Genomic DNA, 112,938 nt, shown 5'->3' on the forward strand with positions numbered 1-112,938 from the left:
TCGTCGGAAACCTGCTCTCCGCACTGGCCCCGACCTTCGGTCTCATGCTGACCGGACGCGTGGTCGCCTCACTGGCCCACGGCGCCTTCTTCGGTATCGGCTCGGTCGTCGCGGCCGATCTGGTGGCCCCGGACAAGAAGGCCGGAGCCATCGCCCTGATGTTCACCGGCCTGACCGTCGCCAACGTCGTCGGTGTTCCGCTCGGCACGCTCGTCGGCCAGTCTGTCGGCTGGCGCGTCACCTTCGGCATCGTCGCCGCCCTGGGCGTCGTCGGACTGGCCGGTGTCGCCGCGCTCGTCCCCGACATGCCCAAGGCCGAGGGCGTACGGCTGCGCCATGAACTGGCCGCTCTGAAGAACGTCCAGGTCCTTCTCGCCATGGCGATGACCGTCCTCGGGTTCGGTGGCGTCTTCGCGGCCATCACCTACATCGCGCCGATGATGACGCACGTCACCGGCTTCGCCGACGGCTCCGTCACCTGGCTGCTGGTTCTCTTCGGCCTGGGCATGGTCGGCGGCAACCTCATCGGCGGCAGGTACGCGGACCGCGCCCTGATGCCCATGCTGTACCTCTCCCTGGGTGCCCTCGCCGTCGTCCTCGCCCTCTTCACCCTGACCGCGCACAACAAGGTCGCCGCCGCCGTCACCATCGTGCTCATCGGCGCCCTGGGCTTCGCCACCGTGCCGCCGCTGCAGAAGCGGGTCCTCGACCAGGCACACGGCGCCCCCACCCTGGCCTCGGCCCTGAACATCGGCGCCTTCAACCTCGGCAACGCGCTGGCCGCCTGGCTCGGCGGCATGGTGATCGGGGCCGGCCTCGGCTACACCGCACCCAACTGGGTCGGTGCCGTCCTCGCCGCGAGCGCCCTGATGCTGGCCTTCGTCTCGGCCGCTCTGGAACGCCGCGACACCGCGCCCGCCCTCCTGGCCACCGGCTCCGTGCCCGCCGAGCGGCCGGCCGCCGTCTCCAGCTGACCACCCCCGACCGACGGGAGCGGGGCCAGGGCCGTCCCCGTACCCACCGATTCCCCCGACTCCGCTCCCGACCACAAGGAGAACCACCTCATGAGCACCACCACCGCCGTCGCCCCGCTCTCCACCGCGGACGCCGAAGCCCTGATCGCCGCCGCAGGGAAGGCCGCCGAGGCGGCCGGCGTCACGGTCAGCGTCACCGTCCTCGACGCCGGAGGGCACCTGCTCGCCTTCCGCAGGGACGACCGCGCCGTGCTGATCTCCGGTGAGACCAGCACCCGCAAGGCGTACACCGCGCTCCAGCTGAACGCGCCCACCGCCGACCTCGTGGACGCCGTGCAGCCCGGGGGCCCCTTCCACACCCTGCCCACCGCACTCGACCGGCCGCTGCTGTTCATCGCCGGGGGCGTGCCCGTCCGCCGTGACGGCAGGCTGATCGGCGCGATCGGTGTCGGCGGCGGTGCCCCCGAGCAGGACCACGGGTTCGCCACGGCCGCCGTGGAGACCCTCGCCTGACGGCGGCGCCCACCGGACGCGACGACGCCGGCCCCGAAGCTCCGGGTCCGGCGTCTTCGTGCGCGGGGTGTCAGGTCGCGGCGACCGTCACCGGAGCGAACCGTCGGCTCCAGTCGCCGGGCAGTTCGGTGATCCCGTATGTCATGACCGCGTTCGACGCGACGGAGGCCAGCCCGTGGTCCTTGGCCCAGTTCAGCAGTTCCCCGTGCCGCACGTCGATGTCGGTGCGCAGCGGCCGGCCGGTGCCGGCGGCGAGGGAGGCGAGCAGCGCCTGGGCCGTCGCGGTGTCACGCGCGATCAGCGGGCCCACGACATGGGTGTCCATGTTGGGCCAGGCGGCCGCGTACCCGGTGATCCGCCCGTCCTCCTCGGCGACCCGCAACTGATCGGAGAAGGCGGGCAGGCGCGTGACGATGTGCGTGCGATCGGCGCCGAACACGTCCTCGTCGAGCCGGACGATGGCGGGGAGGTCCTCCCCGGTCGCAGCCCGGGTGGTGACAGCCCCCGGCCGGTATCCCGCGGGCACGAACCGGCCCCGCAGCATCTCCGCACGGCCGGTGACCTTGAAGCCGAGCTCCTCGTAGAGCGGCCGGCCGAAGGGGGTCGCGTGCAGGGTGAGGGGGGTGGTGCCCATCGCGGAGACGATGTGACGCATCAGGCGGCGCCCCACACCCCGGCGGGCGTGCCGTGCGGCGACCAGAACCATGCCGATGGCCGCGAGGGCCGGCCGCTCCCGCGGCCCGTACTCGGTGACGACGCAGGCGGCGACCAGACCACCCTCGGGATCGTCGATGCCGTAACCCTTCCCGGCTGCAAGGAGGAGGCCCCACTTGTGCTCCTCCCGTGGCCACCCCCGGTCCTCGGACAAGTCGGCACATGCGGTGAGATCGCGGAGCGTCAGACGGCGGATGGGCAGAGAGGCAAGGGAAGGTGTCGGCACGCAGGTCAGGCTGTCCGACGGGGAGCTTCTGCGTCCACCTGTTTCGGGAGACTCGTGCGACCTTTTGGCCATCCCGCGACCGGCGGCGGCACGTGGAGACGGGTGCACATGTTTCACGTGAAACATGTGCGAACGGTGCGTGGCCGGAGCCTCCCGCCGGGAGACGCGGTGAGCGGGGCTCGCTAACCTCATCGCTCATGGCGAGGCTTCATCTCTTCGATCTCGACGGCACGCTGCTCCATGGAAGTTCGGCACCCGTGGAGATCTCGCGGCAACTGGGGCTGGAGGCTGAGGCGATCGCCCTCGACCGGGCGATCTCGGCTGGTCTGATCGGGCCGCCGGAGTACGCCGTCCAGGTGCACACGCTCTGGGCGGGTCTCACGGAGGCCCATGTGGCGGCCGCGTTCGAGGCGGCGCCCTGGCTGGCCCGAATCCGCGACGTCTGGGCGGAGCTCACGCGCAGGGGAGACCACTGCGCCGTGGTCTCCCTGTCGCCGTCGTTCTTCGTGGAGCGGCTCACCGGCTGGGGCGCTCACGCGGCCTACGGCTCACGCTTTCCCGCCGTGCCGTTCACGGAGCCCGTGGACCCGGCGGGCGTTCTCAGTGCGGCGGCCAAAGTGGGGATCGCCGACCGTTTGTGCGCGGAGTTCGGGGTGACCCGCGCGGACTGTGTCGCCTATGGCGACTCGATGTCGGACAAGGACCTGTTCGGCGCGGTGCCGGTTTCCGTCGCGGTCAACGCGGACCGGCATCTGACCGGTCTCGCGACCCACTCCTATACGGGGCGGGACCTCTGGGAAGCCTACGAACTGGTGCGAGCCGCATAGCGGCCGGACCTCATCCCAGGTCGGGGGCGTGCATGGCGCGTACGCCCTCGATGTTGCCGTCGAGGTAGTGCCGCAGCGACAGCGGTACGAGATGGACGGAGGCGATCCCGACGCGGGTGAACGGCACACGGACGATCTCGTACTCACCGGCGGGTTCGTCGACCTCCGGGCCGTGCCGCAGGGACAGGTCCATGGATTCCAGCCTGCATACGAAGAAGTGCTGCACCTTCACGCCGGTCGCGCCGCCGTCCTCACCGATGTGCTCCACGGTGTCGACGAAACACGGCACGACGTCGCCGATCTTGGCACCCAGCTCCTCGTACACCTCGCGGTGCAGGGCGTCGACGACGGTCGAGTCCTCCGGCTCGACCCCGCCGCCGGGGGTGACCCAGTAGGGATCCACGCCGGGTTTGGTGCGCTTGATCAGGATCAGGTTCTCGCCGTCCAGCAGAACGGCTCGGGCGGTGCGCTTGACCACGGGTCGGACGGTCATGGAGGAAATGTGGCCCGGCTGGTTCGACGTGAAACATCACGAGGACGTACCGGCCGGCTTTGTGGAGGCAGACCGGCGCGGTCAGCACCAGTCGGCGGCTGCCCGTTCCAGCCACTCATGGGCCCGCGCGATGTGCGGCATCGCCAGCGTGCCGGTACGGACCGCCAGGAAGTAGGTGCGAAGCGGGGGAACCGTCGGTGCGTGCAGGGCCACCACGTCGCCCCGCGCCAGGGAGGCCGCGCACAGATAGCGGGGCAGTACCGCCAGTCCCGCGCCCGCTGCGGCACAGGCGAGCACCGCGCGTAGATCCGGGACGACCACGGTGCCCGGGGCGATGGGCCGGGAGTCGAACACGGAGGCCCAGTAACGGGCGACGAAGGGAAGCGACTCGTGCACCTCGACCACCGGGACGTGCTCCAGGGCCGAGGGGCCCGCGTGACGGAGCGGGCCGGGGCCGATCCGCTCGGCCCATGAAGGAGCGGCGACCAGGACGTGCTCTTCGTCGCAGAGCGCAGTCGCCGAGAGCAGCGCGCCGCGCGGACGGACCGTGCTGATGGCCAGATCATGATGTCCCGCGGCCAGCCCTTCCAGCGTCTCCTCGGCGGTGCCGAAGGAAGCGCGCAGGGCGAAGCCCTGGCCGTCCTCGCCGGTCAGCTCGGTGAGGGCCGGCAGTGCCCGCTCGGCGGTGAACTCCGGGGGCCCGGCCAGATGCAGCGTCCGCAGGGAGGAGTCCTCCTCCAGCCCGGACTCGGTGATCTCCACCAGGGCGTCGAGGTGCGGCGCCGCCTTGTGGGCGAGCTCGTCCCCGATGGTCGTCGGTGTCACCCCACGCGCCTGCCGCAGGAAGAGGGGGCGCCCCAGCTGCCGTTCCAGTGTCCGTATCTGTGAGGTGACGGCGGGCTGGGAGAGGCCGAGCAGGGCGGCGGCACGGGTGAAGGAGCCGGCCCGGTGCACGGTCACAAAGGTCCGCAGCAAGGCCAGATCCACGGCACACCCTCTCTCGTCAGCCCCCGCATCGGCCCGGACGCGCCCAACTATAAATAAGTCGATAGGTCGCTGTCGCTACGGTGATTGGACACTGACACTGAGTCAACTAGCCTTGGTCGCGCGGTTCTTCGCGCGCAGAACCGAGGACGGTCCGAGCCACGAGGGGGGAGGCTCGGACCGTCCGCCGCAGTGCGCCGGGCGGCCGGGGGCCCGGTCCGGAGCGACCGGTCAGCCGGCCGACTCGTCCAGGGCACGCAGCACGTCCGCGATCAGGTCCTCGGGGTCCTCGGCGCCCACGGAGAAGCGGATGAAGCCCTCCGGCACCGCGTCCCCGCCCCAGCGCCCGCGTCGCTCCGCCGTGGAGCGTACGCCGCCGAAGCTTGTCGCGTCGTCCACCAGCCGCAGCGCGTCGAGGAAGCCGTCCGCACGCGCGCGCGTGGGCAGCGTGAAGGAGACCACGCATCCGTAACGCCGCATCTGCCGCGAGGCGATCCTGTGCGAAGGGTCGTCGGACAGCCCCGGATAGCGCAGCCCGGTGACGTCGGACCGATCCCGCAGCGCCCGCGCGAGCGCCAGCGCGGTGGCGTTCTGCCGGTCGACGCGCAGCTGAAGCGTGGCGATCGAGCGGTGCGCGAGCCAGGCCTCCATGGGGCCGGGGACGGCCCCGACGATCTTGCGCCAGCGGCGTACGGCGGCAATGGCCTCGCCGCTGCGCCCGGTGACGTATCCCAGGAGTACATCGCCGTGCCCGGTGAGCTGCTTGGTGCCGCTGGCCACCGCGAAGTCGGCGCCGAGCTCCAGCGGACGCTGGCCCAGCGGCGTGGCGAGGGTGTTGTCCACGGCGACCAGGGCGCCGCGCGCGTGCGCCGCCTCGGCGAGCCGCCGTACGTCGCACACGTCAAGGCCCGGGTTCGAGGGCGTCTCGATCCACAGCAGCTTCGCGCCGTCCAGGACGCCGAGCTGGGCGTCGCCGCCCGTGGGCGCGGTCCGCACCTCGATGCCGTAGGTCTCCAGCTGGGCCCGCACCAGGGACAGGGCCTGGTAGCCGTCGTCCGGGAGGACGACGGCGTCCCCGGCACGCAGCTGCGAGAACAGCACCGAGGAGATGGCGGCCATGCCCGAGGCGAACGCCAGGGTCTCGACATCGTCCTGGCCGGGCGCCTCCAGCTCCCCGATGGCTTGTTCCAGCAGCGTCCAGGTCGGGTTCTCGTCGCGTCCGTAGGTGTACGGGCCGGTGGGATCGCCCGGCAGGTGGAAGTGGGCGGCGAAGACCGGTCCGGGCAGGGTCGGCTCGTGCTTGACCGGCTCAGGCAGCCCGGCCCGCACCGCGCGCGTGCCCTCACCCGCCCCGCCCGGCAGTGCCTGCCCCTGGTCCGCGCCCGTCGTCGAATCGTTCATGCCGCCTGTCCTTCCACCTGCTCGCGCACGGCGGCGAGCAGACCGGTGCTCGCCGCCTCCACCATCTCAAGACATTCGTCGAAACCCTCCGCGCCCCCGTAGTAGGGGTCCGGCACATCGAGATCGTCGCCGGCGGCCGGATCGTAGGACCGCAGCAGACGCACCTTGTCCGCGTCCCGTTCCGTGGGCGCGAGACGGCGCAGTGCCCGGCGATGGCCCGAATCCAGGGCGATGACGAGATCGAGGCGGGCGAACCAGGCCGGGTCGAACCGCCGGGCGGCGTGCCCGGCCTCGTAGCCGTTCTCCCGCAGCACGGTCACCGTGCGGGGATCGGCGCCGTCACCCTCGTGCCAACCGTCCGTACCGGCGCTGTCCACCTCGACCAGGCCGTCGAGGCCGGCCTCGGCCACCCGCGCGCGGAAGACGGACTCGGCCATCGGGGAGCGGCAGATGTTGCCGGTGCAGACGAAGCAGACGCGGTAGGTCATCGGTCTCAGTCCCCGTCGGGCAGGACGACGTTGAGCGCCCAGGAAACCACGGAGATGATCAGACCGCCGAGGACGGCCGTCCAGAAGCCCTCCACGTGGAAGCTCAGATCGAGCTGGTCGGCGAGCCAGGAGGTGAGCAGCAGCATCAGCGCGTTCACCACCAGGGTGAACAGTCCGAGCGTCAGGATGAGCAGGGGAAGGCTGAGAAGCTTCACCAAGGGCTTGACCAGGAAGTTCACCAATCCGAAGAGCAGCGCGACCAGGAGCAGCGTGCCGATCTCCTTGCCGGTGCTGTCACCGGTCAGGGTGATCTTGTCGAGCAACCACACGGCGACCGCCAGGGCACCCGCGTTGGCGATCGTCTTGACTAGGAAATTCATCATGTGTCTGATCGTGGCAGACACGATCGGGCTCGGGCAGTGAGGTAGGGGCGGGACTAGGCGATGAAGGCATTCCGGCTGGACGAACTGGAGGCGGAACGGGCCGCCAACGACGGGGCATACCTGCAGTTCCTGCGCGAGCGGAACATGTCGGTCGGCCTCTACGCCCTGGACGCCGGTGTCCAGGACCCGCAGCAGCCGCACAGCCAGGACGAGGTGTACTTCGTCGTCAGCGGCCGCGCGTCGATCACGGTCGGCATGGAGACGACCCAGGTGGCCCGCGGCAGCGTCGTGTACGTACCGGCCGGAGTGGCGCACAAGTTCCATCACATCAGCGAGGACCTGCGGGTCCTGGTGGTGTTCTCTCCCCCCGAGAGCTGAGGAGAATCCTCGGGGTTCCCTAGGGGAACGGTCAGGGGAGGACAAGGGGTCCAGGGCCTCCACCGGGGCACCTGCCGCCCTAGCATCGAGTGCAGGACATCATTGACGCGACCCGGCACTCGGCGGGCGGAGAGGTAAGGACAAGGGCGATGCGAGAGATCTTCGCGGGACTTCCGTGGTGGGTGAAGTGGATCGCGGTGCCGGTCATCGCCCTGGTCGTGTTCGGCGGGCTGATAGCGAGCGTGGTCGGCTTCGTGATCGGGCTGCTCTTCAAGGTGCTGGTCTTCGTGGCGCTGGTCGGCGGACTGATCTACGTCGTACGCAAGTTCACGTCGAGCTCCTCGTCACGCGGCGACTGGTGAGCCGCCGGGGGCCGGTGGGGCGGTGACGGGGGTCATCGGTTCCCTCGGGCGGGGGAAGTTTCTCCGGTGGGCCGTCCACGTGCGGTGACAGCCCGTTAGAGTCCGGAATTCGACGCGGGGACGATTCCCCGCGAGCGGCGACCCCCCACCCGTGTCCTCCGCACGGGCTGCCCCCTCGCGCTACGGGAGTGACCTTTGGCCACGACTGGCACCGGCTCCGCACAGCTGACCGCGGTCCCTCCGCAGCCCCGCTCGCCGGCGCCCGCCGCACCGGCCTCCACCGCGACGCTCATCGGTTCCGTGCAGCGGGCCATGCGCCTGCTGGAGACCGTCGCCGGGCACGACTACGGGGCTCCCGCGAAACAACTGGCCCGCGAGACCGGGCTGGCGCTCCCCACCACGTACCACCTGCTGCGCACCCTGGTGCACGAGGGTTATCTGCGCCGCGACAAGGGGCTGTTCTTCCTGGGGGAGGCGGCAGCGCGACTGAGCAGCGGCGGAGCCGAGCAGAAACGTCGCAGCACCATGGCCGACACCCTGGCCCACTGGCGGGACGCGACCGGCGCCCCCGTGTACTACGCCGTGTACCGCGACGGCGAGATCAGTGTCGTCGGCGTCTCCGACACCCCCGGCAATCCCGCGGTGGAGGAGTGGGCCGACTTCCGGGAGACCGGGCACGCCCACGCCATCGGTCAGTGCCTGCTCGCGCAGCTCGACGACGACGCCCGCCGCGACCACCTCGGCCGTCATCCCGTGCGGCCCGTCACCCCGTACACCGTGCGGGACGACCACAGTCTGCTCAGACGCCTGGAACGCGCGCGGCGCTCGCAGCCGGTGGTGGAGCGTCAGGAGTACGCGCTGGGCACGGTCTGCGCGGCGATCCCCGTCTCCATCGGCTCCATGGCCGCGGCGGTGGCCATCTCGCTGCCCGCCCACCAGGCTGACCGGCTCGCTCCCGCGGCGCAGCGACTGCAGGCCGAGATGGGGCACCTCATCGGGTCGCTCACGCTGTCTATCAGTATCTGAAAAATCACTCCTTGTGATCTGCCGTGTACTTTCAGCAAGATTCCCTTTGGTGTCAGGATCCATGCCCGGCCAGTCCGCGGCGAATGACGGGGTAGGCGATGCGCGAATCCGTACAGGCAGAGGTCATGATGAGCTTTCTCGTGTCGGAGGAGCTGTCCTTCCGCATCCCGGTGGAGCTCCGCTACGACACCTGTGATCCCTACGCCGTACGGCTGACCTTCCATTTGCCCGGAGACGCCCCCGTGACCTGGGCGTTCGGCAGGGAGCTGCTGATCGACGGCGTCGGCAGGCCGTGCGGGGAGGGCGATGTGCGCGTCTCGCCCGTCGACCCCGACGCGCTGGGCGAGGTGCTGATCCGGCTTCAGGTGGGCGCCGATCAGGCCCTCTTCCGTTCGTCGACGGCCCCGCTCGTGGCCTTCCTCGACCGCACCGACAAGCTGGTGCCGCTGGGCCAGGAGGGGGCGCTCGCCGACTTCGACGCCCATCTCGACGATGCGCTGGACCGGATCCTCGCGGAGCAGAGCGCCGGCTGAAGCGTTACGCCGACCGGGTGGCGGAACGCTTCAGCGCGTTCCGCCCCCGCCCTACGGGCCGTCAGCGCTTACGGCGTCTGCCCCGCCCGCCGCGCCCCGCCGGGCGGGCCTCCGGTACCTGCCCGGGCACCTGTGCCTGCTCCTGCGCCTGGCCGTGGCCCCGAGTCCGTGCCTCTGCCGTCGGGCGGTCGGCCGAGACCACCAGCGCGGCCAGCGCCGTGGTCACCGGCACCGAGGCCACCAGGCCGATGGAGCCGATGAGGGTACGCACGATCTCCTCCGCGACCAGCTCGCTGTTGGCGACCGTCCCCACGCTGCTCTGCGCGATGGAGAACAGCAGCAGGAGCGGCAGCGCGGCACCGGCATAGGCGAGGACCAGCGTGTTGACCACCGACGCGATGTGGTCGCGGCCGATCCGGATGCCCGCGCGGTACAGCCCCCGCCAGCCCGTCGACGGGTTGGCCTCGTGCAGCTCCCAGACCGCGGACGTCTGCGTGACCGTCACATCGTCGAGGACACCGAGCGAGCCGATGATGACGCCGGCCAGCAGCAGGCCGCTCATGTCGATCCCTGGATACAGCCCGTGGATCAGGCCGGTGTTGTCGTCGGTGTTGCCGGTCAGCGCGGCCCAGCCGATGAACACCGAGCCCAGAATGCCGATCAACAGCAGTGAGATCAGCGTGCCGAGCACCGCCACCGAGGTTCTCGCCGACAGCCCGTGACAGAGGTACAGCGCGATCAGCATCATCGCGCTCGCCCCCACCACCGCGACGATCAGCGGGTTCGACCCCTGCAGGATCGCGGGCAGGATGAAGAAGTTGAGCACGAGGAAGCTGATCGCCAGCGCCACCAGCGCCATCACCCCGCGCAGCCGTCCCACGGCCACGACGGCGAGCGCGAAGATGCCCGCGAGCAGTGCCATCGGGAAGCGCCGGTCCACGTCGGTGACCGAGTACTGGAGGTCCCGGGGCGCGGAGGGCTCGTAGGCCACCACGACCTTCTGGCCCTCGCTCAGCTGCCGGGACTGGTCCGGCTGCACGATCTCGTCGAACGTACGGCCCTTGTCGTCGCCGGTGTCGACCCGGATCGTCGCCTTCTTGCAGGTGCCGTCCGCCTGCTGCTGGGCGGAGGAGCCCTCGGCGGTGGAGGTGTCGCCGGTCGGGACGCCGGCGGAGCCGTTCACGGACTGGCAGCTCAGCTCGACCACCTTGGTGACCGTGGCGTGCTGCGTCTGCCGGTCGAAGCCGACGCCGGTGCGCTCGTGCGCCGGGGCCCCGCCCGGCCACAGCACGGCGAGTCCGATCAGTACCGCCGCGGCGAACGGGATCAGGATCGCCGCGATGACCTTGCGCAGATGCCGGGAGACGGGCGCGGCCGGGCCGTGTGCGTGGCTGTGTCCGTGCCCGTTCCCGTGTGCATGGCCGTGCACGTGGCCGTGACCACCGTCGTCCGCGGCACCGGGCGGGCGCGATGGTTCGGGGGGCGGAAACGGAGGAGGTTGAGTGGGCGTCACCGCCCGATCATCGCAAGAACGGGATGAGGCCCTCTGTTCACCGCGCCAGAAAGGACGCTAGCGTGGAGGCGCTTTTGTACACGCGGGAGCTCGGAGCACCGGGCTGAGAGGGCGCTGACCTCCGTCCCAGCGATGTTTCACATGAAACGTCACCCCAGGCTGAGTGATGTTTCACACGGAACGTCGGCAGACGGAAACCGCTGCGTCGACCGCCGAACCTGTTACCGGGTAATGCCGGCGTAGGGAGTAGGTCTCATGACCAACAAAGACGCACGCACGCCTGCCTCCGCGCAGAACTCCGACCGGGAGGAGACCGCGGAGGCCGGGAAGTCCATCGGCTGGCACAAGGCGTATGTCGAGGGCACCCGCCCCGACCTGCGGGTGCCGGTCCGTCAGGTGTACCTCACCAACGGGCAGTCGGTCACGCTGTACGACACCTCGGGCCCGTACACCGATCCACTCGTCGACACCGATGTCCGCCGGGGCCTGGCTCCGCTGCGGGAGAACTGGATCACCGCCCGCGGTGACACCGAGGAGTATGCGGGCCGCCCCGTCCGTCCCGAGGACGACGGGATCAAGCACACCGCCCCGCGCGGGGGACTGCGCAATCTGGACGCCGTCTTCCCGGGCCGGCCGCGCCTTCCGCGCCGGGGCCGGGAAGGCCGGGCGGTCACGCAACTGGCGTACGCGCGCCGGGGCGAGATCACGCCCGAGATGGAGTACGTGGCCATCCGGGAGAACGTCGCGCCCGAGGTGGTCCGCGAGGAGATCGCGGCGGGCCGGGCGGTGCTGCCGGCCAACGTCAACCACCCGGAAACCGAGCCGATGATCATCGGCAAGCGGTTCCTGGTGAAGGTCAACGCCAACATCGGCAACTCGGCGGTGACGTCCTCCATCGAGGAGGAGGTGGAGAAGATGACCTGGGCGACCCGCTGGGGTGCCGACACGGTCATGGACCTCTCCACCGGCCGGAACATCCACACCACCCGCGAGTGGGTGCTGCGCAACTCCCCCGTCCCGATCGGCACCGTGCCGCTCTACCAGGCACTGGAGAAGGTCGACGGCCGGGCCGAGGAGCTGACCTGGGAGATCTACAAGGACACGGTCGTCGAGCAGGCCGAGCAGGGCGTGGACTACATGACGGTCCACGCGGGCGTGCGCCTCGCGTACGTACCGCTCACCGCGAACCGCAAGACCGGCATCGTCTCCCGGGGCGGCTCGATCATGGCCGCGTGGTGCCTGGCGCACCACAGGGAGTCGTTCCTGTACGAGAACTTCGAGGAGCTCTGCGAGATCCTCGCCGCGTACGACGTCACCTACTCGCTCGGCGACGGGCTGCGGCCGGGTTCCATCGCGGACGCCAACGACGAGGCGCAGTTCGCGGAGTTGCGCACGCTCGGGGAACTCAACACGATCGCGAAGCGTTTCCATGTTCAGACCATGATCGAGGGCCCGGGACATGTCCCGATGCACAAGATCAAGGAGAACATCGACCTTCAGCAGGAGATCTGCGATGAAGCCCCGTTCTATACGCTCGGCCCGCTGACGACGGACGTCGCGCCCGCGTACGACCACATCACGTCCGGCATCGGCGCCGCGATGATCGCCTGGTGGGGCACGGCCATGCTCTGCTACGTCACGCCCAAGGAGCACCTGGGCCTGCCCAACCGTGACGACGTCAAGACCGGCGTGATCACCTACAAGATCGCCGCCCACGCCGCCGACCTCGCCAAGGGCCACCCGGGTGCCCAGGAGTGGGACGACGCGCTGTCCGACGCCCGCTTCGAGTTCCGGTGGGAGGATCAGTTCAACCTGGCCCTCGACCCGGACACGGCACGCGAGTTCCACGACGAGACCCTGCCGGCGGAACCCGCCAAGACGGCCCACTTCTGCTCGATGTGCGGCCCGAAATTCTGTTCGATGAAGATATCCCAGGACATCCGCCGTGAGCACGGCGGAAGCCGGGCGGAGATCGAGGAGGGGATGGCGCAGAAGTCGAAGGAGTTCGCGGCCGCGGGCAACCGCGTGTATCTGCCGATCGCCGACTGACCCTGCCCTCGGGCGCGCCCGCGGACGGGAGGGGCCGGCCTGCCGCCCCTCCCCTTCGGCGGAGCGGGTGGGCAGACTGGCCCCATGACAGCGAGTCCGATGAGCAAGGGGTCCAATCGTCCCGTCGAGGCACGGGTGGTGAGTGTCGAGCTCGCCTGGGCGGCCGGGCCCGGTGTGCCCGACGTCGATGCCTCGGCGCTGCTCCTCACGGCGGCCGGGCGGGTGCGGGACGACGGGGACTTCGTCTTCTACAACCAGCCACGTCACGCGTCCGACGCCGTGACACATATCGGGAAGCGGAGCGGCGCCGGGGAGACGACCGACACCGTGCGGGTGGACCTGGGCGCGGTGGAGGCGGCGGTCGAGCGGATCGTGCTGTGCGCGTCGGCGGACGGCGGGACGTTCGGGCAGGTGCCGGGGCTGCTGCTCAGGGTGCTCGACGCCGGGTCGGGGAACGAGCTGGCCCGGTTCGACATGGCGGCCGGGACGGAGACCGCCTTCATCGGCGGCGAGCTGTACCGGCGGCAGGGGGCGTGGAAGTTCCGGGCGGTGGGGCAGGGCTACGCGTCCGGGCTCGCGGGGCTGGCCACGGACTTCGGTATCTCCGTGGACGACACGGCCTCGCCCGCGGCCGCACCGTCGGCCACGCCCGCGACCACCGCACCCCCGGTCTCACCGGTCCCTCCGCCGCCGCCCGCCCCTCCCACGGCGTCGGCCGCCCCCGTGCCGGCCGCCGGGCCCCAGCCGGGGACCCCGCGGCTCACCAAGGGTGAGGAGCGGCTGCCCGTCGACATGCGCAAGCGGTTGTCGCTGCGCAAGGAGCAGGTGGCGGTCAGTCTGCGCAAGCACGGGGCCGCCGAGGTCACCGCGCGCGTCATCCTCGTACTCGACGCCTCCGGATCCATGTCCTTCCTGTACTCCAGGGGAGTCGTGGCCGACGTCGTCGAGCGGATGGCGGCGGTCGCGGCGCAGCTGGACGACGACGGGGAGATGCAGGCCTGGACCTTCGCCTCGAACCCGGCCCGGCTGCCCGACCTGCGGCTCGGGGAGCTGCCCGAGTGGCTGCGGCTGCATGTGCGCGTGGGGGAGGTGGGCCTCTTCCGGCGCGGACGCAAGAAGGGGCTCGATCCCAGCCAGGTCGACATGCGGGACGTGGGCATCCAGAACGAGGAGCAGAAGGTCATCGCGGAGGTGCGCGCCTTCGTCCGGGACCATCCCGCGTCCGCCCCGACCCTCGTCCTGTTCTTCTCCGACGGTGGCGTCTACCGGGACAAGGACATCGAGCGCGAGCTCCGCGAAGCGGTGGAGGAACCCGTCTTCTGGCAGTTCGTGGGGCTCGGCAAGTCCAACTACGGCGTGCTGGAGCGATTCGACACACTCACGGGCCGCCGCGTCGACAACGTCGGGTTCTTCGCCGTCGACGACATCAGCACCGTGCCGGACGCGGAGCTGTACGACCGTCTGCTGTCCGAGTTCCCGCAGTGGATCACGGCCGCGGGGCGGGCGGGGATTCTCTGAAACCGGATCCCGGTCCGCCCCTCGGCCTGTCCACTCGCTACTCCGGCTGGTGCTCCGGCCCGCCGAAGTCCGGGCTCGAGTAGTCCGGGCTGGAGTAGCTCGGCCGGGTGCCACGGGCCGACCCCTCCTCCGGGCTGGAGAAACCCGGCCGGTCGTACCCGAGATGCGGCATACGGCCGGACCGCGCGGGCGGTGCCGTGTGCTGCAGCGCGGCGGCCGTCGCCGGATCGGAGAGGGCGTCCCGCAGGAACGGCAGGATCCCCCGCTCCAGCAGGGCCTCGTGCCAGGCCTCCCTGGCCCGGGTGAGCTCGCCGTCGAGTTCCCGGTACGGCCCGCCGAGCGCCGACGGCTTGTTGCGCAGCGCCGTGAGCAGCAGACCCGCGCCGGCGACGAGGATGGCGACCGCCGTCACCGCGCCGAACACCCACCCCGTGGTGAGCATGGTCCGGGCGAAAGCGGCCTCCGGGTCGAGCATCCGCAGGATGTAGCCGACGAGCAGGAAGATCGCGGCCGCCGTCCCGGCCAGGACGGGAGCCAGGACGGCGACGACGGCCACGGCGCCGGCCCCGGCGGTCTCGGCGACCTCGCCCATGGTGGCGGCGAGCCCCACCGCGTTCGTCCCCGGCTCGGTGACGCCGGACTCACGGACGGACGGAGCGGACGGCGCCGGTGGACGGCGCAGTTCCTCGCGGACCTTCACATAGTGCTGGTACTCGGTCGCCGCGGCCGTCGTGATGATCGCGGTGGCGCCCAGCGCCATCGTGCGCAGTTGTTCCGAGTTGAGCCGCTGTCCTACCGCGGCCAGTTCCGGGTGGTGTGGTGCGGAGCGCAGCGCCTCATCGAGAATCCGCTCGTATTCCTGGCGGTCCTCGCTCAGCAGGTGCTGCGGAACGCTGTTCATGTGCATCCCCCGATGCTCCGTAGGGCTTGGGGCTCGGCATGCTGACGAGCCGTCGGGCAGAAACGGAGGGGAGCCTGCTACGGATAAGCCGATGGTAGAGCGGTGACGGCACGCGGTGACAGAGGATTTACCGAAATTGCCTGCCGCGAAATGAGTTTCCGGGCCGCCGGATCACAGCCCGGGGAACGCTCAGGCGTCCAGCGGCAGTTGCTGGACCAGGAGTTTTCCGGCCATGGTGACCCCGCCGTCCATCGCGATGGCCAGTCCGTCGGCGTAGACATGAGGTCCGGTGACCACGGGGCCCCCGTCGTCCTCGCCCTCCTCGGAACCGACTTCGCCCAGCAGATACGGAATCGGGCTGTGGCCGTGAACGACCCGGGTGCCGCCGTACGTATCCAGCAGGGAGCGCACCGCGTCGGCGCCGCCCTCGTCGCGGAAGGAGAACCGCTTGGTGAACTTGCGGAACAGGTCCCAGACCTCGTCGGCGTCGTTGCGGGTGATCGTCTCGCGGACGGTGTCGTTGACCTCTTCGATCGAGCGGCCGTAGTCGAGGTAGGCGGTGGTGTCCGAGTGCAGCAGGAGGTGGCCGTCGACCTCCTCGACGGCGTCGAGGCGGGCCATCCACTGCAGGTGGTGGTCCTGGAGGCGGTCCATGTCGGTCTTCTGGCCGCCGTTGAGCAGCCAGGCCGCCTGGAAGGTGGCGGTGCCCGCGCCGGAGTTGACGGGGGTGTCGCCGAACCGCTTGGCGCCGAGCAGCAGCAGCTCGTGGTTGCCCATGAGGGCCTTGCAGTAGCCGCCGGCCGCGGCGGCCTCGGCGGACAGCCGCATCACGAGATCGATGACGCCGATGCCGTCCGGGCCGCGGTCGGTGAAGTCGCCGAGGAACCACAGCCGTGCCGTGCCGGCGCACCACTGGCCCGCCGCGTCGAGCAGGCCCTGCTCCTGGAGGGCGGCCACCAGTTCGTCGAGGTAGCCGTGGACGTCACCGACCACGTACAGCGGGCCCTGGCCGGTGGTGGGCTGCGGAGCGGGGACGGACGCGGGGTCGACGGTCACCTGAACAGTGTCACCCCGATTGATGACGGGGAGATCCCGCTGGGTGGGTGTGTATCCGTCGGGGTAGGCCTCCTCGGCGGGCGGGGCGACGTCACCGGGGTGCGTGCTCTGGGCGTACGGACCGGTCTCGTGGACGTACGCGGGCACCCGGAAGTCGCGCACCGTCGCAGTGCGCTCCACCTCGGGTCCCTGACCGGCCCCCTGAGTCATCGACCCCTCCACCATCGCGCCGCCTCCGCACCGCGTCGGACTGCCTGGTCGCAGCGGCCCGCGGTGTGTGGGCCCATCATAGGAATGCGGATCGCGCCGTGTGATGACCCAGGGGTGGTGAATCGGAGCAAGACCCCGGTTCCTTGCGGCATTCATCCCGTTTGAGTCGGTCTTCGTCCGCCTCCGCGGCCGTCGCCGCCGCGCGCCGTCCGCCGGTGACCGGCCTGCGGTGCTCCGGGGGGACGGCCTGTTCCGAGCGGAGGGGCGGCCGGGGGGGGCTTCTCCGTTTCCGGTCCGTGGAGGCTGGTGTCCCGGCCCCGGGACGCCAGCCTCCACGAACCGGCCGCGGAACCGCCGCTTCCCCCCTCCGGAAGCGGAGGCTCCACTCTCAGGGCCGCGATCCGGTCCACGGGGGCCCGCGATCCGTCCCGCCGCCCCCGCGTTCCGGCGTCCGGTACCTCGGCGTCCCGACAGTCGGCATCCCCCGCGCCCTGACGTCCGGTTCCGGGTCCCGACGGCCGCCCTCCGCGTCACGAGCCGCCGGGGCTCCGCGTCCCGGCGCCTCTGGGTCCCGACCTGAGGCACCTCACGCTCCGACGGCGGGCGCTTCGGCGCCCCGACCGCCTACACGCCGCCTCCCGACCGCCGAACCCCTGCCGTCCGGAAGCCCTGGACGCCCGGACCGCCGAGCCCTTCGCGACCGGAAGCCCCGGAGCCCCGGCCTCACCACCCTGTCCAGAAGCCCCCGGTGCCCCCCGCCTCACGACCCCTTCGGTGACCTCGGTGGGCTGACCGTCGTACGGGGCGGACGTCGTTGTGACGAGGTGCGCACGATCAGCTCCGTCGGTATGACCTGCTCCACCGGCTGGTCCGAGTCGAGTCCCTCGATGGCGTCGATGAGCAGCTGGATCACCGCCGTACCGATGCGGCGCGGCTTCAGGGAGAGCGTGGTGACCGGCGGTTCCGTGTTGGCGTAGACCGTGGACTCGCTGCAGCAGACGAGCAGCAGGTCGTCCGGGACACGCAGACCGTAGCGGCGGGCGGCGGCGAGCAGATCGGTGCCGTTCGGATCGAACAGGCCGTAGACGGCGTCGGGGCGGTCGGGCCGGGCGAGCAGCCGGTCGGCGGCGACGGCGCCCGCGCACGGATCGTGTGCCGGGTAGGCCTCGTAGACCGGGTCCTGGCCCACGCGCTCGCACCAGCGCAGATACGCGGTGGTCGACAGGTGGGTGTAGGTGTCGGTCGTGGTGCCGGTGAGCAGGCCGATGCGGCGGGCGCCGGCGTCGGCGAGATGGTCGAGGATGCCCATGACGGCGGCCTCGTGGTCGTTGTCGACCCAGGCGGTGACCGGCAGCGAGCCGGCCGGGCGGCCGTCGGAGACGACCGGTAAGCCCTGGCGGACCAGTTCGGTGACGACCGGATCCTGGTCGGAGGGGTCGATGACGACCGTGCCGTCCAGGGCGACGTTGGACCACACGTCGTGGCGGGAGGTCGCGGGGAGGATCACGAGCGCGTAGCCGCGGGCGAGCGCGGCGGAGGTGGCGGCGCGCGCCATCTCGGCGAAGTACGCGAACTCGGTGAAGGTGAAAGGTTCATCCCCGTACGTCGTCACGGTCAGGCCGATGAGTCCGGACTTCCCCGTGCGCAGCGTCCGGGCGGCGGCAGAGGGGCGGTACCCCAGTCTGTCGGCCACCTCGCGGACGTGGCGCCGGGTGGCGTCCGGGAGCCTGCCCTTTCCGTTGAGGGCATCGGAGACGGTTGTGATGGAGACTCCGGCGGCGGCGGCCACGTCCCTGATGCCCGCTCGTCCCGGCCTGCTGCCTCGGCGTGAGGTTTCCGCGCGGCTCACCTGGTGCTTCCCTGCTGCTGTCATGGCGAGCCGATAGTAGGGCTCATGCGGTGGGGTAGGGCGGACGCATATGCATGCGTTGACAGGCACGTTTCTGCAAGATCATCAAACCCCAATTACCTTGGAAATCAAGGGGGTTGAACGTTCCAATACCAGGAAGTGACGTGCCGACGCATGCGGGCCTGGCCTGGGTGCGATGTTGCGAAGAGGTCTCAACTCACCTTCACGGGGGACGCGCGCCACGGCGCAAGCCACCGGCGCATAGATATATGTGCGGCGCGCCCCTGGGTCGCACGCCCTTCGTACACCTTCGGGCGAAGTTGCCCCCGTTTCCGCGGTAAGGGACGGGGCGGGCCCCGGCACCCGCCCCTCTCGTGCTCAGCGGCGGCCTTCTCTACGCAGCGGCGCCGAATCCTCATAAGGTGAGCAGTATTGGATGTCGGCGGCGGACACGGGTGCCGCCGGTCTTCGCGAGGAGGACTGCGGTGAGCGAGACGAGCCCCAAGCTGCGCGCCGAGCTGGAGGGGATCCCCACGTACAAGCCGGGCAAGCCGGCGGCGGCCGGCGGACCGGTGGCGTACAAGCTGTCCTCCAACGAGAACCCGTATCCGCCGCTGCCGGGCGTGATGGAGGCCGTGACGGCCTCGGCGTCCTCCTTCAACCGCTACCCGGACATGGCCTGTACGGCCCTGATGGCCGAGCTGTCCGAGCGCTTCGCGGTCCCGGCCTCCCACCTGGCCACCGGCACCGGCTCGGTCGGCGTCGCCCAGCAGCTGCTGCAGGCCACCGCGGGCCCGGGCGACGAGGTGATCTACGCCTGGCGGTCCTTCGAGGCCTATCCGATCATCACGCGGATCAGCGGGGCCACGCCCGTCCAGGTGCCGCTGACTCCCGGCGATGTGCACGACCTCGACGCGATGGCCGAGGCGATCACCGACCGCACCCGGCTCATCTTCGTCTGCAACCCCAACAACCCGACCGGCACGGTGGTGCGCCGGGCCGAGCTGGAGCGTTTCCTCGACCGGGTGCCGAGCGACGTCCTGGTGGTGCTCGACGAGGCCTACCGCGAGTTCATCCGGGACACCGAGGTACCCGATGGTGTCGAGCTCTACCGGCAGCGGCCCAACGTCTGCGTCCTGCGGACCTTCTCCAAGGCGTACGGCCTGGCGGGGCTGCGCGTCGGCTTCGCCATCGCCCACGAGCCGGTGGCGGCGGCGCTGCGCAAGACGGCGGTGCCCTTCGGCGTGAGCCAGATCGCGCAGGACGCGGCGATCGCCTCGCTGCGCGCCGAGGACGAGCTGATCGGCCGGGTCGGCTCGCTGGTGTGTGAGCGCAACCGGGTGACGGACGCGCTGCGGGACCAGGGCTGGACGGTGCCCGAGACCCAGGCCAACTTCGTGTGGCTGCGGCTGGGGGAGCGCACGGTGTCGTTCGCGCAGGCGTGCGAGCAGGCCGGTGTGGTCGTCCGGCCGTTCGCCGGGGAGGGTGTGCGGGTCACGATCGGCGAGACCGAGGCGAACGACATCTTCCTGAAGGTGACGGAAGGGTTCCGCAAGGGGCTCTGACCAGCACGAACGTTAAGGCGGCCGACGGTTGACCCGTCGGCCGCCGGTGTTTTCGCGGAAGATCCGCGCACAGGGGTTGACGTCACGCGCACAGGGGTTGACGTCACAGGGGACCCCCCTTCCCGGTCAGGAAAGCGGTAGGTCATAATTGCTTGTGAATGTGAACGCGTTCACAAGCGCATCCCGTTTTCCTCCGAGATGTCGAGGGACGAAGCGGGATCAAGCGGCCGCCGCGACCACGGCGAAGTTAGGAGCGACGACGTGGATCTGGCTCTGGCGCCGGAGACCCTGGCGCGATGGCAGTTCGGTATCACCACCGTCTACCACTTCCTCTTCGTTCCCCTGACGATCTCGCTCGCCGCCCTCACCGCCGGGCTGCAGACCGCCTGGGTGCGCACGGAGAAGGAGAAGTACCTCAGGGCGACGAAGTTCTGGGGCAAGCTCTTCCTGATCAACATCGCGATGGGCGTGGTCACCGGCATCGTGCAGGAGTTCCAGTTCGGCATGAACTGGTCCGACTACTCGCGGTTCGTCGGTGACGTCTTCGGAGCCCCGCTCGCCTTCGAGGCCCTGATCGCCTTCTTCTTCGAGTCCACCTTCATCGGCCTGTGGATCTTCGGCTGGGACAAGCTGCCCAAGAAGATCCATCTGGCCTGTATCTGGATGGTCTCGATCGGCACGTTGCTCTCCGCGTACTTCATCCTCGCCGCCAACTCCTGGATGCAGCACCCGGTCGGCTACCGGATCAACGAGGAGAAGGGCCGCGCCGAGCTCACCGACTTCTGGCTGGTGCTCACCCAGAACACCACCCTCAACCAGGTCTTCCACAGCTTCTCGGCGGCCTTCCTGACCGGTGGCGCCTTCATGGTGGGCATCGCCGCGTTCCACCTCATGCGCAAGAAGCACATCCCGGTGATGCGGACCTCGCTCCGGCTCGGTCTGGTCACCCTGGCGGTCGGCGGCCTGTTCACCGCGATCAGCGGCGACACCCTCGGCAAGGTCATGTACGAGCAGCAGCCGATGAAGATGGCCGCCGCCGAGGCCCTGTGGGACGGCGAGGAACCGGCACCCTTCTCCGTGTTCGCCTACGGCGACGTCGACAAGGGGCACAACGAGGTCGCCCTGGAGATCCCCGGCCTGTTGTCCTTCCTCGCCCACAGCGACTTCGAGTCGTACGTGCCCGGCATCAACGACACCAACAAGGCCCTGCAGGAGAAGTTCGGCCCCGGTGACTACAAGCCCATCGTCCCGGTCGCCTACTGGGGCTTCCGCTGGATGATCGGCTTCGGCATGGCCTCCTTCTCGCTCGGCCTCCTCGGGCTGTGGCTCACCCGGAAGAGGTTCCTGCTGCCGGCCGCCCACCGCACCGGGGAGGACGAGGTCCCGCACCTGGTGCTGCTGAAGAAGCCGCTCGGCTCCCGCCTCACCCGGCTCTACTGGCTCCTCGCGCTGTGGACCATGGCGTTCCCGCTGATCGCCAACGCCTGGGGATGGATCTTCACCGAGATGGGCCGCCAGCCCTGGGTGGTCTACGGCGTGATGCAGACCCGGGACGCGGTCTCCCCCGGCGTCTCCACGGCCGAGGTCCTCATCTCGATGTCCGTCTTCACCCTGCTCTACGCCGTCCTGGCCGTCATCGAGGTCAGGCTGCTCGCCAAGTACGTCAAGGCGGGCCCGCCCGAGCTCAGCGACTCCGACCTCAATCCGCCCACGAAGCTCGGCGGCGACCTCCGTGACGCCGACAAGCCGATGGCCTTCTCTTACTAGGCAGAGGGAGCCGCACCGTCATGGAACTGCACAACGTCTGGTTCGTCCTCATCGCCGTCCTGTGGATCGGCTACTTCTTCCTGGAGGGCTTCGACTTCGGGATCGGCGTCCTCACCAAGCTGCTCGCCCGCGACCGGGCCGAGAAGCGGGTACTGATCAACACCATCGGCCCCGTCTGGGACGGCAACGAGGTGTGGCTGCTCACCGCCGGCGGTGCGACCTTCGCCGCCTTCCCCGAGTGGTACGCCACACTCTTCTCCGGCTTCTACCTCCCGCTGCTGGTCATCCTGATCTGCCTGATCATCCGCGGAGTCGCCTTCGAGTACCGGGCGAAGCGGCCGGAGGAGAACTGGCAGCGCAACTGGGAGACGGCGATCTTCTGGACCTCGCTGCTCCCGGCGTTCCTGTGGGGCGTGGCCTTCGGGAACATCGTGCACGGCGTGAAGATCGACGCCGAGTTCGAGTACGTGGGCAGTGTCTGGGACCTGCTCAACCCGTACGCCCTGCTGGGCGGCCTGGTCACCCTGACGCTGTTCACCTTCCACGGCACCGTGTTCGCGGCGCTGAAGACGGTCGGCGAGATCCGGGAACGGGCGCGGCGGCTGGCCCTGCGTGTCGGCCTCGTCACGGCCGCACTGGCGCTGGCGTTCCTGCTGTGGACCCAGGCCGACAGCGGTGACGGCTCCAGCCTGGTCGCCCTCGTCGTGGCGGTCGCCGCGCTGGTCGTCGCCCTGCTGGCGAACCAGGCGGGACGTGAGGGCTGGGCCTTCGCCCTGTCCGGCGTCACCATCGTGGCCGCCGTGACGATGCTCTTCCTGACGCTGTTCCCGAACGTCATGCCGTCCACGCTCGACGCGGACTGGAGCCTGACCGTCACCAACGCCTCGTCCAGCCCCTACACCCTGAAGATCATGACCTGGCTCGCGGTGATCGCCACACCCGTGGTGCTGCTCTACCAGGGCTGGACCTACTGGGTGTTCCGCAAGCGGATCGGCACCCAGCACATCGCCGACCCCGTGCACTGAGGGTGTGTTTCACGTGAAACCGATCGACCCGCGCCTGTTCCGGTACGCCCGTGCCACCCGCGGCTTCCTGGTGGCGGTCGTCGGCCTGGGGGTTCTCGGGGCGGCGCTGGTCATCGCCCAGGCCATGCTCATCGCCGAGATCGTGGTGGGCGCGTTCGAGGACGGGCTGTCCGCCGGTGCGCTCGGCACCCCTCTGCTGCTGCTCGTCGTCGTGGCGGCCGGCCGCGGACTCGTCGGCTGGCTGACCGAGCTGGCCGCACACCGGGCGAGCGCCGCGGTCAAGTCGGAGCTGAGGGGACGGCTGCTGGAGCGGGCCACGGCGCTGGGACCGGGCTGGCTGGACGGACAGCGCACCGGATCGCTGGTCGCGCTGGCCACCCGTGGGGTCGACGCCCTCGACGGCTACTTCTCCCGCTACCTTCCGCAGCTGGGTCTCGCGGTCGTCGTCCCGGTGGCGGTGCTGGCGCGGATCGTCACCGAGGAGTGGGTCTCCGCGGCGATCATCGTGGGCACCCTGCCGCTCATCCCCGTCTTCATGGTGCTGATCGGCTGGGCCACCCAGTCCCGGATGGACCGTCAGTGGCTGGTGCTGTCCCGGCTGTCCGGTCACTTCCTCGACGTCGTCGCCGGACTGCCCACGCTGAAGGTCTTCGGACGGGCCAAGGCGCAGGCGGAGTCGATCCGGCGGATCACCGACGACTACCGGCGGGCGACCATGCGGACGCTGCGGATCGCCTTCATCTCCTCCTTCGCGCTGGAACTGCTCGCCACCCTCTCGGTGGCACTGGTCGCCGTGACGATCGGCATGCGGCTCGTGTACGGCGAGATGGACCTCTACACCGGCCTGCTCATCCTGATCCTGGCGCCCGAGGCCTATCTGCCGCTGCGGCAGGTCGGCGCCCAGTACCACGCGGCCGCGGAGGGCCTCGGAGCGGCGGAGGACATCTTCTCGGTGCTGGAGACACCGGTGCCCGCCGCCGGAACGGGAGAGGTGCCGAGGGGCGACCTCGCCTTCGAGGACGTGACGGTCCGCCACCCCGGCCGGTCGGCGGACGCAGTGCGGGACGTGTCCTTCACCGTCGCGCCCGGCGAGACCGTCGCGCTCGTCGGACCGAGCGGCGCCGGCAAGTCGACCCTGCTGAACGTGCTGCTCGGGTTCGTCCGGCCCACCGGGGGGCGGGTGCGGATCGGGGGAGCCGATCTCGCCGGACTCGACCTCGCCGAGTGGCACGCCCGCGTGGCCTGGGTGCCGCAGCGGCCCCGTCTGTACGCCGGGACGATCACGGAGAACGTACGCCTGGCCCGTCCCGACGCCGACGACGACGCCGTACGGCGCGCCCTGCGGGACGCCGGGGCGCTGGAGTTCGTGGACGAGCTGCCCGACGGCGCCGGGACCGTGCTCGGTGAGGACGGGGCGGGACTGTCGGCCGGACAGCGGCAGCGGCTCGCGCTGGCCCGCGCGTTCCTCGCGGACCGGCCCGTCCTGCTGCTCGACGAGCCCACGGCCGCACTGGACGGTGCCACCGAGGCCGGCATCGTGGCGGCGGTACGGCGGCTGACGGCCGGGCGGACCGTCCTGCTCGTGGTTCACCGGCCGGCGCTGCTGGCCGTCGCCGACCGGGTGGTGCGGCTCACCGAACCGGCCCCCACGAGCCGCGGTGAGGCCCCGCGCCGGGAGAGCGGCACCGCGACCGCCGGCACGGTGAACCCCGTACCGGACGGCGAAACCGTCGCGCACGAGCACGCGGGACCGGTCCAGGGCGGTGTCCTCGCCCGCGTCCGCGCGCTCTCCGGGGCCCGGCGGGGGCGGATCACCCTCGCGCTGCTGCTCGGCACCCTCGCCCTGGGCAGCGCCGTCGGGCTCATGGCGACGTCGGGATGGCTCATCTCCCGGGCCTCGCAGCAGCCGCCCGTGCTGTATCTGATGGTGGCCGTCACGGCGACCCGCGCCTTCGGCATCGGGCGGGCCGTGTTCCGCTACGCCGAGCGGCTCGTGTCGCACGACGCCGTGCTGCGCATGCTGGCCGACACCCGGGTCGCGGTCTACCGGCGCCTGGAGCGGCTGGCCCCGGCCGGACTGCGCGGCACCCGCCGGGGGGACCTGTTGTCCCGGCTGGTCTCCGACGTGGACGCGCTCCAGGACTACTGGCTGCGCTGGCTGCTGCCCGCCGGCGCCGCCGTAGCCGTCTCCGCCCTGTCCGTCGGCTTCACCGCCTGGCTGCTCCCCGAGGCCGGTGCCGTGCTCGCCGCCGGACTGCTCGCGGCGGGCGCCGGAGTGCCCCTGCTGACCGGCGCCGTGGCCCGGAGGGCGGAAGGCAGGCTGGCCCCGGCGCGCGGCGTTCTCGCCACCCGCGTGACCGATCTGCTCACCGGCACCGCCGAACTGACCGTCGCCGGCGCCCTGCCCGCGCGGACCGCCGAGACGCGGCGGGCCGACGGCACGCTCACCCGCATCGCGTCACGCGCCGCCACCGCCACCGCGCTCGGCGACGGGTTCACCGCGCTGATCTCCGGCCTGACCGTCGCCGCCGCCGCGCTCGTCGGCGTGCAGGCCGTGGCCACCGGCCGGCTCGACGGAGTGGCCCTCGCCGTGGTGATCCTCACCCCGCTGGCCGCGTTCGAGGCCGTCCTCGGGATGCCGCTCGCCGTGCAGTACCGGCAGAGGGTGCGCCGCAGCGCCGAGCGCGTGTACGAGGTCCTGGACGCCCCGGTGCCCGTGCGCGAACCGGAGACGCCCCGGCAGGCGCCGGCCTCGCCGTTCCCGCTCGTGGTCAAGGGGCTGACCGCCCGGCACCCCGGTCAGGACCGGGACGCGCTCGCCGGGCTGGACCTGACGCTGGAGCGGGGCCGCCGGATCGCGGTGGTCGGCCCGTCGGGCTCCGGGAAGACGACGCTCGCGCAGACACTGCTGCGGTTCCTGGACGCCGGCTCGGGTTCGTACACGCTGGCGGGGGTGGACGCCCAGGCCCTGGACGGCGACGACGTACGGCGGCTGGTCGGACTGTGCGCGCAGGACGCGCACCTGTTCAACTCCTCGGTACGGGAGAACCTGCTGCTCGCCAGGAAGGACGCCGGCGAGGACGAACTGCGGGACGTGCTCGGCCGGGCCCGGCTGCTGGAGTGGGCCGACAGCCTGCCCGAGGGGCTCGACACGCTCGTCGGCGAGCAGGGGGCGCGGCTGTCCGGCGGACAGCGGCAGCGGCTGGCGCTCGCCCGGGCGCTGCTCGCGGACTTCCCCGTGCTGGTCCTGGACGAGCCCGCCGAACACCTCGACCTGCCGACCGCCGACGCCCTCACTGCCGACCTGCTGGCCGCCACCGAGGGCCGTACGACGCTGCTCATCACCCACCGGCTGGCCGGTCTCGAGGCCGTGGACGAGGTCGTGGTGCTGGACGAGGGCCGGATCGTGCAGCGCGGGCCGTACGCGGAACTCTCTGCCGTGCCGGGCCCGTTGCGGGTGATGGCCCGTCGGGAGGAAGAGGCCGGACTTCTGGTGGCAGGCTGATTCGGCGTCAGGCAGGTGCGGGCGGACCCCCGTTCGGGGGCACCGCTGGTCCGTACGGGGCCGGCGGTCCCCCATGTGTACGACGTGAACAGGACCGTCGCCGGGGGCGGGGGCCAGGATCGCAGTCATGCGCTTCACCCGCCGCCATCCGCTGCTCGTCGCCGTGTCACTGTGCGCGCTCGCCGTGCTGGCCGCCCGGCCCGCCGACGGCGACGGCTCCCACGCCCCCGGCCACGGTTCCGTATCCGGCGTCAGCGCGGAAGTGGCGCGGCTCTACGCGGAGGCGGAGTCGGCGACGACGCGGTACGAGGCCGGCCGGCGCGAGGCGGAGGAGCAGCGGTCCACGGCGCAGAGGCTGGAGAAGCGGCTCGACCGGGAGCGGCGGGAACTGGCGGTTCTGCACAAGGACCTGGGCCGGATCGCGAGCTCACAGTACCGGGACGGAGGCGGGCTGCCGCTCACCGCGCAGATGCTCCTCGCCGACGACCCGGAGCAGCTGATGCGCGGTCAGCGGGCCGTACGGCAGGCGGAGGTGTCGCTCGACAAGGCCGTCGGCAGGAGCGAGCGCGCCGAGACCCGGCTCGCCCGCGACGAGGCGAAGGCCGCGGCGGCGTGGCAGAGGCTGGAGACGAGGAACACGGAACTCGCCACCCTGCAGCGGGGCATCGAGCGGAAACTCGAGACCGCCCGCTGGAAGCTCCAGGGGCAGGCGGACGCCTCGGTCGCGGCCGGTGCCTGCCGCGGCGCGGTCCGTCTGGACCAGCCGGAGACATGGTTCAGCAGTCGCTGGGTGGCCCCGGTGGAGACGTACGAACTGTCGGCCTCCTACGGCAGCGGGGGCACGCGGTGGGCGAACCGGCACACCGGGCAGGACTTCGCGGTGCCGATCGGCACACCGGTGCGGGCCGTGGGCACCGGGGAGGTGGTGAGGGTGTCCTGCGGGGGCGCCTTCGGCATCGAGATCGTGGTCCGGCACGCGGGCGGCTACTACACCCAGTACGCCCATCTGGCAGCGGTCGCCGTCGACCAGGGCGACCGGGTGTCGCCCGGGCAGTGGATCGGCCAGTCCGGTACCAGCGGCAATTCCACGGGGCCGCATCTGCACTTCGAGGTGCGGGTCACGCCGGAGATGGGGTCGGCGGTCGATCCGGTGCCGTGGCTGGCCGGGCGCGGGGTGACGCTGTGAGTTACCGGCTTTCGTCCAGCAGCCGTTCGATGACCACGGCCACCCCGTCGTCGTTGTTGGCGACCGTGCGGCCCGAAGCGGCGGCGATCACGTCCGCGTGGGCGTTGCCCATCGCGTAGGAACGGCCGGCCCAGGTCAGCATCTCGACGTCGTTCGGCATGTCACCGAAGGCGACGACCTCCTCGTGGGAGATGCCGCGCTCGGCGCAGCACAGGGCGAGCGTGCTCGCCTTGGACACCCCGGGGCCGCTGATCTCCAGCAGGGCGCTGGGGCTGGAGCGGGTGACGTTCGCACGGTCGCCGATGGCGATCCGGGCGAGCGTGAGGAAGGCGTCGGGATCGAGGTCGGGGTGGTAGGCGAGGATCTTGAGCACCGGCTCGCCGGCGGTGTGGGAGTCCGGCGCCAGCAGGTCCTCGGCGGGGGCGAGGATGTCGGGGACCTCCATGTGCAGCTTCGGGTATGCCGGCTCCTGGTTGAAGCCGAATGTCTGCTCGACGGCGTACACGGTGCCGGGGGCGGCGTCACGCAGCAGCCGTACGGCGTCCAGGGCGTTCTTCCGGGGCAGCTCGCGCACCTTCACGAAGCGGTGCGCCCCGGGACCGCCGTGCAGATCGACGACAGCCGCGCCGTTGCCGCAGATGGCGAGGCCGTGACCGTGGACGTGGTCGCTGACCACGTCCATCCAGCGGGCCGGGCGGCCGGTGACGAAGAAGACCTCGACACCCGCCTCCTCCGCCGCGGCGAGCGCGGCGACGGTGCGCGGGGACACCGACTTGTCGTCGCGCAGCAGGGTGCCGTCGAGGTCGGTGGCGATGAGCCGTACAGGAGTGGCGGCTGCCTGGGTCTCGGGCTGTCGGGTCGCTGAGGTCACCCGGCCATTGTCCCGCATATGCCCGCACGGCCGTGCGGGGCCCCGCACATCTGAGTGGTTACCGTCGTCACCGGCGGCCCCCGCCGCACGCTCGTCCACCCGGATCACCGCAGCTGCGCCGGTGCCTCCATGGCGATCCGTTCGAAGACCTTCTGGTCGGCGGCGAAGTCCGAGTCCGGGATCGGCCAGTGGATCACGATCTCGGTGAATCCCAGGGCGGCGTGGCGGCCCGCGAAGTCGACGAACGCGTCCAGCGACTCCAGCGGCCGGCCCCGGTCCGGGGTGAACCCGGTCAGCAGGATCTTGTCCAGCTCGGTCACGTCCCGGCCGAGCTCGGCGCAGGCGTCGGCCAGCTTCTCCGCCTGGCCCCGAATGGCCTGAACCGACTGCTCGGGCGTGCCGTCCTCGAACAGCCGGGGGTCGCCCGTCGTCACCCATGCCTGACCGTGCCGGGCCGCGAGCCGCAGCCCGCGCGGCCCGGTGGCCGCCACGGCGAACGGCAGCCGGGGCCGCTGCACACAGCCCGGGATGTCGCGTGCCTCGTGCGCCGCGTAGAAGTCGCCCTCGTACGACACCGAGTCCTCGGTGAGCAGCCGGTCGAGCAGGGGAACGAACTCGGCGAAGCGGTCGGCGCGCTCGCGGGGCGTCCACGGCTCCTGGCCGAGCGCCGTGGCGTCGAAGCCGGTGCCGCCCGCCCCTATCCCCAGCGTGACCCGCCCGCCGGAGATGTCGTCGAGGGAGATGAGCTCCTTGGCGAGGGTCACCGGATGCCGGAAGTTCGGCGAGGTCACCAGGGTGCCCAGCCGCATCCGCTCGGTGACGCCCGCGGCGGCGGTCAGGGTCGGTACGGCGCCGAACCAGGGTCCGTCCCGGAAGGTACGCCAGGACAGATGGTCGTAGGTGTACCCGGAGTGGAAGCCGAGTTCCTCGGCACGCACCCACGCCGAACGGCTGCCTTCGTGCCAGCGGCGATAGGGGAGGATCACGGTGCTCAGACGCAGGCTCATGGCACCGAGCCTATGCGCCCCAGGGCGTTTCACGTGAAACATTCGCCCCGGGGCACGTCCGTCGCCGTGCCCCCGTCACCGCACGCGCCCGCTCAGCCACGGGGTGAGGACGATCATGGGGATGAACTCCTTGTGGGTCCGGTCTCCCGGCATCGGCACGATCAGGAAGTAGCCCGGAGGGAAGCGGCGTGCCCTGACGTGGGCCAGTCCGTCGAACAGGGAGCGCAGGAAGGCGGGCACGTCGTCGCGGGGGACGTCGGGACACTCCACGCCCTCGACGTCGATCAGCGCGTCGTCCTCGGGATAGAGCCGCACGCTCACCCGGGGCAGCCCGCCGAACTCGACGAAGGCCTCATGGGGGAAGGAGCCGTCCGGGTCGGTGGTGACGCCGACGCCCGCCGCGGTGCGGCGCGAGGTCAGGTCCGCGCCGATGTCGTGAGTGACGTCGATCTCGCGCCCGAAGGTGTCGGCGAGCGCCCGGAGCGCGGTGACGGCGGCCTCGGTGGTGGGCAGGTGGTCCATACCGCCGATCATGCGGCCTTCAGCGGCTCCCGGGAAAGCGCAGATACCGGCTCGGTACCGCCCGGGTCAGCCATACGCCGTTCGCGCTCACATGGAAGACATGCCCGTCGCGGTGCATGGCGCCGGTGTCCACGGAGAGCACCACGGGGCGGCCCCGACGGGCCCCCACACGGGTCGCCGTCTCGCGGTCGGCGGAGAGGTGCACATCATGCCGGTTCATCGGCCGCAGCCCCTCGGCGCGGATCGACTCCAGGTTCCCGGCGACGGTGCCGTGGTACAGGTACGGCGGCGGGGTGGCCACCGGCAGCCCGAGGTCGACCTCGACGCTGTGGCCCTGACTGGCGCGGATCCGTGTGCCCTCGACGGCGAAGCGCCGCTTGTCGTTGGCGGCGACGACATGGTCCAGCTCCTCCCGGGTGAACCGGAAGCCGTGCGCGGTCGCCGCGGCGATCAGCGTCTCGATCTCGACCCAGCCGCCCTCGTCGAGGGTGAGGCCGATCCTCGCCGGCTGATGGCGCAGATGTTTGGAAAGGTACTTCGACACCTTCACGGTGCGTCTTTCGTCCATCCGTCCAGAGTGCCGGGAGAGACGCGTGTCACGCGATCGATTTAGCCGCAGAGGTTTGATCCACAGTCAAGTAGGGTTATCCACAGGCTGATTGCCGTGTGTTGTGGACAACTGGTCCCCAGCGGCCCGTTGTTCACATCGGCGGTTTCACCCGCGCGATCCTCCGCAGCGCTCCCGGCATCCACCGCGCCAGCGCATACGCCGTCCGCGCCTCCGGCGTGACCGGTACCACCGCCTCGTCGCGTGCCACCGCCCGCAGGATCGCGGCCGCGACCTTCTCCGGCGGATAGTTCCGCAGCCCGTACAGGCGCGCCGCCCGCTTCCGCAGCCGCCGCTCCTCCTCGGCGTCCACGCCCGCGAAGCGCGCGGTGGAGGTGATGGGCGTGTTGACGAACCCCGGGCAGATCGCCGTCACGCCGATGTCCCGGTCCGCCAGCTCCGCCCGCAGGCACTCGCTGAGCATCAGCACCGCCGCCTTCGAGGTGCTGTAGGCGGGCAGCGCCCTGGACGGCTGGAACGCCGCCGCCGAAGCCACGTTGACGATGTGGCCGCCCTGCCCGCGCTCGGCCATCAGCCGCCCGAACAGCCGGCAGCCGTGGATCACTCCCCACAGATTGACGTCGAGGACCTCCTTCCACTCCCGAGGTGTCGTATCGAAGAAGGAACCGCCCAGCCCGATGCCCGCGTTGTTCACCAGCACGTCCACGACGCCGTACTCGGCGGTGACCCGCTCGGCGAGCATCTCCATGGCCTGCCCGTCCGAGACGTCCGCCGTTTCTGCCCAGGCGGCGGCCGCGCCGCGCTCGCGGGCTTGATCCGCGGTACGGGCCGCGGCCTCCGCGTCCCGGTCCACGGCCAGCACGCGCGCGCCCGCCTCCGCGAACGCCAGCGCGGTCGCCCGCCCGATGCCGCTGCCCGCCCCCGTGACCAGGACCAGCTGCCCGCCGAAGCGGTCGGCGTACGGGCCGGGAGCCGTCACCTCCGACGTGCCGCCCTCCACGGATCTCACGAACTCGCCGATCCACGACGCCAGCAGGTCCGGGCGGGTGCGCGGTATCCAGTGCCGGGCCGGCAGCGTCCGCCGGGTCAGCCGCGGCGCCCAGCGCTCCAGATCCTCGTAGAGCCGCTCGGAGAGGAACGCGTCGTCCAGCGGCGTGATGAGCTGCACGGGCGCGTGCGCGTGGGCGTCCGCGCGGGGGCGGCGCAGCCGGGAGCGCACATTGTCCCGGTAGAGCCAGGCGCCGTGGGCCGCGTCCGACGGCAGGGAGGGGGCCGGGTAGCCGCCGTCGCCGGGAACCTTCTCGAGGCGCTCCAGGACGCGCGGCCAGTGCCGGCCGAGCGGGCCGCGCCAGGCGAGTTCGGGCAGCACCGGTGTGTGCAGCAGATACACGTACCAGGACTTGGCGCCCTGCCCCAGCAGCTGGCCGACCCGGCGCGGGGTGGGCCGCTTCAGACGGGCGCCGATCCAGTGTCCGAAGTGGTCCAGCGACGGCCCCGACATCGACGTGAAGGAGGCGATCCGTCCCGCGGCGCGCCGCACCGTGACGAACTCCCAGGCCTGTACCGAGCCCCAGTCGTGCCCCACCAGATGCACCGGCCGGTCCGGGCTGACCGCGTCGACGACCGCCAGGAAGTCGTCGGTCAGCTTCTCCAGGGTGAACCCGCCGCGCAGCGGGCTCGGCGCCGTGGACCGGCCGTGGCCCCGGACGTCGTACGCCACGACGTGGAACCGCTCGGCGAGCCGGGACGCGACCTCGGACCACACCTCCTTGCTGTCCGGGTAGCCGTGCACCAGCACGACCGTCGGCCGCCCGCTCTCCCCCAGCTCCGCGACGCACAGCTCGACACCGCCCGTACGCACCAGGCGCTCCCTGGCCTTCGCCCACACCGTCCCCGACAAGCCGTCACCCCCCGTGGTCATGACTGCGCTACGTGTCCGTAACGTGACACCGGCGAATCTCGCAGCCGGTCGTCCCCGGCGTCAATAGCGGGTCTCCCGGCTGTGGATAACTCCCGGCAAGGGGATTCCCCTACGGGCCCGTACGACTCCAGACGGACCCCAAGACGGCTCTCCGGTCTGACGACCGCAGTGGTACGGGTCACTACCGTCGTGGATGTGACTGTGATCGCGACCGAAAGCCTGAGCAAGCGGTTCCCCCGGGTGACCGCGCTTGACCGGCTCTCCGTGGACGTCGGGCCCGGTGTGACCGGACTCGTCGGAGCCAATGGAGCCGGCAAGTCCACACTGATCAAGATCCTTCTGGGTCTGTCCCCCGCCACCGAGGGCCGCGCCGAAGTGCTCGGCCTCGATGTCGCCACGAAGGGCGCCGCCATCCGCGAACGGGTCGGCTACATGCCGGAACACGACTGCCTGCCGCCGGACGTCTCGGCCACCGAGTTCGTCGTCCACATGGCGCGCATGTCGGGCCTGCCGCCCACCGCCGCGCGGGAGCGCACCGCGGACACCCTGCGCCATGTCGGCCTGTACGAGGAGCGCTACCGCCCCATCGGCGGCTACTCCACCGGCATGAAGCAGCGCGTGAAGCTCGCGCAGGCCCTGGTCCACGACCCCCAGCTGGTCTTCCTGGACGAGCCCACCAACGGACTCGACCCGGTCGGCCGCGACGAGATGCTGGGCCTGATCCGCCGCATCCACACCGACTTCGGCATCTCGGTCCTGGTCACCTCCCACCTGCTGGGCGAACTGGAGCGCACCTGCGACCACGTCGTCGTGGTCGACGGCGGCAAGCTGCTGCGCTCCAGCTCCACCACGGACTTCACCCAGACGACCACGACCCTCGCCATCGAGGTCACCGACACCGACGAGCACCCCGACGGCACCCGCGCGGTGCGCGACGCGCTCCACGCGCGCGGGGTGACCGTCGAGGACGGCAGCGGCCTGCCGGGCGCCGGACACATCCTGCTGCTCACCGCGCAGGGCGAGGACACCTACGACCTGGTCCGCGACGTCATCGCGGACCTCGGCCTCGGCCTGGTGCGCATGGAACAGCGCCGGCACCACATCGCCGAGGTCTTCAAGGACAGCGACGAGAACAGTGACCGGAACAACGGCGAGCAGCGGAAGGAGGCGGTCGGCCATGGCAACTGAGCAGTCCACGCGGACACCGGCCACTGCGACGGGTGACACCCGTATCCACAACATCGGCTACCGCTCCTACGACGGCCCCCGCCTCGGCCGCTCCTACGCCAGGCTCTCGCTGTACTCTCAGTCCCTGCGCGGCGCCTACGGCCTCGGCCGCTCGGTGAAGTCCAAGGTGCTGCCGATGCTGCTGTTCGTGGTCATGTGCGTGCCCGCCGCCATCATGGTGGCCGTCGCCGTCGCCACCAAGGCCAAGGACCTGCCCGTCGACTACACCCGCTACGCGATCATCATGCAGGCCGTCATCAGCCTGTACGTCGCCTCGCAAGCACCCCAGTCCGTCTCGCGCGACCTGCGCTTCAAGACCGTACCGCTGTACTTCTCGCGGCCCATCGAGACCGCCGACTACGTCCGCGCCAAGTTCGCCGCGCTGGCCTCGGCCCTGTTCATCCTCACCGCCGCGCCCCTGCTGGTGCTGTACGTCGGCGCCCTGCTGGCCAAGCTCGACTTCACCGACCAGACCAAGGGATTCGCGCAGGGACTCGTCTCCGTGGCACTGCTCTCGCTGCTCTTCGCCGGCCTCGGCCTGGTCATCGCCGCCGTCACCCCGCGCCGGGGCTTCGGCATCGCGGCCGTCATCGCCGTACTGACGATCTCCTACGGCGCCGTCTCCACCCTCCAGGCGATCGCGGAGGTCCAGAACAGCGGCGACGGCATCGCCTGGATCGGCCTGTTCTCGCCGATCACCCTCATCGACGGCGTGCAGTCCGCCTTCCTGGGCGCGACCTCCGCCTTCCCGGGCGGGGTGGGCCCGAGCACCGGTGAGGGCGTCGTCTACGTCCTGTTCACCCTCGGCCTGATCGCCGCCTGCTACGGCCTTCTGACCCGCCGCTACCGGAAGGTGGGACTGTGACCACACTCTCCATCGACCACGTCTCCCGCTGGTTCGGCAACGTGGTCGCCGTCAACGACGTCACCATGACCATCGGCCCCGGCGTCACCGGCCTGCTCGGCCCCAACGGAGCCGGGAAGTCCACCCTCATCAACATGATGGCCGGCTTCCTCGCCCCCTCCACCGGCACCGTCACCCTCGACGGACAGCAGGTGTGGCGCAACGAGGCCATCTACAAGCACATCGGCATCGTCCCCGAACGCGAGGCGATGTACGACTTCCTGACCGGGCGTGAATTCGTCGTCGCCAACGCCGAACTCCATGGTCTGGGAGCCAAGGCGGCACAGAAGGCGCTCGCCACGGTCGAGATGGAGTACGCGCAGGACCGCAAGATCGCCACGTACTCCAAGGGCATGCGGCAGCGCGTGAAGATGGCGTCCGCGCTGGTCCACCAGCCGTCGCTGCTCCTCCTCGACGAGCCGTTCAACGGCATGGACCCGCGCCAGCGCATGCAGCTGATGGACCTGCTGCGGCGCATGGGCGACGAGGGCCGCACCGTGCTGTTCTCCTCCCACATCCTCGAGGAGGTCGAACAGCTCGCCTGGCACATCGAGGTCGTCGTCGCCGGCCGGCACGCGGCCAGCGGTGACTTCCGCCGGATCCGCCGTCTGATGACCGACCGGCCGCACCGCTATCTGGTGCGCTCCAGCGACGACCGCGCGCTCGCGGCCGCGCTGATCGCCGACCCGTCGACGTCCGGCATCGAGGTCGACCAGGCCGAGGGCGCCCTGCTCATCCAGGCCGTCGACTTCGGCCGCTTCACCGCCCTGCTGCCGAAGGTCGCCAAGGAACACGGCATCCGGCTGCTCACGGTCTCGCCGTCCGACGAGTCCCTCGAGTCCGTCTTCTCGTATCTCGTCGCGGCGTAGGAGGCCCAAGATGTACGACCCCACAGTCGCCCGGCTCACCTACCGGGCCCTGCTCGGCCGTCGCCGGGCCCTCATCCTGGGCGCCCTGCCGCTGCTGCTGATCGCGATCTCCCTGGCCGTGCGCGGCCTCGCGGGCGCCGACGACCAGACCGCGGCGGACGTCCTCGGCGGGCTCGCGCTCGCCACCATGGTGCCGATCATCGGTGTCATCGCCGGAACCGGGGCCATCGGTCCCGAGATCGACGACGGCTCGGTGGTGTACCTGCTGTCCAAGCCGATCAAGCGGCCGACCATCATCTACACCAAGCTGATCGTCGCGATCGCCGTCACCATGGTGTTCTCGGCGGTGCCGACCCTGATCGCGGGCTTCATCCTCAACGGCAACGGCCAGCAGGTCGCCGTCGCCTACACCGTGGCCGCGCTGGTCGCCTCGATCGCGTACGCGGCGCTCTTCCTGCTGCTGGGCACCGTCTCGCGGCACGCGGTGGTGTTCGGGCTGGTCTACGCGCTGGTCTGGGAGGCGCTGTTCGGCTCCCTGGTGCCGGGTGCGCGCACGCTGAGCGTTCAGCAGTGGTCGTTGGCGGTGGCGCAGAAGGTGTCCGGCGGTGAGCTGGTGACCTCGGACGTGGGTCTGACGACGGCGACGGTGCTGCTGGTCGCGGTGACCGTGCTGGCGACCTGGTACGCCGGGCAGAAGCTGCGGTCGCTGACGCTGGCCGGTGAGGAGTAGGCGGTCCCCGCCGGGTTATTCGGTGGCGTCGGTCTTTTCCGGCGGGCAGAGTGGTTGTGTCCGCATCGCCGGGAAAGTCCGGCGCCGATTGCCGGGAGGGGAGCGGAGGAGTCCATGCGTGGCATGGCCCGTTCCTTGCAGGGCGGTCCGTGGGGGGCTTCGGAGCTGCTGCTCCGTCGAGCCCGCCCGCACGGGACCGTCCGGGGCGGCCGCTTCGAGCACGCGTATCTGTGGCGCGTGGGCCGCCCTTCCCTGGTTTCGCCTCTTCGGAGGCGGTCGCGGAGTCGGGGCGGGTGGGGGTGCGCAGCCCGGTGTTCGCGGGGCGCGCACCCCCATCCGTGCCGTCCTGGGGATACCTCCCCGGGCCCTTGAGATACCGGGGGAGGCACGATCGCCCGCAGTTATGGCAGAAGGCGTTCCAGGGCCCGGGCGATGCCGTCCTCCTCGTTGGAGGTCGTCACCTCGTCTGCCACTGACTTCAGGTCCTCGTGGGCGTTGGCCATGGCTACGCCGTGGGCGGACCAGGCGAACATCGGGATGTCGTTGGGCATGTCGCCGAAGGCGATCGTCTCCGCGGCCTTCACGCCCAGCCTGCGCGCGGCCAGCGACAGGCCCGTGGCCTTCGAGAGGCCGAGCGGGAGCAGTTCGACGATCCCCTCGCCCGCCATGGTGACGGTGACGAACCCGCCCGCGACCCCGGTGGCCGCCTCGGCGAGCTCGTCCGACGTCAGCCGCGGGTGCTGGATGTACAGCTTGTTCAGCGGCGCCGTCCACAGGTCGGACGCGTCCGTGAACGGTGTCGCCGGGAGCGCGCCCTTGACCTCGTACCCGGGGCCTACCAGCACATCGCCGTCCAGACCGTCACGGCTGGCCGCCAGGTACAGCGGGCCGACCTCCGCCTCGATCTTGGCCAGCGCCACCCCGGCCAGCTGCCGGTCCAGGGTCACCGACGTCAGCAGGCGGTCCGCTCCGGCGTCGTACACCTGCGCGCCCTGGCCGCAGACGGCGAGTCCCTCGTAGCCGAGGTCCTCGAGTATGGGGCGGGTCCAGGGCACCGCGCGACCGGTGACGACGATGTGCGCGGCGCCCGCCGCGGTGGCCGCGGCGAGCGCGTCACGGGTGCGGCGGGAGACCGACTGGTCCTCCCGCAGCAGCGTGCCGTCGAGGTCCGTGGCGATGAGCCGATAGGGGAAGAGGGTGCTCACTTGCTGACCGGCTCCAGGATCTCCCGGCCGCCCAGGTACGGACGCAGCACCTCGGGCACGCGCACGGAGCCGTCGGCCTGCTGGTGGTTCTCCAGGATCGCGACGATCGTGCGCGGTACGGCGCACAGCGTGCCGTTGAGCGTGGCCAGCGGGCGCACCTTCTTGTCCTCACGGACCCGGATCGACAGCCGGCGCGACTGGTACTCGGTGCAGTCCGAGGTCGAGGTCAGCTCGCGGTACTTGCCCTGGGTCGGGATCCAGGCCTCGCAGTCGTACTTACGCGCGGCCGAGGAACCCAGGTCGCCCGAGGCGACGTCGATCACGCGGAACGGCAGCTCCAGCGACGTCAGCCACTGCTTCTCCCACTCCAGCAGCCGCTGGTGCTCCGCCCGCGAGTCCTCCGGGGCGACGTACGAGAACATCTCGACCTTGTCGAACTGGTGCACGCGGAAGATGCCCCGGGTGTCCTTGCCGTGCGAGCCGGCCTCGCGGCGGAAGCAGGGCGAGAAGCCCGCGTAGCGCAGCGGCAGCCGGTCGGCGTCGAGGATCTCGTCCATGTGGTAGGCGGCGAGCGCCACCTCGGACGTGCCGACCAGGTAGAGGTCGTCCTTGTCGAGGTGGTAGACGTCCTGGGCCGCCTGGCCGAGGAACCCGGTGCCCGCCATCGACTGGGGGCGCACCAGCGCGGGGGTCAGCATCGGCGTGAACCCGGCGGCCGTGGCCTGCGCCATCGCGGCGTTCACCAGGGCGAGCTCGAGCAGCGCGCCGACGCCGGTCAGGAAGTAGAAGCGGGAGCCCGAGACCTTGGCGCCCCGCTCGACGTCGATGGCGCCGAGGAGCTGGCCGAGCTCCAGGTGGTCCTTGGGCGCGAAGCCCTCGGCGTCGAAGTCGCGGATGTCTCCGTGCGTCTCCAGCGTGACGAAGTCCTCCTCGCCGCCGACGGGAACGTCGGGGTGGACGAGGTTGCTCAGCCGGAGCAGGAGGTCCTGGGTCTCCGTCGCGGCGGCGTCGCGGTCGGCGTCGGCCGCCTTGACGTCGGCGGCGAGCTGGCCGGCCCGCTTCAGCAGCTCGGCCTTCTCGTCGCCGGAAGCCTTGGGGACGAGCTTGCCGAGCGACTTCTGTTCGGCGCGCAGCTCGTCGAAGCGGACGCCGGACGACCTGCGCCGCTCGTCGGCAGACAGGAGGGCGTCGACGAGCGCGACGTCCTCTCCACGGGCGCGCTGGGAAGCGCGCACACGGTTGGGGTCCTCACGAAGCAGGCGAAGGTCAATCACGCGCTCAAGGCTACCGGTGCGGGGTGACGCCTCACGACTCACTATTGCGGTGTCATGGCACACGTTCCGTCATGGGGCGAATGCGCAATGTGTCCCGCAAGGTCAATGAATGCGGCACTTCCCCCGGAACGGGTCGGTTCGCGGGCCGCCGGTTGACCTGACTTCCTTGCGGGGAGCGGAACTTGGGCTTCGGTTGTCCACAGGTGCTCACCCTTTCGGTGAGGTTATCCACAGGGTGTGGGGAAGATCTGTGGATGCCGGAATCGATCACTCCGAAGTGCTTGATCACCGTCGAGGATTCCATGGACAAACCCCCCTCATCCCCACTTTTGAGTGGAAACGACTCATCCCAAAGGGTTGACCAAAGGAAAAGGGTGGACGAAGGGTGGGGCGCCGGGCGATAAACGGGATCATGACCCGTGGGGCGATTTGTCGACCGAATGTCGCTTCGGTGTCGACTTGTCCCCAGGTAGAGAAGCGGACCTGTGGATAACTTCTGTGGACAATGAAAATCAGCAGGTAGGACCGGCCCCTACGCGCCGAAGGAGAGCCCGGGGTCCGTCAGAACCGCCCGTCCTGGCACCGGGCGACCCAGTCCGCGGCCCCCACGAACTCCTCGTCCGACGTACCGGGAAACGTCGGCCGCACCTCCCCCGGACGCACATCCGCGCGCGGGTACGAGCCGAGGAAACGCACCTGCAGACAGATCCGCTTGAGTCCCATCAGCGCCTCGGCCATCCGGCGGTCCGAGATATGGCCCTCGGCGTCGACGCAGAAGCAGTAGTTGCCGATCCCGGCGCCGGTCGGCCGGGACTGGAGCAGCATCAGGTTGATGCCGCGGGTGGCGAACTCGCCCAGCAGATCGCGCAGACCGCCGGGGTGGTCGTCGCGCTGCCACAGCACCACGGAGGTCTTGTCGGCGCCCGTGGGAGCGGCGGGCCGGGCGGGGCGGCCCACCAGGACGAAGCGGGTCTGGGCGTTCTCCGCGTCGTGGATCCCCGTCTCCAGGGCCTCCAGGCCGTACCGGGCGGCCGCGAACTCACCGGCGAAGGCGGCGTCGTACCGGCCCTCCTGGACCAGTCGCGCACCGTCCGCGTTGGAGGCCGCCGACTCCCAGACGACGTCCGGGAGATGCGTCTTCAGCCAGTTGCGGACCTGTGGCTGGGCGGCCGGGTGGGCGGTGACCGTCTTGATGTCCGACAGCTTGGTGCCCGGACGGACGAGCAGCGCGAAGGTGATCGACAGCAGCACCTCGCGGTAGATCATCAGCGGGGTGCCCGCGACGAGTTCGTCGAGGGTGGTGGTGATACCGCCCTCGACCGAGTTCTCGATGGGGACGAACGCGGCCTCGGCCTCGCCGACGCGCACCGCGTCGAGCGCGGACTGCACCGACACGTACGGGATCAGCTCACGGGTGGCCGCCTCGGGAAGCGTGCGCAGGGCGACTTCGGTGAAGGTGCCCTCTGGACCGAGATACGCATAGCTCGCTGGCATGACCTCACCCTAATGGGCCCGGCCGACGGCGTTTCCCGATGCGGCCCTCAGGGGTGAGCCGGAGCGGTTCTCACCCCTCCAGCAGGCGCTGGCCCACATACTCGCCCTCCGCCGCGCCGCCCGGCACCGCGAACAGCCCGCTCGACTCGTGGCGGACGAACGGCGTGAGGGCGTCGCCCCGGTCGAGCTTGCGCTGCACCGGCACGAAACCGCGCAGCGGATCGGCCTGCCAGCAGATGAACAGCAGGCCCGCGTCCGGCACCCCGTCCGAGCCGATGCCGTCGTGGTACGAGAACGGGCGGCGGAGCATGGCCGCGCCGCCGTTCTGATCGGGCCGGGTGATCCTCGCGTGGGCGTTGAAGGGGACCACCAGGTTGCCCTGGGAATCGGTCTTCTCCAGGTCCATGTCGGACGTCTCGGTCCCGCCGGACAGCGGCGCCCCGTCGGCCTTGTGGCGCCCGATGACGCCCTCCTGCTCCCGGAGCGACAGCTTCTCCCAGTCGTCCAGCAGCATGCGGATACGACGTACGACGGCGTAGGAGCCGTTCGCCATCCAGGCGGGCTCGCCCTGCTCCGGGACGTAGATCCGCTGGTCGAAGTCGGAGTCGGCGGGCTTGGGGTTGCGGGTGCCGTCGACCTGGCCCATCAGATTGCGGGCGGTCATGGGTTGGGCGGTGGCACCGGGTGAGCGGTTGAAGCCGTTCATCTGCCAGCGCACCCTGGCCGCCGAACCCGCGTCCTTCTGGACGGCGCGCAGGGCGTGAAAGGCCACGAGGGCGTCGTCGGCGCCGATCTGCACCCACAGGTCGCCGTTGCTGCGGGCCTTGTCGAGGTGGTCGGAGGAGAAGTCGGGCAGCGGGTCCAGGGCGACGGGGCGCTGCTTCTCCAGGCCGGTGCGGGCGAAGAAGCTGTGGCCGAAGCCGAAGGTGAGGGTCAGGGAGGAGGGGCCGGCGTCGCCGGCCACACCGGTGTCGTCCTGTGCGCTGGGCTCGCCCGCCATCAGCCGGCGGGCGGTGTCCGACCAGCGACGCAGCAGGGCGGCCGCCTCCTTGCGCCCCGCGCCGGGGGCGAGGTCGAGGGCGACGAGATGACCGCGGGCCTGGAGCGGCTGGGTGATGCCGGGCTGATGTTTCACGTGAAACGGGACCTGGCTGTCGCCGACCGAGGTCAGGGGGGTGGCACCGGCCGGCGCCGACGCGTATCCCACGGCCCCGCCGGCCGCCCCGAGTGCGAGCCCGGTGGCACCAGCCGTGCCGAGCAGTCGGCGTCGGGAGATGCCGTGGCCGGCGGCCCGGTCCCTTTGCTCCTCCTGGGGCGGTTCGGGGGTCCGGACCTGTGAAATGGACTGGTCGGGCATGGTGGTTCAGCCGATCTTCGCGTTCTTCGAGACGGTCACCTGGTCGATGTCGGAGGTCCGCACGGTCACCTCGACCTTCCAGTCGCCCGTCATGGGGATCTGTACGCCGCTCGCGGACCAGTGTCCGGTGGTGATGCGGTCGGGGGCCACGGGCAGCGGCCCGATGTCCTTGGCGTCGAGGGTGAGGGCGATCTTCACCTCGGGGACGTCGAAGGGCCGGCCGTCCGTGCCCTCCACATAGACGTGCATGGTGTTGTCGCCGACCCGGGCGGGGTCGAGGTCGACCGTGACGACGCCCTTGCCCTTCTCGCCACCGGTGTCGAAGGACATGTTCAGCGTCACCGCGCCGGTGCCCTGGCCCGTCGAGGGGGTCGAGGAGGACGACGAGGAGGTGGCCGCCTTGGCGTCCTGCTCCGTACGTCCGGGCTCCGTCTGGGTCAGTACGGTGGTGACGGCGAGCAGGACCACGGCTATGCCCGCTTCCGCGAGTACGGAGCGGCGCAGTCCGAAGCGGTCGGGGTCGGCGTCCCGCAGCCGCTTCTGCCGGGCGCTCTCCACCGCGGCCCGCTGCCGCGCGAGCTGGGCGGCGCGGGTGCCGTCGCCTTCGCCGGCCCCGGCGGTCCCGGAAGCTCCGGGGTCACCCTTGCCGGACCTGACGGCCCCGGACTCGGCCTCCGCGGTCCCGGCAGTCCCGGAGCGGCCCTTCCCGGACCTGATGGTCACGGGGTCGCCCTTTTCGGACCCGGTCTCTTTGACGCCGGCGGTACCGGAGTCGGCCTCGTCCGAGCCCGGGTCGGCCGTCTGGGAGCCGGCCGTCCCGGAGCCGGCCTCCCCGGCTCCGGCACTTCCCGAGCGGCCCTTGCCGGCACCGGAAGACCCGGCCCCGACAGTCGGGTCGGCCTCGGCCCCGGCAGCCTTGCCTGCCGCCACCGGCTGCTTCTTTTCCCGGCCGCGATCCGCCACCGCCACCGTCCCCGCCGCCAGCCGTGCGGTCCAGCGGCGGGAGACGGAGGCGGCCGCGACCATGAGCGCCACCAGGACGATCTTGGCAAGCAACAGCTGCCCGTACCGGGTGTCGGTGAAGGCCGACCAGGAGCCGAGCTGACGCCAGCTCTGGTAGACACCGGTGACGACCAGTGTCACCACGCTGCCGAAGGCGAGCCGCGAGAACCGCTGGACGGTGTCCTGGCCGACCGGGGTGTCGGCGGGCGCCCGGTAGAGGGCGACGATCAGGGTGGTGAGTCCGCCGAGCCAGGCGGCGACGGCGAGCAGGTGGAGCACGTCGACGGGCATGGCGATACCCGGCTGGAGCCCCTGGGAGGCGTGTTCCGACATGGCCCAGCTCGCGGCGATCCCGGCCGCCACGACCGTTCCGCCGATCGCCAGCCCGAAGGTCAGGTCCCGCTTCTCCTCGTCCTCCCGCTTGTCGTAGGCGCCGAACAGCACGGCGATGAACAGGGCCGCGGCGGCGAGCAGCAGCAGCCGGGACACCAGTGCCGCACCGGTCTTCGTCTGGAGCACGTCCCCGAGCAGCGACAGGTCGAAGACGTCGCCGACCGCCCCGGAGGTGGTGTAGGAGCCGCGCAGGAGCAGCAGCGCGAGTGTGGCGCCGGTGAGTGCGAGCCATCCGGAGACGACCAGCCGCTGGACCGCCCGCACACCGGCGCCGCGCCCCCAGCAGGCGAGCACGAAGGCGGCCCCGCCGGCCATGACGACGAAGCCGGCGTAGGACACGTAGCGGCCGAAGCCGTAGAGCCAGCCGATCAGACCGTCGTCGGAGGCCTGCGCGGAGACCGAGACGGTGGTCTCGGAGGGGGCGCCGATGGAGAAGGTGAAGGCACCGGCGACGGGATGGCTGTCCGCGGAGACCACCTGGTACGCGACGGTGTACGTGCCGTCGGGCAGCCCGCTGAGCAGTCGCACGGTGTATGTCGTGCCGCTGGGGTTGGCCGGCTCGCCCCTGTCGATCCGCTTGCCCTTGGGGTCGAGGACGCGCACGGCGTCGTCGCTCACCGCGATCTGCTCGGAGAAGGTGAGCGAGATCTGGGCGGGCGCCGTGTCGACCACCGCCCCCTGCCCGGGGTCGCTGCCGGTCAGCGCGGCGTGCGCGGAGGCGGGAGCGGCTCCGGCGAGGAGCGCGCCGGTGACGGCCAGGAGCAGCAGCACCAGGGTCCGCACGCGGGGGGCGATGGTCTGGGTCACAGGGGTGTCTCCCTCAGTGTCCGGTCTTCGGGGAATAGGTGGCCGACTTGACCGGGATCTCGACCGTGACGGGGTCGGACCGGTCGAAGGTCAGCTCGACGGAGACCTTCTGGCCTTCCTCGGGCTTCCGCTTCAGCTGCTCGAACATCAGATGGTTTCCGCCGCTCTCCAGCACCAGGCTGCCGTGCGCCGGGATGTCGAGGGACTCGGCCTCCTGCATGGCCCCGTCGACGGTGCGGTGCACGGTCACCTGGCCGGCGGCGTCGCTGCTGACCGAGGTGAGCCGGTCCGCGGTGTCGCCGTCGTTGCTGATAGTGAGGAAACCGGCGGCCATGTCGGACACCGGCTGCGGCATGTACGCGGCGCCGACGGACAACGCCGCCTCGCCGCCGCCGGAGTCGGAGCCGCCGCAGCCGGCCAGGGCGAGCGCCCCGGCGGCGACGAGGGCCGCGAGTGCCGGGCGCCTCACGGGTTCTCACCCTTGATGAGCTTGGGGAGGTCCTTGGTGTAGTCGTCGACGGTGGCGTCCTCGCCGTAGAGGACGTAACCGCCGTCGGTCTTCGGCGAGAAGGCGATGACCTGGGTGCCGTGGTCGGAGACGGTCTTGCCGTTGTCGTCCTCGCGCGGCGGGTCGATGGAGATGCCGAGGGTGCGCGCCCCGGCCTGGATGGTGTCGAAGTCGCCGGTCAGACCGACGACCTGGGAGTCGATGCCCTTGAGCCAGGTGCCCAGGGCGGCGGAGGTGTCGCGTTCCGGGTCGGTGGTGACGAACACGATCCGCAGTGCGTCCTGCTGGTCCTTGGACAGCTGCTTCTTCGCCACGGCGAGGTTGTTCATCGTCAGCGGGCAGACGTCGGGGCAGTGCGTGTAGCCGAAGTAGATCAGCGTGGGCCGCCCCGCGGTCTCCGCACGGAGGTCGTACTTCTTGCCCTGGGTGTCGGTGAGCACGAGGTCGGGCTTCTCGAACGGCTTGTCGAGGACGGTGGCCGCCTTCTGGGAGCCGGCCTCCTCGGACACCACGGCGACGGGCGTGCCGCTGTCGCCGTTCCCGCTGCCGCAGGCCGAGAGAGTGAGGGAGGCGACGGCGAACAGGGCCGCCGCCGCGAAGGTCTTGTTGCGCATGAAGGGTCCTGAGAGGTGAGTGCTCCGGCGCGCACCGGAACCGGCCACGGGGCCGTGAGCGCCCCGGTGCGCGCCGTCGAGCGGAGAAGAATGTCAGGCGGTGGTGCGCCGACGGCCGGCGAGTACGCCGTAGGCGACGCCCGCGGCACCGACCACGATGCCGACGACGCCCAGGACGCGGGCGGTGGTGTCCGTACCGCCGGAGTCGCCCTCGTCGGCGGAGGCGGAGGTCTTGGCCGAGGCGTTCTCGGCGCCCGCGGTGTCCTCCGCGTCCTTGTCGGCCGCGGCGCCGTGCGAGTGACCGTCCTCGGTGGCCTCGGACAGGGCCAGCACGGGCGCCGGGTGCTCCGGCTCCTCCTGGCCCTCCTGCGGCACCTCGATCCAGCGGACGACCTCCTTGTTGGAGTACGTCTGCAGGGCCTTGAAGACGAGTTCGTCGGCGTCCTCGGGCAGCGTGCCGACGGAGACCGGGAACTTCTGGAAGAAGCCGGGCTCGATGCCGTCGCCCTTGGCGGTCCAGGTGACCTTGGAGACCGCCTCGTCGATCTTCTTGCCGTGCATCTCGAGCGGCTTGTCCAGCTTGGACTTGGTGACCTTGGCGTCCCAGCCGTCGACCGGCTGCGGCATCACGGACGCCAGCGGGTGGTCCGTGGGGAACGTGATCTCGAGCTTGGTCGTCGAGGCGTTGTCCCGCTCATTGGGGACCTTGAAGTCGACGACCGCGTAGCCGCCCTTGGCGGCCGTGCCCTCCGGCTGCACGCTCACATGCGCGAAGGAGGGGGTGGACACGGTGAGAACGGCGACACCGGCGACGGCAGCGGCGGCGGCGATACGGGAAGCCTTCATGGCAGAAGCACTCCGCTTCGATGAGGTTTTTGACGGTGAGGGATGTGCCACGTGTGCCGCCGGACGGCCTCCATGGAGCACGGCCGGGAGCACACGGAGAAGGCCGCACGCGCGTGCCGCGCACCGGCGCCCTCTCCGTGGTGGAACCCGGAGCGGCGCGTCAGGCGGCGAGAGCGAGTGCGGTGCCGGAGGCCGGCGGGCCCCGGCGGATCACCGTGTGCTGGAGTGCGGGGGTACGGGGCAGGGGCGGTGCGAGCAGCGCGGTGCGCGGCATGCGCGGGGCCCCTTCCGGTGCTCCCGGGAGCCCGGCGCGCAGGGTACGTACCAGGGTGAGCGCCGCGCGGAGCGACCGTACGAGGGCGCCCTCGGCGACGCCGTGCGCCGACAGTTCGGTCAGCCGCAGCAGCGCCAGATCACCGCGGCGCAGCAGCCATCCCGCGGCGACCGCGGCGAGGACGTGGCCGAGCAGCATCGGCAGCGACGGCAGCAGTGACGCCGGGGCGACCGCGGCGGTCTCCGCGTGGGCGGCCCCGGCGTGGTGGATCCGCGCGTCGGCGAGGACACGTTCGGCCTCGGCCGGGCTGATCGTCGCCGCGCCGGGGCCGCACAGCAGCCGCGCGGCCCGTTCGACCAGCGCCGCGTCGGAGAGCGCGGACGACGGACCCGGGGCGGGCACACCGTGCTGCCCCAGGCCGAAAAGCATGTGCAGGGCCGTCTGACCGCCCGCCAGCAGCGCCGCGATCCCCGGCAGCGATCTCGCCCGTCCGGCGAGCGGCACCGCGACCGCGACGGTCCCGAGGAACCCCGCGCCCAGTGTCCACAGGGGGACGGCGGCGCAGGAGGCGACGGTGTGGCCCGCCCCGGCCAGCACGACGCAGACCGCGGCGAACACCGCGGCCCGCAGGATCCGGACTTCGTGTCCGGAGCGCGCCGTGCGCGGGTGGGGGGCAGTCATGGCGCGCTCATCATCGCACCGGTCCACCGGTCGTCGTACGGCAGGTCCGCAAGATGAGGTACGACCGGAAGATCACATCTGCCACAGGGCGCCCCACATACACCGATCGGCCGCACGACACACCCGCCATATGGGCGGTGTCACGTCAACTGCACGCTTACCGACGGGCACTCAGGGCAATACGTAACGGTATGTCGAGCCGCAGCCAGGAGGCTGGAGCATGAGCATCTGGTGGTCACTCCATCTGCGCCGCGATGCCGCCAGCGTGCCGCTCGCCCGGCGCCTGCTGCTCGGCACCATGGAGACCGCGGGCGTCGACCCGGACATCTCCTACGACCTCTCCGTCGCCCTCAGCGAGGCCTGCGCGAACGCCGTGGAGCACGGCGGGGACACCGCGCGGGGCGCCGTGTCGGAGGCGTACCGGGTGACCGCCTACCTCGACGGCGAGAAGTGCCGCATCGAGGTCGCCGACACCGGTCCCGGCTTTCCCGGCGCGACCGGGAGCCGCCCCCGGCAGGCGCCGGCCGACGCGGAGCACGGGCGGGGTCTGGGTCTCATCCAGGAGCTCGCCGACCACGTCCACATCGGCAACAAGCCGGGCCGGGGCGGCACGGTGGTCAGCTTCGACAAGATCCTCAAGTGGCGCGAGGACGCCCCGCTCGTCGCGGTGTAGCGAAGGCCGGGCACACACGCGTGCACCCGGCCTCCGTGTCCCCGCGCGTCGGCGTCCCCGCGCGTCGGCGTCCCCGCGCGACGGCGTCCCCGCGCGTCAGCCCTTGAGGCCCGCCATCCACGCCTCGACCTCGTCCGACCGCCGGGGCAGCCCGTCGGACAGGTTCCGGTTGCCGTCCGCGGTCACCAGGATGTCGTCCTCGATGCGGACGCCGATGCCCCGGTACTCCTCGGGCACGGTCAGATCGTCGGCCTGGAAGTACAGGCCGGGCTCGACGGTGAGCACCATGCCGGGCTCCAGCGTGCCGTCGACGTACGTCTCGGTCCGCGCGGCGGCGCAGTCGTGGACGTCCATGCCGAGCATGTGACCGGTGCCGTGCAGCGTCCAGCGACGCTGCAGGCCGAGCTCCAGCACCCGCTCCACCGGGCCTTCGACCAGGCCCCACTCGACGAGCCGCTCGGCCAGCACGCGCTGGGCGGCGTCGTGGAAGTCGCGGTACTTGGCGCCGGGCTTCACCGCCGCGATACCGGCCTCCTGGGCGTCGTACACGGCGTCGTAGATCTTCTTCTGCAGCTCGCTGTACGCGCCGCTGATCGGCAGCGTGCGCGTGACGTCGGCGGTGTAGTACGTGTGCGTCTCCACGCCGGCGTCGAGGAGCAGCAGGTCGCCGGAGCGGACCGGTCCGTCGTTGCGCACCCAGTGCAGCGTGCACGCGTGCGGGCCGGCGGCGCAGATGGAGCCGTAGCCGACGTCGTTGCCCTCCACGCGGGCGCGCAGGAAGAACGTTCCCTCGATGTAGCGCTCGGAGGTGGCCTCGGCCTTGTCGAGGACCTTCACGACGTCCTCGAAGCCGCGCACGGTGGAGTCGACGGCCTTCTGCAGCTCGCCGATCTCGAAGCCGTCCTTGACCAGTCGCGCCTCGGAGAGGAAGACCCGCAGCTCCTCGTCGCGCTCGGCGGTGACCTTGTCCGTCAGCGCCGCCTCGACGCCGGCGTCGTACCCGCGCACGACCCGCACCGGCCCGGTGGCCTCGCGCAGCGCGCCGGTCAGCTCGCGGACGTCGGAGGCGGGGATGCCGTAGAGCTGCTCCGCCTCGGTGAGGGAGTGCCGGCGGCCGACCCACAGCTCGCCCTGCCCGTCCAGCCAGAACTCGCCGTTCTCACGGTCGGAGCGGGGCAGGAGGTAGATCGTCTCCTTGTGGCCGCCGGCCGTGGGCTCCAGGACGAGGACGCCGTCCTCGGTCTGGTTGCCGGTGAGGTACGCGTACTCGACGGACGCGCGGAAGGCGTACTCCGTGTCGTTCGACCGCGTCTTCAGGTTGCCCGCGGGGACGACCAGACGCTCGCCCGGGAAGCGGGCGGAGAGCGCCGCGCGGCGGGCGGCGGTCTCGGCGGCCTGGGGGATCGGCCGCAGGTCGTGCAGCTCGGTGTCGGCCCAGCCGCTCTTCATGCTCTCGGCAAGCTCGTCGGACACGCCCGGGTACAGGCCGTTCTTGCGCTGCTTGACGGGCTCCTCTTCGGCAGTCTCCGGGGTCTCCGGCAGCTCCTCCGCCACGGTCATCCTCCTAGGTACGGCACTGGACCACCCCCCATCGTACGGTCGTACGGAATCGGCCGAACGGGGTACGGACCGGTGGCGCGGAGGGACGGGCGCGGCTACTCGAACCGCGCCGCCAGCAGCACGACGTCCTCCCTGGACTCCGCCGTGTCCGCCCCGTCGGACAGCACCGCGCGCAGGACGTGGTCGGCGACGGCGCCGGGGTCGTGGCGCAGGGCCTTGGGCACCCCCGCCGCGGCCGCGTGCAGCCGGGCGAAGGCGCGGTCGGTCGGGTCGCCGGTGCGGTGCAGCAGCCCGTCGGTGTACATCAGCACCGTCTCCCCCGGCTCCGCCTGGACCTCCACACTGGGTGCCTCCCAGCAGGCGAGCATGCCCAGGGGGGCGGAGACCGACGTCTCGACGAACTCGGTGCGGCGCTCGCCGAGCAGCAGCGGCGGACTGTGCCCGGCGCCGGCCAGCGTGATCCGGCGCAGCGCGGGTTCGCAGTAGCCGAACAGGGCGGTGGCCGACCGGGCGGGTTCGGTGAGCCGGAGCAGCAGCTCCAGGTCCGACAGGACGGCGACGGGGTCCTCGCCCTCCATCACGGCGTACGCGCGCAGCGACGCCCGCAGCCGTCCCATCGCGGCGACCGCGCTGGGACCCGACCCGGTGACGGAGCCCACGGTGAGTCCGAGTGCGGCGTCCGGCAGCGGCAGCGCGTCGTACCAGTCGCCGCCCCCGCGCGGGGACGTGCGGTGCCGCGCGGCGAGCTGGACGCCCGGGACCCGGGGCAGCCGGGAGGGCAGCAGCTCCTCGGCCATCGTGGCCATGCGCACACGTGTGCGCTCGAGTTCGAGGAGTCGTGCCAGGTACTCGGCGCCGTGGCGGACGTACAGGCCGACGAGGTGGCGCTGGCGCTCCGACGGCTCGGCCGGCTCGTCGTAGAGCCACACCGCGGCGCCCAGTCGCCCGGAGGCCTCGGCGGTGAGGGGGAGGGTGAAGCTGGCGGCGTAACCGAGGCGGGCGGCGACCTCGCGGTGCCGGGGGTCGAGACCCTTCTCGGCGAACAGATCGGGCTCGGCGACGCCGTCGTCGGTACCGGGCAGTCCGTCGAGGATCCTGCCGTACGGCAGTGAGCCGCGCGGCACCGTCTCCAGGTGGCCGAGATCCGCGCGGGCCAGTCCGAGGCCGACGCTGGTGGCCGGGCCGAGACCGTCGGCGGGCTCCAGGGCGACGAGGCCGCGCCGCGCGCCCACCAGGGCGGCTCCCGCGCGGAGCAGTTCCCGGAGCGCCTCGTCGAGCGTGTCCGCGCGAGCCAGGCGTTCGGTGAGCTCGTGCAGGGACGTGAGGTCGGAGACCCAGCCGGCGAGGCGGTCCTGGAGCAGCGCGCCCGGCGCGTGCTGGGGGTTTGCCGCAGGGGCGGGAGAGGTACTCGCGACGGGCGCGACAGTGTGTGCGGGTGAGGGAACCGTTGAATCGATTCCGGCCACTTTCGGAGGGTGCGGGGCGTTCATGGCGTCCGGCTTTCCGACCGGTACGTACTGCTCAAAAGCATCGCAAACCCCCATGTCATTCTGCGTCGCCGGCAGTGTCTCCACATGTACACGTACTCGTGAGGAGATGTCCAGCATTGTCCTGCTGGGATTCCTGGTGTCCGTGAGACTGAAGGGAACTCCCGGCGCACCTCTTGCCGAAATGTGAAGTTGGCTTGAAACTGCCTCAGGGGGAGGCTTATTGCGGTCGACTGGCCTTGCTCGACGGAGCGTCACAGCGGTCGTGATGGGTACGTACTCGGAGAAGGCCAGGGGTGGTTGGAAACCGCTCGGGAACCTGGCGACGGACCCGGGCGTCTTAACCACCGACGACCGTGCCCCATCCTCCCGTGGCGGAGGCGGAGAGAAACACGCGCGACGGTAAACGCCAGACTTCGCCACCCCCACGCCACGCCCGTACTTCTGATACACGCAGTATGGGTGGAACGGCCGCGGAGGCAGCCCATGCTCGGCCCATAGGGGTTCCCCCTGCCCGACGCGGGGGTGTGATGCGCCAACAGGTACGCACAGTGAAGTGATCGACACATGACGTGATCTGGACCCACGGTGTTGCCAGGCGTGCAACGGAAAGGAACGAGCGCTCATGCGCGAGATCCTCGGAAGGCGACGCAGGCTCCTGTCCCGGCGCGGCGACGAAGGGCCCGATCTGATCGGCGCGGCCCTGACCTTCGCCTCGGACTGGCAGTGGCCCGTACTCCCGGGCGTGGCGGTGGACCCGCAGGACCGGTCCCGCTGCGCCTGCCCCGACCCCGAGTGCACGGTGCCGGGTGCCCACCCGTTCGACCCCGGTCTCCTCGCCGCCACGACCGACGCGCGCATGGTGCGCTGGTGGTGGGGCAACCGGCCGACGGCGCCGATCGTCCTGGCCACCGGAGGCAACGCGCCCTGCGCGGTGTCCCTGCCCGCGCCGGCGGCCGCCCGCGCCCTCGGCGCGCTCGACCGGCGCGGTATGCGGCTCGGGCCGGTCGTCGCCTCGCCGGCCCGCTGGTCGATCCTGGTGCGGCCGTACTCCATGGAACAGCTGGGTGAGTTGCTGTACGCCAAGGACTTCGTCCCCGGCTCCCTCCGTTTCCACGGCGAGGGCGGCTACATCGCGCTGCCTCCGTCGCAGACCGCGCAGGGCGGGATCCACTGGGAGCGGGCGCCGCTGCCCGGCTCGGCCTCGCCGTGGGTGCCGGACGTGGAGGCGGTGGTGGACGCCGTGGTCGACGCCCTGACCCGTACGGGCGTGAGCGCGCCGGAGCTGTAGGCCGCGCGTCCCGCGCGACGCGTATGCCCCCGGGGCACGGTCCAGGGGCGGTACGCCCCCGCCCGGTACCGACGTCAAACCGCTGAACCCCGTCGACGCCGGCGGGGTTCACGTCTGCGCGCGGGGCTCGGGGCGCGGCCCCGGAATTCGCCGTCACCGTGCTCCGGGGCGACTCGCTCATGACGACGGGCCGTCGGCGGTCGACCGCGTTCCGTGAACGGCGGGTGGTACACGAAGACCCGGTTGCTGGCGACGGGGGATGCACCAGCAACCGGGCTACGGGAACGGTAACAAGAGATCGGCGGTTCGCAAATTCGATCTCGGCGTTTCCGGTCACCGACTGGCTTGTCCCCGACGGGAGTTACGCATGGGTCAGGTGGTGCGCGACAGGCCGGTTCCGCCGGCCGGCAAGCCGGCGGAACCCCGTCGCGGACCTCCGCCTCAGCTGAGCGTGACCTGGCGGTTCGTCAGCCCGCCGCGCGCGCGGCGCTCGTCGGCGGTCAGCGGCGCGTCCGTGGCCAGCGCGGCGGCGAGCCGCTCGGCGAACTCGGCCGCCGGCTTCTCCACGTCCTCGGCACCGACCGCGCTCGGCAGGTCCCACACCGGCACGGTGAGGCCGTGAGCGCGGAAGGAACCCACGAGACGGGTGCCCTCGCCGAGCGAGGAGCGTCCCGCCGCGTGCAGCCGCGCGAGAGCGTCCAGAAGCTGCTCCTCGGGGTACGGCATGACCCACCGCAGATGGTTCTTCTCGGGCGTCTCGCACCAGTACGCCGAGTCCACGCCCGTCAGCTTCACGGTCGGGATGGCCGCGGCGTTGGCCCGCTCCAGGGAGGCGGTGACATCCGGCGTGGCGTTCTCCGGGTCCGGGACCCAGAACTCGAAGCCGCTGTGCACGACCGGCTCGAAAGCGCCCTCGGGGTCGAGCAGATCCTGCAGCCGGACACCGTCGGCGGGGGCGCGCCGGGACTGCACCGGCGTACCCGGGTCGGCGGTGAGCGCGCGCTGCAGGGTGTCGGCGAGGTCGCGGCTGATGTCGCCGGAGGAGGTGTCGTTCTGCAGGCCGAGCAGGACCGAGCCGTCGTCACGGCGCAGGGCGGGCCAGGCCATCGGCAGCACCGTGGCCAGCGTGACCGACGGGACGCCCTCGGGCAGGTCCTCCTTGAGCGCCAGCTCGACGGTGGCGGCCGGCACCAGCTCGCGCAGCGCCACCCAGTCGCACTCGCCCGGCAGGCCCTCGAACGGGCGGTGCACCAGCTCGGTCACCGCGTGCGCGGCCTCACGGCCGTGGCAGGCCTTGTAGCGGCGGCCGCTGCCGCACGGGCAGGGCTCGCGTGCGCCGACGACCGGGATCTGCCCGTCCGTGAGCTGCGGGCGCTTGGCCTTCGTCTGGGGTCGCTTCTTGGCCATCGTGGGTGTCTCCCGGTTACGGCTCGTCTCGTACGGGCGCGAGCCTAGCCGTTCATGCCACGGCCGACCGGAACCTGTGGACAACGTGCCGACCTGTGGACACGGCGAAGACCCCGGAGCGGGGGCCCGCCCTCAGCCCACGTCGTCGAAGACGTCCCCGAAGTCCAGCCCGGGCATACGGGAGACGGACGGAGCCGTCACGCGCGCGGCGAAGTCCTCGCGCCGGCGCCCGGCGGCCCCGGCGTCCGGGTCGTACACGTCGTCGTGGACGACCACCCACACCGTGACCTCGCCCGGCACCTCGTCGCGTACGCCCCAGTCGTCGGCCAGCGCCGTGATGATGTTCAGCCCCCGGCCGCCGTGCGCCGTGACCGACGGGGTGGCCGGCGCCGGGCGGGTCGGGCCGCCCCCGTCCGTGACCTCGACGACGAGCCGTCCGCGCGGATCCACCCGCCACGCGGCCCGTACGTCCCCGTCCCCGGCCAGGGCGTCGCCGAGCGGCCGGCCGTGCTTGCACGCGTTGCTCAGCAACTCGGACAGGATCAGTACGGCGTCGTCGATGACCGAGTCCGCCACCCCGCCGTCGCTCAGCTGCGTACGCATCCGGCGCCTTGCCTTCCCCACGCCCGCAGGGCCATGGGGCACGGCCATGCTCGACGACGTGGGCACCTCCTGTGCCACCACCAACGCCACCCCCGAGACCTCCTTCGCCCACGCCACGGTGTGGATGCCCCATGGGCCCGAACCGGAAACCGGCCGATCCCCGGCCGGTGACGCACTCGAAACGGCCGAACACGCACCGAACGCGCCGGAGCACACCCCGTAGCCATGTGGCTGGATTTCGTCGCAGTGGCCGAGATGTGAGGATGCGCCGGTTCCGGGCACCGGGTCAAGACGTGTGCGCGCTACGCCTGGGACGGGCGGGACGGGTGGTGCGCCGCGCGGTCAGCGGCCGAGCTGATCGAGCACCGCGCGGGGACGGTTGGTGATGAGGGCGTCCACGCCGAGACGCACACAGAGGTCCACGTCCTCCGGCTCGTTCACGGTCCACACGTGCACCTGGTGGCCGGCCTGCTTGAGACGCTCGATGTACGCGGGGTGGCTGCGCACGATCCGGATCGAGGGCCCCGCGATCCGCACACCGGCGGGCAGCCTCCCGTCGCGCAGCCGCGGCGTGACGAACTGCGTCAGGTGGACCGTGGGCAGCGTCGGCGAGGCGGCGCGCACGCGGTGCAGCGACCGCGCGGAGAAGCTCATCACGCGCACCGGGGAATCCTCCGCGGCGGCGGGCGCGTCGAGGCCGAACCGCTTGAGCAGGAGCAGCAGCCGCTCCTCGACCTGACCCGCCCACCGCGTGGGGTGCTTCGTCTCGATCGCCAGCTCGACGCGGCGCCCGGCGTCGGAGACCAGCCCCAGCAGCCGCTCCAGGGTGAGGACGGAGGTGGCCTCCCGGTCCTCCGGGCGGTGCTCCCAGTCGGGTTCCTCCACGCGCGGCCCTCCGGCGGGGTCGCGGCTCTTCCAGGAGCCGAAGTCCAGGGCGGCCAGATCGGAGAGCTCGAGCGCCGACACGGCACCGCGGCCGTTGGACGTACGGTTGACGCGACGGTCGTGCACGCACACGAGGTGACCGTCGGCGGTCAGACGCACATCGCATTCGAGCGCGTCCGCACCGTCCTCGATCGCTTTGCGGTACGCGGCCAGCGTGTGCTCGGGGGCGTCCTCGGAGGCTCCGCGATGTGCGACGACCTGGGGCGGGTGCTGTCGTGCGTGGGTCACCGCGTCATGGTGCCATCGCGCGCGGGCGGACGTTCGCCCGGAGTCGCGTGAACGGTGTCGCCGTCCGGTCGGAGGCATCGAGTGGCGTGCCTTACGTGAGTAATGCCCTATATAAAGAATGGCCCCGGACCCACAGGAACGGCTTATGGTGCCCTGACGGCCCATGGGAAAAGCTGTCGTCATACAAAGAGACATGCACAGCTGTATCGCGCCGGCTCGTGGACGGGCGTGAACGAGCGTGACCGAGTGCGACCCGAAAACAACAGCCGTGGACCGAGGAGAGAAGCTGTGAGCACCGAGAACGAGGGCACCGCGGTACCCCCGGCCCCGTCGGCACCGCCGCCCGCGCCGGTGGATGCTCCCGCTGCTTCGGCGTACCAGGGGCAGCCGGCCCCGGGAGCGGCTCCGGAACCGGGCCCCGCCGCGCAGAACGCCGATCACGGATACGGCACCGCTCCCCAGCCCCCGGTGGGTGAGCACGGCTGGGGCCGCCCGCACGGCACGCACGGCGGACAGGAACCCACCCCTCCCCCCGCCTCGTCCCCCGACGCCCCCTGGCCGCCGCCGGCGTACGGCGGCGGCGGGCACGGCGCGGGCGGCGGCTGGGGCTCCTCGTACCAGCAGCCGGCGCCGAAGAACGGCGGCGGGCGCGGCCGAATGGTCGCCGCGGTCCTGGTGGCCGCGCTGGTCGCGGGCGGCCTGGGCGGCGGTCTCGGCTACACGCTGGCCAAGGAGAACGACACCGACGGCTCGACGACCGTCTCGGCGTCCACCAGCGGCGGCAACGTGAAGCGTGATCCGGGCACGGTCGCCGGCGTCGCCGCCACGGCGCTGCCCAGCACGGTCACGATCGAGGCCGAGAGCAGCAGTGGCGAGGGCGGCACCGGCACCGGTTTCGTCTTCGACACCCAGGGCCACATCGTCACCAACAACCACGTGGTCGCGGACGCCGTCGACGGCGGCAAGGTCTCGGCGACCTTCCCCAACGGCAAGAAGTACGACGCCGAGGTGGTCGGCCACGCACAGGGCTACGACGTGGCGGTCATCAAGCTGAACAACGCCCCCTCCGACCTGAAGCCGCTCACCCTCGGCAACTCCGACGACGTCGCGGTCGGCGACTCGACGATCGCGATCGGCGCGCCCTTCGGCCTGTCGAACACGGTGACGACGGGCATCATCAGCGCGAAGAACCGCCCGGTCGCCAGCAGTGACGGTTCCGGCAGCCAGGCCTCGTACATGAGCGCCCTGCAGACCGACGCGTCGATCAACCCGGGCAACTCGGGCGGCCCGTTGCTCGACGCCAAGGGCAATGTGATCGGTATCAACTCCGCGATCCAGTCCACCAGCAACGGCGGCTTCGGCACGGGACAGGCCGGCTCGATCGGCCTGGGCTTCGCCATCCCGATCAACCAGGCCAAGTACGTCGCCCAGGAACTGATCAAGACGGGCAAGCCGGTGTACGCCAAGATCGGCGCGTCCGTCTCCCTGGAGGACTCGACCGGCGGCGCGAAGATCACCGAGCAGGGTGCGGGCGGCTCCGAGCCGGTGGACCCGGGCGGCCCCGCCGACAAGGCCGGCCTGCAGCCCGGCGACGTCATCACCAAGCTCGACGACCGGGTCATCGACTCCGGCCCGACCCTGATCGGCGAGATCTGGACGCACAAGCCGGGCGACGAGGTCACGATCACCTACGAGCGCGACGGCAAGGAGCGCACCACGGAACTCACCCTGGGCTCCCGCGTGGGCGACAGCTGACCGCACCCGCGCACCCCGCACCCGTTACTCTGGTCCCGCGCCGCCGCTCGCCGGCAGGCGCGGGGAGGCGTGCCCGAGCGGCCGAAGGGAACGGTCTTGAAAACCGTCGTGGCAGCGATGTCACCGTGGGTTCAAATCCCACCGCCTCCGCGTGATGCGTAGTGAGAACGGCCCCTGACCTGGGATTGGTCGGGGGCCGTTTTTCATGTCCGGACCCTGCGGCTCCCGGGGGTTTCCCGATCGGACGGGCCGTAAGGGGCACGCAGGGTTCGGGGGACGGGGGTATGTCGGGCGGGGCCCGGGACAGAATGAGGCATGCGTGTGGATGACTGGTGTCTCACCGAAGACGTTGGCGAACTTCTCGACCGTGCCGGGGGGTTTCTGCGTTCGCGGCCCGGGATGCATGTGATGGCGCTGACCTGGGCCGAGAGGGTGCGTACGCGGGGGCCGGCGGCGTTCGGGGGCGGGACTCCGCTCTTCGGGGTGCTGGAGTCGGCGGGTGAGGTGCGGGCCGTGTTCCATCGGCTGCCGCCGCGCGGGGTGAGCGTCACCCCGCTGACGGCCGGGCAGGCCGACAGCCTCGCCGCCCGGCTGGCCGGGGTGCTGCCCCAACTGCCCGCCGTCAGCGCGGACCACGGGAGCGCCGCCGTGTTCGCCGAGGCCTGGGGGCGGCACACCGGTGCGACGTCGAAGGCCCGCGACCTGCGACTGCGGCTGTACCGGCTCGGCACGCTCACCCCGCCCGACCCGTTGCCGGCGGGGCGGGCCCGTGTGCTGGGCGAGGAGGATGTCGACGAAGCCGCGTTCTGGTGCGGAGAGTTCGCCAAGGCCGTCGGCGAGGACGTCACCGTGAACGCCGGGACGTGGAGCAGCACCCGGTACGCCGACAAGCGGTACACGCTCTGGGAGACCCCGGACGGCACTCCCGTCTCCGTCGCGGGCATGAACCCGCTGATCGGCGGACAGATCCAGGTGGACATCGTGTACACCCCGGCCCGGCTGCGGGGCCGGGGCTACGCGGCCGCCGTGGCGGCCGAGGTGAGCCGGGCCGCGCTGGCCGCCGGCGCGCGGGACGTCGTGCTGTTCGCGGACCTGTCCAACCCCACCAGCAACGCTCTCTACCAGCGGCTCGGTTACCGCACCCTCGCCGACTGGGGGACCTACGACTTCGCGTACGCGGAGCCGGAGGCCCGCTGAGCATCGCCGGAGGGGTTTCAGGACGCCGCGCGCAGCAGGCGCAGCTGGCCGATCTCCGCCACGTTCTTCATCAGCTCGGCGTTCACCCAGGCGACCATGTGCGCCTTGGTGTGCGCCGGGTCGTCCGGCCAGGGGAAGGGCGCCGTGGTGCTCAGCTCCGCGTCAGTGAGGCCGTCGAGCACCGTGAGCCATTCGTCGCGCAGGGAGCGCAGCCAGTCCACCGTCGCCGGGCCCTCGCCGGGCCAGACGACGTCGGTCCGCGCGCGGGGGAGGCGTCCGCGCGCGTGGGCCGTCGTCACGCTCCACCACCAGCCGATGTGCCAGGTGATCCAGGCGATGGTGGGCACGGGCACGGGGTCGGGCTCGGTCTCCGCCCAGTCGGGGACCCAGGCTCCGTCGGGTGACCGGCGCACGGTCCAGCAGTGGGGCGTGGGCTCCCACAGGAAGTCGTCCGGTTCCAGGCGTTCCAGGTGGTACTCGAACAGGGACCAGGTCAGGTCGAACTGGAAGCGCAGCAGTGAGGTGGGCATGAGGGACCTTCTGTGGGGCGGCGGGGGGTCAGAGTTCCTCGTCCGTCGCCAGGGTGTCCCAGTCCACTTCCAGGAGGCCGGGTTCCGCGTCGTGGGCCGAGGGGACGCACGCGGCGGGCTGGAACCAGACGACGGTGAGGCGGGAGCGGTACAGGGCGCGGTCGTGGGACGGGTCGAGGGCCTCCGCGCGGAAGCTGCCCACACAGGCGACGGAGGGCAGCACCTCCACCGGGCCGAAGGCGCCCGCGTACTGGTCGGGGTACTCGCGCGGGGGCGGGATCAGATGGACCTGGGGGCCCGGGAAGGAGCGGTTGGCCATGCGCACCAGCGCGTCGATCCGCCGGTCGTTGAGTGGCTTGCAGGGGTAGCCCTCGAGCAGGCCGCCGTAGGTCGACGACATATGGAGTGCGGAGAGGTCGACCGTGCGGCCGGAGGCCAGGACGACGCGGGCGAGTGCCATGGTCGGCACCTTATGGCGGTGGTGCATTCGGGGCTTTCGATTTCAGGGGCGGTGGGCTGTCATGCGGGCGGCCGACGCGATCGTCGCGCGGGCCTCTCGTTCGGTCAGGCCCGTGCTGACGGCGGCGGTGACCAGCGGGTCCACCAGGTCCGGGCCGATGCCGTCCTCGTAGGCGCGGCAGGCCGCCCAGAACAGGCGGGTGTTGCGCTGCCCCTCGTGCGCCGCGAGGACGAACTGGACCAGGCCCTGGCCGTGTCCGCCGGCCGACGGGGGAGTCGGGTGGTGCGCGCGGGGCGGCGGGAGAAGCAGGCGCAGGAGCGCGGGCGGGCAGGGGGCCGGGGGCAGGTGCGCGGTGCCGGGGGCGGTGGCGTACGTGCCCCGGTCCGTACGGGAGCCGGGGCCGACGAGATAGCCGCCGGCGCCCCGGATGTCGATGCCGGGGGCGAGGCGGCCCGCGGAGTTGGGGACGACGACGTCCGGCGGGCCGGTCAGCCACAGATGGCGGCCGCCGCTCGGGGTGAGGACGACCACCGTGGCGGGGATCGTGAACAGGTGACGCAGCGCCAGTTCACGCAGGGCGGCAGGGGCGTCCGTGCCGGTCTTGGTGTCCAGGTCGATGCCGATGAGGTGGTGCGGGGGCAGTCCGCAGGCGATGCCGTAGCCGGTGGCGCGGGGCGCGGCGGCGAACAGGGCGCGGATCCGGGCGGGTTCGGTGGAGGCGTCGTGGACGCCATGGCCGTAGCGGCCGCATTCGCCGTGGCAGGGCGGGCCCGCCGGCTCCGGGGTGTCGCGGTGGGGTGAGCGCAGGGCCGGGAGCTTGGTCCGGGACAGGGGGATGACGGCCAGGCCGCGTTCGGCGGCTGACAGGGCGTGTGCGAGGGCCAGCGTCGTGGCCTGCCGGTCGGTGGTGGCCATGAGCTTATTTTCGTACATGCGTTCGAAGAAGGGAAGGGGGAGTGCGGGCGGCGCGCGGGAGCGGAGCCGTCGCCGGGAAGGTGGCGGAACGCTTCACCCCTTGCGAGGGCGGGCGCGTGCCAGTCCCGTGCGGGAGTGGTGGGAATCCGGGGGCGTGCCGGGGTTTATCCCGTTGTCGTCACGCTTGCGTGCGAAGGCGGCGTCCAGGGTGGTTCGGCGGGGATCGCCTGGGCAGCACTGATCTCGCGACGTCGTGCACAGCGCCGGGGTGGGGGGCCAACTTCCCTGGTGACAGCCGAATTCCACGCACAGGCGGTCATGAGCCGGTGCGTCCTTGTTCTGGAGGGAACACAACATGGCAAGTATCCGTACCGCCCGCGTCATCGCCGCGATCTCCGCCCTTCCGCTCGCGGCCGCCCTCTTCACCGGGGTCGCGACGGCGGACAACGGCGCCCTGGCGGACGACGGATCGATCGCGACGGCCACCAGCTCGGACGCCGGCGTCCTGGGCAGCGGCGTAGGCGGCGACAACTTCGGCAACTCGGCGACCTCGCAGCAGCAGGCCACCGGCTCCGGCGCCACCAACCAGAGCAACAGCGCCCAGGTCAGCGGCTCCGCCTTCACGGCCGTCAACCAGGGCAACGACAACGTGGCGGTCAGCTTCAGCCCGCTGTGGTGAGGAGGCCGGCGGCGCCCTGACGGTGGGGGGTCACCGGGGTGCCGTGGGGGGCGTGGGGGGAGGCGTTCGCGCGGCAGTGCTTCGGCGCTGCCGCGCGGGCGTTTTCACAGGGGGTCCCTCGCGGGGGCTTCCGGGGCGGCCCGTCACGGCACTCCTGCGGGGCCCTCGCGGGTGTTCCTCCGGGGCCCGGCACGGGTGTTCTTCGCGGAGGATCCCCCGGGGGCGTTCCCGCAGTGGCCCCTCATGGGCGCCCCCGCGGCGGGCCCGTCATGGGTACCTCACGGGCGCCCCTGTGGCGGGCCCGCCACAGGCGTTTTCGTGGCGGCTCGTGGCGGGTGTGTCTGCGGCAGCCTGGCATGGGTGTTGTTGTGGTGGCCCCGCGTGGGTGGTCCCGCCGTGGCTCGTTGGGGGTCTTCGGGGGGCGGCCTGTGGCAGGTGTGTCTGCGGCGGCTCGGCATGGGGCTTGTGCGGCGGCTTCCCGCGGGTGTTTCCGCCGTGGCCCGTCGAGGGCGTGCCCGTGGCGGCCCCGCTCGGGCGTTCCGTCGCGGCTGCGCACAGGCGTCCCGTGGTGGCCCGGCCCAGGTGTTCCGGTGTGGGCCCTCGCGGGCGTTTCCGTGGCCGGCCCTCAGGGGTCGACCCGCAGTACCCCTCACCCGCTCGTCCACCTTCAGGAGGTGCAGCCCGCCCCACCCCTACAACCTGAGGGGGACGTGGCTTCGGGACCTACGGGCGATTTGCCGGGCCGCACCCGCTCCTAGCGTTGAGCCATGACCACACCCGTCTGCACCAGTGCTTCGAAAGCCGCCGCACCGGCGACCGTGACGCAGACCCGGACCCAGAACCTCCGGTACCCGTCGTTCTCGTCGTACATGAGGGCCCGCCAGCCGGTACTCCTGCGTACCGCCCGGTCCCTGACCGGGAACCCCAGCGACGCGGAGGACCTCCTGCAGACCGCCCTCGCCAAGACGTACGTCGCCTGGGAACGCATAGAGGACCACCGCGCGCTCGACGGCTATGTGCGCAGGGCCCTGCTGAACACACGGACGTCGCAGTGGCGCAAGCGCAGGGTCGACGAGTTCGCCTGCGACGAACTGCCCGAGTCCGACCTGGTGCCCGCCGGCGGCGACCCGGCCGAGCAGCAGGCGTTGCGCGACGCGATGTGGCGGGCGATCATGCGGCTGCCCGCGCGGCAGCGGGCGATGGTCGTCCTGCGGTACTACGAGGACCTCAGCGAGGTGCAGACGGCCGAGGTGCTCGGTGTCTCGGTGGGTACGGTGAAGTCGGCCGTGTCGCGAGCCCTCGGAAAGCTCCGCGAGGACGCCGAACTGAGCCTCGTCCGCAGCTGAAACGCGCCGGCTCCACGGCACGGCGGTGATCGATCATCCGCTCCCCTAGTGACATACCGCGCGGTATGTGCGCAGAATCAGCGCAACCCGTACCGCCCGCGCAGGCAATGTCGCCCAGGAGGACGCCGTGCTGAGCACCATGCAGGACGTACCGCTGCTGATCTCGAGGATCCTGACCCACGGGTCGACGATCCACGGCACCTCACAGGTGACCACCTGGACCGGCGAGGGTGAACCGCACCGCCGTTCCTACGCGGAGATCGGCGCCCGTGCGGCCCAGCTGGCCCACGCCCTGCGCGACGACCTCGGTGTCACCGGCGACGAGCGGGTCGCCACCCTCATGTGGAACAACGCCGAGCACGTCGAGGCGTACTTCGCGATCCCCTCCATGGGAGCCGTCCTCCACACCCTGAACCTCCGCCTGCCGGCCGAGCAGCTCGCGTGGATCGTCAACCACGCCGCCGACCGTGTGATCATCGTCAACGGTTCGCTGATCCCCCTGCTCGCCCCGCTGCTGCCGCATCTGAAGACCGTCGAGCACGTGGTCGTCTCCGGCCCCGGCGACCGTTCCGCGCTGGCGGACGCCACCGCGCGGGTGCACGAGTACGAGGACCTGCTCGCCGGACAGCCCGTCGCCTACGACTGGCCGGAGATGGACGAGCGTGCCGCCGCCGCCATGTGCTACACCTCCGGCACCACCGGCGACCCCAAGGGCGTCGTCTACAGCCACCGTTCCATCTACCTGCACTCCATGCAGGTCAACATGACGCAGTCGATGGGCCTGACCGACCAGGACAACTCGCTGGTGGTGGTCCCCCAGTTCCATGTCAACGCCTGGGGCCTGCCGCACGCCACCTTCATGACCGGCGTCAACATGCTGATGCCGGACCGCTTCCTGCAGCCCGCCCCGCTCGCCGAGATGATCGAGGGCGAGAAGCCGACCCACGCCGCCGCCGTCCCCACGATCTGGCAGGGCCTGCTCGCCGAGCTGACCGCCAGGCCCCGGGACGTCTCCTCCCTCACCCAGGTCACCATCGGCGGCTCCGCCTGTCCGCCCTCCCTGATGGAGGCGTTCGACGCGCTGGGCATGCGGGTCTGCCACGCCTGGGGCATGACGGAGACCTCCCCGCTCGGCACCATCGCCCGCCCGCCGGCGCACGCCGTCGGCACCCCGGAGGAATTCGCCTACCGCCTCACCCAGGGCCGCTTCCCGGCCGGCGTCGAGGCCCGCCTCACCGGCCCCGGTGGCGAGCGCCTCCCCTGGGACGGCGAGTCCGCTGGCGAGCTGGAGGTGCGCGGCACCTGGATCGCGGGCGCCTACTACAACGGCCCCGGCGCCGAGCCGCTGCGCCCGGCCGACAAGTTCAGCGAGGACGGCTGGCTGAAGACCGGCGATGTGGGCACGATCTCCCCCGACGGCTTCCTCACCCTCACCGACCGCGCCAAGGACGTCATCAAGTCCGGCGGCGAGTGGATCTCCTCGGTCGAGCTGGAGAACGCGCTGATGGCCCACCCGGACGTCGCCGAGGCCGCCGTCGTCGCCGTCCCCGACGACAAGTGGGGCGAGCGCCCGCTGGCCACGGTCGTCCTCAAGGAGGGCTCCACCGCCGACTTCACCACCCTGCGCGCCTTCCTCCAGGAGGAGGGCAAGATCGCCAAGTGGCAGCTCCCGGAGCGCTGGTCGGTGATCGCGTCGGTCCCGAAGACCAGCGTCGGCAAGTTCGACAAGAAGGTGCTGCGCAGGCGGTACGCCGAGGGGGAGCTGGACATCACCCGGCTCTGACACGGACGTACGTGATCCGGCCCTGACGCCGGCGTACGGAGCCGGGCTCTGGCGCCGGCGTACGGAGCGGCCTTCGGCCCCGGCGTACGTGATCTGGCTGGCGTCGGCGTACGGAGCCGGCCTCTGGCCCCGGCGTCCGTGATCCGGCGCGCCCCTGGCGTTGGCGTACGCGACGTCGTGGGGCACCGGCGCACGTGATCCGGCCTCAGACACGGACGTACGTGATCCGGCCCAGGCGTCGGCGTACGTGATCCGGCCCTGGGCGTCGGCGTACGCGACGCCGTGGCCCAGGCACCGGCGTCCGTGATCCGGTGCCTGAGACCCGCGTACCTGCCCCGCCCCGGCACCCGCCGGGCGGCGAGGGGCATGCCCCCGCCGCCCGGCGCCTACGCGCTGTTCAGCGTCGTATCGCCGTGCTTCCCCAGCCCAGCGCCAGCCAGACCGCCGCGACCGCCGACACACCGCCCCAGCCGAGGTGGGTGAAGGCGGTGCCCGCGAGGGCGGAGGCGGTGGCGCCGCCGGCGAAACCGGAGACGACGTAGGCCGTGTTGGCGACGGCCGGGCTGGAGGTGGTGGTCAGGGCGAGGGTCTGGTTGGCGACGTGGGAGGCGACCAGGGCCGCGTGGATCGCGACCGCGGCGACGAACAGCGCCCAGATGACCTGCCCGCCCAGCCAGAACAGCGGCACGGCCCCGGCCGCCAGCAGATACGCCCCCCGTACGACCCTCGCGGCGCCGAACCGGTCGACGAGCCCGCCCGCCAGCGGAGCCACCGCGCTCGCCGCGAGCCCGAAGAGGCCGAACAGTCCGGCGGTGGCCGTGGACAGGCCGTAGGCCGGGCCCGTCAGCAGCAGCGCGAGCGAGGTCCACAGGGCGCTCCACGCGCCGAACATCCCCGCCTGGCGCACCGAAGCGCGCCACAGGTCGGGCGAGCGGCGCAGCAGTCCGGGCAGCGCGGCGATCCCGCCGAACAGCGGGCCGTCGCGGTGCCGCCGCCCGGACGGCAGGACGAGGGCGGTGGCGACGCCGAGCGCGAGCGTGAGCACGGCCGCGCCCGCGAACACCCACCGCCAGCCGAAGGCCTGCCCGGCGAGCCCGCCGAGCACCCGGGCCGCGACGATGCCGGTGAACAGTCCGGCGATCACGGCGGCGACATGGCGGGCGCGGCGCGCGGCGGGGGCGCGTTCGGCGACCAGCGGGACGAGGAGCTGCGGTACGACCGTTCCCGCCGAGGCGACGAACACGGCGACGGCCAGCGCCCCCGTACCGGGCGCGACGGCACTGGCGAGCAGGGCGGCGGTGGTGACCAGGGTGAGCGTGGTGACCAGCCGGCGCCGGTCGACGGTGTCGCCGAGCGGGGCGAAGAACAGCAGCCCGACCGCGTAGCCGAGCTGGGCGACCGAGGCGATCCAGGCCACGGCGGACGGCGTGGAGCCGAAGTCATGGGCGATCAGGGAGAGCAGGGGTGCGGCGAGATAGATGTTGGCGGCCGTGACCGCGGTGCACACGGCGATGAGGGCGAGGAACGCTCCGGAGCCGCGGGACGCACCCGGCTCCGGGGTGACGGCCGATGGTCTGCGGCCCTGTCGGCCGGTGGTGGCGCTGGGCGGCGCTGAGGACATGAGCGGGGTACCCCTTCGAGCCTGCTCTAACAACTAACTGGTTGGTTGGCTGACGGAAGAACAGTCTGCGGCCCGGTTCGATTCCCTGTCAACCAAACAGTTGGTTACTTGCCGCGCTACCCTGTCCCGTATGGGAGTCAGGGACCCCGAGGCCACCAAGGCCCGGATCTTCGAGTCGGCGGTCACCGAGTTCGCCCGCCACGGCATCGCCGGCGCCCGCATCGACCGCATCGCGGCCGACGCGAAGGCCAACAAACAGCTCATCTACGCCTATTTCGGCAACAAGGCGGAGCTGTTCGCGATCGTTCTCGAACGCAAGATGCTGGATCTCGCCGAGTCCGTGCCCGTCGAACCCGACGACATCGACGGCTGGATCGACCGGCTGATGGACTACCACGCCGCCCACCCCGAGCTGCTGCGCCTGCTCTTCTGGGAGGGCCTGGAGTACGGCACCGACGAGCTGCCGCACGAGGGCGAGCGCCAGGAGCACTACGTCCGCAAGGTCGCCCTGCTGAAGGACGGCCAGGACCGGGGCGTCGTCACCGACGCCATCCCGGCCGGCGACCTGCTGTTCCTGCTGACCGCGCTGGCCAACTGGACGGCCGTCGTCCCGCAGATGCGCCGCATCCTGGTCGGCGCGGACACCGGCGACCACGCGCGGCTGCGCGCCTCGGTGAAGGAGGCGGCCCGCCGACTGGTCGCCCGCTGACCACGCCCGTCAGTTGGTCCCGATCCGCGACAGCAGGTCGACGATCCTGTCCTGCACCTCGTCGGTGGTGGACCGCTCCGCCAGGAACAGCACCGTCTCGCCGGATGCCAGCCGGGGCAGGTCCGCCTGGTCGACGGCGGCCGTGTAGACGACGAGCGGGGTGCGGTTGAGCTGCCCGTTCGCCCGCAGCCAGTCGATGATCCCGGCCGGCCCCGCCTGGCGCCGGTGCACCTGCATCAGGTCCATCACCACCAGGTTCGGCCGGAACTGCCCCGCCAGCGCCACCGCGTCGGCGTCGCTCGCGGCCCGCGCGACCTGCATCCCGCGCCGCTCGAGCGTCCCGGTCAGCGCCAGCGCGATCTCCGCGTGCTCCTCGACGAGCAGCACGCGCGGGGGGTGCTGTTCGCTGTCGCGCGGTGCGAGTGCCTTCAGCAGTACGGCGGGGTCGGCGCCGTACGCGGCATCGCGCGAGGCCTGTCCGAGCCCGGCCGTGACCAGCACCGGCACCTCGGCCGCCACCGCCGCCTGCCGCAGCGACTGCAGCGCCGTACGGGTGATCGGACCGGTCAGCGGGTCCACGAACAGCGCGGCGGGGAACGCCGCGATCTGCGCGTCGACCTCCTCGCGCGAGTGCACGATCACCGGCCGGTAGCCGCGGTCGCTGAGCGCCTGCTGTGTGGTGACGTCCGGCGCGGGCCACACCAGCAGCCGGCGCGGGTTGTCCAGCGGCTCCGGGGGCAGTTCGTCGTCCATCGGCTGCGGACGCGGCGGGTCCGCCACCTCGACGGCCCCGCCGGGACCGTCCAGCGGCTCGGGTCCCTCGGCCGCGTCCGCGTCGGGCGCCCCTATGGCGTACGAACGCCCGGTGCCCTCCGTCGTCGGCGTGCGCCGGGACTGCGCCTGGGCGTTCGCGGGCACGGGCTCGGCCGCCGGGTGCGGGCGTGCGCCCTGTTCACCGCCCGCGGCCGGATCGGGTCGCGTACCGAGCTTGCGGCGCCGGCCGCCACCGCCCGGCTGGTGCGGGGGCGGGGTCGCCGACGGCAGCGGCTGCTGCACCTGGGCGGCCTGCCGCGTGAACGGCACGCCCTGCCCGAGCGTGCGCACGCTGATCGCCCGCCCCTGGGTGGAGTTCGGATCGACCGGAGCCGAGGACTCCGCCGGCAACGGCTGGGCGACCCGCCGCACCGGCGCGCCCTCCGGCGGCAACGGCGTCCCGGAAGCGGGCGTCGGCTGCGGTACGGCCGTACCGGCGCCGGAGGTGTCACCTGCGGCGGGCCACTGCTGCGCACCGGGGGCGGCTTCGGCGTGCGCTGCCTCCTCGGGAAGCGGCTGAGCGGGGGGCAGGGGCTGGGCCTCGGCCGGCGGCTGCGCGGGAACGCCCTGGGGCGCGACGGGCATCGCCTGCGGCGGCAGCGCGGTGCCCTGCGGGGCGGGGGGCGCGGCTTGGGGCGGTACGGCGGCACCCTGCGGAGGTACGGCAGCACCCTGCGGCGGAGCCGGGGCGACCGGTACCCCTTGCGGTGGTACGGCGGCGGCCTGCGGCTGGGCGGCGGCGCCTTGCGGCGCGACGGGCGCTCCCTGCGGCGGGACCGCGGCACCCTGCGGCGCGACGGGCGCTCCTTGCGGTACGGCAGCACCCTGCGGGGCGACCGGTACTCCCTGGGACGGAGCGAGGCCACCTTGCGGGGCGACCGGTACCCCTTGCGGTGGTACGGCGGCGGCCTGCGGCTGGGCGGCGGCGCCTTGCGGCGCGACCGGTGCTCCCTGCGGCGGGACCGCGGCGGCCTGGTGCGCGTGTCCCCCCTGCGCCGGAACCGGAGCCCCCGGCCCGGCCACGGCCGGAACCGCCTGCGGAGCCGCAGCCCCCCACGGCGCCGGAGCCCCCGGAGCCTGGACGTTCGCCGCCCGGGCGGCCGGGACGGCACCCGGAGCCTGTGCGGGGGTGCCCTCCGCCTGCTGGGCGACGGCCCGCCGACGGCGGCCCGTCGGCGCGCTGGTGGGATGCGGCTGCGGCGGGGTGTGATCATCGGCCTGGTCGTGCGGAACGGCGTCATGCCGCCCGTCGTCCGCACCCGCGTGCCCGGCCGCCTCCGCCGCCGGTCCGGCCTGCTGCTCCTGGTCCGCCTCGGCCGGCGGCAGCGCGAACACCGTACGGGGCGCGGCCTCCTGTGCCGCCGCCCGCTCGGTGGCGGCGGCCAGCGCGCGCCGGCGCCGTCCCGTGGCCTGCGCCGGGCCCGAACCCTGGGCCGGTACGTGCACCGCGACCTCGGCCCCGGCCGTGTCGTCCTCCGTGCCCCCGCCGGACGGCGCGGGCAACGCCGGCGGCAGCGCCTGCTGTTCGTCGGACCCGCGCCGGGCCCGCCGCCCGGACGGTGCGGGCATCCCCTGCGGCGGTACGGTCCCGCCCAGCCCCGTGTTCGAGGCGGCGGCCCCCGCCGCGTGCTCGGCGGCGGTGACGACGGCACCCTCGGACACCCCGGCGGCGCCGGCGAGTTCGATCTCGGCGCCCACCGCGGCCGGCGCGTCCTCGGCCGGCCGGCCACGCCGCCGCCCGGTGCCACCGGACGGCGCGGACTCGTCGTCGGCGGCGGCCGCGGCCGCGCGGCGCCTGCGGCGGCCGGTGGGAGCGGACTCCGAGCCGTCGTCCGCGCCCGGCACCTCGCTCTCCAGGAAGGCGTCCACGGAAGCGCGCCGCGCCCGGCGCCGCCCGCCACCGGAGGCCGGCTCGGCGACAGCGGGCTCCGGGGCCACGATCGCCAGCTCGGCGGCCGGCACGGACCCCGCCCCGCCCCCGATCGGCACCTCGAGGACGAAGGCGCTGCCGCTCATCCCGGGCACCTCGTGCGTCTGCAGCACACCGCCGTGCGCCCGGACGATCCCGCGCACGATCGGCTCGTGCACCGGGTCGCCGCCGCCGTACGGTCCGCGCACCTCGATGCGTACGACCTCGCCGCGCTGCGCCGCCGCGACCACGACCGTGTTGTCCAGATAACCGCCTGCCGACACGGGTGTGTTGCCGGTCGCGTCGACACCCGCGACGTCGGCGACGAGGTGCGCGAGGGCGGTCGCGAGCAGTCGCGGGTCGACCTCGGCCTCGATGGGCGGCGCGTGCACCGCGAACTGCACCCGGCCGGGCCCGATGAGCTCCACGGCCCCCTCGACGCCGGCGGCGACGACGGCGTCGAGCATCACCTTCGTACGGGCGACCTGATCGCCGCCGGTGTCGAGGCGCTGGTAGCCGAGGACGTTGTCGATGAGGGTGGTGATGCGGGCGTAGCCGGCCGACAGGTGGTGGAGCACCTGGTTGGCCTCGGGCCACAGCTGTCCGGCGTCGTCGGCGGCCAGCGCGGACAGCTCGCGGCGCAGTTCGTCGAGCGGGCCGCGCAGCGACCGGCCGAGCAGGGTGAGCAGCTGGTCGTGCCGGGCGGCGAGGGCCTCGTAACGGTCCTTCTCCCGCTCGCCGAGGGCGGCGTACCGCTCCTCGTTCGCGGCGAGTTCCTCGGTGTGCCGCTCGGCCAGCTCCTCCAGCTCGGCGACGTGGCTCTGGCGCAGGGCGGTGAGTTCGGAGGCGTGTTCCTCGGCGAGCCGCTCCAGCTCCTCGGCGTGCTTGCGCCCGGCCTCCTCCTTCTCCTCGGCGAGCGTGTCGAAGGGGCGCCGGTCGGCGAAGGTCATCACGGCGCCGACGAGCTGGTCGCCGTCGCGCACCGGCGCGGTCGTCAGGTCGACCGGCACCTGGTCGCCGTTCTTGGCGTACAGCACCTGCCCGCGCACCCGGTGCTTGCGTCCGGAGCGCAGGGTGTCGGCGAGCGGGGACTCGCCGTACGGGAAGGGGGCGCCGTCCGCGCGCGAGTGCAGCACGAGGGTGTGCAGTTCGCGCCCGCCGAGTTCGCCCGCGCGGTAACCCAGTATCTGGGCGGCGGCCGGGTTGACGAGGACGATCCGCCCGTCGGTGTCCGTGCCGACGACGCCCTCGGAGGCGGCGCGCAGGATCATCTCGGTCTGCCGCTGGGACCGGGCGAGCTCGGCCTCGGTGTCGACGGTGCCGGACAGGTCGCGGACGACGAGCATCAGCAGTTCGTCGCCGGTGTAGCCGTCGTTGGCGTACGCCTGCTGGCCGGTCTCCAGATTCGCACTGGTGACCTCGACCGGGAACTCGGTGCCGTCGGTGCGCCGGGCGACCATCCGCGTGGGCTTGGTGCGCGCGTGGGGGTCGACGTGGTCGGGCCGCCGCATGGATCCCGGGATGAGCTTGCTGTCGAACTCCGGCAGCAGATCCAGCAGCCCCCGGCCGACCAGCGCGGTGCCCGGGGTCTCGAACGCCTCGAGGGCGATGGTGTTGGCGTTGACGACGGTCCCGTTGGCGTTGACCAGCACCAGGGCGTCGGGTAGCGCGTCCAGTATGGCTGCGAGGCGAGCAGCGCCTCGGGATGGCCTGCTGCTCACGAGACGCTTCCTCCCTGTTACCGCGACGTGCCGACCGCTCGGGCCATCTTGCCAACCTGCCCGCAACGTGTCACGCGAGGGATTCTAAGGGCTGGGATTGCGCTCGCGACGCGGGATGGGACGTACATCGCATCAGGAAGTGACGGCGATGTGACGCCCGGTGCGCCCCGGACCCCTGACTGCCTGCGCCGACACGGCCGGAACCTTCGCTGTACCTTTACGCCCCCTGTGCCCCGACTCGCTTCCGCACGCCCCCTCAGGCGCCCCGCGCGGAGCGCGTTTCGGGCAGCAGCGGCACCAGCCGGTCCCAGCGGGCGATCTCGCATCCGTTCGTACGGCCGTACGTCGCGTCGACCGGGCGGCCGGCCCAGGTGCCGGTGACCCGGGCGGTGGCCGGACCCCCGTACCGCAGGGTGCAGACGGCGTCGCGCGGCACGGGGGCGAAGGCGTCCCGCCCCCACCGGGTGTTCCGCTCTACGGCCGCGCAGGCCCCGACGGGATCGGGGTGGCTGCCGCCGCCGGGCCGGCACCGCACCTCGTACGTCCCGTCCGCCCCGCCGCCCGCGTCGCGCACGGTGACGGTGAGACGGTCCCCGCGCGGGGACGCGTCCTGGGCGTGCGCCGGGTGAGGCGCGGCGGACAGGGGGACAAGGGCGGCAGCGGATACGGCGACGGCCGCGCGGAGGTGTGTCATGAGCCGGGACATGACCTGACCAACGCGCCACCGCGCGGGACGTTGCGCCACGCGGGCGTGACGAGGGGAAGTGCTTTGCCCTGCGGGCTCCCCGCCTAGTACCGTGGGTGCCGATTGGTGACAGCCCACGCGGTTGTGTCATCATCGGCACGCACCGACTCGCACGCGCTCACGCGCGGACAGCCTGTGCGACCTGTGCATGGAGGCGTCGCCTAGTCCGGTCTATGGCGCCGCACTGCTAATGCGGTTTGGGGTTTACGCTCCATCGAGGGTTCAAATCCCTCCGCCTCCGCACTGTCACGAAGCCCCGGTCCCCGCGACCGGGGCTTCGTCGTTCCCACCCCGTCGATCCGGCGTTCGCGCAGGTCGCAAGGGGTGAACCAAACGGATTTCACATGGCGGCGGCAGTCATGTAATGTTCTTCCTGTCGCCGCGAGCGGGCCGAAAGGACCGGGAAGCGGCGAGAAAACTGAAGAAACAAGCACTCGTAGCTTAACGGATAGAGCATCTGACTACGGATCAGAAGGTTGCAGGTTCGAATCCTGCCGAGTGCACACAGGTCAAAGGCCCTGCCGGATTACCCGGCAGGGCCTTTGACATCAGCGGTTGACATCAACGTCCGCGCGCGGCGCCGGTCAAGCGGCCGTTTCGCCGTCGGTGTCGCCCTGGTCGTCGTCCAGTCCCAACGCGTCGTCCATCCGATCGGCGGCGGCCCTCAGCGTCGTTCCCATCACGTGCGCGTACGTGCAGCGACGCGCACGTGTGGCGCAGGTCATGAACCCGCACTCGCCGCACCCGGGCGTCCCGACACAGGATGGTGAGCATCCTGTTCAGGCTGCGCGGATCGATCACCCTGCCCGTGTGAGTCGTGAAGATGAGTCCCGCCGGCTGTTCGTCCGTCGGCTTCCGCTTGGGCCCTGCAACCTGGCGTTCCAGATCCTGCGCCGCGCGGTGCTCGGTGAGCGTCTGCACACACCGCCGGGGCAGAGAGATCGTGCGGACGGACCGCATCGTCTTCGGCGTTCCGAAGACGAGCGCTCGCCAGATGCGCTGAACGTTTCGGCGCACTCGGAGCGTCCCCGCGTTCAGGTCCACATCCGACCACGTGAGCCCCCATACCTCCCCGCGGCGTAGGCCGGTGGAGACCAGTAGCAGCCACAGAGCGTAGAGACGGTGGGGTCGCGCTGTCTTCAGGAGCGCTTTCGTCTCGGCGACGTCCAACGGGCGAACCTCCTTCGGGTCTACGGTGGGGGTCTCTACGATCCGGGCCACGTTCCGTGCGGTGACCGGTACGGGAGTCGGCCGGTTGACGGGGTGTGGGGGCACCACGAGGGTCTTGAGCCAGTCGGGCAGGGGCCGCAGCAGCGCGGGCCCCACGGTCGCGTAACGGCTGCCGTCGACGATGCTGCCGGCGGCGAGGACGTAGCCGCCCCATGCGCGGGTGTCGACCAGCGGGGCGAGGGTTCCGGCGGTGTTGTGCAGCCGTACGGCGGACGGGATGGGAGCCGGGGAGGGTTGTGGTTCAGCGGACGCGGCTGACGTCGGCGCTTCAGTTCTCAGACGAGTCTGCTTCGGCGTGTTCGGCAAAGACCTCGCGTGCCACGGCGTAGCTGTCAAACGCGCGAGCGACACCCGCGTAGACGGCCATCTGGATGAAGGCTTCGACGATCTCCTCTTTGGTCACGCCATTGTGCAGAGCGATACGCAGCTGGCCCCGGAGCGGCTCGAGGATGCCCAGGCTCGCCGTAATGGTGACCGAGATGAGTGCGCGGGTGCGGAGGTCGAGATGCTCGCTGCGAGTCCATGCGTCATTGAAGGCGTGTTCGGTCGCGATCCGTGTGAAGTCGTAGGCGTTGTCAGGTTCCGTCGGCCTAGGATCGACATACGGCGCCAGGCTGAAACCAAGGATCTTCTCGGCGTTGTTCAGAGCGCGCGTGTAGTCAGCGTCGTGTTCCGTCATGGCGCCATTCTGCGTGCTGCCGACCCAAGGGCATTGGACCGGCACGACGCTCGAATTAGTCGACTATGTCGGGTTTGTCAAGAGCGCCCCTTTTCGCTGACACCAGTACCTGACACCAACAAGGCTGGACAGCAACAGACACCGCCGAACATGCCCGGGAGTGCGGGCCGCCGGCCCGTGGGGTCCGGCGGCCCGGCGGTGGTCAGGCGTTGCCCGCGGCCTTGCGGCGGCGGACGACGGCGACCGCTCCGGCGCCGAGTGCGACGGTGACGGCGCTCGCGAGGCCGAGCGGGGTCATGGCGGAGGACGTGCCGGTCTCGGCGAGACTGCCGCCGGTGCCGGTGGCCGCCGTCTGGTTTTTGACGCCACCCTGGGCCGAGGGGCCGGTGTCCTTGGTGTCCGGCCGCTTGTCGTCGTTCTCGCCGGGGCGGCCGGGTTCGGCGTCGTCGGTCGTGCCGGGTTCGCTGCCCGCGGGCAGGAGTTCGAAGTCGTAGCGCTTCATCGGGCCCAGCACGCAGGGCCGGTACACGTCGTGGGCGTCACCGGCGAAGAGGGCGAAGGCATCGGTGGCCTCGGCGACGGAACCGACCTTCATGCGCAGCTTCACGTCGTTCCGCTCGCCCGGCGCGATGCCGTCGATGGGCGCGATGTGTTCGGGCCCGTCGCCGTCCAGGGTCTGCCAGCCCGAGCCGTCGGACCACTGCACCTTCAGGGCGCTCTTCGCGCCGCGCTGTTCGCCTTCCGCGTGGAAGAAGAGCAGCGGGTCCACGGTCAGTGTGCGGTCGGTGCCGTTGGTCACACGCAGGGTGAAGTCGACGGTGGTCCCGGCGACGACCTTGGACGGCAGCCCCACCGCGAGGGAGGTCAGTCCGTCCTCCCGGACACACTCCTTGGCTGCGGTGAGTGCCTTCTGGGCGGCCTCGTCGGCCCCGCGGGCCTTCTTGAGGGCGTCCTGGAGCAGGCTGTACTCACGGACGGCTGCCACTCTGGCATCGCCCAGCGCGGTGTCGGCCTCCGCCGCCGCGGTGTCGGCCTCCTGCTGTGCGGTGACCGCCTTCGCCAGTTCTCCCCGGGCGGCTTCGAGGGCCTTCTGTGCCTCGGCCTTCCCGACTTCGTCCTGGGCCGCTTCGAGTTCGGCCTCGGCGGCCGTGACGGCCGTCTCGGCCGCCGCCTTGACGCCGGCCGCTTCCTTCGCCGCCGTGTTCGCAGTGATCGAGGCCGCCTTGAGCGGGTGTGTGTCGGAGCCCAGGGACTCCAGGGTCGCCTTGACCTCCTTCTGGCCTTCCTCCTTGGCGACGAGGGCCTTCTCATAGGCGGTCTTCGCGTCGGCGGCGGCCTTGACCAGTTCCGCGTACGTCGGCTGCTGCCGCACCTGTCCTGCGGACGCTCCGGCGGCGAGGGCCGGGGCGGCGGTGAAGAGGGCGACGGGCGCGGTCACCGCGACGGCGGCGGCCACGGCCAGGGTACGGCTGAATCTCACTAGGGACCTTTCCTGGTGGGAAACGGGGGAGAAAGTGCCGGCAAGAGAAAATGCGAGCATCCTGCGTAATGCCGAGCCTATTTTCCCGGGCGGGGGCGGGCCGGTGCTTTTTCTCGTCTCGCGATTCCCTTCAGGGAAATGGGGTTGAAGGAAAGGGGCGAATGGGGATGGTTGTTCAGAGCGCCCCGCAATTCTCTGTGACGTATGTCTCCTCGGTTGCGAGGAGGGGCGGGGCAGGCGCCGACGGGCGGGCTTCCTGGGCGCCGTGTGGTCCGGATCAGGCCGGTGACGGGGGGATGTTCTGGGTGGCGTGGAAGAAGTTGTCCGGGTCGTAGGCGCGTTTGACCGTGGTCAGGCGGTCGTAGTTGTCGCGGTAGGTGGAGCGGACGCGTTCGGGGCCCTCCGACTCGCCGAGGAAATTGACGTACGAGCCGCCCATGGAGTGCGGGTGCAGGTCGGTCCAGTAGTCGACGCACCACTGGCGGATGCGGTCGGCGTTGGCCGGGTCGGGGTCGATGCCGGCGATGACGCCGGACCAGACGGCGTCCCGGTAGGCCCAGGCCGTGTCGCCGGGGGAGACCCGGTGGGCCGCCCCGTCCACGGGGTAGAGGTGCATCGTCGACAGGTCGGTGGGCAGGGCGTGGGCGTACCGCTCGTGCACGGCGACGGCGTCGTCCGGGATGCCGTCGAAGAAGTCGCCGCGCCAGTACCACTGCAGGCCCTTGGGGAGCAGCCCGTCGAACATGGACTGCAGGGCGGGGTACGGCATCGGCGTGGCGAAGTGGAAGGCAGGCGGGGCGGGGTCGTTGACCACGGACAGGACGTCCTCCAGCCGGCCGGAGTCCAGGTCGCCGGTGTAGCACCAGACGACGGCGCACATCTTCTGTCCGTGGATCGGCTCCGGGAAGGGCGGGCCGGGCGGCACGGACAGCACGGCGAAGAACCCGTTGAGGTTCTCGGGCGCGGCGGGCAGGAACTCCCGGTACCAGCGCAGCACCTCCGCCGTGCGGTCGACCGGCCACACGGTCACGGCGACCCCGACCGTGTGCACCGGCCGCAGCCGGAAGGTGAAGGACGTGACGACGCCGAAGTTGCCGCCGCCGCCCCGCAGCGCCCAGAGCAGATCCGGGTGTTCCTTCTCGGTGGTGGTGACGAGGGTGCCGTCGGCCAGGACGACGTCGGCGGCGATCAGACTGTCGACCGTCAGCCCGTACGCGCGGGTCAGATGCCCGTGCCCGCCGCCCAGGGTGAGACCGCCGACGCCCGTCGTCGACATGATCCCGGCCGGTACGCCGAGTCCGAAGGCGTGCGTCTCATGGTCGAGGTCGGCCAGCTCGGCGCCCCCGCCCACCTGCGCGGTCCGCGTCTCCGGGTCGACCCGCACCCAGCGCATCGGGGACAGGTCGAGGGTGAGCCCGCCGTCGATCAGGCACAGCCCCGGCCCGCTGTGTCCGCCCCCGCGAACGGCCAGGTCGGTCCCGGTCTCCCGGGCGAAGGCGAGGGTGGTCCGTACGTCCGCCGCGCCCGCGCACCGGGCGATGGCGGCCGGGCGGCGGTCGATCATGCCGTTGTAGACGCTGCGGGCCTCGCCGTAATCCGTGTCCTGCGGCGTGACCACCCGCCCTCGCAGGGATTCACGCAGGCTGTCGAACGTGGTTGCCTCTGTGACGCTCATGAGCGGACACCCCTCGGGAAGGTGCGGTACAGGGTCCGCCCCCCGCTCCTTCCAGTGTGTCGCAGGTCACTATTTATGGCGATGTGGGCGTCACTTCGGGCGGTGCGGGTTCTCGTGGTGCCGCACCTCCGTGCGGAGGTGGTTGGTCAGGGCGGTGGCCGCCGCCGTGAGGAAGATGAAGCTGTAGAGGATCTGCAGGATGGTGACCAGCCGGGCCGTCTGGCCGCGCGGGGTGATGTCGCCGTACCCGACGGTGGCGAGGGTGACCACCGTGAAGTAGAGGGCGTCCAGGCGGGTGGCGATGCCGTCGAGCTCGCCGGGGCGCTGGGCCAGTGCCTGGTAGGAGGTCGCGAAGACCAGGATGGACAGGCTCATCAGCAGCGGGATGACCAGTCCCGGGCGGACGTCCGGCACCCCGAGCAGGACATGGACGACCTGCCGCAGCAGCAGGAGCGCGATCAGCGTCAGGGCGAGGCCGAACAGGAGCCAGCTCAGCACCGGGCGGCGCGGGCCCAGACGGTCCAGCGGCAGCAGGAAGTAGGCGGTGACCATCGCCGCCACGCCCGCCGCCTCGACCAGCCACGGCCAGACGGTGCTCCACGCGGCGGACGCGCGCTCTAGGCCCGGGACTCGGGGGTCTCGCGGCGCGGTGCGCACAGGGCCCAGATGATGAAGCCGTCGATGACGACGAGGACGATCGCCCACACCGGTGCGTACGGCAGCCACACGAAATTGGCGATCATGCTGAGTCCGGCCAGGGCGACACCCACCACGCGCGCCCAGCCGGCTCCCCTGAACAGGGCGATACCGGCGGCGGTGACCAGGGCGCCGAGGATCAGATGGATCCAGCCCCAGCCGGTCAGGCTGAACTCGTAGGTGAAGTTCCGGGTGGCGACGAAGACATTGTCCTCGGCGATGGCGGCGATGCCCTGGAAGATCGCCATGATGCCGCCGAAGGTCATCAGGATCGCCGCGGCCGCCGTCCAGCCGGTCGCCCAGGGGCTCCTCGCCTCCCACCCGGCCTGATGGTGGCGGGTACCACTCACATTGCTCGCCATGTGATCGACCTTTCGGACTGTCCCCCGGCAGTGTCTCCACCAGGTTTGCACCCCGGTCCGCACTCGGCACCTCGGCCGCCGGGAGGCGGCGGGCCTTGTCAGTGGTGCCCCCTACCCTCGTCGGAGATGGCACAGGTATGGAGATGCTCGGGGCTGCGGTGGCCGGCCGAAGGCCCCGTGCTGGCGTGGGAGGGCGGCCGGAGCTCCGCGCTGACCTGGGGGAAACGGGTGGCCTTCGGGGTCGCGGGAGGGGAAGGGGGAGTGCGGACATGCGTGGGGGCAAGGGGGAACGCGTGTCCGCCGGGGGCGGCGGTCCCGGCGCGGAGCACGGGGGCGCGCTGCGAGGAGTGCGCCCGGCTGGACCGGGCGCACTCGGTGGCCGCCGACACCCTCGCGGACGATCCGCGGCCCTACCGCGTCTACCTGGCCTGGTTCGGGCCCGGTATGACCAAGGTCGGGATCACCGCCGTACAGCGGGGACCGGCGCGGCTGCTGGAGCAGGGGGCGGTCTGCTTCAGCTGGCTGGGTACGGGCCCGCTGATGGCGGCACGCCGCACGGAGGAGCTGCTGCGCGCGGCGCTTCGCGTGCCCGACCGGATTCCGTACGCCGACAAGCGGGCGGTACGGGCGGTCCTGCCGGCCGGGGAGGGGGAGCGGGCGGCCGAGCTGGCCGGCCTGCACGCGCGGGCGGTCGCCCTGGCCGGCTGGCCGGAGTCGCTCGCCCGGGAGCCGTTCCACCCCGTGGATCACGTCGAGGCGTTCGGGCTGGCAGGGGTGCCGCCCGCCGTGGGGGAGGTGAGCGAACTGGTCGCCGGGGGCGCGGTGAGCGGGGAGCTCGTGGCGGCCGCCGGTCCCGATCTGCATCTGGCGACGCCGAAGGGCGTCCTGGTGCTGGACACCCGGCTGCTCACCGGATGGGGACTCCTCCCGGGCGACGGACGGGAGTTCACGGTGCCGGTCCGGCCGGTCAGGGGCCGTACGGCGGCCGCACAGGACGGGCTGTTCTGACCCGGTGTCCCCCGGACCCGAGCGCGACCGGAGTTCACGGTGCGGTCCGGGACCGGATGCGCCGTTGTGATCCGGTGCCCTCTGGACCTCGGCAGCGGGTGCGGGTGATCGTGGGCGGCATGAGCGCTCACCCCGGCCCGCGTACCGAAGCCGACGACGTACGGCACTTCTGGGAGGGGCTCGGGCTGCCCGGGCTCGTCGACGTGCACACGCACTTCATGCCGGAGCGGGTGCTGCGCAAGGTGTGGGCCTATTTCGACGCGCTCGGACCGCTGACCGGCGGCGTCGAATGGCCGATCACCTACCGTGCCGAGGAGGACGAACGGGCCGCGCTGCTACGGCGGTTCGGCGTGCGGGCGTTCACCGCCATGCTCTACCCGCACAAACCGGGCATGGCACGCTGGCTGAACGGCTGGGCGGCCGGCTTCGCCGCCCGCACCCCCGACTGCCTGCACACCTCCACCCTCTTCCCCGAGCCCGGCGTCGCGGAGTACGTGCGGGAGGCCGTCGACGCGGGCGCCCGCGTCGTCAAGGCCCATGTGCAGGTGGGCGCGTACGACCCGGCCGACGCCTCGCTCGACGCCGCCTGGGGGCTGCTCGCCGAGGCCGGCGTACCGGTGGTGATCCACTGCGGGTCCGGTCCCGCGCCCGGCAAGCACACCGGCCCCGAGCCGATCGCCCGCGTCCTGGCCCGGCACCCCCGGCTGCGGCTGATCGTCGCGCACCTCGGCATGCCCGAGTACGAGGACTTCCTCGACCTCGCCGAGCGGTACGCGGAGGTGCGGCTGGACACCACCATGGCGTTCACCGACTTCAGCGAACGCCTCGCCCCGTTCCCCGGGCGGGCCCTGCCCCGGCTGGCCGGCCTCGGTGACCGCGTCCTCCTCGGCACCGACTTCCCCAACATCCCCTACCCCTACCTCCACCAGCTCCGCGCGCTCGAACGGCTGGACCTCGGGGACGCCTGGCTGCGGGCGGTGTGCCACGACAACGGCGCCCGGCTCTTCGGCCTGCCGGGCCGAGCGCCGGACCGGCGGGGCGCAGACGTCCCGGGCTGAACGGAGCCCGTGAGTTTCTCAGGTAAAACACAGGTTTCCGAAAGGGTGTTCTCAGAGGCCCCCGACATCGTCTGCGGTATGACCACGATCTCGCCCCAGGGGCGCACCGAACTGCTGAGGCCGGACGGGAGCCCCGTCCGCGTGCTTGTGGTGGACGACGAGCAGTCGATCACCGAGCTGCTGTCCATGGCCCTGCGCTACGAGGGCTGGCAGATCCGCAGCGCGGGCGACGGCCAGGGCGCCCTCCGCACCGCGCGCGAGTTCCGGCCCGACGCCGTCGTCCTGGACATGATGCTGCCGGACATGGACGGCCTGGCGATCCTCGGCCGGCTGCGCCGCGAGCACCCGGACGTGCCCGTCCTGTTCCTCACCGCCAGGGACGCCGTCGAGGACCGTATCGCCGGACTGACCGCCGGCGGGGACGACTACGTCACCAAGCCGTTCAGCCTGGAGGAGGTCGTCGCCCGGCTGCGCGGGCTGATCCGCCGCTCCGGCGCCGCCGACCGCCGCTCCGAGTCGATGCTGGTCGTCGGCGACCTCACCCTCGACGAGGACAGCCACGAGGTCACCCGCGGCGGCGACGGGATCCACCTCACCGCCACCGAGTTCGAGCTGCTGCGCTTCCTCATGCGCAACCCCCGGCGGGTGCTCAGCAAGGCCCAGATCCTCGACCGGGTCTGGTCGTACGACTTCGGCGGGCAGGCCAACGTCGTCGAGCTGTACATCTCGTATCTGCGCAGGAAGATCGACGCGGGCCGGGAGCCGATGATCCACACCCGGCGCGGCGCCGGCTACATGATCAAGCCCGCGGTCGCGTGAGCGGACGGCGACGGCCGCGTCCGCGGCGGCGGGCGGGTACCCCGCGCACCCTGCGGACCCGGCTCGTCGTCGCGTCCGTGACGCTCATCGCGGTGGTGTGCGCGGTGATCGGCACCGTGACCACACTGGCGCTGCGGTCGCATCTGTACGAGCAGCTCGACGGGCAGGTCCGTGAGGTCGCCGCGCGTGCGTCGGGCATGTTCGGGCCACCGGGCCAGGGCGGGGACGGCGTCGGCAGGGAGCCCAAGCGGATCGACCTCACCGACTTCGTCGCTCATGGCCCGCAGCCGCCGTACAGCATCGCGGCGCAGGTCGAGAACGGCTCCGTCACCAAGGCCCTGTACGGGTCGAAATCCGAGGACGACTTCTCGATGAGCGCCGAGTCGCTGAACGCGGCGCAGGTTTCCGTGCTCGACTCCGTCCCGCGGGACGGCGGCGAGCACTCCGTGGACCTCCCGGGCCTCGGCGGCTACCGCGTCGTCTACCAGGAGGGCCCCAACGGGGCCTTCTACGTCGCCCTTCCCGCCGCGGACGTCGACAACACCATCAACACCCTGATCCTCGTCGAGATCAGCGTCACCGCCGCCGGGCTCATCGCCGCCTCCCTCGCCGGAGCCGTCATCGTCGGCGTCGCCACCCGCCCCCTGCGCAAGGTCGCCGCCACCGCCACCCGCGTCTCCGAACTCCCCCTGCACACCGGCGAGGTGACCCTCGAGGAACGCGTCCCCGACGCCGAGTGCGATCCGCACACCGAGGTCGGCCGGGTCGGCGCCGCCCTGAACCGCCTGCTCGACCACATCCACGGGGCGCTGCACGCCCGCCAGGAGAGCGAGACCCGGGTACGGCGGTTCGTCGCCGACGCCAGCCATGAACTCCGTACGCCGCTGGCCTCCATCCGGGGCTACGCCGAACTCACCCGGCGCGGCCGGGAACAGGTCGGCCCCGACACCCGGCACGCGCTCAGGCGGATCGAGTCCGAGGCGGGCCGGATGACCCTGCTCGTCGAGGACCTGCTGCTGCTCGCCCGCCTGGACGCCGGCCGGCCGCTGCAGTTCGAGGAGACCGACCTCGTCCCCCTCGTCGTGGACACCGTCAGCGACGCCCGCGCCGCCGGACAGGACCACGTCTGGCGCCTCGAACTGCCCGACGAGCCCGCACCGGTGTGCGCCGACGCCGCCCGGCTCCAACAGGTCCTCGTCAACCTGCTCGGCAACGCCCGCAGCCACACCCCGCCCGGCACCACCGTCACCGCACGCGTGCGCCGCGACGGGACCTGGCTGTGCGTCGACGTGACCGACGACGGGCCGGGCATCCCGCCCGGACTGCTCCCGCACGTCTTCGAACGGTTCGCGCGCGGTGACTCCGCGCGCACCCGCACCACCGGATCGACCGGTCTGGGCCTCGCCATCGTGCAGGCCGTCGCGGCCGCGCACGGCGGTGCCGTGACCGTCGACAGCGTGCCAGGACGCACCGCGTTCACCCTCCATCTGCCCGCCACGGCACCGCAGTTGACGCCCGAGCCGTACTCACAGCCACGGCACAGCCTCACCACATGGGCACGACAGGGCGGTTGACCAGAGTCGGTTCCATGCGAACCGATTCCTCTCCCGGCACCCTGCCGGCGCGGGAGCACCTCCCGGCCGCCGGAGCCGGTACGCCGGTCCTGGACGTAGTGATCCCCGTCTACAACGAGGAGAAGGACCTGGGGCCGTGCGTCCGCAGACTGCGCGAGCACCTGACCCGCACCTTCCCCTACGCCTTCCGCATCACGATCGCCGACAACGCCTCCACGGACGGCACCCCGTACGTGGCCGGCCGGCTGGCGGAACGCTTCCCCGAGGTGCGGTCCGTGCGGCTGGAGCAGAAGGGCCGCGGCCGGGCGCTGCGCACCGTCTGGTTCGCCTCGGACGCCCCCGTCCTCGCCTACATGGACGTGGACCTGTCCACCGACCTCAACGCACTGCTGCCGCTGGTCGCCCCGCTGATCTCCGGCCATTCCGACCTCGCCATCGGCTCCCGGCTGAGCCGCAGCTCCCGCGTGGTGCGGGGCGCCAAGCGGGAGTTCATCAGCCGGTCGTACAACCTGATCCTGCGGGGCTCGCTGCAGGCCCGGTTCTCCGACGCGCAGTGCGGCTTCAAGGCGATCCGCCGTGACGTCGCCCGGGTACTGCTGCCGCTGGTGGAGGACAGCGGCTGGTTCTTCGACACCGAACTGCTGGTCCTCTCCGAGCGTGCCGGGCTGCGCATCCACGAGGTGCCGGTCGACTGGGTCGACGACCCCGACTCCACCGTGCACATCGTGAAGACGGCGACCGACGACCTCAAGGGCGTCTGGCGGGTCGGCAGGGCGCTGGCCACCGGCTCGCTCCCGCTGGACCGGCTCGCCCGCCCCTTCGGCGACGACCCGCGCGACCGCACCCTCGAGGACGTCCCGCAGGGCCTGGCCCGCCAACTGGTCGGCTTCTGCGCCGTCGGTGTCCTGTCCACCCTCTTCTACCTGCTGCTCTACAGCGGCTTCCGCACCTTCACCGGCTCCCAGACCGCCAACGGGCTGGCCCTCCTCGTCTCCGCGGTCGCCAACACCGCCGCCAACCGGCGGCTCACCTTCGGGGTGCGGGGGCGCGGCGGCGCCGTACGGCATCAGGCGCAGGGGCTGGTCGTCTTCGGCATCGGCCTCGCCCTGACCAGCGGCTCCCTCGTCGCCCTCAACGCCGCCGCCGACGAACCCGCCCACTCCACCGAACTGGCGGTCCTCGTCGCGGCCAACCTCGCGGCGACCGTCCTGCGGTTCCTGCTCTTCCGCGCGTGGGTGTTCCCGGACCGCGCCCGGTCTCCCGAGCCGGCCGTCGCCCGGCAGGACGCGACCCTGCCGCTCCGGCCGGTCCGTTCACCACTGCCCACCCGTCCGTCCCGCCCTTCCGACTCCGACCCGAGGGACCTCCGATGACCACGCAGTACGACCGGACGGCGGATCCCGCCACCTGGGAACCCCCGGCCCCGGCCCGGCACGCCGCTCGCGCCCCGCTCGCCCGCAGAGCGTGGCGCGGCCGGCCCGAGGACCCCCGCTGGGCGCGCCCCGCCTTCCTCGCCCTGCTGCTGGCCACCGGCGTGCTCTACCTCTGCGACCTGAGCTCCTCCGGCTACGCCAACTCCTTCTACTCGGCGGCCGTCCAGGCGGGCAGCGAATCCTGGAAGGCGTTCTTCTTCGGTTCGCTCGACGCGGCGAACGCGATCACCGTGGACAAGCCCCCGGCCTCCCTGTGGCCGATGGAGCTGTCGGTGCGGATCTTCGGCCTGAACTCCTGGGCGATCCTGGTGCCCGAGGTGCTGATGGGCGTCGGCACGGTCGCCGTCGTCTACGCGGCCGTCCGCCGCCGCTTCAGCCCGGCGGCCGGTCTGATCGCGGGCGCGGTCCTCGCGCTCACCCCGGTCGCGGCGCTGATGTTCCGGTTCAACAACCCGGACGCGATGCTGGCGCTGCTGATGTCCGTCGCCTGCTACCTCGTCGTCCGCGCCCTGGAGGACGGCCGTACGACATGGCTGGTGTGGGCCGGGGCCGCGATCGGTTTCGCGTTCCTCGCCAAGACCCTCCAGGCCTTCCTGATCCTCCCGCCCCTCGCTCTGGTATACGGCGTCTGCGCCCCCGTGCGCCTGAAGAAGCGGCTGACCCAACTCGCCCTCGCCACCGTCGCGCTGGTCGTCTCCGGCGGCTGGTGGGTGGCGGTCGTCGAACTGTGGCCGGCGTCGTCGCGGCCGTATGTCGGCGGGTCGCAGAACAACAGCTTCCTGGAGCTGACCTTCGGCTACAACGGGCTCGGCCGGCTGAACGGCGAGGAGACCGGCAGCGTCGGCGGCGGTGGCGGGGGCATGGGCGGCGGCGGTGGTCAGTGGGGTGAGACCGGCTGGGACCGGATGTTCAACTCCGAGATCGGCGGCCAGATCTCCTGGCTGCTGCCCGCCGCGCTGATCCTGCTCGTCGCGGGCCTGGTCCTCACCCGCAAGGCCGCACGGACCGACCTCGCCCGCGGCTCGTTCCTGGTGTGGGGCGGCTCGCTGCTGATGACCACGGCCGTCTTCAGCTATATGGCCGGCATCTTCCACCAGTACTACACGGTGGCCCTCGCCCCCTACCTCGCGGCCGTGACCGGCATGGGCGCGGCGGCCCTCTGGGAGAAGCGGCGCGGGCTGTGGGCGTCGCTCGCCCTCGCGGCGGCCGCGACCGCCTCGGCCGCCTGGGGGTATGTGCTGCTCAACCGCACGCCCGACCATCTGCCGTGGCTGAAGTGGCTGGTCCTGGCCGGCGGGCTGGTGGCCGCCCTCGGGCTGGTCTTCGCGGGCAGGGTGGGGCGGGGGCCGGCCCTTGCGGCGGCTGGGCTGGGCCTGGCGGCCGCGCTGGCCGGGCCGACGGCGTACACGCTGAGCACCGTGCAGGAGGGCCACACCGGTTCGATCGTCACGGCCGGACCGGCCGGGGCGAGCATGGGCGGAGGGCCCGGCGGGGGCGGTGGCGGCTTCCCCGGCGGGGGACGGCCGGGCGGCCAGGGGCAGCAGGGCGGTCAGGGGCAGACCCCGCCCGGCGGCACCGGCAACGGCAATGGCACCGGCGGCTTCCCCGGCGGCGGTCCGATGGGCCAGAACGGCCAGGGCGCGGGCCCGCGGAACGGCACCGGGGGCACCAGCGCCGAGGGCCGGATGGGCGGTGGCGGCGGGATGGGCGGCCTGCTCGGCGGCGCGGACGTCGATGCGGAGGCGAAGGAGCTGCTGGAGACCGGCGCCGACGACTACACCTGGGCCGCGGCGGCCATCGGCGCCCAGAACGCCGCGAGTTACCAGCTCTCCACCGGTGAGCCCGTGATGGCCGTCGGCGGCTTCAACGGCACCGACCCCTCCCCGACGCTCGCCGAGTTCAAGCAGTACGTGGCGGACGGGAAGATCCACTACTTCGTCGCCGGCGGCGGCATGGGCGGCGGCATGGGTGGTGACTCCGGCAGTTCCGGGCAGATCTCGGCCTGGGTGCAGGAGAACTTCAAGGAGGTGACGGCGGGCTCGGCCACCTTCTACGACCTGACACGGCGGACGACCGGAGGCTGACGGTCCCCGCACGGGAGCGGAGGGCGGTGGCGGACCGGGCCACCGCCCTCGTCCGTGCGCCCGGCTGGCATGATGACGCGTCGGCACGTCGAGGAAGGTGCGCCATGGTGAGATCGGGCCGGCGGTCCGGGAGTGCGCCGCGGTCCAGCGTCTGGCTGAAGGACGGGGCCCGCCGCGGCAGGCGCGGGCAGCCCTCGGGCCTCGACCGGGACCGGATCACCGAGGCCACCGTGCGGCTGCTGGACGCCGAGGGCCTGGCCGCGTTCTCCATGCGCCGGCTCGCCGCCGAACTGAACGTCACCGCGATGTCCGTCTACTGGTACGTCGACACCAAGGACGACCTCCTCGAACTCGCCCTGGACCACGCCTTCGGCGAACTGCGCCTGCCCGGCCCGGCCGCCGGCGAGGACTGGCGCGACCGACTGCGCACACTGGCCCGCGAGTACCGCGCCCTGCTGGTCCGCCACCCCTGGCTGTCGCCGCTGGCCGGGAGCTTCCTCAACATCGGGCCCGGCGCGCTGGCGTTCTCCCGGGTGGTCCAGCAGATCATCCGCGGCACCGGCCTGCCGGAGCACAGGATGGCCGGCGCCCTCCTGGCCGTCCTCCAGTTCGTGTACGGCTGCGGCACCTACGAGGGCCACTTCCTCGCCCGGGTCGCCGGGGCCGGTCTGACGCCGGACGAGTACTACCGGCAGGCGGTGAGCGTGGTGACCCGGGTGCCGGACGCCGCCGGGGTCGTCGAGGAGTCGGCCGGAATCCTTCGGGCCCGGGGCGGCGGCACGGTCGAGGAGATGCGGGAACGGGACTTCGCCTTCGCCCTGGACCTGCTGGTGGCCGGCATCGAGACGATGGCGGCCCGCGACCGCGCCTGAGGCTCAGTCCCCTTCGGTCAGCCGGGCGGGGAACCCGCCGGTCGCCACCGGACCCCAGCGCTCCGGAGTGATCCGGATGATCGACTTGCCCTGCTTGACCATGGCGGCGCGGTACTCGTCCCAGTCCGGGTGCTCACCGGCGATGTTCCGGTAGTACTCCACCAGCGGCTCCACGGACGCGGGCGCGTCCAGGACCTCGGCGGTGCCGTCGATCTGGACCCACGGCCCGTTCCACTCGTCGCTGAGGACGATCAGGCTCACCCGGTCGTCCCTCTTGGCATTACGGGTCTTGGCGCGCTCGGGGTACGTGGAGACCACGATCCGCCCCGAGTCGTCGACCCCGCAGGTCAGCGGCGACCCCTGGGGCCCGCCGTCGCCCCGCCGGGTCAGCAGGATCGCCCGGTGCCGGGGCCGTACGAAGTCCAGCAGCCCGTCGAGGGAGACACGGGTGTTCGTCGCGATGTTGGGTGCCATGCGGGCAGCCTAGGCGGCCATGGCCTCCGGGAGGTTGTCGTACACGGGCACGTCGCGGCGCAGGCCCGTCAGTTCGAGTACGCGGCCGGCCGCGCTGTCCGGGCGGGCCACCACGTACACACGCGTCCCGGGGCGCAGCAGACGGCGTACGTCGTTGATCAGACGGACGCCCTGGGAGTCCATGAACAGAGTCGCGGAGAGGTCGAGGACCAGGACGCGGGGACGGGCGGCCGTACGGACTGAGGCCAGGATGACGCCGAGCAGGTCCCGGGCGTTGGAGAAGTCGATCTCCGACGGGAACCGGAGCAGCGCGTGTCCGGGCGGATGAGCGGGGTCGGAGGGGTGCGGCAGGAAGGTCACGGTGCTCACCTGGCAGACGTTCGTCCGGTGTTCCGGGAGGCCACTTCCTGACCCGTCCGCCCATTGCACCACGCGGGAGGGCACCGGCGGAAGCGGACCGGGGAGGTGACCGGTCCGGGTCCCGACACCGCAGGTCGGGCGTCACCTCACCGCGGTCGAACGGCTAGAGTTCTGTGCGTCCTGTGCTCGCAGTCGGGAATGTGCTGCGGAGCTCTCCTGCGCACGGCCGTGGTGCCGTGCATGCCGAAGAGGTTCGTGGTGGCTGCGTCCCGGTTTTCTGATTTGCCCCGTTTTCCGGTCGGGTTGGACCTGGCCGAGGCGCTCACGTCGGCGGCGCAGAGTCTGCACGAGACCTCCACCCCCGACAGCACCCTGGACACGGCGGTCCGTCTCGCCGTGGATCTCATACCCGGCGCCGACCACGCCGGAATCTCCGACATCGAGCGCGGCAACCGGCGCTCCGCCCTGGCCTGGACCGACGACGTCGTACGTACCGCGGAGTCGGACGACGGCCCCGGGACCGGACAGCAGCCGTACTGGCACCGTCTGTGGACCGCCCCCGTCGCCGAGGTCGAGGACAGCGAGAACGGTGACGGCGACACCGCGCTGTCCGTGCTGGGCCTGCGGTCCGTGCTGTCGCTGCGGCTGCGGGCCGACCGCCGCCGGCTGACCGTGCTCACCGCCTACGCCCGCAAGCCACGCGCCTTCGACGAGGCCGCGCTGCGGGTGGGCCGGCTGTTCACCGCGCACGTCGGGATCGCCCTCGACTCCGCCACCGTGCGCGAGCAGCTCACCGAGGCGATGCGCACCCGGGACCTGATCGGCCAGGCCACCGGCATCCTGATGGAGCGCCTGGACATCGACGCGGCCGGTGCCTTCGACAGCCTGGTGCGGGCCTCGCAGCGGGAGAACGTCAAACTGCGTGACCTCGCCCGCCGTATCGTCGACCCGCACAACACCCCCTGACGGGCCCTCACGAGGCGGGCAGCGACTCCCCCTGTACGGCCTGGACGTCCAGCTCCACCCGGAGGGTCGCGCCGATGGCCGCGATGCCGGCCTGGACGACCTGGTTGTAGTTCATCGCGAAGTCCTCGCGCCGCAGTTCGGTGGTGGCGCGGAAGGCCGCCCGGGTGCCGCCCCACGGATCGGCCCCGGTGCCGAGGTACGCCAGGTCCAGGTCGACGGGGCGGACGACACCGCGCATGGCCAGCTCGCCGTGGACCGTCCAGCGGTCCGGGCCCGCCTCCGCCAGACGGGTGGACCGGTAGGTGATCTCGGGGTGCCGCTCGACGTCCAGGAAGTCCGCGGACCGCAGATGGGTGTCGCGCGTTCCGTTGCCGGTGTCGATGGACGCCGCCCGGATCACCGCCTCGACCCGGGACTTGGCGATGTCGTCCGGCGCGATCTCCACCGTGGCGGCGAACTCGGTGAACCTGCCCCGCACGCTGGAGATGCCCAGGTGCTGGGCGACGGCCGCCACGCTCGAATGTGCCGGGTCCACGGTCCAGGGCCCCGGCGGCGGCAGCTCGGTGCCGCCCTGCCGGGCCAGCGTCACCGTCCCCACCTCGGCCCGCCCGCTCGCCGTGACGATCGCGCTGGCGGCGGCGGGCGCGTACCCGACCGCGGTGACGATCACGGTGTACGCCCCCGGCGCCAGCTCGGTGGCGTCCCGTACCGCTCCCTCGGCGTCCGCCCCGGCGCGCAGCACCTGCGTACCGGTCCCGTCGGCCAGGGTGACGACCGCGTGCGACACGGCCCATCCGTCCCGGGTACGGATCCTCGCGGTCAGTGGCATCCCGTTTTCTCCCTGCACATGCGTACAAAATGGCCGTGAACAGACCGGCCCGTGGCAGGGGGCGCGACTCCGCTACAGAACGCGCCGCCCGCCACGGGCCGGGGTCTCGCTACTCGCCGGGGTGGGCGAGTTCGATGTCGTGGTCGTCGGTGCCGGGGCCGGTGACCGTCAGCGCGCCGGCCACCGGGGGGTAGCCCGTGGCGATGACGGTGTACTCGCCGCCGTCCAGGTCGGCGAAGGCGTACGCGCCGTCCGCACCGGTCGTCGCGGTGGCGACCACGTTGCCGGCGGCGTCGACCAGGGTGACCCGGGCGTCGGCCAGCGGCCCGTGCGGGGCACGGACCACGCCCCGTACCCGGGCGCCGGTCTCCAGGTCGACCTCGACCCGGGTGACTCCGGTGCCGCCCACCTCGACGGGCAGGGCGCGCGGCCGGTACCCGGCGGCGTTCACCGCCACGGTCACCGTGCCCGGCACCAGCTCGGTGAAGGAGAACTCGCCCTGCTCACCGGTGTTCCCGGTGGCCAGCAGATCGCCGCGCACATCGGTGACGATCACCATGGCGTCCCGCACCGGCTGTCCGCCGTCGGCGGTGCGGACCAGTCCGGTGAGTCCGCTGGTGCCGCTGAGCAGGATGTCGTAGGCGACCGGTTCGCCGTTCACCACGACGGTGGACGCCTGCGGCTGGTGGCCGTCGGCGGCGGCGATCAGGACGTACGACCCGGCCCCGGGCGCGTCCACGGCGTAGGCGCCGTCGGCCTGCGCCACGGACCGGCCCAGCTGACGCCCGCCCAGCGAGATCAGCGTGACGGCGGCCTGCGGCACGGGTGCCCCGTCGGCGCCGCGTACGAAACCGCGCACCGGGACGCAGGGGGACGCCGGCGTCTCCGGCTCACCGGGGGCGGCGGCCGCCGTGGCGACGGCGGAGAGCCGCTGGGTGGCCGCGGGCGCGGTGTCCGTGCCGGCCGCCGGGGCCTTCACGGCCGCCGGCGCGACGGCCGGAACCGGCTCGCCGGCGACACGGGTGGCCTCGGCGGGGGCCGGGGCCACCGGCGGGGCGGCCTCGGCCGTGGCCTCCGCCGCCTGGGCCAGCGCGCCCGAGGTCCGCAGCGGGACCTCCTTGATGAACAGGGTCACCAGGAAGGCGAGCAGGGCGACCGGTGTGACGTACAGGAAGATGTCGGCGATGCCGTGCCCGTAGGCGCTCTCCAGCCAGGTGCGGATGTGCTCGGGCAGCAGGTCCATGTCGGGGATGGTGCCGCTGCCGGAGGCCTTGGCGGCCGCCGCCTGCTCCTGCGGGCTGAGCGTGCCGATGGTGTCGGCGGCGTACCCGCTGATCCGGGACGACATGACCGAGCCGAGCACTGAGACGCCCACCGCGCCGCCGAGCGACCGGAAGAACGTGACCACGGAGGACGCGGCACCCAGGTCGCCCGGGGCCACCTGGTTCTGCGTGCAGAGCACGAGGTTCTGCATCATCATGCCGACGCCGAGACCCAGCAGCGCCATGAAGATCGCGATGTGCCAGTACGGGGTGTCGTAGCGCATGGTGCTCAGCAGGCCCAGACCCGCCGTCAGCAGCACACCGCCGGCCAGCAGCCAGTTCTTCCACTTGCCGGTCTTGGTGATGACCATTCCGGAGACCGTGGACGACACGAACAGGCCGCCGATCATCGGGATGGTCATGACGCCCGACATCGTCGGGGACTTGTCCCGGGCCAGCTGGAAGTACTGGCTGAAGTAGACGGTGCCCGCGAACATCGCGATACCGACGAACAGCGAGGCCAGCGAGGCCAGCGTGATGGTGCGGTTGCGGAACAGCCGCAGCGGGATGATCGGCTCGGCGGCCTTCGTCTCGACGAAGAGGAAGACCAGCGTCAGGGCGATCGCGCCGCCGACCATGGCGGCGGTCTGCCAGGACAGCCAGGAGTACTTGTCGTCGGCGAAGGTGACCCAGACGAGCAGCAGGCAGACGGCAGCGGTGACGAAGAAGGCGCCGGCCCAGTCGACCTTGACCTTGCGCCGGGTCACCGGCAGGTGCAGCGTCTTCTGCAGCACGATGAGCGCGATGAGCGCGAAGGGCACGCCGACGTAGAGGCACCAGCGCCAGCCGAGCCAGCTGGTGTCGGTGATCACGCCGCCGAGCAGCGGGCCGCCGACGGTCGCGACGGCGAAGGTCGCGCCCAGGTAGCCGGAGTAGCGCCCGCGCTCACGCGGGGAGATCATCGCGGCCATGATGATCTGCGCCAGGGCGGACAGACCGCCGGCGCCCAGACCCTGGATGGCACGCGCGCTGATCAGCATCGCCGGGTTCTGCGCCATACCGGCCACGACGGAGCCGAGGACGAAGACGACCAGGCCTATCTGGACCAGGACCTTCTTGCTGAACAGGTCGGCGAGCTTGCCCCACAGGGGGGTGGAGGCGGTCATCGTCAGCAGCGAGGCGGTGACGACCCAGGTGTAGGCGCTCTGGCCGCCGCCGAGGTCGCCCACGATCTCGGGCAGCGCGTTGGTGACGATGGTCGACGACAGGATGGCGGCGAACATGCCGAGCAGCAGCCCGGACAGTGCCTCCATGATCTGCCGATGCGTCATCGGAGCGTCTGTGGAGGAGCCTCCCCCGTGCTTGGCATGAGCCCGCACACCGGCTGGTGTGGTCGTTGCCATGGACTTCCTTCTCTTACGTGCTTGCGGGTGTACGGGTGGTCTGTTCGAGAGCGGGGGACGCCGGGCGGGGGCCCGCGCGGCAGTCACCGAAGCTGTCCCTGAGCCGGGTCATCAGCTGGGTGAGCCGGCCGACCTCGTCGTCGGTCCAGTCGTCCAGGCGCTCCGCGAGGAGCTGGGTGGTCCGCCGGAACAGCTCGTCGAGCTGGGTCCGGCCGGCGGGGGTGAGGTGCAGGATGCGGGACCGTTTGTCGGCGGGGTCCGGGAAGCGCTCGATCCAGCCGCGCTCGGCGAGATACGCGACGTGGCGGCTGGTGACCGAGATGTCCACGGACAGCAGCTCGGCGAGCCTGCTCATGCGCATGTCGCCGTGGCGGCCGAGCAGTGTCAGCACGGCGGCGGAGCCGCTGTGGCAGTCGGCCGGCATGATCCGGTTCATCTCCCGCTTGACGGCGCCGAACGCGCTGAACTGTCGCACCAGCTCCTCGTACCGCGCCCGCTCGGCCATGACACCCCATCCCTGTTGATTGCTTAGGGCAACGATAGAAATGGATGGTTGCCACAGGCAAACAAAAACGGGCGTTCCGGCTCAAAAACTTGGCAAAGGCAAGTAATCGCGAAAGTAAATACGCAGGCCAGGGCGCATCCGCCGCCGTCGGCGGCCCCTGTCGGGACCGTTCCCCCTGTCGGGGCCGTTCCCCTGCCGGGCGCCGCCTGCGACGGTCCCCCGACCGGGATCCTTCCCTTGCCGGGCGCCGCCTGCGGTGGTCGCCGAACGGGACGATTCCCCTGACGGGCGCCCCCACTTGGGCGCCTCACCGGGCATTCGCTAGGGTCTCGGGGCATGGCTAACACCCCGGGCCCGCAGGGCAACCACGACCCCGCCGGCAGCACCCAGATGTTCCGCGCCTTCGTCGACGAGGAACCCCAGGCCCGTCAGCCCGCCACCACGAGCGGCGGCGGCCCCCGCATCGGCCTGATCATCGGCATCGTCGCAGCGGTGGCGATCGTCGCGGCGGTGGCCTGGCTCGCCCTGAAGTAACGACGAACAACACGGCGACCCGCGCCCCTCAGGGGCGCGGGTCAGGCCCGCAGACACACGTCGGCCCAGTCCCACCCCCTAAGGGGCGCGGGGGACTGCGCGGCCAGCCTCCACGCGCCCGCAGGCACGCACGCCGGCCCGGACCCACCCTCACGCACCCGCAGGGATCCGCGGCCAACCCCCACGCACCCGCAGGGGGAACCGTCAGTCCGAGATCAGCCCTTCCCGCAGCTGCGCCAGCGTCCTCGTCAACAGCCGGGACACATGCATCTGCGAGATGCCGACCTCCTCGCCGATCTGCGACTGCGTCATGTTCGCGAAGAACCGCAGCATGATGATCCGCCGCTCCCGCGGCGGCAGCTTCGCCAGCAGCGGCTTCAGCGACTCCCGGTACTCCACGCCCTCCAGCGCCGTGTCCTCGTAGCCGAGGCGGTCCGCCAGCGAGCCCTCACCCCCGTCGTCCTCGGGCGCGGGGGAGTCCAGCGAGGACGCCGTGTACGCGTTGCCCACCGCGAGGCCGTCGACGACGTCCTCCTCGGACACGCCCAGCACGACGGCGAGTTCGGTGACCGTGGGCGAACGGTCCAGCTTCTGGGAGAGCTCGTCGCTGGCCTTCGTCAGCGCCAGGCGCAGCTCCTGCAGCCGGCGCGGCACCCGCACCGACCACGACGTGTCACGGAAGAACCGCTTGATCTCGCCGACCACCGTCGGCATCGCGAACGTCGGGAACTCCACGCCCCGTTCGCAGTCGAAGCGGTCGATCGCCTTGATCAGCCCGATCGTGCCGACCTGGACGATGTCCTCCATCGGCTCGTTGCGCGAGCGGAACCGCGCCGCCGCGTACCGCACCAGCGGCAGATTGAGCTCGATCAGGGTGTCCCGGACGTAGCCACGCTCCGGGCTGTCCTCGTCGAGCGCGGCGAGCCGCAGGAACAGGGAACGGGACAGGGTGCGGGTGTCGAGGGCCGCCGTGTCCGGGACTTCCGGAGCCGGTGTGGCCGGGCCTTCGTCGATGGGGCCGAGTGCGTCGAGAGCATGGGGAGCTTTCTCGCTCTCCGCGAGCGTGAGCACCTTCGAGCTGCCCTGTTCTGCGGACATGCCACCCCCTTTGGGTCGCGGGACGGTCGCGGCGGGCGCTCCCCATGTGGAGAACGCAGCCATCACCTGGAATACCGGCGCCGAGGCTCCGGCAAACACGCTTCCCGCAGAATGTCACATGTCGGCAACGCGCTGTAGTGACATGTCGACATGCGAGACGCGAATCGGCCCTGGAAACAAGGGGTCTGACAGTCTTTCGGCCCAGAAACGCACAGAAGGACACCGCTGGGCGATTCGCTCTTTCCGGTTACGCGTCGATCCTGTTTGCGGACCGCAGCCGCTGGAAGCTACGCGCCAGTAGCCGGGACACGTGCATCTGCGAGACACCCAGTTCCGCACTGATCTGCGACTGGGTGAGATTGCTGTAGTAACGCAGCAGCAGGATGCGCTGCTCCCGCTCGGGCAGCTGAACGAGCAGATGGCGTACGAGATCGCGGTGCTCCACGCCGTCCAGGGCGGGATCCTCGTAGCCGAGCCGGTCCAGCAGTCCGGGCATCCCGTCGCCCTCCTGCGCGGCCTCCAGCGAGGTGGCGTGGTACGACCGTCCCGCCTCGATGCAGGACAGCACCTCCTCCTCGGAGATGCGCAGCCGCTGGGCGATCTCGGCGGTCGACGGGGAGCGCCCGAACGCGGTCGTCAGGTCCTCGGTCGCGCTGTTGACCTGCACCCACAGCTCGTGCAGCCGGCGCGGTACGTGGACGGTGCGGACGTTGTCCCGGAAGTACCGCTTGATCTCGCCGACCACCGTCGGCATCGCGAACGTCGGGAACTGCACTCCCCGGTCCGGGTCGAAGCGGTCGATGGCGTTGATCAGCCCGATGGTGCCGACCTGGACGACGTCCTCCATCGGCTCGTTGCGGGAGCGGAAGCGGGCGGCGGCGTAGCGCACCAGGGGCAGATTGGCCTCGATGAGCGCCGCGCGTACGCGGGTGTGCTCCGGCGTGCCCGGTTCCAGCTCCTTGAGCTGACCGAAGAGCAGTTGCGTCAGGGCGCGGGTGTCGGCACCGCGCCGCCTGGCCGGACTCATCGGCTCGTCGGCGCTCGGGGAGGGGACGGGAGAGGGCTGGTCGGGGGAGGGCTGGGCGGAGGAGGACTGGGTCGAGGCCGGTGCCTGGACCGCGTCGGGGGACACCTCGTCCTGGGGCGGCGCAGTACTGGCCGGCACGGTCAACGCCACCTCGTCATCGCTCACATCGTCCGTCAACTCATCCGTCAAAAGCGGTCATAGCATCACAAGACTGACTCACTGTGTGCAAGCACCGCATATTCCGTGTTGAGCGGCAAACATGTCCGTACGGCGCGAAAAAGCCCCCCGCCGGTCACGGCGGAGGGCCCCGGGAGGCGACGGAACGTCAGAACTCGTAGTCGGCGATCACCCACGTGGCGAACTCGCGCCACAGTCCGACACCGGCCTGGTGGTCCGGGTGCTCCACGTAGCGGCGCAGCGCGTCGGCGTCCTCGAACGCGGAGTTGATGGCGAAGTCGTAGGCGATGGGGCGGTCGCTGATGTTCCAGGCGCACTCCCAGAAGCGGATCTCCGGGATCTTCCCGTCCAGCGAACGGAAAGCCTCCTCGCCCGCCACGACCCTCGGGTCGTCGCGCCCGACACCCTCGTTCAGCCGGAAGAGCACCAGGTGGCGGATCATCACTTACCTCCGTTGGCCAGCCAGGTCATGAAGTCGCCGACCGCCTTCGCGGCGTCCGAGATGCCCTCGAACCCTATCTGGACGTAGTCGGCGGCCTTGGCGGGGTCCGTGATGATCAGATACAGCGCGAAGACCACGAGGACGTAGACGACGACCTTCTTCGCGTTCACCGCCATCGCGGCCCTCCCCAGTCACTGATGTGCACCCATGTCACACGTGCATCGAGCGGGCCCATGATCGCACGAAGGGCCCCGTCTGACGACGGGGCCCTTCACCGGCGGTAGCGGAGGGATTTGAACCCTCGGTGACTTGCGCCACACTCGCTTTCGAGGCGAGCTCCTTCGGCCGCTCGGACACGCTACCGAGGGAGACCTTACAGCACGGCGGGGCGTGCTTTGAAATCAGAATTCAGCGGTTCCGGAAGAACTCCGTGAGCAGGCCGGCGCACTCCTCGGCGAGTACGCCCTCGATCACTTCCGGCCGGTGGTTGAGGCGCCGGTCGCGGACGAGGTCCCACTGCGAGCCGACCGCGCCCGCCTTCTCGTCCCGGGCGCCGTAGACCACCCGGTCGACCCGTGACTGCTGCACCGCTCCCGCGCACATCGTGCACGGCTCCAGCGTCACCACCAGGGTGCAGCCGGCCAGCCGCCACTCCCCGAGCCGCGCGGCGGCCCGCCGGACGGCGAGCACCTCCGCGTGCGCGGTGGGGTCGCCGCCCGCCTCGCGTTCGTTGTGGGCGGTGGCCAGTACGGTGCCGCCGTCCGGGGCGAGTACGACGGCGCCGACGGGTACGTCCCCGCCCCGGACGGCCTCTTCGGCCTGTTCCAGGGCGAGCCGCATCGCCGGCCGCCACGGGTCGCGTACGGGGTCGGGCGCGGTCAGCGGACGGTCTCCAGGACCTCCGAGGCGCCCAGGGCGTCGGCGATCTCGTTGACGGCGTCCTCGGTCAGCGAACGCAGTTCCTTCTCGGTGACGCCCAGATCGTCCAGGATCCGCGGGTCACCGACCGGTCCGTGCGGTACGGCGTCGGCGGAACCCGCTGACGGGGCGCCGTCGTCGGCGTCCTCGTCGTCCGGTTCGCCGTCCTCCGTCCCGTCGAGGTCGAGTGCGTCCAGGTCGGCGCCGTCGTCCCCGGGTGCGCGGCCGAGCAGTTCGTCGGTGAGCAGGATCTCGCCGTAGCTGCTGCGGGCGGCGGCTGCGGCGTCGGACACGTAGACCCGGGGATCCTCCTCCCCGTCCACGCGGACGACGCCGAACCAGCCGCCCTCCTGCTCGATCAGCACGAGCACCGTGTCCTCGTCGGGAGAGGACTCCCGGGCCAGGTCGGCCAGATCCGACAGGGTTTCCACATCGTCGAGCTCCGTGTCGCTCGCTTCCCACCCGTCTTCGGTGCGCGCGAGCAGTGCGGCGAAGTACACCGTGACTCTCCCACTGGTCATAGGTGTGCCGGTTGGGGTTCCCCCCGGCGGAGGTGTCGCGGGCGGGGAGTCGGTTCTCCGGGCCCCGTCCACTCGGAATCGTGGCAGAAACCCGGCCGTCGGGGGACGTCTTCGGCACCCTGTGTCCGCAGTTTTGATCGCAGTCCACCGAGTGCGCCCACGAAGGACCCACCAGCGCACTCCCTGCCACCACGTGCGGATCGTACGCGGCCCCGGTCACGCCACCCCGTATTGGCCCCCACCACCCGGCCCCGCACGGCCACTTCGCCCTTCCCCCCCCCCACGTGCGCGACGGGATCTTCCCCGGGCGAGCGGGGTCTCCCCGCGGCCGGATCGCCTTCCCGCGCGGCGGCGTGTCTTCCGGGGCGGTCGGGCCGGGCCGCCCACCGCGTGGCCGGCGAGTCTTCCGCGGTGCTCCCGGGGCCGTTCCCTGCGGGTTCGCCTACCAGCGGAATGTGCGCATGCGCATGGCGTGGCGCAGACGGGCGGCCTTGGCCCGGCGGGGCTGGACCCGGTCGCGGAGTTCCCGGGCCTCGGCGAGCTCACGGAGGAAGCGGGCACGGCGGCGTCGCCGGTCCGCCTCCGTCTCCGCCCCGGGCGTCATACCGGACGCCGAACCGGCCGTGGGCCCGGATGCCCGTCCCGGCGTCGGTCCGGGTTTCTCACGCGGTGACGGATCGGCTCGGTTGTTCCGTTCCTGCTCAGGCATTGGTTCACCACCCCAGTCCGTCCCTTCCATGTTCCCCCGGACGGGCGGTTTGACGCCAGTGAACGAGTGAAGGGCGCACGGGCCGCTTGCCGTGTGCGGGGACGCCGGGCCGGCCGGGCCCGGTTACTGTTGACGCCATGCGTCTCCACGTCGTCGACCACCCCTTGGTCGCCCACAAGCTCACCACGCTGCGCGACCAGCGCACCGACTCCGCCACCTTCCGCCGGCTCGCCGACGAGCTGGTCACCCTGCTCGCGTACGAGGCCACGCGCGACGTGCGCACCGAACAGGTCGACATCCAGACGCCGGTCGAGCGGACCACGGGTGTCAAGCTCTCCCACCCGCGCCCGCTGGTGGTGCCGATCCTGCGGGCCGGTCTCGGCATGCTGGACGGCATGGTCCGGCTGCTGCCGACCGCCGAGGTGGGCTTCCTCGGCATGATCCGCAACGAGGAGACGCTGCAGGCCTCGACGTACGCCACCCGGATGCCGGAGGACCTCTCCGGGCGCCAGGTCTACGTCCTGGACCCGATGCTGGCCACCGGCGGCACCCTGGTCGCGGCGATCCAGGAGCTGATCAAGCGCGGCGCGGACGATGTGACCGCCGTGGTGCTGCTGGCCGCGCCGGAGGGCGTCGAAATCATGGAGCGCGAGCTGGCCGGCACGCCGGTGACGGTCGTGACGGCGTCGGTCGACGAGCGGCTCAACGAGCAGGGCTACATCGTGCCGGGCCTCGGCGACGCGGGCGACCGGATGTACGGGGCGGCCGAGTAGGACCCGGCCCCGCCCCTTCTCAGCAGTTCTTCTTCGAGGCGGGCGTCGGCTCGGGATCGGCCAGTGCGGCCAGGGCCCGGTCGGCGTCCGCCTTCCCCGTCAGGGCCTGGAACTTGTCGCCGATGATCAGATCGACCTCGGTCCCCTTGCGGGCCGGGTCGGTACGGCGTTCGGCACCGGCGAGCTGGGCGCCGAGCACCGGCAGCGAGGTGTCGAGGGCGGCGGCCGGCCCGAGCAGCACACCGGTGCCCTTGACCTTCTTGTCGTACTGCTTCGGCGCGTTGGCGACCTCGCCGACCTTGAAGCCGCGCTTCTTCAGCTCGTCGGCGGTCTTCTGGGCGAGCCCGCCGCGCGTCGTGGCGTTGAGGACGTTGACCGTGATCGTCCCCGGCCGGGGAAGCACCTTCGGCGCGACCGTGCGGCTCGCCTTGTCGGCGCACGCCGCCTTGGTGCCGACCGCGGAGGCGGAGTCGCCGCCGCCGGTGAACACCTCGATGAGCTGGAGAGTGCCCCAGCCGCCCACGCCGAGTACGGCGACGGAGGCGACGGTCAGGACGACGAGCCTGCCGCGTCGCCGGGGCCGGCGCATCCGCGGGTACTTGTCACCCGTGATGCGGTACTGGCCGCCCATGCCGGGTGGAGTGAGCATGCTCATGAGCGCAGCGTAGTGCGCCCGGGCGGCTCTGCCTACCAGATGATCATCCGACTGGGTGCACTCCAACCCGAAAGGGTCAGATCGCGGCCCCGCCGGTCGCCGGAGGGGGCGTCAGTCCAGCTCCAGCACGCGGGCGTGCAGCACCTGGCGCTGCTGGAGCGCGGCCCGCACCGCGCGGTGCAGTCCGTCCTCCAGGTACAGGTCGCCCCGCCACTTCACGACATGCGCGAACAGGTCGCCGTAGAAGGTCGAGTCCTCGGCGAGGAGGGTCTCGAGGTCGAGCTGCTGCTTGGTCGTCACGAGCTGATCGAGGCGGACCGGGCGCGGCGCGACGTCCGCCCACGACCGGGTGCTTTCCCGGCCGTGGTCGGGGTACGGCCGGCCGTTTCCGATGCGCTTGAAGATCACACGGAAAGCCTACCGGTCAACGCGTTCCGGGCGCAGCCATGGTGGCGCAGCGCGGCGCCGGAAAAGGCCACCGAATACGGGAGGAAACGGGATGGTGATCTGATACGACCGATCACGGTCAGGTCACCTTCGCGGGGCGGGCGTCACGCGCCGGACTTCTTCGCGGCCTTCGCCGCCGCCTTCAGCTCCTGCTTGTGCGCCCGCACCCTGGCCAGCGACTCCGGTCCGGTGATGTCGGCGACGGAGCGGAAGGACTCCTCCTCGCCGTACGCGCCCGCGGCCTCCCGCCAGCCGGTGGGCCGTACGCCGAGCTGCTTGCCCAGCAGGGCGAGGAAGATCCGGGCCTTCTGCTTGCCGAAGCCGGGCAGTTCCTCCAGCCGTCGGCGCAGCTCCTCGCCGTCGGTGACGCCCCGCCAGACGGCCTCGGCGTCACCGTCGTAGTGCTCGACGAGGTACTGGCACAGCTGCTGGATACGGCCCGCCATCGAACCCGGATAGCGGTGCACGGCCGGCTTGTCGGAGAGCAGCGCGGCGAACGCCTCGGGGTCGTACGCGGCGATCTCCCGCGCGTCCAGATCGTCCGCGCCGAGCCGCCGGGCGATCGTGGCCGGCCCCTTGAAGGCCCACTCCATCGGGATCTGCTGGTCCAGCAGCATCCCGGTCAGCGCGGCGAGCGGGCTGCGGCCCAGCAGCGCGTCGGCGTCGGGGTCCTGGGCGAGGTGAAGGGTGACGTCCATGCCCCGATGATCGCGCGTCCCGGCTCAGCCCGCCCGCCAGTACCCCAGCGCGTGCACCCGCTGTCTGGGCACGCCGAGCTCCTTGCGTACGTACGCCGACAGTGTGCGGGTGGTCGCGGTGTCGCAGGCGATCCAGACGTACGGGTCCGGGGTGGACGCCAGCAGCGCGGGGAGGTCGGCCCGTACCCGCTCGACCAGCGCCGTCCCCGACCGGGGCACCTCGCGCACCTCGTGCCGGTCCGGGTCGGCCCGCCAGGGCAGTCCGTCGAGGGTGCCCTCGAACCATACGGTCGCCGGGGCGGACCCCAGTGCTCCGAGCAGGGAGTTGACGGCCGGCAGCGAGGCGGGGTCGCCCACCACGAAGACGCGGGAGGGCGCCGGGGCGGGCTCCTCGAACCCCGTGCCCTGCACGGTCGCCCCGACGGTGTCACCGGGCTTCGCCGCCCTGGCCCAGTCGCTGGCGCACCCCTCGTGCAGCGCGAACTCCAGGCCGAAGCTGCCGGCCGCCGGGTCGGGGTCGACCAGGGTGTACGCCCGCTGGTGCGGCTTGCCCGCGTTGTCGAACCACAGCCGTACCCACATCGTGGGGTGGACGCCGGTCGCCGCCAGCATCCCGCCGTCGGTGAGACGCAGCCGCCGGTAGCCGGCGGTGACGTCCTCCGTGCCGGTCACGGTGAACGTGAAGTCCTTCGCGCGGAACAGCTTGAGGACCGCGCCCTCCCAACCCCGCCCCTGCGCCATCGTCTTTTCACCCTTCACGTACGATTCCGTCACGGTTCTACTTAGGCGAGCCTAACCTAATGAGAAATGCCTGATGAGAAATGAGGGCGCAGTGGGTGGCGAGATCTTCCGGGACCCCTGGGGCATCCCCCATCTCCGCGCGGGGAGCGCGAACGAGCTCGCCCACGCCCAGGGCCGGGTCACCGCGCTCGACCGGGCCTGGCAGCTCGAGGTCGAACGGCACCGCGCGCAGGGCACCTCGGCGTCGTTCCTCGGCCCCGAGGCCCTCCCCTGGGACCGCTTCGCCCGCCGTGCCCGCCTGGCCGACACGGCCCGCCGCTGCTGGACCGAACTGCTGCGCACGGACCCGGAGACGGCGCGGTGGACACGGTCCTACGTGACCGGCGTGAACGAGACCCTGGCCTCCCTCGCGGCCGGGACCGCCCCCGAGTTCGCCCGTACGGGCCTGCGCCCCGGCCGCTGGGAGCCCTGGACGCCGCTCGCGGTGTGGCTCGCCACGCACATCCTGTTCGCCGGGTTCCCCGCCAAGCTCTGGCGTGAGCACGTCTTTGCCCGGCTCGGTGCGGACGCCGTCGGTCTGTTCGCCGCCGACGGGCCCGGCACCTCGGGCAGCAACGGCTGGCTGGTCGCCGGGGAGCGCACCGTCACCGGGCACGCGGTCATCGCCGGGGACCCGCACCGCTTCATCGAGGACCCCGGCGTCTACCAGCAGATCCGCCTGTCCTGCCCGGAGTTCGACGTCGTCGGCATCGCCGTGCCCGGCGTCCCCGGCATCGCCCACTTCGGCCACACCGGCACCGTCGCCTGGGCCATCACCAACGCCATGGCCGACTACCAGGACCTCTACCGCGAGCGGCTGCGGCGCACCGGCGCCGGAGTGGAGGCGCTCGGCCCGGACGGTACGTGGCACCGCGCCGCCCGGCACACCGAGACCGTCGAGGTGGCGGGCGAGGAGCCGGTCGAGGTCGAGGTCATCGAAACCGGCCGGGGCCCCGTCGTCATCGGCGGCCCCGAGGGCCTCGACGACGGCGTTCCCGAGCCCGGCGGGCCCCCGCTCGCCGTCGCCCTGCGCCACCCGCCCCGCGTCACCGGCGACCTCGGCTTCGGCGCCCTGCTGCCACTGCTGCGGGCCCGCCGGACCGTCGACGTGGACCGGGCCGTCGACCGGTGGGTGGAGCCGGTCAACGTGGTCATGGCCGCCGACACCGAGGGCGGCACCCTGCACCGGGTGGCCGGCCGGGTCCCGGTCCGCGCCGAGGCCAACGGCACGCGCGTGGTGCCGGCGTGGGAGCCCGGGTACGAGTGGCGGGGCTGGCACGAGCCGCCCCGCGCGGGACTGACCGAGGGCGTCGCCGTGATGGCGAACCAGCGCGGACCGTCGGCCCCGCTGGGCGTCGAGTTCGCCCCGCCGCACCGCGCCGACCGCATCACCGCACTGCTGGCACGCCGGACCCGCTGGTCCGCGGCCGACATGTCCACCATCCACACGGACACCCACCTGGCCTCGGCGACCCCGCTCCTGAACCTCGTCGCCGACCTGGACACCCCGCCCCTCACCGCCCCCGCCGCCGCCCTGCGCGACCGGCTGCTGCGCTGGGACCGGCGGATGGACGCCGGCAGTGCCGACGCGGCCGTGTTCGCGGCCGTGCGCGGTGCCGTCGTGCGGCGGATCGCGGGGCATCCCGGGCTCGCCGCGCTGGCCGTGCCGCCCGCGTATCCCGAGGTCTTCCGGCCCTGGCTCGCCCTCCTGCCCCGGGTCGGGTACGCCCTCGAACATCTTCTCGGCGCCGGGGAGCTGTTCGGCGTCGACCGTCCGGCGATCGTCCGCGAGGCACTGGAGGAGGTGGCCGCCCGGCCGCCCGCCGGTACCTGGGGCGACGCCCACCGGCTCGCCCCCTGGCGCGCGCTGCCGCCGGCCACGCCGTACGACGAACCCGGCCTCTCCGGCGACCACGACTGCGTGCTGTGCACCTCCTCCGTGCCCGGTCTGACCGACCTCGCCGCGCGGGGCCCCGCCGCCCGCTACGTCTGGGATCTCGCCGAACGGGAGAACAGCCGCTGGGTGGTGCCGCTGGGCGCCTCCGGCGTACCCGGCTCACCCCACCACCGCGACCAGCGGCCCCTGTGGCTCGCCGGCGACCTGGCCCCGGTCGTCACCGACTGGGCGCGGCTCACGAAGGAGACCGATGTCTGACCCGTACGCCCCCCGAACGGCCCTGCACGAACAGGTGGTCGACGGTTTCGGCACCGTACGCGTTGTGCCGCTGGACCCGGCCGCCGACGCGCCCCTGCTGCACCGCTGGGTGAGCGGGGAACGCGCCGCCTTCTGGGGCATGAACGGCCTGACCGAGCGGCAGGTCGCCGGGATCTACGCCCACATGGCCACCCTCGGCACCCATCACGCCCACCTCGTCCTCAAGGACGGCACGCCCGCCGCGCTGCTCCAGACGTATGAACCGGGCGCCGACCGTGTGGGTGACTGCTACCCGGTCGAACCGGGCGACATCGGCGTCCACCTGCTGATCGCCCCCGCGGACAGCGGGCAGCCCGGCTGGACCGCCGCCCTGGTGGGCGCCATCGCCGCATACGTGCTGGTGGGACTGGACCGCACGCGTGTGGTGGTCGACCCGGACGTGGCCAACGAGAAGGCCGTCGCCCGTTTCCTGCGGCAGGGTTTCACCGCCGGGCCCGTGGTCGTCCTCCCGGAGATCGACCTCCCGGACGTGTATCTGCCCGAGAAGAAGGCCCAGCTCGCCTTCCTCACCCGCGAGGTAGCCTTCGCGAGGTGACCCCCGACGACCTCGTCGCCCACTACGGACTGGAACCCATCCCCCAGGAGGGCGGCCGGTTCCGGCAGACCTGGGCGGGTCCCGTACGCCCCGACGGCCGCCCCGAGGGCACCGCCATCGTCGCCCTGCTCACCGGCTCCCCCGGCGACTTCTCCGCCCTGCACCGGCTGCCGTCCGACGAGATCTGGCACTACCACCTCGGCGACCCGCTCCAGCTGCTGCTCCTCGACCCCGACGGCACCGGCCGTACGCCCGTGCTCGGCCCGGACGTCCTCGGCGGCCACCACGTCCAGCTCACCGTCCCGGCCGGCACCTGGATGGGCGCGCGGGTGGCGGCGGGCGGCGCGTGGACGCTGTTCGGCTGCACCATGGCACCCGGGTTCACCTTCGAGGGCTACGAGCACGGCGACGCGGCGGAACTGACGGCGCGTTACCCCGAACGGGCGACGCTCATCGGGGAACTCAGCCGGCCATGAGCCGCGAAGGACTGCTCGACGGACAGACCGCCCTGGTCACGGGCGCGGGCGGCGGCATCGGACGGGGCATCGCGCTGCGGTTCGCCGAGGAGGGCGCGGCCGTCGCACTGCACTGCCGTACGGCGACGGCGTCCGCGCGGGAGACCGCCGGCCGTATCCGGGAGTCGGGCGGCCGCGCGGTCGTCCTGCGGGCCGACCTCACCGACGAGGACGCCTGCCACCGCGTGGTGGCGCAGGCGGCCGAGTGGGGCGGCGGCCGGCTGACCGCCCTCGTCAACAACGCGGGCGTCCAGCCCGTCCGCGACCTCGCCGCGATGACGGCCGCCGAATGGCGCACGGTCGTGGACACCAACCTGACCTCCGTCTTCGCCTGCACCCAGGCCGCGGCCCGGCTCATGCGGGACCAGGACGGCGGCACGGTCACCCACATCGCCTCCGTCGAGGCGCACAGCCCCGCCCCCGCCCACGCGCACTACGGCGCGTCGAAGGCGGCGGTGGTGATGCACGCCCGTTCGGCGGCCCAGGAGTACGGCCCCTGGGGCGTGCGCGTCAACACCGTCTCGCCCGGCCTGATCGACCGGGAGGGCCTGGAAGAGGCCTGGCCGGAGGGCGTACGGCGCTGGCGGCGGGCGTCCGCCGTGGGTCGGCTCGGCCGCCCCGAGGACATCGGCGACGCCTGCGTGTTCCTCGCCTCCCGGCTCGCCTCCTGGGTGACCGGCCACGACCTGCTGGTCGACGGAGGGGTCTCGGCCCGGCCGACCTGGTGAGCCGCGGAGGGGTTCCGGCTCGGCCGACGTGGTGAGCCACGCAGGGGTCTCGGCGCGGCCCACCTGGTGAAGCACCCAGTGGCCTGGGCCGGGACGACCCGGTGAAGCGGTGAGCAGACCGCGCCCGCCGTCCGTATCTGTCTCGTAGCCGGATGGCCTGGAGGCGGGTAGGACGTGGAGCGACGCGGGAGCGGGGCGGCGGGCGATGGCGGACGGGACGGAATCCGGAGCGGCCGCGGACCCCGGCGACTTCAAGGGCTGGTGCTGCTGGGCACCCTGCTGGTCCTGCTCCTCGGCGGCGCGGCCCCGGCGAGCGCCCACGCCGCCCTCCGCGGAGCCGACCCCGAGGACGGCAGCGTCCTCAAGTCCGCGCCCACGCACATCACCCTGACCTTCACGGAGTCCGTCGGCCTGCTGGAGGACTCCTTCCGCGTCTACAGCCCCGACAACCGCCGCATCCACCTCGGCGAGCCGCGGCACGCGGACGACGCCTCCGACACCGCCCGCGCCAAGCTGCCCGGCGGCCTCGCCGACGGCACCTACACGGTCGCCTGGCGGGTGATCTCCGCCGACAGCCACCCGGTCTCCGGCGCCTTCAGCTTCTCCATCGGCAAACCCTCGCCCACCCCGCCCGCCGCACCGGCGGACCACGCCGAACATCCGGTCACCAAGAGCCTCTACGACACCGGCCGCTATCTCGCGTACACCGCCGCCGCGCTGCTCATCGGCGCGGCGGCCTTCGCGGCGCTGTGCCGCCCGCCGGACACCGCCCCGCTGCGGGCGCCCCTGCTCATCGGCTGGTGGACCCTGCTGACGGCCACGGCCGCCCTCCTCGTCCTGCGCGCCCCGTACGAGAGGGGCACCTCACCGGCGACCGCCTTCGACCCGGACGCGTTCACCGGCGCCCTCACCGGCCGGCCGGGCCTCGCCCTGCTCACCCGCGTCGCCCTGCTCCTCACGGCGGCCCTGCTCGTACCGCTCCTGCGGCACCGCACCCCCCGGACCCGGCTGGCGGCCGGCGCGGCACTCTCCGTCGCCCTGGCCCTGACCTGGGCGGCGGCCGAGCACGCCTCCGCCGGGATCCAGGTACCGCTGGCCATGACGTCGTCCGTGCTCCATCTGCTGGCGATGGCGTGCTGGCTCGGCGGTCTGACCGCGCTGCTCCTCACCCTGCACCGCGCGCAGACCCCGCCGCCCCTCGCCACGGTCGCCCGCTTCTCCCGGCTGGCCTTCGCCTCGGTGACCGTCCTCGTGGTCACCGGCGTCTACCAGTCCTGGCGCGGCCTCGGCTCCTGGACGGCGCTGCTGGAGACGACGTACGGCAAGACCCTCACGGTCAAGCTCGCGGCGACGCTCTTCCTGCTGCTGGCGGCCGCGATGTCCCGCCGCTGGACGGCCCTGCTGGCCCGGCCGGCGACGGCCTCGGCGGAGGCCGGGCAGCGCGTACCGGAACTCGTGGGGGCACCCGGCTCCCCGCCGGCGACGGGGCCCGTGTCCCCGGCGCCGGACGGACCGGACGGACCGGACGCGCGGGAGGGCCTTCACCGCCGTGCCCTGCGCCGCTCGGTACTGGCCGAGGTCGTCGTCGCCGTGCTCGTCCTCCTGGTCACCACCGTGCTCACCGGCACCCTCCCCGCCCGCGCGGAGGCCGAGGCGGCCAAGGCCCCCGAGCCGCAGGTGGCCGGCCTTCCCGGCGCGGAGGCGTTCACGATCCCCTACGACGCGGGCACCCCCGGCGGCCGGGGCACCGTCCAGCTCACGATGGACCCGGGCCGGGTCGGCGAGAACGGCCTCCAGGCGGTGGTCTTCGACCCCCGGGGCGCCCTGAGCTTCGTACCGGAACTCCGAATCTCCTTCACCCTCGGGGCGAAGGACATCGGCCCCATCGACGCGAAGGTCACCGACCGGGGCGGCTACTGGGCCACCAGCGACCTCAATCTCCCCCTCGAGGGCACCTGGACGATGAAGATGACGATCCGGGTCTCCGAAGTGGATCAGGTGAGCGAGACCCGCCAGGTACGGATCTCCCGCTGATCACCGCATCCCGCCTGCGCATTTCCACACCTCGCCCGCGCATTTCCGATCACTCCGCCCGGGGATTCCCCCGCCCCATTCAAGATCGAAAAGGGGCGTTCCGTAAATTCCCCGGGAACTTCTCTACAACCTTCCGTTACGCGCGTATGTCTGGCTGACGCAGGGGTGTTCAGGGGTCCAGGCAGAGGAGCTCGGAAACGTGACCATGCGTTCCTTCGTCCGGCGGGTGGGGCCGCGAGTCGAGCGGAAGGCCGCCGAGCGGGTGTGGCAGCTGCGCACCCTGCGGCGACGCCGCAGAGCGGCGGACACGGCCCCGGAGTTCCGCCCGGTGGCGGTGCGCGGCCAGCGGCTGTACGGACGGGTCGTCACCCGGTTCGGCGCCGCGGAGGCCGCCGCCGCCAACCTCGCTCTGGTCGTCGACGCGCTGGAGCGGGAAGGCATCGCCCACTTCCTGGTACCGGCATCGCGCACCCGCCACACGGTCGGGGTGAACGCCGTCGACCGGGAGCGGTTCCTCACCGCCCTGGAGGCGCTCAACGCGGGGCAGCCGGTGTTCATCGGCCGGCCGCTGCCCGGGGGACAGCTCAGGCATCCCGCCCTGTTCATGGACGGCGTACTGCCGTCCGCGCTGCGCACCGCGCCCGTCCTGCGGATCGGCGAGAACCACCTCGGGCCCGCCGGCCAGCTGCTCGCCGGGCCCGAACTCGCCTGCGACGTCGAGTTCTGGGAGGACGGCGCGCAGCTCCTCGCCTCCGCCGACGGGCCCCGGAAACTGGCCAGGGTGCAGCCGCAGGCGTCCGAGGACGTCTTCGCCGAGTCCCTGATCGCGCCCCGGAACAACGGCGTCACCGACGTCCTCCCGGCGGCCGAGCAGAAGCCGGCCACGGTGCGCGTCGGCGACCGGGAACTGCCGGCCTTCGCCCCGCTCACCCTGCCGACCGTGGACGACGTGACCTTCCCCGTGGACGTCGTCTACACCTGGGTCGACGGCGAGGAGCCGGCGATGCGGGCCAAACGGGCCCGGTACCAGGAGGGCGGCATCGCCGAGATCCTGGACAAGGAGACCAACGCCTCCCGCTACACCAGCCACGACGAGCTGAAGTACTCGCTGCGCTCGCTCGCGATGTACGCCGACTTCGTCCGCCACATCTACGTCGTGACCGACGGTCAGACACCGCACTGGCTGGACCGGACGGCGCCCGGGATCACCGTCGTCGACCACCGCGACATCTTCCCGCCGGACGTGCTGCCGGTGTTCAACTCGCACGCCATCGAGACCCGGCTGCACCACATCCCCGGCCTGTCCGAGCACTATCTCTATTTCAACGACGACGTATTCGTCGGACGCCGGGTCACCGCCGAACATTTCTTCCACGGCAGCGGTCTGATGAAGGTCCCCGTCTCCCCGCTCAAGATCGGAATAGGAAAACCGCACGCCGAGGAGACGGCCACCAACTCCGCGGGAAAGAACGTCCGCGCGCTGCTGCTGGAGAAATTCGGCCGCATGACGACGAACAACTTCCTGCACACCCCGCTGCCGCAGCGGCGCGACACCCTGCGCACCCTCGAGGAGCTCTTCCCCGGGGACATCGCCCGCACCACGGCGTCCCGCTTCCGCTCCCCGCAGGACATCGCGGTGACGGCCCCGCTGCTCTACCAGTACGCGCTGATGACCGGCCACGGAGTGCCCGGGAGGTTCAGCTACCGGTACGTCAACATCAGCCGCCCCGACGCCGGGGCGCGCCTGGCCGATCTGAGCCGCAGCCGCCGCTTCGACTTCTTCTGCCTCAACGACGTCGACGTGCCACCGGAGGAGCGGGAGCCGGTCGGCGCCCGGATGCACGCCTTCCTGGAGGACTACTTCCCCTTCGCGAGCCCCTACGAGAAGCAGCCGTGACGGGGGCGGCGGGCATGGACCTCCGTCATCGCGTCGCGGCGCCCACCGGTGTCCGGGCCGCCCGGCACCTGCTGGCGCGGCTGCTCCCCTGGCCGGCCGCCCGGCTCTGGGCGCTGCGGACGGCCCCGGCCCGGCGGCGGCTGCGGGCCGCCGTCCCCGGACTGCGCCGCGTCAGCTTCGGACCGACCCGGCTGTACGGCCGTACCGTCGCCGGCTACACGGCGGCGGACGCCGTCGAGACCGACCTCGAGCGGGTGTGCACGCTGCTGGAAGGGCTCGGCGTCCCCTACTTCCTGGTCTCCGCGGGCCCCGGGACGGGGGCTCCGCGCCAGGTCGTCGGCGTCGAGGAGACCCACCGCGGCGCGGTGCTCTCCCGGGCCGCCCGGTGCTTCGCCGGCACCGCCGGATACGTCGGTGCCGTCGGACCGGACGGTGCCGTGACCGCCGCGGCGCTGTGGGCCGACGGGAAGCTGCCGCGGGCGCTGCGGCGGGCCGCCGTCCTCCGTACCGGACTGGTGCGCCTGGGCCCCGGAGGGCAGGTGCTCAGCGGGCTGGAGGCGGGCTGCGACATCGAGTTCTGGCGCCGGGGCCGGGACGTCCGCGCCGATCCCGGCTGGCTCACCGTGCCGGGCGCCCAGCTCCCCGACGTCTTCGGTCCGGCCCTCGTCGCCCCGCGCCGCAACCCGGTGACGGAGGTGCTCCCGCCGGCCGCGCGCCGCCCCGCCGCGGTGACGCGCCGCCGGGGCGGGGTGCCGACGTACGCCCCGTTCGCCGAGCCGGGCGTCGACGAGGTGTGCTTCCCCGTCGACGCCGTGTTCACCTGGGTGGACGGGGACGACCCGGTACTGGCCGCGAAACGCCGCGCCCACCAGGAGTTCTCTCACGGCATCGCCCCGCGCGAGACCGGCCCCTCCCGCTACACCAGCCACGACGAGCTGCGGTACGCGCTGCGCTCACTGGAGATGTACGCCGGGTTCGTCCGGCGCGTCTACCTCGTGACCGACTCCCAGCTCCCCGCCTGGCTGGACCCGGACGCGGCGGGCCTGACCGTGATCGACCACCGGGACATCCTCCCGGCGGACGCGCTGCCCGTCTTCAACTCGCACGCGATCGAGAGCCGCCTGCACCACATACCGGGCCTGTCGGAGCACTACCTCTACTTCAACGACGACGTCTTCATCAACCGCCCGGTGGGCGCCGGGCACTTCTTCCACGGCAACGGCATCGCCCGCATCCCGCTCTCCCCGCTGAAGCTCGGCGCCGGCCCCCCGCACCCCCTCGAGCCGGCCCCGAACTCCGCCGGCAAGAACGCCCGCGAGGTGATCCGCCGCTTCCACGGCCGGTACATCACCCACAAGTCGCTGCACACCCCGCACCCCCAGCTGCTGTCGGTGATGCGCGAGATGGAGAGCCTCGGGATCGGCGAGCTCGAACGGACCGCCCACTCCCGGTTCCGCTCCACCGCCGACGTGGCCCCGGCGTCCACCCTCCACCACCACTGGGCGATCGCCACCGGCCGTGCCGTCCCGGCCGACTACCGCTTCCGCTACGTCCAGCTGGGCACCCCGGACATGCGCCGCCGCCTGGACCGCCTCGCGGCCGGCGAGGACATCGACTTCTTCTGCCTCAACGACGTGGACACCACCCCGGAGACCCGGTCGGCGGCCCTCCCGGTCCTCCACACCTTCCTCGACCCCCTACCCCAGCCACTACGAGGCCCCGCGCCCCGCCCCACCCGGGCAGAGGCCGGCCCCCACGAATGACCACAGGGCCCCGAGCAGGTAGGGCAGGCCCTCGCCGCTCTGTGACACGGACAACGTCGAAGGGCCCCACCGCAAGCGGTGGGGCCCTTCGACGTTAGTGCCCGGTGAGGCACTGGCGGAGGATACGAGATTCGAACTCGTGAGGGGTTGCCCCCAACACGCTTTCCAAGCGTGCGCCCTAGGCCACTAGGCGAATCCTCCGGTCGGAACATTACATGACCGAGAGGAGTGCTCGCGAACTCGTTCCCCGCCCGCGACATGGGGTAGCCTCTGCGTAGCCCCTCACGCGGCGCTATCTGACTGAACTCCCCCAGGGCCGGAAGGCAGCAAGGGTAGGTCGGCTCTGGCGGGTGCGTGGGGGGCGCTTGTGTTCACGGGCGTCCGGGCGGGTTGTCAGTGCGCGCCTATAACCTCGTATGCGTGTCGTCTCTCGCGCTGTACCGCCGTTATCGCCCGGAGTCGTTCGCCGAGGTCATCGGGCAGGAGCATGTCACCGCCCCGTTGCAGCAGGCGTTGCGGAACAACCGGGTCAATCACGCGTACCTGTTCAGCGGTCCGCGCGGATGCGGCAAGACCACCAGCGCGCGGATCCTGGCGCGCTGTCTGAACTGCGAGCAGGGCCCCACGCCGACGCCGTGCGGGGAGTGCCAGTCCTGCCAGGACCTCGCGCGCAACGGGCCGGGTTCGATCGACGTCATCGAGATCGACGCCGCGTCGCACGGTGGCGTGGACGACGCCCGTGACCTGCGCGAGAAGGCGTTCTTCGGGCCGGCGAGCAGCCGCTACAAGATCTACATCATCGACGAGGCCCACATGGTCACGTCGGCGGGCTTCAACGCGCTGCTCAAGGTCGTCGAGGAGCCGCCCGAGCATCTGAAGTTCATCTTCGCCACCACCGAGCCCGAGAAGGTCATCGGGACGATCCGGTCGCGTACGCACCACTACCCGTTCCGGCTGGTGCCGCCCGGCACACTGCGGGACTACCTCGGCGAGGTGTGCGGTCAGGAGGACATCCCCGTCGACGAGGGCGTGCTGCCGCTCGTCGTGCGGGCCGGCGGCGGTTCCGTGCGGGACTCGATGTCCGTCATGGACCAGCTGCTCGCCGGTGCCGGGGCGGAGGGTGTGACCTACGCCATGGCCACCTCCCTGCTCGGGTACACGGACGGCTCGCTGCTGGACTCCGTCGTCGAGGCCTTCGCGACCGGTGACGGCGCCGCCGCCTTCGAGGTCGTCGACCGCGTGATCGAGGGGGGCAACGATCCGCGGCGGTTCGTCACCGACCTGCTGGAGCGGCTGCGGGACCTCGTCATCCTCGCCGCCGTGCCCGACGCCGGCGAGAAGGGGCTCATCGACGCCCCCGCCGACGTCATGGAGCGGATGCAGGCACAGGCCGGCACCTTCGGCGCCGCCGAGCTCAGCCGTGCCGCCGACCTCGTCAACGAGGGGCTGACCGAGATGCGCGGCGCCAACTCGCCGCGCCTTCAGCTCGAGCTGATCTGCGCGCGCGTGCTGCTGCCCGCCGCGTACGGCGACGAGCGCTCGGTCATGGCCCGGCTGGACCGGATCGAGCGCGGGGTGAACTTCTCGCCGGGCACCGGTGCCGCCATGCCGGCCGTGGGGTACGTTCCCGGGCCGGGGGCCCATGCCGGGGCGCCCGCGCAGGCTTCCGTGGAGCCGGGGGGCGGACCCGCCGCCGCCCGGGCCGCGGTGCGGGGGCCGGGTCCGGCACCCGAACCCACTCCCGCGCCCCCTCCCGCGCCCGCGTCGCCCGCGCCCCCTCAGCAGCAGCCCCCCGCTGCCGCCCCGGCGCCCTCCGGCGCTCCCGGCGCCTGGCCCACCGCGGCCTCCGCCGGTGGCGGCGCCGGCCGCCGGCCGGGCGGCTGGCCCACGGCCGCCCCGACGGGCGGCGGCCAGCCTCCGGCGGCCCCGGCCCCGGCTCCGGCTCCGGCCCCTGCTCCCACACCCGCGTCCGCGCCCGCGCCGGCCCCGCAGGCGGCCCCCGCGCCGTCCGCGGGCGGTGGCGGCGGGCCCGACCCGCGCGTGCTCTGGCCGAACATCCTGGAGACGGTCAAGAACCGGCGCCGCTTCACCTGGATCCTGCTCAGCCAGAACGCCCAGGTGACCGGCTTCGACGGCACGACCCTCCAGATCGGCTTCGTGAACGCGGGCGCGCGGGACAACTTCGCCGGCAGCGGCAGCGAGGACGTGCTGCGGCAGGCGCTGGCCGAGCAGTTCAACGTGCACTGGAAGATCGAGGCCGTCGTCGACCCGTCCGGTGGCGGCGGCGGAGGCATGGGGGCGCCCGCCCCGGCCGGCCCGCCCGGCGGCGGCCGGGGCAGCGGCGGTGGCGGATACGGCGAGCGGCCGTCCGCTCCCCAGCCGGGCGCCCCCGCCGCGGGGCCCGCCCGGCCGGCGAGCGCCCCCTCCGCACCCGCGCCCGCCCCGGCACCCCGCCCCTCCGCCCCGGAGCCGCCGCCCCCCGTCTCGCCGGAGGACGACATCCCCGAGGACGACGACCCCGACCTGGACGAGTCCGCCCTCTCCGGGCAGGAACTCCTGGTCCGCGAGCTGGGCGCGACGGTCGTCGAGGAGCTCACCAACGAATAGGGGTGTGGAGGATCGTACGAGCGCGCTCCGCCCGCCCCTTCGGAAGCCCGCACAAGGCGAAGCGGCCGTCTCCCGTTAGGCTGACCCCCGTGAAGGTCCTCGTCATCGGCAGCGGCGCCCGCGAACACGCCCTGTGCCACAGCCTGTCCCTCGACCCCGACGTCACGGCGCTGCACTGCGCCCCCGGCAACGCCGGGAT

The 112,938-nt window shown here is 72.0% G+C and carries 100 protein-coding genes, 5 tRNA genes, 1 other RNA gene, 2 pseudogenes and 1 riboswitch (2 of these 109 only partly in view); of the genes and pseudogenes, 49 read left to right on the plus strand and 59 right to left on the minus strand.

What is annotated here, in order from left to right:
• Positions 1-974, plus strand: the 3' portion of a protein-coding gene (locus tag IF28_RS0106945) for an MFS transporter (RefSeq protein ID WP_030215485.1). The gene continues 235 nt to the left of window position 1, outside the view; 974 of the gene's 1,209 nt are visible here — the last part of the coding sequence; its start codon lies off the left edge, out of view; the stop codon is at positions 972-974.
• A gap of 90 nt (positions 975-1,064) precedes the next feature.
• On the plus strand, positions 1,065-1,487 hold the full coding sequence (locus IF28_RS0106950) for a GlcG/HbpS family heme-binding protein (RefSeq protein WP_030215488.1): 423 nt from the start codon (positions 1,065-1,067) through the stop codon (positions 1,485-1,487).
• A 70-nt stretch (positions 1,488-1,557) separates the two neighbouring features.
• On the opposite strand, the gene IF28_RS0106955 is transcribed toward IF28_RS0106950, so the two are convergent.
• The gene (locus IF28_RS0106955) at positions 1,558-2,427 is read right to left on the minus strand and encodes a GNAT family N-acetyltransferase (RefSeq protein WP_030215491.1); all 870 of its coding nucleotides are present in this window, start codon (positions 2,425-2,427) and stop codon (positions 1,558-1,560) included.
• Between the two features lie 197 nt (positions 2,428-2,624).
• On the opposite strand from IF28_RS0106955, the gene IF28_RS0106960 reads away from it, so the two are divergent.
• Positions 2,625-3,254: an HAD family hydrolase gene (locus tag IF28_RS0106960; RefSeq protein ID WP_030215495.1), complete on the plus strand. Its 630-nt coding sequence runs from the start codon at positions 2,625-2,627 to the stop codon at positions 3,252-3,254.
• Between the two features lie 10 nt (positions 3,255-3,264).
• On the opposite strand, the gene IF28_RS0106965 is transcribed toward IF28_RS0106960, so the two are convergent.
• From IF28_RS0106965 to IF28_RS0106985, 5 genes are all read right to left on the minus strand, one after another.
• Entirely contained in the window at positions 3,265-3,747 is a 483-nt protein-coding gene (locus tag IF28_RS0106965; RefSeq protein WP_030215498.1) for an NUDIX domain-containing protein, read from the minus strand.
• Between the two features lie 81 nt (positions 3,748-3,828).
• Positions 3,829-4,734, minus strand: a complete 906-nt coding sequence (locus tag IF28_RS0106970) for a LysR family transcriptional regulator (protein WP_030215499.1) — start codon at positions 4,732-4,734, stop codon at positions 3,829-3,831.
• Between the two features lie 228 nt (positions 4,735-4,962).
• A complete protein-coding gene (locus IF28_RS0106975) occupies positions 4,963-6,132 on the minus strand; it encodes a cystathionine gamma-lyase (protein WP_030215502.1) in 1,170 nt (389 codons plus the stop codon).
• Positions 6,129-6,620, minus strand: coding sequence for a low molecular weight protein-tyrosine-phosphatase (locus IF28_RS0106980; protein ID WP_030215505.1), 492 nt, complete (start codon positions 6,618-6,620; stop codon positions 6,129-6,131). The genes IF28_RS0106975 and IF28_RS0106980 overlap by 4 nt, the downstream gene beginning before the upstream one ends.
• 5 nt (positions 6,621-6,625) lie before the next feature.
• Entirely contained in the window at positions 6,626-7,003 is a 378-nt protein-coding gene (locus IF28_RS0106985) for a phage holin family protein (RefSeq protein ID WP_030215508.1), read from the minus strand.
• Between the two features lie 60 nt (positions 7,004-7,063).
• Between IF28_RS0106985 and IF28_RS0106990 the strand changes: the two genes are divergently transcribed.
• The 4 genes from IF28_RS0106990 (at position 7,064) to IF28_RS0107005 (ending at position 9,302) form a co-directional block, all read left to right on the plus strand.
• Positions 7,064-7,381 (plus strand): cupin domain-containing protein, encoded by a 318-nt coding sequence (locus tag IF28_RS0106990; RefSeq protein WP_030215511.1) that lies wholly within the window; start codon positions 7,064-7,066, stop codon positions 7,379-7,381.
• A 149-nt stretch (positions 7,382-7,530) separates the two neighbouring features.
• Positions 7,531-7,743, plus strand: a complete 213-nt coding sequence (locus IF28_RS0106995) for a DUF5326 family protein (protein ID WP_007492480.1) — start codon at positions 7,531-7,533, stop codon at positions 7,741-7,743.
• 300 nt (positions 7,744-8,043) lie between these two features.
• The gene (locus IF28_RS0107000; protein WP_030215516.1) at positions 8,044-8,769 is read left to right on the plus strand and encodes an IclR family transcriptional regulator; all 726 of its coding nucleotides are present in this window, start codon (positions 8,044-8,046) and stop codon (positions 8,767-8,769) included.
• A gap of 98 nt (positions 8,770-8,867) precedes the next feature.
• Positions 8,868-9,302, plus strand: coding sequence for an SsgA family sporulation/cell division regulator (locus tag IF28_RS0107005; RefSeq protein WP_030215520.1), 435 nt, complete (start codon positions 8,868-8,870; stop codon positions 9,300-9,302).
• Positions 9,303-9,363: 61 nt separating this feature from the next.
• Here IF28_RS0107005 and IF28_RS0107010 read toward each other — a convergent pair whose 3' ends face one another.
• Positions 9,364-10,815: a YibE/F family protein gene (locus IF28_RS0107010; protein ID WP_030215524.1), complete on the minus strand. Its 1,452-nt coding sequence runs from the start codon at positions 10,813-10,815 to the stop codon at positions 9,364-9,366.
• Between the two features lie 72 nt (positions 10,816-10,887).
• Positions 10,888-11,078, plus strand: a riboswitch (TPP riboswitch).
• On the opposite strand from IF28_RS0107010, the gene thiC reads away from it, so the two are divergent.
• Entirely contained in the window at positions 11,071-12,864 is a 1,794-nt protein-coding gene (thiC, locus tag IF28_RS0107015) for a phosphomethylpyrimidine synthase ThiC (RefSeq protein WP_030215527.1), read from the plus strand. Its footprint overlaps the riboswitch before it by 8 nt.
• 84 nt (positions 12,865-12,948) lie before the next feature.
• Positions 12,949-14,382, plus strand: coding sequence for a VWA domain-containing protein (locus IF28_RS0107020; RefSeq protein ID WP_030215530.1), 1,434 nt, complete (start codon positions 12,949-12,951; stop codon positions 14,380-14,382).
• A gap of 37 nt (positions 14,383-14,419) precedes the next feature.
• On the opposite strand, the gene IF28_RS0107025 is transcribed toward IF28_RS0107020, so the two are convergent.
• From IF28_RS0107025 to IF28_RS0107035, 3 genes are all read right to left on the minus strand, one after another.
• A complete protein-coding gene (locus IF28_RS0107025; protein ID WP_030215533.1) occupies positions 14,420-15,289 on the minus strand; it encodes a hypothetical protein in 870 nt (289 codons plus the stop codon).
• A 183-nt stretch (positions 15,290-15,472) separates the two neighbouring features.
• Complete coding sequence (locus tag IF28_RS0107030) at positions 15,473-16,564, minus strand: metallophosphoesterase (protein ID WP_106982002.1); 1,092 nt, start codon at positions 16,562-16,564, stop codon at positions 15,473-15,475.
• A gap of 745 nt (positions 16,565-17,309) precedes the next feature.
• Complete coding sequence (locus tag IF28_RS0107035) at positions 17,310-18,422, minus strand: LacI family DNA-binding transcriptional regulator (RefSeq protein ID WP_078620913.1); 1,113 nt, start codon at positions 18,420-18,422, stop codon at positions 17,310-17,312.
• A 461-nt stretch (positions 18,423-18,883) separates the two neighbouring features.
• Here IF28_RS0107035 and hisC point away from each other — a divergent pair, with 461 nt between their 5' ends.
• The 5 genes from hisC to IF28_RS0107060 all read left to right on the plus strand — a co-directional run bounded on the left by hisC (position 18,884) and on the right by IF28_RS0107060 (position 27,446).
• Positions 18,884-19,963 carry a histidinol-phosphate transaminase gene (gene hisC, locus IF28_RS0107040; protein WP_030215539.1) on the plus strand — a complete coding sequence of 360 codons (1,080 nt, stop codon included), beginning with the start codon at positions 18,884-18,886 and terminating at the stop codon, positions 19,961-19,963.
• Positions 19,964-20,224: 261 nt separating this feature from the next.
• Positions 20,225-21,730 (plus strand): cytochrome ubiquinol oxidase subunit I, encoded by a 1,506-nt coding sequence (locus IF28_RS0107045; RefSeq protein ID WP_030215541.1) that lies wholly within the window; start codon positions 20,225-20,227, stop codon positions 21,728-21,730.
• 20 nt (positions 21,731-21,750) lie between these two features.
• The gene (cydB, locus tag IF28_RS0107050) at positions 21,751-22,755 is read left to right on the plus strand and encodes a cytochrome d ubiquinol oxidase subunit II (RefSeq protein ID WP_030215543.1); all 1,005 of its coding nucleotides are present in this window, start codon (positions 21,751-21,753) and stop codon (positions 22,753-22,755) included.
• 13 nt (positions 22,756-22,768) lie between these two features.
• A complete protein-coding gene (gene cydD / locus IF28_RS0107055; RefSeq protein ID WP_030215546.1) occupies positions 22,769-26,260 on the plus strand; it encodes a thiol reductant ABC exporter subunit CydD in 3,492 nt (1,163 codons plus the stop codon).
• Between the two features lie 127 nt (positions 26,261-26,387).
• A complete protein-coding gene (locus tag IF28_RS0107060) occupies positions 26,388-27,446 on the plus strand; it encodes a M23 family metallopeptidase (RefSeq protein ID WP_030215549.1) in 1,059 nt (352 codons plus the stop codon).
• 1 nt (position 27,447) lies between these two features.
• Here the strand turns inward: IF28_RS0107060 and IF28_RS0107065 are convergent, their stop codons facing one another.
• From IF28_RS0107065 to IF28_RS0107085, 5 genes are all read right to left on the minus strand, one after another.
• Positions 27,448-28,335 (minus strand): HAD hydrolase family protein, encoded by an 888-nt coding sequence (locus IF28_RS0107065; protein WP_030215550.1) that lies wholly within the window; start codon positions 28,333-28,335, stop codon positions 27,448-27,450.
• A gap of 86 nt (positions 28,336-28,421) precedes the next feature.
• The gene (locus tag IF28_RS0107070) at positions 28,422-29,324 is read right to left on the minus strand and encodes an LLM class flavin-dependent oxidoreductase (protein ID WP_030215552.1); all 903 of its coding nucleotides are present in this window, start codon (positions 29,322-29,324) and stop codon (positions 28,422-28,424) included.
• A gap of 75 nt (positions 29,325-29,399) precedes the next feature.
• Positions 29,400-29,858, minus strand: a complete 459-nt coding sequence (locus tag IF28_RS0107075; RefSeq protein WP_030215554.1) for a hypothetical protein — start codon at positions 29,856-29,858, stop codon at positions 29,400-29,402.
• A 7-nt stretch (positions 29,859-29,865) separates the two neighbouring features.
• Positions 29,866-30,414: an RNA 2'-phosphotransferase gene (locus IF28_RS0107080; RefSeq protein ID WP_030215556.1), complete on the minus strand. Its 549-nt coding sequence runs from the start codon at positions 30,412-30,414 to the stop codon at positions 29,866-29,868.
• A gap of 133 nt (positions 30,415-30,547) precedes the next feature.
• Positions 30,548-32,335, minus strand: coding sequence for an SDR family oxidoreductase (locus IF28_RS0107085; protein WP_030215564.1), 1,788 nt, complete (start codon positions 32,333-32,335; stop codon positions 30,548-30,550).
• Positions 32,336-32,491: 156 nt separating this feature from the next.
• Here IF28_RS0107085 and IF28_RS0107090 point away from each other — a divergent pair, with 156 nt between their 5' ends.
• Genes IF28_RS0107090 through IF28_RS0107105 form a run of 4 tightly spaced genes read left to right on the plus strand, consistent with a single transcriptional unit; the run spans position 32,492 to position 36,065 of the window.
• Positions 32,492-33,523, plus strand: a complete 1,032-nt coding sequence (locus IF28_RS0107090) for an ABC transporter ATP-binding protein (protein ID WP_078620940.1) — start codon at positions 32,492-32,494, stop codon at positions 33,521-33,523.
• A complete protein-coding gene (locus tag IF28_RS0107095; RefSeq protein WP_030215571.1) occupies positions 33,513-34,427 on the plus strand; it encodes a membrane protein in 915 nt (304 codons plus the stop codon). Before IF28_RS0107090 ends, IF28_RS0107095 begins: the two co-directional genes overlap by 11 nt.
• On the plus strand, positions 34,424-35,335 hold the full coding sequence (locus IF28_RS0107100; protein WP_030215574.1) for an ABC transporter ATP-binding protein: 912 nt from the start codon (positions 34,424-34,426) through the stop codon (positions 35,333-35,335). The genes IF28_RS0107095 and IF28_RS0107100 overlap by 4 nt, the downstream gene beginning before the upstream one ends.
• 10 nt (positions 35,336-35,345) lie before the next feature.
• Positions 35,346-36,065 (plus strand): ABC transporter permease subunit, encoded by a 720-nt coding sequence (locus IF28_RS0107105; protein ID WP_030215576.1) that lies wholly within the window; start codon positions 35,346-35,348, stop codon positions 36,063-36,065.
• 401 nt (positions 36,066-36,466) lie between these two features.
• Here IF28_RS0107105 and IF28_RS0107110 read toward each other — a convergent pair whose 3' ends face one another.
• The 9 genes from IF28_RS0107110 to IF28_RS0107150 all read right to left on the minus strand — a co-directional run bounded on the left by IF28_RS0107110 (position 36,467) and on the right by IF28_RS0107150 (position 46,520).
• Positions 36,467-37,270, minus strand: a complete 804-nt coding sequence (locus IF28_RS0107110; RefSeq protein WP_030215578.1) for an HAD family hydrolase — start codon at positions 37,268-37,270, stop codon at positions 36,467-36,469.
• Entirely contained in the window at positions 37,267-38,544 is a 1,278-nt protein-coding gene (gene serS / locus IF28_RS0107115) for a serine--tRNA ligase (RefSeq protein WP_037892718.1), read from the minus strand. Before serS ends, IF28_RS0107110 begins: the two co-directional genes overlap by 4 nt.
• A gap of 561 nt (positions 38,545-39,105) precedes the next feature.
• Positions 39,106-40,038, minus strand: a complete 933-nt coding sequence (gene pheA / locus IF28_RS0107120; RefSeq protein WP_030215580.1) for a prephenate dehydratase — start codon at positions 40,036-40,038, stop codon at positions 39,106-39,108.
• A gap of 70 nt (positions 40,039-40,108) precedes the next feature.
• The gene (gene efeB, locus IF28_RS0107125; protein ID WP_030215582.1) at positions 40,109-41,395 is read right to left on the minus strand and encodes an iron uptake transporter deferrochelatase/peroxidase subunit; all 1,287 of its coding nucleotides are present in this window, start codon (positions 41,393-41,395) and stop codon (positions 40,109-40,111) included.
• Positions 41,396-41,401: 6 nt separating this feature from the next.
• Complete coding sequence (locus IF28_RS0107130; protein WP_030215585.1) at positions 41,402-43,597, minus strand: copper resistance CopC/CopD family protein; 2,196 nt, start codon at positions 43,595-43,597, stop codon at positions 41,402-41,404.
• A 13-nt stretch (positions 43,598-43,610) separates the two neighbouring features.
• Positions 43,611-44,066, minus strand: coding sequence for a copper chaperone PCu(A)C (locus tag IF28_RS0107135; protein WP_030215587.1), 456 nt, complete (start codon positions 44,064-44,066; stop codon positions 43,611-43,613).
• The gene (locus IF28_RS0107140; protein ID WP_030215589.1) at positions 44,063-44,719 is read right to left on the minus strand and encodes an SCO family protein; all 657 of its coding nucleotides are present in this window, start codon (positions 44,717-44,719) and stop codon (positions 44,063-44,065) included. The genes IF28_RS0107135 and IF28_RS0107140 overlap by 4 nt, the downstream gene beginning before the upstream one ends.
• Positions 44,720-44,812: 93 nt before the next feature.
• Complete coding sequence (locus tag IF28_RS0107145; protein WP_030215594.1) at positions 44,813-45,565, minus strand: YcnI family protein; 753 nt, start codon at positions 45,563-45,565, stop codon at positions 44,813-44,815.
• Between the two features lie 160 nt (positions 45,566-45,725).
• Positions 45,726-46,520 (minus strand): hypothetical protein, encoded by a 795-nt coding sequence (locus tag IF28_RS0107150; protein ID WP_030215595.1) that lies wholly within the window; start codon positions 46,518-46,520, stop codon positions 45,726-45,728.
• Positions 46,521-46,740: 220 nt separating this feature from the next.
• Between IF28_RS0107150 and IF28_RS0107155 the strand changes: the two genes are divergently transcribed.
• Positions 46,741-47,193, plus strand: a complete 453-nt coding sequence (locus IF28_RS0107155; protein WP_030215596.1) for an ATP-binding protein — start codon at positions 46,741-46,743, stop codon at positions 47,191-47,193.
• A gap of 96 nt (positions 47,194-47,289) precedes the next feature.
• Here the strand turns inward: IF28_RS0107155 and IF28_RS0107160 are convergent, their stop codons facing one another.
• Together IF28_RS0107160 and IF28_RS0107165 are read right to left on the minus strand one after the other, a co-directional pair.
• Positions 47,290-48,747, minus strand: a complete 1,458-nt coding sequence (locus IF28_RS0107160; RefSeq protein WP_106982010.1) for an aminopeptidase P family protein — start codon at positions 48,745-48,747, stop codon at positions 47,290-47,292.
• 101 nt (positions 48,748-48,848) lie between these two features.
• Positions 48,849-50,360 (minus strand): PP2C family protein-serine/threonine phosphatase, encoded by a 1,512-nt coding sequence (locus IF28_RS0107165; protein ID WP_078620916.1) that lies wholly within the window; start codon positions 50,358-50,360, stop codon positions 48,849-48,851.
• A gap of 505 nt (positions 50,361-50,865) precedes the next feature.
• Between IF28_RS0107165 and IF28_RS0107170 the strand changes: the two genes are divergently transcribed.
• Entirely contained in the window at positions 50,866-51,531 is a 666-nt protein-coding gene (locus tag IF28_RS0107170; RefSeq protein WP_030215604.1) for a bifunctional DNA primase/polymerase, read from the plus strand.
• 441 nt (positions 51,532-51,972) lie between these two features.
• Here the strand turns inward: IF28_RS0107170 and IF28_RS0107175 are convergent, their stop codons facing one another.
• The 3 genes and pseudogenes from IF28_RS0107175 to IF28_RS0107190 form a co-directional block, all read right to left on the minus strand.
• Entirely contained in the window at positions 51,973-52,938 is a 966-nt protein-coding gene (locus IF28_RS0107175; RefSeq protein WP_030215607.1) for a DUF5926 family protein, read from the minus strand.
• Between the two features lie 132 nt (positions 52,939-53,070).
• Positions 53,071-53,717: pseudogene (locus tag IF28_RS0107180) on the minus strand (ATP-binding protein).
• A 166-nt stretch (positions 53,718-53,883) separates the two neighbouring features.
• Positions 53,884-54,714 (minus strand): glycerophosphodiester phosphodiesterase, encoded by an 831-nt coding sequence (locus IF28_RS0107190; protein WP_030215618.1) that lies wholly within the window; start codon positions 54,712-54,714, stop codon positions 53,884-53,886.
• A 288-nt stretch (positions 54,715-55,002) separates the two neighbouring features.
• On the opposite strand from IF28_RS0107190, the gene IF28_RS0107195 reads away from it, so the two are divergent.
• The 3 genes from IF28_RS0107195 (at position 55,003) to IF28_RS0107205 (ending at position 57,666) form a co-directional block, all read left to right on the plus strand.
• A complete protein-coding gene (locus IF28_RS0107195) occupies positions 55,003-56,469 on the plus strand; it encodes a S1C family serine protease (RefSeq protein ID WP_030215621.1) in 1,467 nt (488 codons plus the stop codon).
• Positions 56,470-56,532: 63 nt separating this feature from the next.
• A tRNA-Ser gene (locus IF28_RS0107200) sits at positions 56,533-56,619 on the plus strand.
• Positions 56,620-56,784: 165 nt separating this feature from the next.
• The gene (locus tag IF28_RS0107205) at positions 56,785-57,666 is read left to right on the plus strand and encodes a GNAT family N-acetyltransferase (RefSeq protein ID WP_030215624.1); all 882 of its coding nucleotides are present in this window, start codon (positions 56,785-56,787) and stop codon (positions 57,664-57,666) included.
• A gap of 17 nt (positions 57,667-57,683) precedes the next feature.
• Here IF28_RS0107205 and IF28_RS0107210 read toward each other — a convergent pair whose 3' ends face one another.
• The 3 genes from IF28_RS0107210 to IF28_RS0107220 are packed head-to-tail and all read right to left on the minus strand — an operon-like array spanning position 57,684 to position 59,571.
• Positions 57,684-58,196: a DinB family protein gene (locus tag IF28_RS0107210; RefSeq protein ID WP_030215627.1), complete on the minus strand. Its 513-nt coding sequence runs from the start codon at positions 58,194-58,196 to the stop codon at positions 57,684-57,686.
• A 28-nt stretch (positions 58,197-58,224) separates the two neighbouring features.
• Positions 58,225-58,656: a hypothetical protein gene (locus IF28_RS0107215; RefSeq protein WP_037892724.1), complete on the minus strand. Its 432-nt coding sequence runs from the start codon at positions 58,654-58,656 to the stop codon at positions 58,225-58,227.
• A 42-nt stretch (positions 58,657-58,698) separates the two neighbouring features.
• On the minus strand, positions 58,699-59,571 hold the full coding sequence (locus tag IF28_RS0107220) for a bifunctional DNA primase/polymerase (protein ID WP_030215634.1): 873 nt from the start codon (positions 59,569-59,571) through the stop codon (positions 58,699-58,701).
• A gap of 355 nt (positions 59,572-59,926) precedes the next feature.
• Here IF28_RS0107220 and IF28_RS0107225 point away from each other — a divergent pair, with 355 nt between their 5' ends.
• The 3 genes from IF28_RS0107225 (at position 59,927) to IF28_RS0107235 (ending at position 63,379) form a co-directional block, all read left to right on the plus strand.
• Complete coding sequence (locus IF28_RS0107225) at positions 59,927-60,250, plus strand: hypothetical protein (RefSeq protein WP_030215637.1); 324 nt, start codon at positions 59,927-59,929, stop codon at positions 60,248-60,250.
• Positions 60,251-61,017: 767 nt separating this feature from the next.
• The gene (locus IF28_RS0107230; protein WP_030215638.1) at positions 61,018-61,596 is read left to right on the plus strand and encodes a SigE family RNA polymerase sigma factor; all 579 of its coding nucleotides are present in this window, start codon (positions 61,018-61,020) and stop codon (positions 61,594-61,596) included.
• A gap of 139 nt (positions 61,597-61,735) precedes the next feature.
• The gene (locus tag IF28_RS0107235) at positions 61,736-63,379 is read left to right on the plus strand and encodes a long-chain fatty acid--CoA ligase (RefSeq protein WP_037892783.1); all 1,644 of its coding nucleotides are present in this window, start codon (positions 61,736-61,738) and stop codon (positions 63,377-63,379) included.
• 397 nt (positions 63,380-63,776) lie between these two features.
• On the opposite strand, the gene IF28_RS0107240 is transcribed toward IF28_RS0107235, so the two are convergent.
• Positions 63,777-65,000, minus strand: a complete 1,224-nt coding sequence (locus IF28_RS0107240) for an MFS transporter (protein ID WP_030215644.1) — start codon at positions 64,998-65,000, stop codon at positions 63,777-63,779.
• Between the two features lie 130 nt (positions 65,001-65,130).
• On the opposite strand from IF28_RS0107240, the gene IF28_RS0107245 reads away from it, so the two are divergent.
• Entirely contained in the window at positions 65,131-65,709 is a 579-nt protein-coding gene (locus IF28_RS0107245; protein WP_030215647.1) for a TetR family transcriptional regulator, read from the plus strand.
• Positions 65,710-65,718: 9 nt separating this feature from the next.
• Here IF28_RS0107245 and IF28_RS0107250 read toward each other — a convergent pair whose 3' ends face one another.
• Both IF28_RS0107250 and IF28_RS0107255 read right to left on the minus strand, forming a co-directional pair.
• Positions 65,719-70,152, minus strand: coding sequence for a PAS domain-containing protein (locus tag IF28_RS0107250; protein WP_078620920.1), 4,434 nt, complete (start codon positions 70,150-70,152; stop codon positions 65,719-65,721).
• Between the two features lie 256 nt (positions 70,153-70,408).
• Entirely contained in the window at positions 70,409-70,846 is a 438-nt protein-coding gene (locus tag IF28_RS0107255; protein ID WP_030215652.1) for an SSI family serine proteinase inhibitor, read from the minus strand.
• Positions 70,847-71,047: 201 nt separating this feature from the next.
• Here IF28_RS0107255 and IF28_RS0107260 point away from each other — a divergent pair.
• Positions 71,048-71,138, plus strand: a tRNA-Ser gene (locus tag IF28_RS0107260).
• Between the two features lie 189 nt (positions 71,139-71,327).
• Positions 71,328-71,400: transfer RNA gene (locus tag IF28_RS0107265), tRNA-Arg, on the plus strand.
• A gap of 256 nt (positions 71,401-71,656) precedes the next feature.
• Here the strand turns inward: IF28_RS0107265 and IF28_RS40145 are convergent.
• From IF28_RS40145 to IF28_RS0107295, 6 genes and pseudogenes are all read right to left on the minus strand, one after another.
• Positions 71,657-72,478 (minus strand): annotated as a pseudogene (locus IF28_RS40145) (tyrosine-type recombinase/integrase); the annotation flags it as partial.
• Positions 72,396-72,806, minus strand: coding sequence for a carboxymuconolactone decarboxylase family protein (locus tag IF28_RS0107275; RefSeq protein ID WP_003975062.1), 411 nt, complete (start codon positions 72,804-72,806; stop codon positions 72,396-72,398). The gene IF28_RS0107275 and the pseudogene IF28_RS40145, both read right to left, overlap by 83 nt.
• Positions 72,807-73,008: 202 nt before the next feature.
• Entirely contained in the window at positions 73,009-74,286 is a 1,278-nt protein-coding gene (locus IF28_RS0107280; protein ID WP_030215657.1) for a hypothetical protein, read from the minus strand.
• Between the two features lie 277 nt (positions 74,287-74,563).
• Positions 74,564-75,961 (minus strand): FAD-binding oxidoreductase, encoded by a 1,398-nt coding sequence (locus IF28_RS0107285; protein ID WP_030215658.1) that lies wholly within the window; start codon positions 75,959-75,961, stop codon positions 74,564-74,566.
• Between the two features lie 90 nt (positions 75,962-76,051).
• On the minus strand, positions 76,052-76,513 hold the full coding sequence (locus IF28_RS0107290) for a potassium channel family protein (RefSeq protein ID WP_078620943.1): 462 nt from the start codon (positions 76,511-76,513) through the stop codon (positions 76,052-76,054).
• 65 nt (positions 76,514-76,578) lie between these two features.
• On the minus strand, positions 76,579-77,019 hold the full coding sequence (locus IF28_RS0107295) for a DUF7144 family membrane protein (RefSeq protein WP_030215661.1): 441 nt from the start codon (positions 77,017-77,019) through the stop codon (positions 76,579-76,581).
• A gap of 126 nt (positions 77,020-77,145) precedes the next feature.
• On the opposite strand from IF28_RS0107295, the gene IF28_RS36205 reads away from it, so the two are divergent.
• From IF28_RS36205 to IF28_RS0107330, 7 genes are all read left to right on the plus strand, one after another.
• Positions 77,146-78,027, plus strand: coding sequence for a DUF2797 domain-containing protein (locus tag IF28_RS36205; RefSeq protein WP_030215663.1), 882 nt, complete (start codon positions 77,146-77,148; stop codon positions 78,025-78,027).
• 119 nt (positions 78,028-78,146) lie between these two features.
• A complete protein-coding gene (locus IF28_RS0107305; RefSeq protein ID WP_037892787.1) occupies positions 78,147-79,085 on the plus strand; it encodes an amidohydrolase family protein in 939 nt (312 codons plus the stop codon).
• Positions 79,086-79,163: 78 nt separating this feature from the next.
• Complete coding sequence (locus IF28_RS0107310) at positions 79,164-79,904, plus strand: response regulator transcription factor (RefSeq protein ID WP_199808961.1); 741 nt, start codon at positions 79,164-79,166, stop codon at positions 79,902-79,904.
• Positions 79,901-81,478, plus strand: coding sequence for a sensor histidine kinase (locus IF28_RS0107315; RefSeq protein ID WP_030215669.1), 1,578 nt, complete (start codon positions 79,901-79,903; stop codon positions 81,476-81,478). Before IF28_RS0107310 ends, IF28_RS0107315 begins: the two co-directional genes overlap by 4 nt.
• Positions 81,479-81,492: 14 nt before the next feature.
• Entirely contained in the window at positions 81,493-82,851 is a 1,359-nt protein-coding gene (locus IF28_RS0107320) for a bifunctional glycosyltransferase family 2/GtrA family protein (protein ID WP_037892732.1), read from the plus strand.
• The gene (locus tag IF28_RS0107325; RefSeq protein ID WP_030215676.1) at positions 82,848-84,995 is read left to right on the plus strand and encodes a glycosyltransferase family 39 protein; all 2,148 of its coding nucleotides are present in this window, start codon (positions 82,848-82,850) and stop codon (positions 84,993-84,995) included. The genes IF28_RS0107320 and IF28_RS0107325 overlap by 4 nt, the downstream gene beginning before the upstream one ends.
• 104 nt (positions 84,996-85,099) lie before the next feature.
• Positions 85,100-85,867 carry a TetR/AcrR family transcriptional regulator gene (locus tag IF28_RS0107330; RefSeq protein WP_030215678.1) on the plus strand — a complete coding sequence of 256 codons (768 nt, stop codon included), beginning with the start codon at positions 85,100-85,102 and terminating at the stop codon, positions 85,865-85,867.
• A gap of 3 nt (positions 85,868-85,870) precedes the next feature.
• Here IF28_RS0107330 and IF28_RS0107335 read toward each other — a convergent pair whose 3' ends face one another.
• Positions 85,871-86,341, minus strand: a complete 471-nt coding sequence (locus IF28_RS0107335; protein WP_030215680.1) for a PPOX class F420-dependent oxidoreductase — start codon at positions 86,339-86,341, stop codon at positions 85,871-85,873.
• Between the two features lie 9 nt (positions 86,342-86,350).
• Positions 86,351-86,710, minus strand: a complete 360-nt coding sequence (locus IF28_RS0107340) for an STAS domain-containing protein (RefSeq protein WP_106982003.1) — start codon at positions 86,708-86,710, stop codon at positions 86,351-86,353.
• Positions 86,711-86,941: 231 nt separating this feature from the next.
• On the opposite strand from IF28_RS0107340, the gene IF28_RS0107345 reads away from it, so the two are divergent.
• A complete protein-coding gene (locus IF28_RS0107345; RefSeq protein ID WP_051713667.1) occupies positions 86,942-87,667 on the plus strand; it encodes an ANTAR domain-containing protein in 726 nt (241 codons plus the stop codon).
• Between the two features lie 7 nt (positions 87,668-87,674).
• Here IF28_RS0107345 and IF28_RS0107350 read toward each other — a convergent pair whose 3' ends face one another.
• The 3 genes from IF28_RS0107350 to IF28_RS0107360 form a co-directional block, all read right to left on the minus strand.
• Positions 87,675-88,496, minus strand: coding sequence for a YceI family protein (locus IF28_RS0107350; RefSeq protein ID WP_030215690.1), 822 nt, complete (start codon positions 88,494-88,496; stop codon positions 87,675-87,677).
• 109 nt (positions 88,497-88,605) lie between these two features.
• Positions 88,606-91,161, minus strand: coding sequence for an MFS transporter (locus IF28_RS0107355; protein ID WP_078620922.1), 2,556 nt, complete (start codon positions 91,159-91,161; stop codon positions 88,606-88,608).
• A 13-nt stretch (positions 91,162-91,174) separates the two neighbouring features.
• Entirely contained in the window at positions 91,175-91,666 is a 492-nt protein-coding gene (locus IF28_RS0107360) for a MarR family winged helix-turn-helix transcriptional regulator (protein WP_030215695.1), read from the minus strand.
• A gap of 336 nt (positions 91,667-92,002) precedes the next feature.
• On the opposite strand from IF28_RS0107360, the gene IF28_RS0107365 reads away from it, so the two are divergent.
• Complete coding sequence (locus IF28_RS0107365) at positions 92,003-92,200, plus strand: hypothetical protein (protein ID WP_030215696.1); 198 nt, start codon at positions 92,003-92,005, stop codon at positions 92,198-92,200.
• Positions 92,201-92,404: 204 nt separating this feature from the next.
• On the opposite strand, the gene IF28_RS0107370 is transcribed toward IF28_RS0107365, so the two are convergent.
• The 8 genes from IF28_RS0107370 to IF28_RS36210 form a co-directional block, all read right to left on the minus strand.
• Complete coding sequence (locus IF28_RS0107370; protein WP_030215697.1) at positions 92,405-93,298, minus strand: RNA polymerase sigma factor SigF; 894 nt, start codon at positions 93,296-93,298, stop codon at positions 92,405-92,407.
• Between the two features lie 247 nt (positions 93,299-93,545).
• Positions 93,546-94,325, minus strand: a complete 780-nt coding sequence (locus IF28_RS0107375) for an RNA polymerase sigma factor SigF (RefSeq protein WP_406710466.1) — start codon at positions 94,323-94,325, stop codon at positions 93,546-93,548.
• Positions 94,326-94,650: 325 nt separating this feature from the next.
• Positions 94,651-94,944 carry a Dabb family protein gene (locus IF28_RS0107380; protein WP_030215706.1) on the minus strand — a complete coding sequence of 98 codons (294 nt, stop codon included), beginning with the start codon at positions 94,942-94,944 and terminating at the stop codon, positions 94,651-94,653.
• A complete protein-coding gene (locus IF28_RS38525) occupies positions 94,944-95,120 on the minus strand; it encodes a hypothetical protein (RefSeq protein ID WP_030215709.1) in 177 nt (58 codons plus the stop codon). The genes IF28_RS0107380 and IF28_RS38525 overlap by 1 nt, the downstream gene beginning before the upstream one ends.
• Positions 95,121-95,222: 102 nt before the next feature.
• Positions 95,223-95,307 (minus strand) — tRNA-Ser (locus tag IF28_RS0107390).
• A gap of 45 nt (positions 95,308-95,352) precedes the next feature.
• Entirely contained in the window at positions 95,353-95,784 is a 432-nt protein-coding gene (tadA, locus tag IF28_RS0107395) for a tRNA adenosine(34) deaminase TadA (protein WP_030215712.1), read from the minus strand.
• 38 nt (positions 95,785-95,822) lie between these two features.
• Positions 95,823-96,362 (minus strand): hypothetical protein, encoded by a 540-nt coding sequence (locus IF28_RS0107400; RefSeq protein WP_030215715.1) that lies wholly within the window; start codon positions 96,360-96,362, stop codon positions 95,823-95,825.
• 463 nt (positions 96,363-96,825) lie between these two features.
• A complete protein-coding gene (locus tag IF28_RS36210; RefSeq protein ID WP_037892736.1) occupies positions 96,826-97,092 on the minus strand; it encodes a hypothetical protein in 267 nt (88 codons plus the stop codon).
• A 137-nt stretch (positions 97,093-97,229) separates the two neighbouring features.
• Between IF28_RS36210 and upp the strand changes: the two genes are divergently transcribed.
• Positions 97,230-97,865, plus strand: a complete 636-nt coding sequence (gene upp, locus IF28_RS0107410) for a uracil phosphoribosyltransferase (protein ID WP_030215718.1) — start codon at positions 97,230-97,232, stop codon at positions 97,863-97,865.
• 19 nt (positions 97,866-97,884) lie between these two features.
• On the opposite strand, the gene IF28_RS0107415 is transcribed toward upp, so the two are convergent.
• The 4 genes from IF28_RS0107415 to IF28_RS0107430 form a co-directional block, all read right to left on the minus strand.
• Positions 97,885-98,496 carry a LytR C-terminal domain-containing protein gene (locus IF28_RS0107415; protein ID WP_030215719.1) on the minus strand — a complete coding sequence of 204 codons (612 nt, stop codon included), beginning with the start codon at positions 98,494-98,496 and terminating at the stop codon, positions 97,885-97,887.
• A gap of 135 nt (positions 98,497-98,631) precedes the next feature.
• Positions 98,632-98,928, minus strand: coding sequence for a type II toxin-antitoxin system VapB family antitoxin (locus tag IF28_RS0107420; protein WP_030215722.1), 297 nt, complete (start codon positions 98,926-98,928; stop codon positions 98,632-98,634).
• A 143-nt stretch (positions 98,929-99,071) separates the two neighbouring features.
• Complete coding sequence (locus tag IF28_RS0107425; protein ID WP_030215725.1) at positions 99,072-99,665, minus strand: HhH-GPD-type base excision DNA repair protein; 594 nt, start codon at positions 99,663-99,665, stop codon at positions 99,072-99,074.
• Positions 99,666-99,689: 24 nt separating this feature from the next.
• Positions 99,690-100,406, minus strand: a complete 717-nt coding sequence (locus IF28_RS0107430; protein WP_030215728.1) for a siderophore-interacting protein — start codon at positions 100,404-100,406, stop codon at positions 99,690-99,692.
• 91 nt (positions 100,407-100,497) lie between these two features.
• On the opposite strand from IF28_RS0107430, the gene IF28_RS0107435 reads away from it, so the two are divergent.
• From IF28_RS0107435 to IF28_RS36215, 7 genes are all read left to right on the plus strand, one after another.
• Entirely contained in the window at positions 100,498-102,600 is a 2,103-nt protein-coding gene (locus tag IF28_RS0107435) for a penicillin acylase family protein (RefSeq protein ID WP_106982004.1), read from the plus strand.
• Positions 102,593-103,195 carry a GNAT family N-acetyltransferase gene (locus IF28_RS0107440; RefSeq protein WP_030215733.1) on the plus strand — a complete coding sequence of 201 codons (603 nt, stop codon included), beginning with the start codon at positions 102,593-102,595 and terminating at the stop codon, positions 103,193-103,195. Before IF28_RS0107435 ends, IF28_RS0107440 begins: the two co-directional genes overlap by 8 nt.
• The gene (locus IF28_RS0107445) at positions 103,192-103,671 is read left to right on the plus strand and encodes a cupin domain-containing protein (RefSeq protein ID WP_030215735.1); all 480 of its coding nucleotides are present in this window, start codon (positions 103,192-103,194) and stop codon (positions 103,669-103,671) included. Before IF28_RS0107440 ends, IF28_RS0107445 begins: the two co-directional genes overlap by 4 nt.
• Positions 103,668-104,438: an SDR family NAD(P)-dependent oxidoreductase gene (locus IF28_RS0107450; RefSeq protein WP_030215738.1), complete on the plus strand. Its 771-nt coding sequence runs from the start codon at positions 103,668-103,670 to the stop codon at positions 104,436-104,438. The genes IF28_RS0107445 and IF28_RS0107450 overlap by 4 nt, the downstream gene beginning before the upstream one ends.
• Positions 104,439-104,699: 261 nt before the next feature.
• On the plus strand, positions 104,700-106,472 hold the full coding sequence (locus tag IF28_RS0107455; RefSeq protein WP_030215740.1) for a copper resistance protein CopC: 1,773 nt from the start codon (positions 104,700-104,702) through the stop codon (positions 106,470-106,472).
• 199 nt (positions 106,473-106,671) lie between these two features.
• Complete coding sequence (locus IF28_RS0107460; RefSeq protein ID WP_030215742.1) at positions 106,672-108,369, plus strand: stealth family protein; 1,698 nt, start codon at positions 106,672-106,674, stop codon at positions 108,367-108,369.
• A 14-nt stretch (positions 108,370-108,383) separates the two neighbouring features.
• A complete protein-coding gene (locus IF28_RS36215) occupies positions 108,384-110,132 on the plus strand; it encodes a stealth conserved region 3 domain-containing protein (RefSeq protein ID WP_078620945.1) in 1,749 nt (582 codons plus the stop codon).
• Positions 110,133-110,245: 113 nt separating this feature from the next.
• Here the strand turns inward: IF28_RS36215 and IF28_RS0107470 are convergent.
• Positions 110,246-110,333, minus strand: a tRNA-Ser gene (locus IF28_RS0107470).
• A gap of 72 nt (positions 110,334-110,405) precedes the next feature.
• Here IF28_RS0107470 and ffs point away from each other — a divergent pair.
• From ffs to purD, 3 genes are all read left to right on the plus strand, one after another.
• Positions 110,406-110,504: signal recognition particle sRNA small type (ffs, locus tag IF28_RS37245), an RNA gene on the plus strand.
• Positions 110,505-110,552: 48 nt separating this feature from the next.
• Complete coding sequence (locus IF28_RS0107475) at positions 110,553-112,739, plus strand: DNA polymerase III subunit gamma and tau (protein WP_030215744.1); 2,187 nt, start codon at positions 110,553-110,555, stop codon at positions 112,737-112,739.
• A gap of 89 nt (positions 112,740-112,828) precedes the next feature.
• A protein-coding gene (gene purD, locus IF28_RS0107480; RefSeq protein WP_030215747.1) for a phosphoribosylamine--glycine ligase crosses the window boundary here: on the plus strand, positions 112,829-112,938 show its 5' portion. 1,177 nt of this gene lie beyond the right edge of the window; 110 of the gene's 1,287 nt are visible here — the first part of the coding sequence; the start codon lies at positions 112,829-112,831; its stop codon lies off the right edge, out of view.

The organism is Streptomyces sp. NRRL WC-3626, assembly GCF_000718785.1.
Lineage (GTDB): Bacteria > Actinomycetota > Actinomycetes > Streptomycetales > Streptomycetaceae > Streptomyces > Streptomyces edwardsiae.

Bases quoted from the DNA above. Each gene is read 5' to 3' on its own strand.
- IF28_RS0106950 (WP_030215488.1), top strand. From the start codon at position 1,065: ATGAGCACCACCACCGCCGTCGCCCCGCTCTCCACCGCGGACGCCGAA.
- IF28_RS0106960 (WP_030215495.1), top strand. From the start codon at position 2,625: ATGGCGAGGCTTCATCTCTTCGATCTCGACGGCACGCTGCTCCATGGA.
- IF28_RS0106965 (WP_030215498.1), bottom strand. From the start codon at position 3,747: ATGACCGTCCGACCCGTGGTCAAGCGCACCGCCCGAGCCGTTCTGCTG.
- IF28_RS0106975 (WP_030215502.1), bottom strand. From the start codon at position 6,132: ATGAACGATTCGACGACGGGCGCGGACCAGGGGCAGGCACTGCCGGGC.
- IF28_RS0106980 (WP_030215505.1), bottom strand. From the start codon at position 6,620: ATGACCTACCGCGTCTGCTTCGTCTGCACCGGCAACATCTGCCGCTCC.
- IF28_RS0106985 (WP_030215508.1), bottom strand. From the start codon at position 7,003: ATGATGAATTTCCTAGTCAAGACGATCGCCAACGCGGGTGCCCTGGCG.
- IF28_RS0106990 (WP_030215511.1), top strand. From the start codon at position 7,064: ATGAAGGCATTCCGGCTGGACGAACTGGAGGCGGAACGGGCCGCCAAC.
- IF28_RS0106995 (WP_007492480.1), top strand. From the start codon at position 7,531: ATGCGAGAGATCTTCGCGGGACTTCCGTGGTGGGTGAAGTGGATCGCG.
- IF28_RS0107005 (WP_030215520.1), top strand. From the start codon at position 8,868: ATGCGCGAATCCGTACAGGCAGAGGTCATGATGAGCTTTCTCGTGTCG.
- thiC (WP_030215527.1), top strand. From the start codon at position 11,071: ATGACCAACAAAGACGCACGCACGCCTGCCTCCGCGCAGAACTCCGAC.
- IF28_RS0107020 (WP_030215530.1), top strand. From the start codon at position 12,949: ATGACAGCGAGTCCGATGAGCAAGGGGTCCAATCGTCCCGTCGAGGCA.
- IF28_RS0107025 (WP_030215533.1), bottom strand. From the start codon at position 15,289: ATGCACATGAACAGCGTTCCGCAGCACCTGCTGAGCGAGGACCGCCAG.
- IF28_RS0107030 (WP_106982002.1), bottom strand. From the start codon at position 16,564: ATGGTGGAGGGGTCGATGACTCAGGGGGCCGGTCAGGGACCCGAGGTG.
- IF28_RS0107035 (WP_078620913.1), bottom strand. From the start codon at position 18,422: ATGACAGCAGCAGGGAAGCACCAGGTGAGCCGCGCGGAAACCTCACGC.
- cydB (WP_030215543.1), top strand. From the start codon at position 21,751: ATGGAACTGCACAACGTCTGGTTCGTCCTCATCGCCGTCCTGTGGATC.
- IF28_RS0107060 (WP_030215549.1), top strand. From the start codon at position 26,388: ATGCGCTTCACCCGCCGCCATCCGCTGCTCGTCGCCGTGTCACTGTGC.
- IF28_RS0107065 (WP_030215550.1), bottom strand. From the start codon at position 28,335: ATGCGGGACAATGGCCGGGTGACCTCAGCGACCCGACAGCCCGAGACC.
- IF28_RS0107070 (WP_030215552.1), bottom strand. From the start codon at position 29,324: ATGAGCCTGCGTCTGAGCACCGTGATCCTCCCCTATCGCCGCTGGCAC.
- IF28_RS0107075 (WP_030215554.1), bottom strand. From the start codon at position 29,858: ATGATCGGCGGTATGGACCACCTGCCCACCACCGAGGCCGCCGTCACC.
- IF28_RS0107080 (WP_030215556.1), bottom strand. From the start codon at position 30,414: ATGGACGAAAGACGCACCGTGAAGGTGTCGAAGTACCTTTCCAAACAT.
- IF28_RS0107085 (WP_030215564.1), bottom strand. From the start codon at position 32,335: ATGACCACGGGGGGTGACGGCTTGTCGGGGACGGTGTGGGCGAAGGCC.
- IF28_RS0107095 (WP_030215571.1), top strand. From the start codon at position 33,513: ATGGCAACTGAGCAGTCCACGCGGACACCGGCCACTGCGACGGGTGAC.
- IF28_RS0107105 (WP_030215576.1), top strand. From the start codon at position 35,346: ATGTACGACCCCACAGTCGCCCGGCTCACCTACCGGGCCCTGCTCGGC.
- pheA (WP_030215580.1), bottom strand. From the start codon at position 40,038: ATGCCAGCGAGCTATGCGTATCTCGGTCCAGAGGGCACCTTCACCGAA.
- efeB (WP_030215582.1), bottom strand. From the start codon at position 41,395: ATGCCCGACCAGTCCATTTCACAGGTCCGGACCCCCGAACCGCCCCAG.
- IF28_RS0107140 (WP_030215589.1), bottom strand. From the start codon at position 44,719: ATGCGCAACAAGACCTTCGCGGCGGCGGCCCTGTTCGCCGTCGCCTCC.
- IF28_RS0107145 (WP_030215594.1), bottom strand. From the start codon at position 45,565: ATGAAGGCTTCCCGTATCGCCGCCGCCGCTGCCGTCGCCGGTGTCGCC.
- IF28_RS0107150 (WP_030215595.1), bottom strand. From the start codon at position 46,520: ATGACTGCCCCCCACCCGCGCACGGCGCGCTCCGGACACGAAGTCCGG.
- IF28_RS0107155 (WP_030215596.1), top strand. From the start codon at position 46,741: ATGAGCATCTGGTGGTCACTCCATCTGCGCCGCGATGCCGCCAGCGTG.
- IF28_RS0107165 (WP_078620916.1), bottom strand. From the start codon at position 50,360: ATGCTGGACATCTCCTCACGAGTACGTGTACATGTGGAGACACTGCCG.
- IF28_RS0107170 (WP_030215604.1), top strand. From the start codon at position 50,866: ATGCGCGAGATCCTCGGAAGGCGACGCAGGCTCCTGTCCCGGCGCGGC.
- IF28_RS0107175 (WP_030215607.1), bottom strand. From the start codon at position 52,938: ATGGCCAAGAAGCGACCCCAGACGAAGGCCAAGCGCCCGCAGCTCACG.
- IF28_RS0107205 (WP_030215624.1), top strand. From the start codon at position 56,785: ATGCGTGTGGATGACTGGTGTCTCACCGAAGACGTTGGCGAACTTCTC.
- IF28_RS0107210 (WP_030215627.1), bottom strand. From the start codon at position 58,196: ATGCCCACCTCACTGCTGCGCTTCCAGTTCGACCTGACCTGGTCCCTG.
- IF28_RS0107215 (WP_037892724.1), bottom strand. From the start codon at position 58,656: ATGGCACTCGCCCGCGTCGTCCTGGCCTCCGGCCGCACGGTCGACCTC.
- IF28_RS0107220 (WP_030215634.1), bottom strand. From the start codon at position 59,571: ATGGCCACCACCGACCGGCAGGCCACGACGCTGGCCCTCGCACACGCC.
- IF28_RS0107225 (WP_030215637.1), top strand. From the start codon at position 59,927: ATGGCAAGTATCCGTACCGCCCGCGTCATCGCCGCGATCTCCGCCCTT.
- IF28_RS0107230 (WP_030215638.1), top strand. From the start codon at position 61,018: ATGACCACACCCGTCTGCACCAGTGCTTCGAAAGCCGCCGCACCGGCG.
- IF28_RS0107235 (WP_037892783.1), top strand. From the start codon at position 61,736: ATGCAGGACGTACCGCTGCTGATCTCGAGGATCCTGACCCACGGGTCG.
- IF28_RS0107240 (WP_030215644.1), bottom strand. From the start codon at position 65,000: ATGTCCTCAGCGCCGCCCAGCGCCACCACCGGCCGACAGGGCCGCAGA.
- IF28_RS0107245 (WP_030215647.1), top strand. From the start codon at position 65,131: ATGGGAGTCAGGGACCCCGAGGCCACCAAGGCCCGGATCTTCGAGTCG.
- IF28_RS0107255 (WP_030215652.1), bottom strand. From the start codon at position 70,846: ATGACACACCTCCGCGCGGCCGTCGCCGTATCCGCTGCCGCCCTTGTC.
- IF28_RS0107275 (WP_003975062.1), bottom strand. From the start codon at position 72,806: ATGACGGAACACGACGCTGACTACACGCGCGCTCTGAACAACGCCGAG.
- IF28_RS0107285 (WP_030215658.1), bottom strand. From the start codon at position 75,961: ATGAGCGTCACAGAGGCAACCACGTTCGACAGCCTGCGTGAATCCCTG.
- IF28_RS0107290 (WP_078620943.1), bottom strand. From the start codon at position 76,513: ATGGTCACCGCCTACTTCCTGCTGCCGCTGGACCGTCTGGGCCCGCGC.
- IF28_RS0107295 (WP_030215661.1), bottom strand. From the start codon at position 77,019: ATGGCGAGCAATGTGAGTGGTACCCGCCACCATCAGGCCGGGTGGGAG.
- IF28_RS36205 (WP_030215663.1), top strand. From the start codon at position 77,146: ATGGCACAGGTATGGAGATGCTCGGGGCTGCGGTGGCCGGCCGAAGGC.
- IF28_RS0107305 (WP_037892787.1), top strand. From the start codon at position 78,147: ATGAGCGCTCACCCCGGCCCGCGTACCGAAGCCGACGACGTACGGCAC.
- IF28_RS0107310 (WP_199808961.1), top strand. From the start codon at position 79,164: ATGACCACGATCTCGCCCCAGGGGCGCACCGAACTGCTGAGGCCGGAC.
- IF28_RS0107320 (WP_037892732.1), top strand. From the start codon at position 81,493: ATGCGAACCGATTCCTCTCCCGGCACCCTGCCGGCGCGGGAGCACCTC.
- IF28_RS0107325 (WP_030215676.1), top strand. From the start codon at position 82,848: ATGACCACGCAGTACGACCGGACGGCGGATCCCGCCACCTGGGAACCC.
- IF28_RS0107330 (WP_030215678.1), top strand. From the start codon at position 85,100: ATGGTGAGATCGGGCCGGCGGTCCGGGAGTGCGCCGCGGTCCAGCGTC.
- IF28_RS0107335 (WP_030215680.1), bottom strand. From the start codon at position 86,341: ATGGCACCCAACATCGCGACGAACACCCGTGTCTCCCTCGACGGGCTG.
- IF28_RS0107345 (WP_051713667.1), top strand. From the start codon at position 86,942: ATGCCGAAGAGGTTCGTGGTGGCTGCGTCCCGGTTTTCTGATTTGCCC.
- IF28_RS0107350 (WP_030215690.1), bottom strand. From the start codon at position 88,496: ATGCCACTGACCGCGAGGATCCGTACCCGGGACGGATGGGCCGTGTCG.
- IF28_RS0107355 (WP_078620922.1), bottom strand. From the start codon at position 91,161: ATGGCAACGACCACACCAGCCGGTGTGCGGGCTCATGCCAAGCACGGG.
- IF28_RS0107360 (WP_030215695.1), bottom strand. From the start codon at position 91,666: ATGGCCGAGCGGGCGCGGTACGAGGAGCTGGTGCGACAGTTCAGCGCG.
- IF28_RS0107365 (WP_030215696.1), top strand. From the start codon at position 92,003: ATGGCTAACACCCCGGGCCCGCAGGGCAACCACGACCCCGCCGGCAGC.
- IF28_RS0107370 (WP_030215697.1), bottom strand. From the start codon at position 93,298: ATGTCCGCAGAACAGGGCAGCTCGAAGGTGCTCACGCTCGCGGAGAGC.
- IF28_RS0107375 (WP_406710466.1), bottom strand. From the start codon at position 94,325: ATGAGTCCGGCCAGGCGGCGCGGTGCCGACACCCGCGCCCTGACGCAA.
- IF28_RS0107380 (WP_030215706.1), bottom strand. From the start codon at position 94,944: ATGATCCGCCACCTGGTGCTCTTCCGGCTGAACGAGGGTGTCGGGCGC.
- IF28_RS38525 (WP_030215709.1), bottom strand. From the start codon at position 95,120: ATGGCGGTGAACGCGAAGAAGGTCGTCGTCTACGTCCTCGTGGTCTTC.
- tadA (WP_030215712.1), bottom strand. From the start codon at position 95,784: ATGCGGCTCGCCCTGGAACAGGCCGAAGAGGCCGTCCGGGGCGGGGAC.
- IF28_RS36210 (WP_037892736.1), bottom strand. From the start codon at position 97,092: ATGCCTGAGCAGGAACGGAACAACCGAGCCGATCCGTCACCGCGTGAG.
- upp (WP_030215718.1), top strand. From the start codon at position 97,230: ATGCGTCTCCACGTCGTCGACCACCCCTTGGTCGCCCACAAGCTCACC.
- IF28_RS0107415 (WP_030215719.1), bottom strand. From the start codon at position 98,496: ATGGGCGGCCAGTACCGCATCACGGGTGACAAGTACCCGCGGATGCGC.
- IF28_RS0107425 (WP_030215725.1), bottom strand. From the start codon at position 99,665: ATGGACGTCACCCTTCACCTCGCCCAGGACCCCGACGCCGACGCGCTG.
- IF28_RS0107430 (WP_030215728.1), bottom strand. From the start codon at position 100,406: ATGGCGCAGGGGCGGGGTTGGGAGGGCGCGGTCCTCAAGCTGTTCCGC.
- IF28_RS0107440 (WP_030215733.1), top strand. From the start codon at position 102,593: ATGTCTGACCCGTACGCCCCCCGAACGGCCCTGCACGAACAGGTGGTC.
- IF28_RS0107450 (WP_030215738.1), top strand. From the start codon at position 103,668: ATGAGCCGCGAAGGACTGCTCGACGGACAGACCGCCCTGGTCACGGGC.
- IF28_RS36215 (WP_078620945.1), top strand. From the start codon at position 108,384: ATGGACCTCCGTCATCGCGTCGCGGCGCCCACCGGTGTCCGGGCCGCC.